A 112,161-nucleotide genomic window follows, 5' to 3' on the forward strand; every position below is an offset into this window, starting at 1 on the left:
CGCTTGGCCATGTCGGCGAAGGGATCGACGCCGAGGCGCGTAAGAAAGGTTACATCGGCGCCGAGCTTACCGGCCGCAACCGCCTGGTTCGAACCCTTGCCGCCGGGACCGAGGGTAAAGGATGTTCCGAGGATCGTCTCGCCCATGCGCGGCTGCCGCGCGGCGCGATAGGCCGTGTCGGCGACGAAGACTCCGAGGATGACGATCGGCTTGCCGGCCACCATGCCGCTACTCCGCATCCGGCGGGACCACGCCCTTGCGGAAGGCAAAACAGCCGTAGAAACGGCGTTCGCCGGTCTGGATAACGCAGTAAGCCTGCTTGGCGCGCTCGTAGAAAGCGTAGCGCTCGACCGGCAGCATCGGCCATGGCTTCCCCTCGGCGGCGTCGATCTCCTTTTGCACTTCCTGCTGGACGGGCGGGATCTCGTCCGGCTTGCCGACGATCTCCATGCGCGCGGCCGAATCGTCGACGAACGTATCCAGCGGGTAGAGCGACAGCACCGCCTTCACGACTTGCGCCGCCGGCGCGTCGATGCGCAGCAGCCGCCCGAGCGCCGTCTGGCGCGCCACCGAATCGGAGGGGAAGTTGGTGTCGGCGATAATCAGGTCGTCGCCGTGTCCCATCGCCCGTAGTGCCCGGAGCACGTCGGCATTGAGGAGCGGATTGATCCCTTTGAGCATGATATTCCTTGTGAAATGAGTTTGAGATCAGAGACGCCTGCCGGTCTCGGCATCGAACAGATGGATGTGGTCGAGCCTCGGCCTGAGCTTGAGCGTATCGCCGGGCTTGAAGTCGTGGCGTTCGCGGAACAGCGCCACCAGCTCGCCGTCCCCGAAACGCAGAAAGACCAGGGTTTCCGAACCAGTCGGCTCGACCACCGAAATCTTGGCAGGCACGCCATCGGCATGGATCTCGACATGCTCCGGGCGCACGCCATAGACGACCGCGCGTCCTTCCTCCACAGCGCTGCCGGGCGCGACCGGGAACAGGGCGCCGGCGATGTCGACGCCGCCCTTGCGCGCGACGCCCTTGAGCAGGTTCATCGACGGCGAGCCGATGAAGCCGGCAACAAACAGGTTGGCAGGCCGGTCGAACAGTTCCAGCGGCGCGCCGACCTGCTCAATGCGGCCGTCGCGCATCACCACGATCTTGTCGGCCATGGTCATGGCCTCGATCTGGTCATGCGTGACATAGATGGTGGTGGTCTTCAGCCGCTGGTGCAATTCCTTGATCTCGGTGCGCATCTGCACTCGCAGCTTGGCGTCGAGATTTGAGAGCGGCTCGTCGAACAGGAACACCTGCGGGTTGCGCACGATGGCGCGGCCCATGGCGACGCGCTGGCGCTGGCCGCCGGAAAGCTGCCGGGGATAGCGTTTCAGGTAAGGGTTGAGGTCGAGGATGTCGGCGGCGCGCTTGACCCGCTCGGCAACCACGGCCGGATCGGTTTTGCGCAGTTTGAGCGCAAAGGCCATGTTCTGCTCGACTGTCTTGTGTGGATAGAGCGCATAGTTCTGGAACACCATCGCGATGTCGCGCTTGGCCGGCGGCAAGTGGTTGACCACGCGGTCGCCGATGGCGATCGTGCCGCCGGAGACGGTCTCCAGCCCGGCCACCATTCTCAGCAGCGTGGACTTGCCGCAACCCGAAGGACCGACCAGCACAACGAATTGGCCGTCAGATATATCGACGCTGACTTCGTGCAGAACCTTGACGGTTCCAAACGCCTTGGCCACTTTGCTGATCGCGACTTGAGCCATATCTCCCCCATCGGCTCCATTGCCGTATGCGCAGAAGCTAACCAACGCGACCTGCCAGGGCAAGCCGGTCTCTTCCCGACAAAAACCGGGTCTCGTTGACACGGCGTTTGGTTGCGAGAATAGTGACAAGCGCTGGTCCGAATACCGGTCGCCCGAACCAAAAAAACGGAACTTCAATCGAGCAGGTGGGGTCCTGCATCGTTCGTTTCCGAGCCGGGAGAATCGTTTGGCGCGCCAGCGCCTGAGAAATTTGGCCGCATTCACAACAGATATTCTGGGAGGAACATCGATGAAAACAGGTCTCTACGAAACGCTGGTCCGCGCGGGGGCAACCCGACGCGACATATTGAAGGGCGCGGCCTCGATGGCCGCGATCGCCGCCGCATCCGGCGCCGGGCTCGGCGCCCTCACGCGCCCTGCCTCCGCCGCCAGCGAGCTGCGCTCGAAAATCCTGCAGATCCCCGGCGTGGGCAAGGGTCAGCCGACCGACGCCGACTTCCAGAAGGTCGGCGAGCTCTGCCTCGAGGCGACCAAGGCCAATGTCAAGGAAGGTGAATTCGCCGGCGTCGAGCTTACCTTCATGGGTCTCAACAACCAGAACCTGCACAATGTGCTGTTCCGCGGCTTCCTGAAGCCCTGGGAAACCTATACCGGCGCCAAGATCAACTGGATCGATCTGGCGCAGGCCGACTACAATGCCCGCCTGCAGCAGTCGATCGCCACCGGCACGGTCGACTTCGACATCATCGAGATGGGCGCGCCGTTCGAGGGCGACGTCTGCGGCAAGGGCCTCACGTCCGAGATGCCCGACTGGGTCAAGACCCAGATCGATTTCGATGACCTCGTCAACTATCTGAAGCCGCCTGTCGGTACCTGGAACGGCAAGCAGTACCGCGTGACCGTCGACGGAGACGCGCATAATTTCAATTACCGTACCGATGTGTTTTCCGATGCCGATCTCGCCAAGGCCTGGAAGGACGGCGGCGGCGGGGGTGAATGGGGCGTGCCGAAGACCTGGCAGCAGGTCCAGGCGGTCACCAAGTTCCTCAAGGGCAAGCAGGTCAAGGGTCAGGACGTCTACGGCTATCTCGACGCGCCGAAACCCTGGGGCGGATTCGGCTTCTATTTCCTCGGCAGCCGCGCCACCGCCTACGCCAAGCACCCCGACGACAAGGCTTGGCTGTTCGACGCCGACACGATGAAGCCGCGCATCAACAATCCGGCCTGGGTGCGCGCCATACAGGACGTGATCGACGCGCTGCCTTCGGAGCCTGCCGACCAGATCAACGCCGATCCGAACACCACCGCCTTCCAGCAGTTCCTGGCCGGCACCGGCTCGATGGTAACCTGGTGGGGCGATGTCGGCTCGAACGTCAAGACCAACGACTCCTCCGTCGTGGGCGACGTCACCGGCTTCTCGATCCTGCCCGGCTCCGACGATGTCTACAACTCCAAGACCGGGCAGTGGGACAAACTCGCCAGCGGACCGAATTATGCGCCGAACTGCGCCTATCTCGGCTGGGGCGTATACGTCATGGCCCGCGTCGATAGCGACGAGAAGAAGAAGAAGGCGGCATGGTCCGCTGCCGCCCATCTCGGCGGCAAGGACCTGTCGATCTGGACGGCGATGTACCCGTCGGGCTTCCAGCCCTACCGCAACTCGCATTTCGACATTCCGGAGTGGGTGGCGGCGGGCTATGACGAAGCCTTCATCACCTCCTATCTCAAGTCGGAATCGGACAGCTACAACCACCCGAACGCGGCGATCGAGCCACGCATCCCCGGCATCTTCCAGTACTATTCAGCCGCCGAGGACATTCTGGCAAACACCTTCGCCGGCAAGATGAAGGCGCAGGAGGGCGCAGACGCCATTGCCGCGGCCTGGGAAAAGCTGACCGACCAGATCGGCCGCGACAACCAGATCAAGCTCTACAAGGCCTCGCTCGGCCTGTAGGCAGGCGTTACGATGGATCACGGCCCGGCGGAACGTCGTCGCCGGGCCGTATCTCGGCCGGCTTAGGCCGGTCATTTGCGCAAAAGAGGCAAGAGGCGTGGCTGACCAGACTTCGACCACGAACGCGTGGCCGGCAAATTCCGTACCGACCGACCTGATTCCGCCCGGCCGCAAACGCCTTGGTTGGTCCCTGATGGCCGTCGCGACGCTCGGCCTTCTGGCAACGATCCTGGTGCAAATCCTCTACAAGAGCGAGGTCGACACGATCGGCTTCGAGACATGGCGGCCCGTGGTCTACGCCTATGTGCTGTGGGGCGTGGCGCTCGGCATCGGCCAGGTGCTGACGCGCGGCGAAGACGGGCAGCGCGCGCTGTTCCTGCTGCCAGCGCTGCTGTTCACCATCGCCATGGTGATCTTCCCGACCCTGTTCGGCTTCTACATCGCGCTGACCGACTGGAACCTGAGTTCATTCTCGGGCCGCAAGTTCAACGGGCTCGACAATTTCTGGCAGATGCTCGGCGATCCCTATTACCGCAACGCGCTGTTCAACATGGTGCTCTATGTGCTGGCGGTGCTGGTCGAATATGTCATCGCCTTCGGCCTGGCGCTGCTGCTCAATGCGCAGATCCGGGCGCGCAAATTCTTTCGCGTCGTCTTCCTGATGCCGCTGATGCTGTCACCGGTCGCGGTCTCGTGGATGATCGGCAAATCGCTGATGGAGTACCGGTTCGGGCCGGCGGCGACACTGGCCCGCAACCTCGGCTGGGACAACCCCGCCTTCTTCTCCAACCCGATCACCGCCCGTATCTCGATCATGATGCTCGACGCCTGGACCTTCATCCCCTTCATGATGATCATGCTGCTTGCCGGCCTGCAGGCGATGTCGCGCGAGGTGCTGGAGGCCGCGCGGGTTGATGGCGCCACGGCCTGGCAGACCTTCTGGCAGGTCACTTTCCCGCTGATGCTGCCGGTGTCGGTGACCGCGGTCGTGCTGCGCATCATCTTCAAGCTGAAACTGGCAGACATCATCATCACGGTCACCTCGGGTGGTCCCGGCGGCGCCACCGATTCCGTGTCGAGCTTTATTTATCGCGAGTACCGGGACCGTTCCAATGTCGGCTACGGCACGATGCTGGCGATGGCCTATCTCGTCATCATCGTGGTGTTCGTGACCTGGCTGCTGAAGGTCGCCAACCGCTTCGTGCGCAATGTGAATTAGAGCGGCCGGGATCATGAGCGTTCAGACCACCGACTATACCGTCTCCGAAATCCGCTCGCCGGCGAGCTTCATCACCAGCCGCGTCTTCATCTATGGCGCGCTGGTGTTCTGGGCCTTCATCTGCCTGTTTCCGATCTACTGGACGATCACGACCTCGTTCAAGTCGGCGGTCGACGTGACCCAGGGTCATTTGATCCCCTTCGTCGACTTCCAGCCGGACTGGAAGGGCTGGCGATCGCTCGGCCTGTCGCCGGATTCGATCTTCCAGACGTCGACCGTCCGCGACGAATTCTTCAAGCGTTTCATGAATTCGGTCATCACTTCGGTCGGCGCGTCGAGCCTCGCCATCGTCATCGGCAGCCTCGCCGCCTACGGTCTTACACGCTATCGCTATCACTTCGCCTGGTTCAAGAACGAGGACATTTCCTTCTTCTTCCTGTCGCAGCTCATCCTGCCGCCAGTTGTGCTCGCACTGCCGTTCCTGGTGCTTTACCGCGAAGTCGGCCTGCTCGACACGCGCATCGGGCTGATCCTGCTTTACACGCTGATGGTGCTGCCAATCGTCATCTGGATCATGCGCGACCAGTTCAATTCCATCCCGGTCGAGCTCGAGGAAGCGGCCCTCGTCGACGGGTTGTCGATCTGGGGCGCGTTCTTTCGCATCGTCATGCCGATTGCCCTGCCCGGCATGGTCGCGGCTTTCATCCTGGCGATGGTGCTGTGCTGGAACGAGTATTTCTTCGCCGCCCTTTTGACCTCGACCGACGCCAAGACAATTCCGGTCATGGTGGCGAGCCAGACCGGTTCGCAAGGCATCAACTGGTGGTCGATGGCAGCGCTTGCCACAGCGGCAATCGCGCCCTTGGCCGTCATTGGCATCGCGCTGGAGCGTTACCTGATCATGGGCATGACCGCGGGAGCGGTGAAATAGGCGGCGCCGTCCTTACCTTCTCCACGAGGAAGAAGGAAGAGCCGCGCTAGCCCCTTAGGATCGTGCGCAGGTGATCCATGATCATGGCAACGCCCTCTGCTCCGAGCGCAGCGGAGGCATCCGGAGCGCTGGCCGTATACCAGCTCGTATTGTCGGCGAAATGGCCGGCATCGACAGCCTCAGGGCATAGCGCCAGCATCAGCGAGGTCTCGCCGATGCCGGCATGGTCGAATGGGTACTTGCCGTTCATCGCGGCCGGCATCAGCGGATGCACCTGCACCCAGTTGAAGAAATTTTCACCCGCGGCGTGTCCGGCATAGTAGTCGGCCATCGCGTCGGCCCCCCACCAGCCCTCGCCACGCTGCTTTTCGAGGAAGCGGAAGATCGCCTGGCGGCCGGCGGTCTTGAAGGCGAGATCGGTCGGCATGCCGGCGGCGAAATTCTCGGTCTGGTGGTGGATTATTGCATGGATGTTGCGAAAACCGATGCGCAGCAGGCTGTAGAACAGTTCCTCCGCGAAGGGGGCCAGTTGATTGCCGCCAACCTGCACCGAGCCGGTGCCCTCCGGCGGCGCCACGGCGTAGCTCGCCGCGCCGTAGTAGAAGGGCGGCAGGATGACGATGTCCCGCTCCTTCTCGAACAGCTCCAGCGTCTTGACGACCGCCAGCGTGTCCATGCCGACCGCCATATGCTCACCATGATATTCGAGCACGCCGAGCGGCAGCGCGACCGGCCAGTTCTGGACGATCGCCTTGCGGATCTGGTGCGGCAGCATCAGCTCATAGCGCATCGCACTACTCCATATTGGTGTGGCGGGCCCGCATCGCCTCCGGCGAGGCCGCGGTCAAACCCCTGAGCTTCAGCACCATGACCTCGAACAGCAGGAACAGCGCGCCTTCGAACACCGATCCCATCGGCAGGACCGATGTTTTTTGCGGGCCTTGGTCGTCGGCCATGGTCTGCGCCGGCACGAGCAGCGTGAAGTCGGCCAAGCGTGCTGCACTGCCACCCGGCTGGGCGGTCAGAAGAAGAACCGTCGCGCCGGCCTGGCGCGCCACCTGCATCAGGGTCAGCACGGTCGCGGTTTCTCCTGGCCCGGAACTGACGAGGAAGACATCGCCCTGCCCCAAGGGCGGCGTGGTCATGTCGCCGACCACCGACACCGGCAGGCCCAGATGATAGAGCCGCATGGCGAAGCCCTTGACCTGCAAGGCCTCACGGCCGCAGCCATAGACAACGATCTGCCGTGCTCCTGCGAGCATCCCGCAGACGGCATCGATCCGGCCGTCGTCAACGCGCGCCAGCACAGTGCCGAGCTCGTCCAGAGCGGTCCTGAACATCTGCGAGCCCGCATCGCTCATGACGGTGCCATCCAACGATCCAAGGTCGAAGAAGAGTGAAAATTCCCGGTCACGTCTCTCCCCGAACAGCTTGTTTTTATTCATGGTATCACCGCGAAAATCCGTGTCCAACGCCCCTGCGCGCTTTTGCTGTGCCACGAGCGTGATAGTGTCATGTCAGACAAATCAATGAGGCAAACGGCAGGACATGAAGACACGGCATTTCGACCGCATCGGCAATGGCGGCATCAGCTTCACCGAACTCGGCTTCGGCACTGCGCCGCTTGGCAACCTCTACCGCGCCGTCTCCGACGAGGACGCCAATGCGACGCTGGAGGCTGCATGGGCGACCGGCTGCCGCTACTATGACACCGCGCCGCTCTATGGGCTTGGCCTGTCGGAGACGCGGCTCAACCCCTTCCTGCGCGGCAAGAAGCGCGACGACTATGTGCTGTCGAGCAAGGTCGGCCGCATCATGCGCGCCTGTCCGCCGCAAGAGCGCACCGGCATCGGCAAGTTCTTCGACACGCCGTCGCGCAAGGAGGTCTACGACTACAGCTATGACGGCGTGATGCGCTCCTTCGAAGCGTCCCTGGAACGGCTCGGCGTCGACCGCATCGACATACTGTTCGTGCACGACGTCGACATCTTCACCCATGGCAGCAAGGAAGCGTCCGACCAGCGCATAGAGGAGTTTATGCGCTCCGGCTATTACGGGCTGCTTGCCTTGCGCGACCAGGGCGTCATCAAGGCCTTCGGTGGCGGCATCAACGAATGGCAGGTTGCCCAGACATTAGCCGAGCGCGGTGATTTCGATCTGTTCCTGCTCGCCGGCCGCTATACGCTGCTCGAGCAGGAGGCGCTGACATCCTTCCTGCCGCTCTGCCAGAAGCGCGGCATCGGCATCGTTTTGGGCGGCCCCTACAATTCCGGAATCCTGGCCACGGGGCCGAAGCCGGGTGCCTTCTACAACTACACCGAAGCGCCGCGGGACGTGCTCGACCGGGTGGCGCGCATCGAGGCGGTCTGCCGACGCCATGACGTGCGCCTGATCGAGGCAGCGCTGCAGTTTCCGTTGCTGCATCCGTCGGTCGTGTCGGTGATCCCCGGTGGCCAGCGGCCAAGCGAGGTCGAAAGCAACCGGTCACTGCTCGATGCGAAACTGCCGGCGGCACTCTGGGCCGACCTGAAGAAGGACGGCCTGATGCGGGCGGACGCGCCGACCGGGTAGCTCGCCATCGCGAACCCATCCACCACTATCTGCGCAAAAGAAAAGCCGGGGCTTGCCCCGGCTTTTCTGATATTTTGAAATTTAAAAAAAGGCGCTTAATTGACGGCGTCCTTGAGACCCTTGCCGGCCGAGAACTTCGGCACGGTGCGCGCCGGGATCTTCACTTCGGCGCCGGTCTGAGGGTTGCGGCCGGTCGAGGCCGCGCGCTTCGACACGGTGAAATTGCCAAAGCCGACAAGCCGGACATCGCCGCCCTTCTTCAGTTCGCCGGTGATGACGGAGAATACCGCATCGACAGCCGACTGCGCGTCACCCTTCGAAATGCTCGCGGCGTCGGCGACAGCGGACACCAGTTCGTTCTTGTTCATAAAAATTCCCTTCCATGAGAACACCGGAACTCACGACTCATCCGGCAGGAAACGGACTTTAGAAAGAAGCGCTCGCGCAACCAAGTCGAAAAGCCGGGAAAGAGCGGAAAAAAGCCCGGAATTCCGGGGTTTTTCACATGAAAAAGCCGGGCGCGAGGCCCGGCTTTCTGTTTGTGCGCTGCAACTTTAGCAAGAACTAATGCGCAAGCGACTTTCCGGCGTCATCCGCAGTGTCCGTCGCGGCAGGAGGATTGACCGGTTCGACCCATTCGATTGGCTCCGGCATACGCACCAACGCGTGGCGTAACGCCTCGCCGACCCGCGAGACCGGGATGATCTCCATACCGTTCTTCACGTTGTCAGGAATATCCGCCAGATCCTTGGCGTTGTCTTCCGGGATCAGCACCTTCTTGATGCCGCCGCGCAGTGCGGCAAGCAACTTCTCCTTCAGACCGCCGATCGGCAGCACCCTGCCGCGCAGCGTGATCTCGCCGGTCATGGCGACATCGGCCCTGACTGGAATGCCGGTCAGCACGGAGACGATCGCGGTCGCCATCGCCACACCGGCCGACGGTCCATCCTTGGGCGTGGCACCCTCCGGCACGTGGACGTGGATGTCGCGCTTGTCGAACAGCGGCGGCTCGATGCCGAAATCGAGAGCGCGCGAGCGGACATAGGAGGCCGCCGCCGAAATCGATTCCTTCATCACGTCGCGCAGATTGCCGGTCACCGTCATGCGGCCCTTGCCGGGCATCATGACACCTTCGACCGTCAGCAGCTCGCCGCCGACTTCCGTCCAGGCAAGTCCGGTGATGACGCCGACCTGGTCGTCTGCCTCGACCTGACCGAAGCGGAAGCGCGGAACACCGAGATAGTCGGCGAGATTGTCCGCCGTGATGTTCACAGTCTTCTTCTTCGTCTTCAGGATCTCGGTCACCGCCTTGCGCCCGAGCTTCATCAGCTCGCGCTCCAGGCTCCTGACGCCCGCTTCACGGGTGTAGGTCTGGATGATGGCGCGGATCGCGTCCTCACTGACGGAGAACTCCTTCGGCTGCAGCGCGTGATCGCGCACCACCTTGGGCAGCAAATGCCGCTTGGCGATCTCGATCTTCTCGTCCTCGGTGTAGCCGGCGATACGGATGATTTCCATGCGGTCCATTAAGGGCGCAGGGATGTTCAGCGTGTTCGCCGTCGTCACGAACATCACACTCGACAGGTCGTACTCGACCTCCAGATAGTGGTCCATGAACGTCGAGTTCTGCTCGGGGTCGAGCACCTCCAGCAAGGCCGACGACGGATCGCCGCGGAAATCCTGGCCCATCTTGTCGATCTCGTCGAGCAGGAAGAGCGGATTGGATTTCTTCGCCTTCTTCATCGACTGGATGACCTTGCCGGGCATCGAGCCGATATAGGTGCGGCGGTGACCGCGGATCTCGGCCTCGTCACGCACGCCGCCCAGCGCCATGCGGATGAACTCGCGGCCGGTCGCCTTGGCGATCGACTTGCCGAGCGAGGTCTTGCCGACGCCGGGAGGGCCGACGAGGCACAGGATGGGCCCCTTGAGCTTCTTCTGGCGGCTTTGCACGGCGAGATACTCAACGATGCGGTCCTTGACCTTGTCGAGACCGAAATGGTCGGTGTCGAGCACGTTCTGCGCGAACGCCAGGTCCTGCTTGACCTTGGAGTTCTTGCCCCACGGGATCGACAGGATCCAGTCGAGATAATTACGCACCACGGTCGATTCCGCCGACATAGGCGACATCGTCCTCAGCTTCTTCAATTCGGCTTCCGCCTTTTCGCGGGCCTCCTTGGAGAGCTTGGTCTTCTTGATGCGGGCCTCGATCTCGGCGGCCTCGTCGCGGCCATCCTCGCCTTCGCCGAGCTCCTTCTGGATCGCCTTCATCTGCTCGTTGAGGTAGTATTCGCGCTGCGTCTTCTCCATCTGGCGTTTGACGCGCGAGCGGATGCGCTTCTCCACCTGCAGGACGGAGATTTCGGCCTCCATGAAGCCCATAGCCTTTTCCAGCCGCTCCTTGACCGAGAGCGTGGCCAGCATCTCCTGCTTTTCGGGGATCTTGATGGCGAGGTGGGAAGCGACCGTGTCGGCGAGCTTGGAATAGTCGTCGATCTGGCTGGCGGCACCAACCACCTCGGGCGAGATCTTCTTGTTGAGCTTGACGTAGTTCTCGAAGTCGGCGACGACCGAACGAGCCAGCGCCTCGACCTCAACCTCTTCCTCTTCCGGCTCGACCAGCGCGGTGGCGCGGGCCTCATGGAAGTCGGGACGGTCGGTGAACGCGGTGATTTTCGCGCGCGAGGCGCCTTCGACCAGCACCTTGACGGTGCCGTCGGGCAGCTTCAGCAATTGCAGCACGTTGGCGAGCGTGCCGATATCAAAGATGGCATCGGGCTCCGGATCGTCATCGGCGGCATTCATCTGGGTGGCGAGCAGGATTTGCTTTTCCTGCCCCATCACCTCTTCCAGCGCCTTGATCGACTTTTCACGGCCGACAAAGAGCGGAACGATCATGTGGGGGAACACCACGATGTCGCGCAATGGGAGGACTGCGAAGACGCCGTCGCTGGGAGCCTTGGTTATTTTGGCCATTGTCCAACCTTTCATGTCGCGGCCGCCAATCGGCCAACCGCGAATCTTATATTAACGACCGGGGATCGTTCCGCCTACCACCGTTTGTGACGGGAGTTTTACAGCACAGAAATCGGGCACCTCGGCCTTCCCGTGTTAGGTGGATGCAAGCGGCCCAAAGATCAAGAGTTAACATCGTCGGCAATCCACTCCATCGCATACCCCTTTACGGCAAAACGGCGCCCCGAGGGCGCCGTTCCACAAAATATGGGATCAAGTGCCATATCAGGCACTGACATTGCCCTTCTTTTCCTTCTGTTCGGAATAGATGTAGAGCGGCCGGGCGCTGCCGGTCACCACTTCTTCCGAAATCACCACTTCGCGCACGCCTTCGAGCGCCGGCAGTTCGAACATGGTGTCGAGCAGGATCGCTTCCATGATGGAGCGCAGGCCGCGCGCGCCGGTCTTGCGCTCGATGGCGCGCTTGGCGATCGCCGACAAAGCGTTCTCGTGGAAGGTCAGGTCGACATTTTCCATCTCGAACAGCCGCTGGTACTGCTTGACCAGGGCGTTCTTCGGCTCGGTCAGAATCTGGATCAGCGCCGGCTCGTCGAGGTCTTCCAGCGTCGCCAGGACCGGCAGACGGCCGACAAACTCGGGAATGAGGCCGAACTTCAAGAGATCCTCTGGCTCCACCAGGCGGAAGACATCGCCGGTGCGCCGATCCTCGGGCGATGCCACGGTGGCGCCGAAGCCTATCGAGGTCTTGCGGCCACGATCCGAGATGATCTTGTCCAGCCCGGCGAAGGCGCCGCCGCAGATGAACAGGATGTTGGCGGTGTCGACCTGCAGGAATTCCTGCTGCGGATGCTTCCTGCCGCCCTGTGGCGGTACAGAGGCGACAGTGCCTTCCATGATCTTCAACAGCGCCTGCTGCACGCCCTCGCCCGACACGTCGCGGGTGATGGACGGGTTGTCGGACTTGCGCGAAATCTTGTCGATCTCGTCGATGTAGACGATGCCGCGCTGGGCGCGTTCGACATTATAGTCGGCCGACTGCAATAGCTTCAGGATGATGTTCTCGACGTCCTCGCCGACATAGCCGGCCTCGGTCAGCGTCGTGGCGTCGGCCATGGTGAAGGGCACGTCGATGATGCGGGCGAGCGTCTGCGCCAGCAACGTCTTGCCGCAACCGGTCGGGCCGATCAGCAGGATGTTGGACTTTGCCAGCTCGACATCGTTGTTCTTGCCGGCGTGGGCGAGGCGCTTGTAGTGATTGTGGACGGCCACCGAGAGCACGCGCTTGGCGTAGGGCTGGCCGATAACGTAGTCGTCGAGAACCTTGAGGATCTCCTGCGGGGTCGGCACGCCCTCGCGCGACTTCACCATCGAGGTCTTGTTCTCCTCGCGGATGATGTCCATGCACAGCTCGACGCATTCGTCGCAGATGAAGACCGTCGGGCCGGCGATCAGCTTGCGCACCTCATGCTGGCTTTTGCCGCAAAACGAGCAATAAAGCGTGTTCTTGGAATCGCCGCTGTTGTTGCCGACTTTGCTCATTTTCATGTCCTTTCATGGCCGCCCGCCGATGGTCTGGCTGAAAGGGCGCATACTCTATTTATCGCGGGAATCCGCCGCCGCCAGTATCCCGGCTCCCGCAACGTATTCCGTACGAAACACAAATCAGAAAACGTGGCAATGATTCGCAGCAACCCCACACAAAGCTAAGCCGTCGAAAATCAACATAGCCTTAACGTAGGCAATCCCGATCGTCGAGGGAACAGCCAATTGTGGCCGAAATGCCGCAAGACGTGCCAAAAGCGCGTGATGCCGCCATCCAACTGCCAATATGCCGTTATGCCAGCGCCCCTTCGGCCGCTTCGCGCGACGAAATGACCTTGTCGATCAGGCCGAAATCCCTGGCCTCGTCCGCGGTCATGAAATGGTCACGGTCAAGCGTCTTTTCAATCTCGTCGTAGCTCTTGCCGGTGTGCTTGACGTACACTTCGTTGAGGCGACGCTTCAGTTTGATGATGTCCTGGGCATGACGCTCGATGTCGGACGCCTGGCCCTGGAAGCCGCCGGACGGCTGGTGAACCATGATGCGGGCGTTCGGCGTGGCGAAGCGCATGTCCTTGTGGCCGGCGGTCAGGAGCAGCGAGCCCATGGAGGCCGCCTGGCCGATGCACAGCGTCGACACGGCCGGCTTGATGAATTGCATGGTGTCGTAGATGGCCATGCCCGAGGTGACGACGCCACCGGGCGAATTGATGTAGAGGTTGATTTCCTTCTTCGGATTCTCGGCTTCCAGGAACAGTAGCTGCGCGCAGACCAGCGTCGCCATGCCGTCCTCGACCGGACCGGTGATGAAAATGATACGCTCCTTGAGGAGGCGCGAGAAAATGTCGTAGGCCCGCTCGCCGCGATTGGTCTGTTCGACCACCATCGGAACGAGGTTCATGTAGGTTTCGACGGGGTTCTTCATTCGTTATCTCTTGTCTCGCGTGGGATTCCGGCGCCGGACATGCTGGCAACTCGGGCAGAATCGGTTCTGGATCGTTATTGTGTAAATAGGATGCGGGCTCATCCTTGTGCAAGGCCGGCCCCTCCTAGCCATCTGGGTAAGTCGAATCAAGCTTTCCAGGCAAGATTCGCAGCGGCGGGCGCTTCCACCAACTGGCGACGGCACCTGCGGCCTGACAGGTAGCAGTTTCTTAACCCCGTCACTTAACGAATGCGCCGAACCCGCTTTTCTCGCGGACCGCTTCCCCTACAATTCAACATTGAACTTGTGTCCGCGGTTCAACAGGGGGAATGTCATGTCCAGGAAAACCGCATGCTTCGCCATGGCCGGGCTGACCATGCTCGGCTCGATTTCGCAGACGGCGGCCGGCGGCCGCGCCGTCGAATGCTATGAGCCGGTCCAAACGCCTGATGTCTATGACACCGTGTACGAGGACGTGATGATCAGTCCGCCCAGCCAGCAGGTCGATTATGAGGCGCCGATCTACGGCACGCGCGAGCGGGTGGTGATGACGGTTCCGGCACAAGTGACCTACGAGGTGGTGCCCGCAATCACCCGTACCGTCTACCACACAGTCAAGGTCGACGATGGCGGTTATTCCTGGGAATGGCGCCTCATCCACGGCCGCAAGGTGCTGTGCAAAGTCTGGCACAAGGCGCGCTATGAACGCGTCGCCGAGACGGTGGTGATCCAGCCGGAGCGCACAAGGCGCGTCGTCATTCCGGCGCAATATGACAGGATCGCCCAAGAGGTGCTGGTGCGACCGGAGCAAAGGCGCGTCATTGACATTCCCGCCGCCTACCAGACCGTCGCGCGACGCGTGCTGGTGCGCGAAGGCTCATCCGGCTGGCGGCGCGTGCATATTCCGAGGCACTGTCAGGACTGAATTCAGGCGATTTCGGCCCGCAGCCAACGTTTCAGGCCGGCGACATCGCCATCATCAATGGCCGCCGCCACGCGCCGGCCAACCGCCACCCCGAATTTGTAGCCATGGCCCGAGCAGGCCGAGACGATCAGGCACTTGCCTGTCTCATGCGCCAGGAATTTCTCGTCGTCCGTGAATGTGTAGGCGCAGGTGACGACCTCGGTCACCTCATACTCCTCAATGCGGGCGATCGGCGGCGAGAACAGGTTGCGGATCGCCTCGCCCTCGCCCGGCACCGGTTCGCGGTTCCAATCGGCGTCGCTGGTCGGTACCTTGTGCAGGCCCGAACCGAATTTCATGCCGGCACCTCGAGTCAGCGGAATCATGTAGCCGTCGGTCTTGCCACCTACATCGAGGACCACGGGCGCCACTTCCCAGACGGCCTTGAGGTCCGCCGGCGGTTCGACATAGGCGAGCGCGGTTCGGTACGTCTTCAGTTCGCCGCCGAGTTCGGGGAACAGTTTCAGCACCCAGGCGCCCGCGGCGACGACGATGCGGTCGGCCTGCATCGTCTCGCCGGACGCGAGCACGATATGGCCTGCCTCGGGGTCGACCGCCGTCACCTTGCTGTTCTCGTAGACGTTGGCGCCGTTGGCGCGCAGCCACTTGGCCAGGCCGGACGCGATCTTGCGGCAATGCAGCGCGCCGCCTTCCGGCGAAAAATAGGCGTAGCGGAACGAGCCCGGCTCCAGGAAAGGCCAGCGTTCGACCGCGGCATCGGGTTCCAACAGATCGAACGGATAGTTTCCCTCCTCCAGCCCTTCCCGGTATTCCTCGGCTTCGTCGCCCGGCTCGCGCGAGACGCAGAGAAAGCCCCTGGAATCGAGATGGTTGTCGCCGAGGTCGGCCCACATCTCGTCCCAGGCTTCATAGGCCTCGCTGATCAGCCGGCCGTAGCCGGTCCCGGCCCGGTAGGCACGGCGAATGATGCGGTGATGGTCGCCGGATGCCGCCAACGGATTGGGGATCGGCCCCTGCTCGACGATGGAAACGCTATGGCCGGCCTTGACCAGCGACCATGCGGTGGAGAGACCGGCGATGCCCGCGCCGACAACGATCACATTCATCAAATCAGACTTTCCGCAGCCGTTGCGGCTGGCTCAACGCATTGGATTGCGGGCGCCAACATACGGTCTGGAACCAGGCTGGCAAGCCGCGCTATTGGTCTGGCATGACCAAATCGACGCCATTCTACCTCGCCTTTGATCCAGCGACCCGTCGCCTGAGGCTAGACCCGCATGAGCGGGCTTTCTTCCAGGATCCATACGAGGCCTACGCGTTCCTGCACGCTGCATCGAACGTCTTTTTCTGGGAAGAATTCGGGTTCTGGTGCTTTGGCGGCTTCGAGGATGTCAACAAGCTGTTGCGCGACCGCCGCTTCGGCCGCCAGAACCCGGCGGGCATTCCCGACAGTCGTGGCATCGGCCGGGATAGAACACATCTCAAGGCGTTCGACGGCATCGAAGCCAATTCCATGCTGGAACTGGAGCCGCCGGTGCACACGCGGCTTCGAACACTGGTCAACCGCGCCTTCGTCTCGCGCCAGGTCGAGCGACTGCGGCCGCGCGTGGAGGCGCTCGCCAACGAGCTGATCGATCGTTTCGAGCCGGGCAAGCAAGTCGACCTGCTGCCCGCCTTCGCTTCTCCCCTGCCCATCACCATCATCGCCGAGATGCTCGGTGTGCCGGTCGAAATGGGACCGCAACTGCTCGACTGGTCACATCGAATGGTCGCCATGTACGTGCATGGCCGCACCCGCGAGACCGAGGAGACGGCCAATCGCGCGGCTCAGGATTTCGCCGATTTCCTGCGCGGCACCATAGCCGAACGGCGCAAAAATCCTGGCGACGACCTGCTGTCGCTGCTGATCTCGGCGCAGGAGGACGGCCAAAAATTGTCGGAAGACGAAATGGTGTCCTCGGCGATCCTGCTGCTCAATGCCGGCCACGAAGCGACCGTGCACCAGACCGGCAATGCGGTGCGCACGATCCTTGCGCAAGGCGGCGACCCGCGTCGTTTCTTCACCTCACCTGAAGCGACCGCGGTCGCTGTCGAGGAATGCCTGCGCTTCGACGCGCCGCTGCACATGTTCACGCGTTACGCCTACCAGGAGATCGAAATCGCTCCCGGGATCGTCGTGCAGCCCGGCCAGACGATCGGTCTGCTGCTTGGCATGGCCAACCATGACCCTCATGCCTTTGCCGAGCCGCGGGCCTTCCGGCCGGATCGTGCCGACCAGAAGAACGTGTCGTTCGGCGCCGGCATCCATTTCTGCATCGGCGCGCCCCTGGCCAGGCTCGAGTTGCAGGTGTCGCTGAAAACCTTGTTCGAGCGGCACCCAAAGCTCCGTCTTGCCGAAAGCCCAAGCTTCCGCGACACGTATCATTTCCACGGGCTGGAAGCGCTCACCGTCGGCTTCTGAAGGAGCGCAGGCTGGGCTGTGAGCTGCGCGCGGCAAAGGATCACAGCCTGATCACATACTCCTTGCGGGTGGTTTCAAGCACTTCCCAGCTTCCCTTGAAGCCAGGACGCAGCACGAAGCTGTCGCCGGCCCTGACGGTGCGCGCTTCGCCACCCTCCTCTTCGATCACCGAAACGCCGGAAAGGATGTGACAGAATTCCCATTCGTCGTAGACGATGCGCCACTTGCCCGGAGTCGATTCCCAGATACCGGCATAAAGGCCGCCTTCGCGCTCCTCGACGTTCCACGTGCGGAATTTCGGATCGCCCGAGATCAGGCGATCACGCGCCGGCGCGCCTTCTTCGGCGTCGACAGAGTCCGTCGATATCGTCAGGTAATGCGCGGACAGGATTTGCCTCCATGAAAGAACCGGCCTCGGGCCGGCTCGCCCTACCCCGGCACTTTGCGCCGACCCTCCCAAGAGGGAGAGAACAAGATCAAACTTTGGCGAGTGCCTGTTCGAGGTCGGCGACGATGTCGGTAACGTCTTCGATGCCGATCGACAGCCGCACCGTGTCCGGTCCCGCACCCGCCTTGACCTTCTGCTCGTCGGACAGTTGTCGGTGCGTGGTCGACGCCGGATGGATGACCAAGGACTTGGTGTCGCCGACATTGGCCAAGTGCGAGAACAACTCCAGCGCTTCGACGAACTTGACGCCGGCCTCGTAACCGCCCTTGAGGCCGAAGGTGAACACCGCGCCAGCGCCTTGCGGCGAGTATTTCTTTTGCAGGGCATTGTTCTTGTCGCTGGGAAGGCCGGGATAGTTGACCCAGGCCACCTTGGGATGGTTGGACAGCCAGCCCGCGACGGTGATCGCATTGTCGCAATGGCGTTGCATGCGCAGCGGCAAGGTTTCGAGGCCTGTCAGAATGAGGAAGGCGTTGAACGGCGAGATCGCCGGGCCGAGATCGCGCAGGCCAAGCACGCGCGCGGCGATGGCGAAGGCGAAATTGCCGAAGGTTTCGTGCAGCACCAGGCCGCCATATTCGGGGCGCGGTTCTGACAGCATCGGGTACTTCCCTGATTTCGACCAGTCGAACGTGCCGCCATCGACGATGGCGCCGCCGATCGAGTTGCCGTGACCGCCAATGAACTTGGTCAGCGAATGGACGACAATGTCGGCGCCGTGCTCGATCGGCCGGATCAGGTAGGGCGAGGCCAGGGTGTTGTCGACGATCAGCGGCAGGCCATGCTTGCGCGCGATGTCGCCGATCTTCTCGATATCGACGAAGGTGCCGCCGGGATTGGCCAGACTCTCGATGAAGATCGCCTTGGTCTTGTCATCGATCTGGCTCTCGAAGGTTGACGGATCGTTCGCTTCGGCCCAGCGCACCTCCCAGCCAAAGTTCTTGAAGGCATGACCGAACTGGTTGATCGAACCGCCATAGAGCTTGTTGGCGGCGACGAAATTGTCGCCCGGCTGCAACAGATTGTGAAACACGATTACCTGGGCCGCGTGGCCGGATGCGACCGCAAGGGCAGCCGTGCCGCCCTCGAGCGCCGCTATGCGCTCTTCGAGCACCGCCTGCGTCGGGTTCATGATGCGGGTGTAGATGTTGCCGAAGGCCTTCAGCCCGAACAGCGAGGCAGCATGATCAGCGTCGTCGAAGACAAAGGAGGTCGTCTGGTAGATCGGCGTGGCGCGTGCGCCGGTGGCCGGATCTGGCTTGGCGCCGGCATGGACGGCGAGCGTGTTGAAACCGGGCGTGCGGGTCACTGAAACCTCCCTCGAAAAAATTTCTGAATTCGCCGGCCATTCTTGGCCAAGCTCGACCACGAATGCAAAGAAGAAAATACCCTTCGGCGTGTCATCTTCGACCAGGCAGCAGGAAAATGCGGCTCCTGCCGGAATAATTTTGCGCCTTCCCCTTGTCTATTTTTGCCGCACGCCGAAACTCTGGAACCCCGACCGCATCAGCGGCTTCTTCGACGACAGCACACCGGAATTGACCCCGGTCCAGCCGATCTCGCCGGACAGCTTGCCATATTCGATCTTGGGGCAGCGGTTCATCACCACCTTGATGCCGGCGGCTTCGGCGCGCGCGGCGGCTTCGTCGTGGCGCACGCCGAGCTGCATCCAGATCACTTTCGGCAGAGGATCGAGCTTCAGCACCTGGTCGACAACGCCGGGGACCGCCGCAGAGGCGCGGAAGATGTCGACCATGTCGATCGGCTGCGCAATCTCGGCAAGGCTGCCATAGACCGTACGGCCGAGTATCTGCTTGCCGGCATGGCCCGGATTGATGGGGAACACCTCAAACCCCTTGGCCAGCAGGTATTTCAACACGAAATAGCTCGGCCGCACGTCGTTGGCAGACGCGCCGACCATGGCGATGGTCTTCACCGAATTGAGGATGCCGGCGATGTAGGCGTTGTCGTAGCTATCGTGATTCATGGCTCGTCCTCATACAACGCCTCGGCGAGAAAGCCATCAGGATCACTGCTGAAATCGCGCATCATGCGGAAGTGGTCCGTATGACGAAAATCAGTCGAATCCAGCCCGAACCGGCTGATGCGGAACAGCCGCGCGCCTGGACAGGCCATCAGCAGCGGCGAATGCGTCGCCATGATCACTTGCGCAGTGCCCGACCGATCCATGCGCCGCAGCATCTTGAGAAGTTCGATCTGGCGCGATGGAGACAGCGCACTTTCGGGCTCGTCGAGGATGTAGATGCCTTGCCTGCGGCAACGTTCCTCGAAGAAGCGGATGAACCCTTCGCCATGCGACCAGGACAGAAAGTCGGGCGGAGGTGGGTTGAACGGATCTTCCAGGGCCACCTGGTCGAGATAGCGAGCCACCGAGTAGAAGGATTCGGCGCGAAAGAACCAGCCGGCGGTGACTTTTGGCAACCAATGGCCACGGAAGGTATCTGCCAGCGCGGCACCACTCCTGTCGATGGCGCCGGAATGATCGACAGGCCGGTAGCCCTTGCCGCCTCCGGCTTCGTCGTAACCGGCGAGCGCGCCGATCGCCTCGAGCAATGTCGATTTGCCGGTACCGTTCTCACCGACGATGATGGTAATTGGTGTGGTGAATTCGAGTTCGAAGGCGTGACCGCGAAACAGCGGCAGCTTCCACGGGTATTTTTCCCAATCGGTCACCCGCTCGGAATCGAGCAGAATGCGCTTGAGATAGGGCGCCTTGAGCCGCGTCAACTGCCTGCGGTGAGCCATCAATCGGGCAGCGAGATCGTACCGTCTTCCGCGATCGGAAAGGCCGGGTTGTGCGCCACTTCCCAGACATGTCCGTCGGCATCGGCGAAATAGCCGTACCAGCCGCCCCAGAAGGCACGGCCTGCCGTCTTGACGATGCGGCCGCCGGCCTTTTCAGCCATCGCAAGCACCGCGTCGACTTCGGCATCGGAGCGGGTGTTGTAGGCGAGATAGACGGCGGAAGGCGCCTTGGCGAAGGTGATGCCGGAATCCTCCTCGGCGCTGGCGCGCGGGAACAGGCCGAGTATAACACCACCCATTTGGAAGAAGGCGACGCTATCGGTGATGCCGGCATGGCGCTTCAGGCCCATCGTCTCGTAGAAGCGCACCGCACGATCGAGATCGTCGGTGGCGATGGTGATGATGGAGATGCGCGGCTCCATGATTTTCGTCCTTATTCGTCGATCCATTCCGGCTTGCGTTTGCCGATGAAGGCGCCGATGCCCTCCTGGGCGTCACGCGCCAGCATGTTCTCGACCATGACCCGGCCGGTATAAGCATAGGCATCCGCCAGCCCCATCTCGGCCTGCGCGTAAAACGCTTCCTTGCCGGTCTTCACCACCGAAGATGATTTTGAAGCAATGGTTTGTGCGTATTTGTTGACAATCTGATTCAGGTACTCGCGCGGCACGACGCGGTTGACCAAGCCGAACTCCTTGGCGGTCGCGGCATCGATGGTTTCGCCAGTCAGGAGCATTTCCATGGCGTGCTTGCGCGAGACGTTGCGAGACAGCGCCACCATCGGCGTCGAGCAGAACAGGCCGATGTTGACGCCCGGCGTGCAGAAGGTCGCCTCATGCGAGGCGATGGCGAGGTCGCAACTGGCGACAAGCTGCAGGCCGGCGGCGGTGGCCAGGCCATCGACTTCGGCGATCACCGGCTTGGGATGGCGCACGATCGCCTGCATCAGCGTGGCGCAGGCGGCAAACGTCTCTTCGAAGAAGGCCTTGCCGCGATCGGCGTCGGCGCGGCGCGCTGTCATCTCCTTGAGATCGTGGCCGGCGCAGAATACTTTGCCGGCCGCCGACAGCACTATGACGCGAACGGCCTTGTCGGCCCTGGCGCGGTCCAATTCCTCCGTCAGCGCCGCCATAACCGCCAGGGAAAGCGCGTTAGCGGGGGGATTGGCAAGCGTCAGGCGCAGCACGCCCTTGTCGAGGCTGGCAAGGACGGGGCCTTCGGCAGCCGGCTTGATGGCGACGATTTCAGCCATATGAAACCTCTTTGTCTGCCCGGCTTGGCGGGCCATGGAGCAAAAGAACTAGCATGCTGCCGATTGAAGAACAGCCGCGAGGCGTGTTTTCTCCATGGCAACATTTGGTCCAGGCATCCTCGCCCGAAGCTCTCATATTTTTTCATATAGGAAACCGCCCATGCCCGCCCAAAGCAATCTGACGCCCGTGCTGAGCGCGGCCGAAACCAACACGTTGATGAATAGCGTCTATCCGCAGCTCAACGAGCAGTTCCGCTTCTATGAGGTGCTCGACGTGTTTCCCGGCGGCTGCACGGTTCGGCTCAACGCCTCCGGGCGGCACCTGCGCCCCGGCGACACGGTGTCGGGCCCGTCGCTGTTCACGCTTGCCGACATAGGCGGCTATGCCTGCGTGCTCTCTCATGCCGGCCCGGACGCGCTCTCGGTAACCACCAATCTCAACATCAACTTCGTGCGCAAGGCGCAAGCCGGGCCGGTCGACGGCCATTGCCGGATTCTCAAGCTTGGAAGAAGCCTGATGGTGTTCGATATCGACATCGTCGCCGGCCCGGAGGGACAGACGGTGGCACATGCGACCGGCACCTATTCGATCCCGCCGCAACGATCTTAGCGATTGAACCAATAGGCATGCCGGAGGCTGAGATGGAGAACCATTTGGCGCTAGTCGAAAAAGAGACTAACAGCGCGTTCGGTATCCGCTTCCCCGATATCCCTGGCTGCTTTTCGGCTGCGGATGCTGCGGATGCTGCGGATGCTGCGGAAGATATCGTACCCCCACGCCGTTGCAGCCTTGCAATTGTGGGCGCAGGACGTGTCCGGTACAGAATCCTCCAGCCACGAAATGATTGTCGCCCTCCCTGATATATGCGAGTCGCTTGCCGAATGGGGCTATCTCGTCTCGGTGCCGTTCATCGACTATGACAGCGCAGTCGTCAGGGCTAACGTTACTTTCGAGCGCGGCCCGCAAGGGAATCGAGGCAAGCACTCACCAAACCAGGTGCGCGGCCCCACGAGATGTGGTAAAATAATACCTTTAAGCCAAGCGTCTGTTTTCGCTATAGTTTCTTTGACATCCGCTTTCTCACTCGCCTTGACGTGATCCTCGCCCTCCCCTATAAGCCCTCACGAAGCAGCGGCCCGCAAAGGCCGCCGTTTTGTTATTGGCGGCGGGCAAGCGCTTTTCGCCAATCCAAGCAACAAGAAACGCCTTCCTTATCGTTTGTGGATTGGGGAAGGTCCGAACCGAAAGCAGAAAACATGACAACCTTTTCGCAGAAGCCTGCGGATGTGGTGAAAAAGTGGATCCTGATCGACGCCGAAGGTCTCGTCGTCGGCCGTCTCGCCACCGTTATCGCCAATCATCTTCGCGGCAAGCACAAGCCGACCTTCACCCCGCATGTCGACGACGGCGACAATGTCATCGTCATCAATGCCGACAAGGTGGTGTTCACCGGCAAGAAGTTTACCGACAAGGTCTATTATTGGCACACCGGCCATCCCGGCGGCATCAAGGAGCGCACCGCGCGCCAGCTGCTCGAAGGCCGTTTCCCCGAGCGTGTCGTCGAGAAGGCCGTTGAGCGCATGGTTCCGCGTGGCCCGCTCGGCCGTCGCCAGATGAAGAACCTGCGCGTCTATGCAGGCGCCGAGCATCCGCATGTCGCCCAGCAGCCAGAAGTCCTCGACGTGGCCAAGCTGAATTCCAAGAACAAGAAGGTCGCATAAGATGGCTGAGCTTTCCTCGCTCGCAGAACTGGGCGCCGCCACCGGCAACACCAATACGCAGGCCGCGGCACCCGTCCATGTCCAGAAGCTCGACAAGTCGGGCCGCGCCTATGCCACCGGCAAGCGCAAGAACGCCATCGCGCGTGTTTGGGTGAAGCCAGGTTCGGGCAAGATCGTCGTCAACGACAAGGAATTCGCGACCTATTTCGCGCGTCCGGTCCTGCAGATGATCCTCAACCAGCCCATCATCGCCGCCAACCGCTCGGGCCAGTACGACATCATCGCCACGGTCATCGGCGGCGGCCTTTCGGGCCAGGCCGGCGCTGTGCGTCACGGCATCTCCAAAGCGCTGACCTATTACGAGCCGGCGCTGCGTGCCGTGCTCAAAAAGGGCGGCTTCCTGACCCGCGACAGCCGCGTCGTCGAACGCAAGAAGTACGGCAAGGCGAAGGCCCGTCGTTCGTTCCAGTTCTCGAAGCGCTAAGCGCACGCAGCTTCACAATCGAAGGCCGCCTCCGGGCGGCCTTTTTGTTTGGCGAGGATGGCAACGAGCCGACCTCCCCCTTCGTGGCCCCAGCAAGGGGGAGATCGGCAGCTTCAGCCGCCTAATTAATACTTGCCGTGCTCGCCGGCTCGGCCGGTCGGGCCTCGTCCGCATAGGGCACGCGAAAACCGTTCGCGGCGAGCCAGCCTATCGCCGCCTTTGGCTCATCGGTCTGGATGATGGTGGCGCCGCGATCGGCCCAGAAGCCCCAAGCTTCACGCGGCAGGCTGGCCTGAACCGCCAGTTCATCGCCCCGGCCGCCGGCGAGGAAGCCGCCCGGTTTATTGACGATGGCATAGGTGTCGGCCCAGATGTGCCAGTCGCCCCTCACCGCGGCCGCGCGCATGCGCGTGCTGAACAGCGGCCCGCCAGTCTCGGTCAATGTCTCCGCGCCGGCGCGCCAGTTGATCAGCTCGATCGCGCGCGGCGCAAAAGCATGGTCGACCGTCGCGGCGAAACCGGCGTCATGCACTGCGTCGTCGGCGATGATCGGCATAAACTGGAAGCCGCCGCCGACCGCTTCCATGGCAGCCTTCACCGTAGCGATCCTGGTCTGGTTCCACAGGTTCTCCTTGACGATGACCTGGTCGGCCATGCCGAGATCTCGCGCCACCGCGACCATACCCGACAGGTCTCCAACCTCGAGCTTGTTGTCGAGATTGATGAGGATCTTGTCCCGGGTCGCCAGCAGCATCTCGCGGAGCGTCGAGACTGTCTCGTCGGTGACGGCGCCGGTGCCTTCGATCACCAGCCGGCAACTCTTCAGTTCGGCCAGCGTGTATTTAACCACCTCACCCTTGCAGGTCGTGGTGCGATCAAGCCAGCTGTCATGCATGACGACAAACTCGCCGTCCTTCGAGCGCCGGATGTCGACCTCGACGATCTCGGCGCCGATCGCGATCGAGCCTTCGACGGCGGCGAGCGAATTTTCCGCATAGAGCGTCTTGCCGGCCTGCATGCTGCCGGCGCGATGCGCGGCCACCATGACGTGGTCGCGCCAATGGTTGGCATGTTCGAAGCGGTCGAGTATCTGCCCGGCGCGGGTTTCGCCCGCCATTGACTGGCTGGCGGAAGCCGCCAGCGTGACGGAAAGCAGAAGGCTCGGCCAGAAGGTCCGCATCGAGAATCGCTCCATTCCGGATCGAACCGGGAATAGGCGATGCCCGTGACATCTGGGTGAACGAAGCCGGCTAGCGGTTGCCGCGATATGTCGCCTCAGATGCGTTTCGACAGTCGGCGGGACCAGGCCATCGCAGGCATCTCGACGCAACGCCAGGTGATCCAGGAGACAGCTATCGTGGCAATAAGCATGACGAGGATCGCAACGTCCCCCGCCCAGCCGGCGCCGAAGCCGGTCGCCGGTTCTCCGCGCAAGACGATGTCGCCGACAAGACCGAGGCCGAGCTTGCGCTCGACCAGGCCGGCGACGTTGATCATGCGCGCCTGGACGAAGATGTGGACCATGTAGATCGAGTAGGACAGCGCGCCGAGCGTCAGCATGAGTGGGGTTCTCAGAAAGACGCTGATCCAGCCGCCCTCATGAGCAAAGAGAAACAATGCCAGTGCAAACACCAGCGGTGCTGCGATCCCGGCATCATTGTCGCCCGCCAGCGCGACGAAAAGCACAATGACAGCCGCCATAACGATTTCGGCAAGGGTCCAGCTCAGCAGCGGGCCGGTCCGGGCAAGCGCCTGTCGCGCGCCTGCAATGGAATCATGCTGGAACCAGGCAAGCAAGGCGCCGAGTGAGAAGCCGTACAGACAGCGTATGAAGCCGAAATCGAAGGACACATCCATATGGTGGGTCGAGAAGCCAAGCAGGAACAGCGGCGCGGTGATGGCGGCGGCGACAAACCCCACCCAGGCGCGTGCGCCGGCGGTGAAGACCACTCCCGCGAACAACAGATAGGCGAAGAACTCCGCCGAAATGCTCCAGCTTGGCGCATTCCAGGTCAATTGGTCCTCGAAACCGACCCCCTGGAGCAGCAGCAGATTGCTGAGCAGGCTCTCGAGGCTGAAGCCGCCGGTGAAGGGAGCGGCACCGGTGCCATGCACCTGCGGCAGCATCAGCCGCAGCAGCTCGAATCCGGCAAAAGCGGCGAGCATGAGAAAGTGCAGCGGATAGATGCGGCCGAAGCGCACCAGCGCAAAGCGTGCGACCTCCCGCGGCTGGTTCAGCCGCCAGCCATAGGAGCTGGCGATGACGAAACCGGAGAGAACGAAGAAGAAGTCGACAAACAGATAGGACGAACCGACAAAGGCGCTTTGCGAGATCGTCGAAGCGGTCGGGAAGTGGAACAGCGCCACCAGCAGGGCGCAGATGCCGCGCCACGAATCGAGAACCAGGAACCGCTCACCCGCCACCGTGCCGGCCTGGATCGACACCGCGCCACGGGGAGAATCAAGAAACGCGGTCTGTGTCATGATGATACAATCCTGTCTCGCGGCGGCACCGCGGCCGCGCCGTTTCGTTTCCCCAAGCTGTGACTGGCATGTTGCGTGCCGGTTCTGTAGTTGTTGCACCCCGATGAAAACCAAGGATCCGTAATGGCGAACAAGAACATCGACCATGCCTTCACAGCCCGCTCAAAAACGGGCGCTTCGCTGGAGCCGACCTATGCCGGCGCGCTGTCGTTCATGCGACGCAGATACACGAAGGATGTGAAAGGCGCGGACGCTGTGGTTTGGGGCATCCCCTTCGATGCCGCCGTCACCAATCGGCCCGGCGCGCGTTTTGGGCCGCAGGCGATCCGCCGCGCCTCGGCAATCCTCGACAACGATCCGCAATATCCCTTTTCGCGCGATCTGTTCGAGCACCTTGCGGTGGTCGACTATGGCGATTGTCTGCTTGATACCGGCAACCACCAGAAGACGCCGGGGACGATCGAACGCGAGGCGGCCAAGATCCTGAAGTCAGGTGCTTTCCTGCTGTCGCTGGGCGGCGACCATTTCGTCACCTGGCCCCTGCTCAAGGCACATGCCGCAATCCATGGCCCGCTCGCTCTGGTGCAGTTCGATGCGCACCAGGATACCTGGGAGGATGACGGCAAACGCATCGACCACGGATCCTTCGTCGGCCGCGCGGTCAAGGAAGGCATTATCGATCCCGACCGCTCGATCCAGATCGGCATCCGCACCCACGCGCCCGACACATTCGGCATCAAGATCCTCTACGGTCACGAGATCGAGGAGATGCGTGCATCCGACATCGCCTACGCCATCGTCGACAGGACGGGCGGCAAGAAGACCTATCTCACCTTTGATATCGACTGCCTTGATCCTGCCTATGCACCCGGCACCGGCACGCCGGTCGCCGGCGGGCCGTCCTCTGCAAAGATCCTGTCGACGCTGCGCCAGCTCAACCAGATCGATATTGTCGGGGCCGACGTCGTGGAGGTTGCGCCGGCCTACGATCACGCCGATATAACGGCGATTGCCGGCTCGATGATCGCCATGCAGTATCTCGGCCTGCTGGCCGAGCGGAAAGCACGGCTCGAAGAGCTGAACAACGGCAGCCACAACGGCGCCGCCGTGAATCAAGGCAACGGCATATAGTTTTCGATATCAGGGAATTTGATCAGCCAATGAAACCGAAAATCTTCATCGACGGCGAGCACGGCACCACCGGCCTCCAGATCCGGGCGCTGCTTGCCGAGCGCGGCGACCTGGAGATCATTTCAATTCCCGCCGAGCGCCGCAAGGAAACGGCGGCGCGAGCCGAATTCCTCAATGCCGCCGACGTTGCGATCCTGTGCCTGCCGGACGATGCGGCGAAGGAGAGCGTGTCGCTGATCTCCAACGAGACCACCAGGGTCATCGATGCCTCGACCGCGCATCGCGTCGCGCAAGGCTGGGAATATGGCTTTGCCGAGATGGACAAGGAGCAGGCGAAGAAGATCGGGGCGGCAAAACGCGTCGCCAATCCCGGCTGCTGGCCGCAGGGACCGATCGCGACGCTGCGGCCGCTGGTCGTCGCCGGCCTGCTGCCTGCGGATTTCCCGGTCACCGTCAACGGCATCTCGGGTTATTCGGGCGGCGGCCGCCCGATGATCGAGGACTATGTCGCCAAGGGCCAGGATGCCCCTGAATTTCTGCCCTACGGGCTCACCCTCCAGCACAAGCACGTGCCGGAGCTCAGGGCCTATGCGAAGCTGTCGCACGATCCGATCATGCAGCCAGCGGTGGGCAATTTCGCGCAAGGCATGATCACGGTGGTGCCGCTGCAGCTCGGTGGCCTCGACCATGTGCCGACCGGTGCGGAACTCCATGCAGCCATCGCCGACCATTTCGCCGCCATCAAGGGCGGCGTGGTCGAAGTGGCGCCCTATGCGCATCTGGAACGCATTCCGGAGATTGATCCCGAAATCTACAATGGCACCAACCGCATGAAACTCTACGTCTTTGCCAATGACAAGCGCGCGCAGGCCCTGCTGCTCGCCGTCTACGACAATCTCGGCAAAGGGGCATCGGGGGCTGCCGTGCAGAACATGGACCTGATGCTCGGTCTTTGATGGCGGCACCGGCATTTCCGGACCGCTGGAAGATCAGCGCGCCCGAGCTCATCGCCGAGACCTTTTCGAGCCGCATCTGGAAAGTGCGGCGCGAGGACGGGTCACCGGCGATCGTCAAGGCGCTGAAGCCATTCGACGATGTAGCAGACGAGTTGCGCGGCGAGCATTTCCTTGCCTGGCGGCGCGGCGAAGGCGCCGTGCGGCTGCTGGGCCGCGACGGGCACTCCATGCTGCTCGAATATGCCGGGGAGACCATGCTGTCGCATGTTCTTGCCGAGCAGGGAGATTTGGCCGCCACAGAAATCGCGGCGGAGGTGATGGCAAAGCTGTTTTCGCCATCGGATCACCCCGCCCCGGCCGACCTGCAGCCGCTTCGGGAACGGTTTTCCAGCCTGTTCAAGAAAGCGGAGACCGACCGTGTCGATGGCCGGAACAGCCTTTATGTCGAAGCGGCGGAGATCGCCGACCGGCTGCTGAGTGGTCCGCATGATGTCAGGCCGCTGCATGGCGACCTCCATCACGACAACATCATGCACGGAGCACGCGGCTGGCTGGCGTTAGACCCGAAGGGCGTTCTCGGCGACCCCGGATTCGATGCCGCGAACATGTTCTACAATCCCCTTGATCGCGACGACCTTTGTCTCGATCCCCAACGGATTGCCGGGATGGCCGAAGTCTTTGCGCGAACGCTGGGCCAGACGCCGGCGGCAATACTGGACCACGCCATCGCCTATGGCTGCCTGTCGGCCTCGTGGCACCATGAGGACGACAACGCGGTCGAGGAGAACCGCGAACTGTCGGTCGCAGCAGCGATCCGAACGGTACGGCTCGGCTTCTGATCCGTGCCGCCTTGCGTCAGGCGGAATTCGACGGCGACAAGACGATGGCGCAGTCGAACGTTCTGGATGCGACCGGCGAACTCAGCGTCCGACGGCTATCTCGTGGGGCAAGGGATAGGCGCCCTTGGTCCCGCGCCAATGCGCGGCGGCGAACCCCAGCACGATCAACGCGAATCCCTGGTGGATCAGCGCCATGTGCAGCGGCACATGCATCAATAGCGTGCCGATGCCAATGGAGGCCTGCGCCAGCACCAGGGCAAACAACAGCGTCGCGCGACGAGCATGCGTTGAGCCGGGCAGACGGCGACGCGTGGCGATCATGTGCCACAGGGCGACGACGAACACCGTGTAGGCGCCGATCCGATGCACGAACTGCACCGTCTTGGGGCTTTCGAAGAAATTGCGCCATGCCGGCTCCAGGATCAGCAGATCGCCGGGGATGATCTTTCCGTCCATCAGTGGCCAGGTGTTGTAGCTCAGGCCGGCGTCGAGCCCGGCGACCAGACCTCCGAGATAGATCTGGATCAGCGCCAGAAGCACTATGAAACCAGCCATTTTCTGGGTCGAGCGATCGGCCGCTGGCTCCGAATGCGGCGCCAGGCCACGCGCGACGACCATGGTCGCCGTGAAGATCAGGGCGGCAAGCGTCAGATGGGTGGCGAGCCGATACTGGCTGACCGAGACGCGGTCGACCAGACCCGAGGCAACCATCCACCAGCCGATGGCGCCCTGCAGACCGCCGAGAAGCAGGATGCCGACCAGCTTCGGCCCCAGTCCGCGCTCGATGCGGCGCGCCGCCCAGAAGAACAGCAGCGGCAAGGCAAAGACCAGACCGACGCTGCGCGCCAGGAGACGATGCGCCCACTCCCACCAGAAGATCGACTTGAATGCCTCGATGCTCATGCCCTTGTTGAGCTCGGCATATTGCGGGATCTGCTGATAGCGCTGGAATTCCTCTTGCCATTCGGCGTCGTTGAGCGGCGGAATGACGCCGTGGATCGGCTGCCACTCGGTGATCGACAGGCCGGACTCGGTGAGCCTTGTGGCGCCGCCGACCAGCACCAGCGCGAACAGCACCAGAAGCACGACGTAGAGCCAGCCGCGCACCAGCGCGCGGTTGTGCAGATCGCGGTCACGCGCCTCGTAAGGCGCGGCAGTGATGGCGGCCATGGATTTATCCCGGCAGGTTGAAGTCGCGGATTGGTGGACCATCGCATTCCCGCATGCAAGGCCGGGCGGCGCGGCACGCCGTCGCGCCGTGTCTGCCGGGTTGCGCAGCTTCGCGTCAGGTTCTATGCGAAGCCGACACATTGAGCTGGGCCGCACCTTCACCCAGCTCCAGGAGGCCAACCATGCCCGTGCGCCTGAAAAAGCTGATCGGAATGTTCCTGCTGGTGGCGCTTGTCATCATCTATGCGCTGGTCGCATCGATCTTCGCGGTCGCCCGATTGTCCGAGGCGGGTCCGTGGACGCATTTCCTGTTCTTCCTGCTGAGCGGCCTGCTCTGGGTGTTGCCGGCGATGGGCATCATCAAATGGCTGATGCTGGAGCCCCGACCCAAGCGCTGAACCGTGGCCGGCCGGCGTCAGATGGTGACCACCATCTTACCGGCGTTGGCGAGCGGCGTCGTCACGCCCGACAGCATGGTGCGGATGTGGGCGAGGTTCTGGTAGCGGCCGTTCACCGAGATGCGCGGCAATGCTTGCAGGAAGCCGGCGTGTTCGGCGCGCAGCACGCCATGACGTGTGGTCACGGCCGAAGTATAGCCGGCATCGCGGACAAAGCCCACTTCGCGGCAGCCGACGGCGCTGGCATAGCCGTAGGGATAGGCGAAATGGCGCGGCTCCTTGCCCAGCTCGGCTCGCAGGATGGACTTCACCCCGACGATTTCGTGCCGCGCATCGGCTTCTGAAAGCCGTTTCAGATTGCTGTGGTTGATCGTATGGGCGCCGATCGTCACCAGCGGATGCGCTGCGATCGCGCGGATCTCCGACCAGGTCATCAGCGTGTCTACGCGCGGCCGGCCGGCATCGACGCCGTTCGCATGCGCCAGTTCGCGCAGCACGGCGCGCAGGTCCTCCTCGCGAACCTCGGTGGTGAGATAGGTGTGCAGCCGTGCGATGGCCTGGAGCTTTTTGGCCGGGCTGGCGCAGTCGATCGTCGTTTGCCCGCCGGACGTCGTCAGGGTCAGGCGATCGCCCGCGTTGACGAGATCCTCGACCACGTCCCACCACAGATCCGCGGTGCCGTTGATCAGCCCGGGAGCCACATAGATGGTGATCGGCGCGCCGTGCTTTTCGAGCACCGGCAAAGCCTCGGTCATGTTGTCGCGATAGGCGTCGTCGGCGGTAATGGCGGCGAATTGGCCGCTCTTGCCGCGCGCCGCGATACGCTCCACCGCCTCGTCCATCGAGACGAAGGCGTAGCCATCCGCCTTCAGGCCGGCGATAATGGCGTCGAGGAAGTCGGGCGCAATGTTGAGATGGCGGTTGACGCTGTCGGGCTTTTCGGGCTTTGCCGTAACGCGGTGCAGCATGAGGATGGCGCCAATACCGCCGACCAGCGGTTTGGCCAGCGGTGCGAGGCCGGTATAGCGGGCGACGTTGAGCGCCAGCTTTCGGATTGCCTCCCCGCCGTCGATCATTCCTTCACCTTTTGCGCCTAGGCTGAACCAAGCACGGATACGCCTGAGCGCCCCCAAATCGGCAGCAATACGCCCTAAGGATTGAGGTATGGTTGACGCGGCCGCGTCATTTGACGGCAATCGCCTGGCGGCAACCGGAGCCTCGCCCAGTGTGCCGCCGATAGAGCCGGCTGGGCTGTCGGTTTCCACCGCTTCCGCCGATGGGCTCGCGGCCTATGCCGCGTTCTGCCGCTCCGCCGTGTTCGCGCCGGCGCAGAGCGCGGTTTGGATCCGCAACTGGGCCGCGCAGGTCGAGCCGGACCCGGTCGTGGCGATGCTGAATTGCGAAGGCAGGCCGGTTTTCGCCCTGGCGCTGGAGGTCGTCAGCCATGGGCCATTCCGGGTTGCACGCTTCATGGGCGGCCGCCATGCCAATGGCAATTTCGTCGCCACCGACCCGCAATGGCTTGCCAGGGCGGATAGCGCAGCCCTCCGCATGATTCTGGCGGCCATCGCCAGGGACCGTCCCGACATTGATCTGATCGCTCTCGAGCGCCTCTTGCCCGACCTCGATGGCGTGGCCAACCCACTCGCCTCGTTCGATCATTTCGACAGCCCAAACCTGTCGCTTGCCGTCGACCTCGCCGGCGGTTTCGACGCACTGCTTTCCCGCGCGAGCGGCAAGCGCAAACGCAAAAAGCACCGTTCGCAAACGCGCAAGTTCGAGGCCGTCGGCAGCCATCGCCGCATCGAGGCGCGGACGGCGGATGAGGTCGGCCGGCTGCTCGACGGCTTTTTCGAGATGAAGGAATCCCGCTTCCGCAGGATGGGCATCGCCAACGTCTTCGGCGATGATCAAGTGCGCGCGTTCTTCCGTGCTCTGTTCACCGAGGCGCTTGCCGAGGACGAGCCGTCCTTCGTGCTGCACGGGCTCGAGGTTGCCGGCAAGCTTCGCGCCGTGACCGGATCGAGCCGCTCGGGCAAACGCCTGATCTGCGAGTTCGGCGCGATCGCAGAGGATGACCTCGCCCACACCAGCCCAGGTGACTTCCTGTTCTTCGGCAATATCCAGGAAGCCTGCGAGGCGGGGTTCGACGTCTATGATTTCTCCGTCGGCGACGAGCCCTACAAGCGCTTGTGGTGCGATATCGAAACGCAGCACTTCGAGGTGCTGGTTCCGCTGACGTCGAAAGGCCGCGCACTGGCGCTGGGGCTGCGGCAAAGCGCAAGGCTGAAAGCCGTCGTCAAGAACAGCCCGATGATCTGGAAGCTGACCAAGCTTCTGCGCCGCAAGGCCGCTGGCCAGGCGCCGGCACCCACCGAAGACGGTAGCTAACCCCTTCCAACGTGATGACCACAAGCGCCGCTCAACGGACTCAAGCCGCCGAGCGCCTTCCCGGCACCGGGGTGCCCGGCGGTTCGTGGCCGAGCGGGGTCACCAGCGTCAACTCCGGATAGCCATTCTCGATCAGCTTGACGGCGGCCTGCGTCACCTCATCATCCGGCTCCAGCATGGAGAGGAACACCTCGGTCGCTTCGCCACCCAGGCGGCTGATGCCTTGGGCATCGGCGGGCCCGCATTCGACCACCACCAGATCATAGGCGGTGGTCAGCGATTGCATGATGATCGGTAAGCGGTCGGCGGCGCGCATGGCGCGAACCGGATCGGCGGTGCCGACGGGAATGACATGGCAGTCGGAATAGAGGTCGGGGTGGATGACCTCGCTGAACTGCGCCTGCGACGCGAGCAGATTGGTGATGCCCGGGAACAGCCCGCTGTCGAGCATTGGTCGCGAGGCGGCGCCGGAAGCCGTGAGGTCGAGCAGCAGCACGCGCAGACCAGCGTCGGAGACCTCGCGCGCCACCAGGATCGCGGACGCGGCCGCCTCGTCACCTTCCGGTGACACGAAGATGGCGCGCGCGGCGCCGCTTGCGATCAGCTTTTCGGCCGCTTTTTCGACGTCAATCTCGCCCAGCACCGAACGCGGCCTGGTTTTGGCGACCGGGGCGGCCTCGGCGACAGGGGCGGTTTCGGCGACCGGAGCGCCGGCGGCGGGTTCGACCTCTGTGGCAGGTTCCGCCGGCGAGGGCAGATCCGGCATCATCTCCGGTTCTGCCGCTTTCTCGGCGTAGTGCTTAGGCGCGAACTCTGGAATGATCGTCGGTTCCCTGGCCGCGACCGGCATCGCCACCTCGTCGATCGGCTCGAAGCGAGCGCCGCTAGCCGGGCGCATGGCACGGCCGGAAAAGAGTTCGCGCAGCAGCGTGATCACCGACATGAGCAAAAGCGAGGCGGCAAAAGCAGCACCGACTATCGGCCCGATCTTGGGGAAGTAGGCCTCGGAAGGCACCACGGCCTTCGAGATGACACGTGCGTCGACCGGCACGTAGTTGCGATCCTGGCGCGAAGCCGCCTCGCGGTAGTTGGTCAGGTAAAGTTCGAGCTGCTGGCGCTTGGCGGCAGCGTCACGCTGCAGCGCATCGAGACCGACCTGCTGTTCGCCCGCCGCGGCGGAAGCCGCCTTCAGCGTGTTGACGTCGGCGACGAGCTGGCTCTCCCGTGCCTTGGCGGCATCGGCCTGCATGGCCAGGCCCTTCATCACCTTCTGAGCTTCGCTGCGGATCTGCGCGTCGAGATCGGCCAGCTGTGATTTTGCCGCACGAATGCGCGGATGATTGTCGAGCAGCGTCGTCGACAGGTCGGCGATGTTGGCGCGCAGCTCGACCTGCCGTTCGCGCAAGCGCTGGATGAGATCGGACGACAGCACTTCGGGCAGCGAATCCAGCGAGCCGCCATTCTGCAGCGCCTTGCGCATGCTGTCGGCGGTGCCTTCGGCGGCGGCGCGGTTGGCCCGCACCCGCGATAATTCGGTCGACAGTTCGGCCAGTTGTTGGGTGGCGAGCACAGAATTGTTGCCGCCCACCAAAAGGTCCGACTGGGCGCGATAGGCGGCGACCTTGGCCTCGGCATCCCTGACCTGCTTCTGCAGATCGGCGATCTCGGGAGCCAGGAAGTCCGCGGCGGCGGTGTTGGATTCGAGCTTGGCCGCACCCTGCCCTGCAATGTAGGCAGCGGCAATGGCATCGGGCACGGCAGCCGCGAGCTTGGGATCTTCCGAGGAGAACTCGATGGCGATGATTCGCGTCTTTTCGACCCCATAGACGTTGAGCTTCTCGCGCATTTTCTTCAGGACGCGCTCGTCGACCGGGATATCCATGGGATCGTTCTTCAACCCAACCAGGATCAGCAGGCGGTTGAGAGGCGACATATCGACAGTTTCATCGAATTCGTGCAGTCGCGACAGATCAAGCTTCTGCGCCACCCGCTTGAGGATTTCGTTGGACGAAATGATCTGCACCTGGGTGGCGACGCCTTGCTCATCGAGGATCGGCTTGTCGCTGTCATTGCTGCCGGCCGGGCGCGTGTAGACGGATTCACGCGTATCGATCTGAACCTGCGTCTGGGCCTTGTAGTGCTTGGTTGCCAGCGAAGCGAGCGCAAACGCCAACCCGGTGACCACCAGGGAGACGACCAATATTCGCAGCCAGTTCCTCGCCAGGCTGGCGAAGAGCCGGCTGAGATCGACGTCAACGTCTGCGGCCGTGGACTGAACGGACATGCATCCTACTCCGATACGGATCGGCATGCACCGTAAACAACTATGGTAACTCAGCCGTTAAGATCACAGCAAGCTTCCGTTAGGACTTACTGACAGGCGCCAAGCAAAACCGTCAAAGTTGTAAAACTCCTGTCGATCGGTGCCGTATCGGTCGCGCCCTTTACCGGCCATTAACCCTAACAGGACGATAACGGACGCGCTCTCAGATGTTTGCTGCGACGCCGCAGCGGCCAGTCGAAGGTATGTGTCCTGTCATGAAAAGCACTGCTTCCCTTTTTCGCGCGCTGCTTGCCGTGTCGATGCTTGCTGGCTGCTCCAGCTACCGGCCGACGCCGGCCGCCTTCCACGAGGTGCTCGATCAACCCTATCGCCTGGGCGCCGGCGACCGCGTCCGCGTCACGGTGTTCGAGCAGGACGGGCTGACCAACACCTATAGTGTCGACCAGTCCGGCTATCTCTCCTTCCCGCTGGTCGGTGCCGTGCCGGCGCGCGGCCACACCGCCCAGCAGATGGAAAAGGAAATCGCCGACAAACTGCGCCAAGGCTATCTGCGCGACCCTGACGTTTCCGTCGAGATCGACCGCTACAGGCCTATCTTCGTCATGGGCGAAGTGGGCGCCGCCGGCCAGTATTCCTATGTGCCCGGCCTCACCGTTCAGAAAGCCGTCGCGATTGCCGGCGGCTTCACGCCGCGCGCCAACCAGGAAAGCGTCGACATCACCCGAGATATCAACGGCAAGGTGATGACGGGCCGGGTTGTCACGTCAGACCCGCTGCTGCCCGGAGATACCGTCTATGTGCGCGAACGTCTGTTCTGACGAACACACGTGGCGGACAAGCTCAGGATCGTCCATTGCTTTCGTTCACCTGTCGGCGGGATCTTTCGGCATGTGCGCGACCTCGCGGAAGCTCAGGTCGCCGCCGGCCATTCGGTCGGCATCGTGTGCGATTCGACCACAGGCGGGGAATTCGAGGAGCGCCTGTTCGATCGGATGAAGGCCATGCTGGCGCTCGGCATCCATCGCACGCCGATGCAGCGCCATGTCGGACTGGGCGATCTCGCCTCGGCCTGGCGCACTTACGGGATCATCAAGGAATTGCGGCCGGACGTGCTGCACGGGCACGGCGCCAAGGGTGGCGCCTATGCCCGTCTGTTCGGCTCATTGTTGCGGGTATCAAGGTCTCGCGTAGCCCGCCTTTATTCGCCGCATGGCGGTTCTCTCCACTACGACGAGAGCACGTTCACGGGAAAGCTGTTCTTCGCGCTCGAGCGATCCATGGCTCACTTCACCGACTGTCTGCTGTTCGTCTCGGACTATGAGCGACGCACCTATCGCAGGAAGGTCGGCGAGGCGCCCATTCCGAACGCGCTGGTCTACAATGGCCTGCGCGCGGCCGAGTTCGACCCTGTTCCTGAGAAGCCCGGAATGGTGGACCTGCTCTACATCGGCATGATGCGTGACCTCAAGGGACCCGACATCTTCATCGACGCGCTGGCCCTTGCCGGGACACGGCTCGGACGCCCGCTGGGCGCGGTCATGGTGGGCGACGGCGACAACCTGCCTCGCTACCGCGCGCAAGTGAAGCGGCTAGGGCTCGACGGCAACGTGCGTTTCCTGCCGCCGATGCCTGCCAGGGATGCCTTTGCGCTGGCCGCACTGGTCGTCGTTCCCTCGCGCGCCGAAGCATTGCCCTATGTCGTGCTGGAGACGCTTGCGGCGGGAAAACCGATGATCGCCACGGCCGTGGGCGGCATACCGGAGATTTTCGGGGCCGAATCCCCTGCCCTGATCAGGCCTGATCCGTTGCAGCTTGCCGACAAGATGGCCGAAGCGCTGGCCGATCCCGCCGCGTATCGAAAACTTATGCCCGATCGCGCCGATCTGGAGGCACGCTTCGGCGCCGAGGTCATGGCCGCCGAGATCGAGAAGGCGTATTTCGCGGCGCTGGCCAAATAAACCACCGGCCCAAGCCCTTCCAAAGCCACGCGTTGTTTCAAGGGTTTCTTAGCTCTCTTTTGCTATTGCCTGGGGGAAGCTTGCGGAAACCCCATGAACGAGATCGATCCCGTGCACCGCTTTTCGGCAGAGGCTGTGCGCAAACTCGACACCCCGACTGATGGCGGCATGCCGGGCGGCATGAATGATGTCGCCCGTCAGGTCGCCTCGCAATACCGGCGCGATACGATGTCGCCCATCATGGTCAGCGGCGTCCTGCGGATGGCCGAGTTCGCAGTGCTGTTTCTTTCCGGGCTCGGCGTCTATTTCTACTTTGTCGGCTTCTTCAACTATTTCGCCTGGCAATATCCGCTGACGATCGCCGCCGCGTCGTTCCTTGCAGTGGTGCTGCTCGACGTCACCGATTGCTACCAGATCGTCTCGCTCATGCGGCCGATCGCCAACTTTGGACGTTTGCTGCTCGTCTGGGCCGGCACGTTCGCCCTCATGGCGCTGACGGCATTCGTGATGAAGATATCTGAAAACTATTCACGGTTGCTGTTCGGCACCTGGTTCGCCGTCGGTTTCATTCTGATCTTCGGCCTGCGGCTGGTGATGTCGAAGCTGATCCGGCGCTGGGCGCGCGACGGCCACATGGAGCGGCGCGCCGTCATCGTCGGCGGCGGCAAGGCAGCGGAGATCCTGATCCGCTCGGTCGAGAGGCAGCCCTACAACGACATCCGCATCTGCGGCATCTTCGATGATCGCAGCGACAAACGCTCGCCGCCTATCGTCGCCGGCTATCCCAAGCTCGGCACAATCTCGGAGCTGATCGAATTCGCCCGCATCGCCCGCATCGACATGCTGATCGTGTCGCTGCCGCTGACCGCCGAATCGCGCGTGCTGCAATTGCTGAAGAAGCTGTGGGTGCTGCCGGTCGATATCCGGCTGTCGGCGCATTCCAACGCGCTGCAGTTTCGTCCACGCGCCTACTCCTACATCGGCTCGGTGCCGATGCTCGACATCTTCGACAAGCCGATCAACGACTGGGATTCGGTGGCCAAGCGCGCCTTCGACATCGTCTTTAGCCTGATCGGCATCGTCGTGTTCTCACCGGTGATGCTGGCGACCGCTATCGCCATCAAGCTCGACAGCAAGGGACCGGTGCTGTTTCGCCAGAAGCGGCATGGTTTCAACAATGAGGTGATCGAAGTCTACAAATTCCGCTCGATGTATGCCGACCGGTCGGACCCGACCGCCAAGCAGACGGTCACCAAGAACGACCCGCGCGTCACCCGCGTCGGCCGCTTCATCCGCAAGACCTCGATCGACGAGCTGCCGCAGTTCTTCAATTCGCTGCTGGGTTCGCTGTCGCTGGTCGGCCCGCGGCCGCACGCGATTGCCGCGCAGTCGCACAACCTGCTCTACAACGAAGTGGTCGACGGCTATTTCGCGCGCCACAAGGTCAAGCCCGGCGTCACCGGCTGGGCGCAGATCAATGGCTGGCGCGGCGAGATGGACACCAACGAGAAGATCCGCATGCGGACGGAATACGACCTCTACTATATCGAGAACTGGTCGATGCTGTTCGACCTGCGGATCCTGTTCCTGACGCCGATCCGGCTGCTCAACACGGAGAACGCCTATTGAGCGCGGTCACCCATGACCTGCCGCGCGCGGCGGTCAACGCCAAGCTGATCGCGCTGATTTCCTCGGGCGCGGTCGCGCTCGGCATCCTGCTTTCCGGCTTCGTCATCAGCGAGCCGGCTCCTTACGAAATCTACATGGCCGGCCTGATCGCCATCTGGGCGCTTTTCGGTTTGAGGATTTCGCGCGCGGCCGCGCCGCTGCTGGTGCTTCTGGTGACGATGAATATCGGCGGCATGATCGCCATGACGCAGATGTCGGACCTCGCCAACACGCCGCTCTACCTTGCAGTGTCGCTGTTTCTCGCCTTCAGCGCGGTCTTCTTCGCATCGGTCACCACCACGCAGCCGAGCCTCTACCGGCTGATCTTCATCGCCTATGTCGTATCCGCGGTGATGACGTCGCTGCTCGGCATAGCGGGCTATTTCCATGCCTTCCCAGGCGCGGAGATGTTCACCAAATACGACCGCGCCGCGGGCGCCTTCCAGGACCCGAACGTGTTCGGGCCATTCCTGGTTCTGCCCGGCATCTATCTGCTTTATCTGCTGCTGACCGGGCCGGTCTCGCGCATGCCGCTGCTGGCGGTACCGCTGCTCATCATCACATCCGGCATCTTCTTCTCCTTCTCGCGCGGCGCCTGGGGCATGTTTGCCGTCTCTGCCGTCCTGCTCACCGGCTGCCTGTTCCTGCAGAGCAACAGCGGCATGTTCCGGCTGCGCGTGGTGGTGATGACCATCGCGGCACTGTCGCTGCTGACGATCGCCATGATCGTCATCCTGCAGCTGCCCGGCGTGGCGGAGATGTTCTCCAACCGTGCCCATCTCGAACAGAGCTACGACACCGCCCGCCTCGGCCGGTTCGCCCGCTATGCAATCGGCTTCCAGATGGCGATGGAGCATCCGTTCGGCATCGGGCCTCTGGTGTTCGGCACCATCTTCGGCGAGGACACCCACGACATCTGGCTGAAGATGCTGATGGATTATGGCTGGCTCGGCTTCGTATCGTTCCTGACGCTCGTCATCTGGACGGTATGTGCCGGATTCCGCATCCTGCTGCGCGACCGGCCGTGGCAGCCCTATCTCCTGTGCGCCTATGTCGCCTTCATCGGCAATGTCGGGCTCGGCACCTTCATAGACATCGACCATTGGCGCCACGTCTATCTACTGCTCGGATTGGTCTGGGGCGCGATCGCGCTGGAACACCGCCATCAGCGGCAGTTACGGATGGCGATGCCGGATTCAACAGCCATCGCATCCAACACGGGCGCGACAAGCGCCGAATTTCGGTTGACCCGAGCGGGGTTATCACGATACATCGCGACCGGTCCGGAGTGTAGCGCAGCCCGGTAGCGCACTTGACTGGGGGTCAAGGGGTCGTCGGTTCGAATCCGGCCACTCCGACCATTTAAACAAGGACTTGTCCCCGAAGTCCGTCTCATCGATCGACCCTTCTATCCCTGACAGACATCGACCCATTCAGCGTCGGTGAGAGCGACCATGCGTTGCGGCGCGATCCGCACTGCGGCATTGGTGGCGCCGGCGGCGGGCACGACCTCTTCGAAACCGCGCAGCGACACGTCGCAATAGACCGGCAGCGGCGCCGGCAGGCCGAACGGGCAGACACCGCCGACCGGATGGCTGGTTGCCTCGACAACCTCAGCGGCCTCCAGCATGCGCGGCTTACTGCCGAACCGATCCTTGAACTTGCGATTGTCCAGCCTGGCGGTGCCGCTGGTCACCACCAGCATGATGCGTTCGCCGACGCGAAGGCAGATCGTCTTTGCGATCTGCGCCGGCAACACGCCGTGCGCCTGCGCAGCCAATGCTACGGTTGCCGAACTCGCGTCAGTCACGATCACGTCGATGTCAGGCGCCTTGCTGGCGAAAAAGGCACGAACGGATTCCAGGCTCATCGAACCCCCATGGAGCGGCATGATGAAATCGGCAAGCTAGGCCGGCGCGTCCACAAACACGCGCCAAGGGTAAGCAAGCAAGCCTTCAGGCACGGCAAACAGAAAACCCGCCAAGGTCCCCGGCGGGTTTTCGAACATGCCTGGCACTGGCCCTTACAGCGCGGGGCGGTCTTGCGCAGCCCGCGCCTGCGCGGCCGTGCCGAGCAGCGCCTCCTGAGGAAGCCGAAGCGCCGACGCAATACGGCGCAGTTGCGATGGATCGGCCGTCCTGCCGTTCTCGATATCCTCGATTTCGTCGACCGCCAGACCGGTTGTCAGGGAAAGCTCCTCGACACTGTATCCCTTGGTTTCCCGAATCGTTCTGAGGGCGCTATGGCCTTGCCCGGCTTCGCTGGCAACCAGTTCCGGGAGGGGTTCGCGCTTTGCACTGTATGGCATTGGCAACTCCGTTGGCTGAAAGAGTTTGATGAAAATGGTGTTGCCTGAGACGGCGAGAACATGCCCGCTTGCGGGTGATTTGCCAAGTCACAAACTGGCCGTCACAGCATCGTGAACCGGGGTGTGGCGCACGTCGCTCGCAGCCTTTCTCGATCAAGTTCTTTTGAACGCCTGATCACCTCGTCGCTCGATAATTTTGACACCCCGTTCGTTGTTTCAATAGCGCCGGCGCGTAACCCAAGACCGTTGCCGGCGGCTATCATTTTCCTGAAAGGATCGATGCGATGAAATTGCGGACAATCATGATCGTGCTCGGCGCGCTTTCCAGCCTTGGCCTTGCTGCAACCAGCGCGCCGGCGGCAGACACGGTGCGCGTGCGCGGCGTCGTGGCCAGTTCCGATCAATTCCAGTTGACGGTGAAAAACCGCCAGGGCGGCATGGATAAGGTCAAGCTAGCCGCCGGATGGAAGATATCCGGCGTTGCGGGCGCATCGGTAAAGGACATCAAACTCGGCGATTTCCTCGGCATAGCGTCCGTGTCGAAAGCCGATGGCGGCAGCGGTGCGCTCGAGGTCGTGGTGTTTCCCGCTGCCTTGAAAGGCACGGGCGAAGGCGACCGCGCCTGGGACCTCAAGCCCAACAGCCGCATGACCAACGGCACCGTCGCCGACGTGACCGAGGTGAATGGCCGCGCGGTGACGCTGACCTATGACAACGGCCAGACAAAGAAGATCTCAATCCCCGACAAAACACCGGTCGTCACCTTCGCACCGGCCACACCGGCCGATCTCAAGCCCGGCGCGCCCGTCGTGGTCACCGCGACGCGCGGCGCCGACGGCACGCTGAGTGCCAACCGCGTCGTGGTCGGCAACAATGGCGTGGTCCCGCCCATGTAAACCGGTTGCGTCTGCGCCTCGTACCGAAATCTCTTCCGCTCAACGGCACTGTGGGCCCAGCCTGTCGCCGGAGCCCACAGCCCTGCGCCGCCAGACACATTCCAGAAACAAATTTCTATATTCGGGAAATACTGACGAAAAAAATCGAGAGCGTAATCCCGCTCGCGGCGATCAGGCCGTCGGCTTGATTCACATTGCCTGCGAAAAAAGGAAAATATCCATGAAGAAGTCCCTCCTCTCGGCCCTCGGGCTTGCAGTTGCACTTGCATTCACGATGCCAATCCTGAGCGCAACCAGCGCTGATGCGGCGCCGATGCACAAGCATCACCGTCATCATCATCATCGCAAGCACCATCGCAGCCACCATTACCATCACCACCACCACCACATGGCCAAGAAGGCCTGAGCTTAACCGACTGCCAATGAGAAGACCGGTTTAGGCCTCTCGTTCGAAGCCGGTCTTCTCTTGGTTTCCTCCGGACACGCGCCGTATCAGTGCGATCCCGCGGAGCCCGAGAGCTACAACGAGCGTCTGCTCTGAAGAAAAATCCCCTGTTCGTGATGCAGACCGACAAGCTGGTGGAAGGGGTCCTTTCTTCGTGGCGCCCGAAGGCGCCGCTGTCCCAAACCGGATGCACTTTCGGGCGACATAAATCGCCCGCCAGCACCGGCTCCGGTGGAACCGTCTTTTGAGAAGAATGAAATAAAGGTCAGCGCCGGCTGAATAGCAGACTGGCGACCAGACCAACCACCACGAGACCTATGGCGGCGGCCGTCGCCGGATGCTCGCGGGCTGATTTCTCGATCGCCCTGCCTCGTTCGCGGATCGCCGGCATCGCATCGTGCAGACGTTCCGCAAGGTCGGAATACGTATCAAGCGCCGCGTCGCGACCGCCTTCGTAATAAGCGCCGCCCCGCCTGGACACGACCTTCTTCAGGGCCGCCAGTTCCCTGGAGAGTGCAGCGACCCGCTTGTCGAGATCGACGTCCGAGAGGGTCGAGAATGATGCCATGATGCGTTTCCTTGTCTGCTCAAGCCTTGTCTTGCTCAAGGAAACGTAACGCATCACCCAAAGGCGGGTTCCCGTTCTTCAGGCGCCGCCGGTTGCCCGTCAGCGCACCTGGTCGAGGAGGCGCTTGCATTCGAGCAGGTCGAACAACGCTTCCTGCAACAGCGCGCGGTTGTCGCGCGACAGTTTCGAAGCGTCCGGCTGGACCGGGCCTTCCTCGTCGCTCTTGCCAAGGCCGAAGAAACGACGGCTGGGCTTGACCCTCGGCTGGCCAACCAGTTCGTCATCTCCGCCGCGCGGCTGCGCTGCCGCCGTCAACGGCACCTGATCGGCCTGCTTTCGTTGCGAGATCGCCTCGACGGCGGCCATGTCGCCATTGCCGATGGCAACCAGGAAATGGTTGCCGTTTTCACGCAACAGCTTCTGCACGCCCTTGATGGTGTAGCCCTGGTCGTAGAGCATATGGCGGATGCCCTTGATCAGTTCGACATCCTGCGGCCGGTAGTAGCGGCGGCCGCCTCCGCGTTTCATCGGCTTGATCTGGTTGAAACGCGTTTCCCAGAAGCGCAGCACGTGCTGCGGCAAATCGAGGTCTTCGGCGACCTCGCTGATGGTGCGAAAGGCGTCAGGGCTCTTGTCCATGGGCGAAATCCTCACACTGGAGCATGATCCCGGGACATGGGAACCGGCGTTCGAACGGGATTCCCTCGACAGGAGGGGAGCTCATTCCGGCTGCGCGTAACGATCACGCGGAACACCAATCCGGCCATGTTGCCGAATCGGGTCTCATTTCAGCGGTTTGTGAGGCAATATTCAAGCCCGGCATCATCGCAAGGCCTGTTTTCAACCGCGCATTTGGAGCGAGCCTACTTGCCGCCCTTCGCCTTGCCGCTCTGGTGGGAGCGCAAGATACGGTTCTTCAGCACGTTCGACGACTTGAAGGTCATCACCCGGCGCGGCAGGATCGGCACCTCTTCGCCGGTCTTGGGATTGCGCCCGATGCGCTCGTTCTTGGAGCGGACGTGGAATGTCGCGAAAGACGACAGCTTCACCGTCTCACCACGGACGATCGCCTCGCAGATCTCGTCCAGCACCGCCTCGACGAGTTCGGCCGATTCAGTGCGCGACAAACCTACCTTGCGGTAAACGGCTTCGGCAAGGTCGGCGCGCGTAAGTGTCTTTCCCCCCATGCGACCGTCCCATCAGCTCAAAACATAAAATCGACACAACAGCGGCAGAGCCTAAGTAATTGATCCGGCAAGGTCAAGGACCGAACCGGACCGTTCGGCACTTACCAGCGAAGCAGAACCGCCCCCCAGGTGAAGCCGCCGCCCATCGCTTCCAGAAGCACAAGGTCGCCCTTTTTGATGCGGCCATCGGCAACAGCCACAGAAAGCGCCAGCGGCACGGAAGCAGCCGAAGTGTTACCGTGCAGATCGACCGTCACCACCACCTTTTGCTCGGCTATCCCGAGCTTCTTGGCGGAAGCGTCAATGATCCGTTTATTGGCCTGATGCGGCACGAACCAGTCGAGGTCGTCGGCGGTGATGCCGGCCTGCGAGAACGTCGCCTCGATGACGTCGGTAATCATGCCCACCGCATGCTTGAAGACCTCGCGGCCTTCCATCCTGAGATAGCCGACGGTTCCCGTCGTCGAAGGCCCGCCGTCGACAAAGAGCTTGTCCTTGTGCGCGCCGTCGGAGCGCAGGCTCATCGCCAGCACGCCGCGGTCGGCAATATTGCCACCCCCCTCGCCGGCTTCAAGAACCAGGGCGCCGGCGCCGTCGCCGAACAGTACGCAGGTCGAGCGATCGGTCCAGTCGAGGATGCGCGAAAAGGTTTCCGAGCCGATCACCAGCACGCGCTTGGCCAAGCCGCCACGAATATAGAGGTCGGCCGTGGTTACCGCATAGACGAAGCCCGAGCATACCGCCTGCAGGTCGAAGGCAAAGCCGTGATGCATACCGAGCCGGTTCTGGATCTCGACGGATGTGGCCGGAAAAGTGTTGTTGGGCGTCGAGGTCGCCAGCACGATCAGGTCGATGTCTCCGGGCGTCAGGCCGGCATCGGCGAGCGCTGCGCGCGCCGCCGCCTCACCCAGCGAAGCCGTCGTCTCGTCGTCGGCCGCGATGTGGCGCTGGCGGATGCCGGTGCGCTGGGCGATCCACTCGTCCGAGGTTTCGACCATGCCTTCAAAGTCGGCATTCTTCATGATGCGGCGGGGCAGCGCGGCGCCCATGCCGCGCACGACTGATCTGATCAAAGTTCTTTCCTATTCCTCTGCGTCGCTGACGACGTCGGATTTCCTAGATGTCTGGGCATGCGGATTGCGCGCATGGAACAAGTCCAGGTCGGCCTCGATGCGGTCGAGCAAATTGTTGCGCACCATGTCGTAGCCGAGTTCGATGGCGGCGGCGAAACCATCCGAATCGGCGCCGCCGTGGCTTTTCACCACAATGCCGTTCAGCCCGAGGAAAACGCCGCCATTGGAGCGGCCGACATCCATCTTCTCGCGCAGGCGATCGAACGCGCCCTTGGCGAAGATATAGCCGATCCTGGCCATCAGTGTACGGCTCATCGCCGCTCGCAGGTAACCGCCAATCTGGCGCACCGTGCCTTCCGCCGTCTTCAGGGCGATGTTGCCGGCGAAGCCTTCGGTGACGACGACGTCGACCACGCCCTTGCCGATGTCGTCGCCCTCGACGAAACCGTGATAGTTCATCGAGGCCATATTGGCTTCGCGCAGCATGCGCCCAGCCTCCTTGACCTCTTCCTGGCCCTTGATCTCCTCGACCCCGACATTGAGCAGGCCGACACTGGGCCGCGAGACGCCGAAGACCGATCGGGCCATGCCGGTTCCAAGGATGGCAAAATCGATGAGCTGGTGCGCATCCGCGCCAATGGTGGCGCCGACGTCGAGGACCACGCTTTCGCCGCGCAGCGTCGGCCAAAGTGCCGCGATCGCCGGGCGGTCGATGGTAGCCATGGTGCGCAAGCAGAATTTCGACATCGCCATCAGCGCGCCGGTGTTGCCGGCCGAGACGCACGCGTCCGCCGTGCCCGACTTGACCGCCTCGACAGCCTTCCACATCGATGACTTCCAGCGGCCATGGCGCAGCGCCTGGCTCGGTTTGTCGTCCATCCTGACGGCCACCTCGCAGTGGAAGAATTCACTCACACCGGCCAGCTTGGGAAATTTGGCCAGTTCGGGCCGTACGGCCTCCTCCCGCCCGTAGATGACGAAGCGAACGTCGGGACGGCGGGTCGCGACCGTCATGAGCGCCGGAATGACCACGGCTGGTCCGTGATCGCCGCCCATGGCATCGATGGAAATCCTGATCACGCGGTATTCATCTCACGGTTTTGCTTAGGCGGCGGATCGTTTTAGTGATCGCGAAGGTTCGGCGAAAATAGCGGTTTTGGACATTCGCACAACCGACTTTTCCGTCGCGGGTGAGGTTTTCAGGATTTTCCCAGCAGCGACCGCAGTTTCTGCTGAAATTCATTCTCCACCGGTTCAGCCTCGCCGCCGGCATCAAGCGACGCACCCGGCTTGCGCGGATAAGGATCGATGGCCAATCCGAAGAACTGCTCGGCGAGTGCCCCGACATCGATCGTGTCGCCTGAAAATGTTTCGGGACTGTCAGGTCCATCCGCATCGAGCAGGATCTCGCCGCCGCCTTCGAAACCCTGTCGTCCAAGCTTGGAATCCTCGGGCAGGAACAGAGCCTCGAATGAATCGTCGATATGCGCTCCGACCGGATCGAGCGTGACGATACAGGCCTGGGTGATGTCGGCCTCGACCCGGCCGCTGACCTTCACACCATTGCGTTTCCACGGCGTCACCAGGAACTCGGCGCGGTAGGCTTCGACCGAGAGCAAGCTGTGCTCCTCGGCGAGTGTCGCGCGCTGCGTGGCGTCGGCCTCGATGACCACCGGCAGGCCCTTCTGCGGCAGGCGGGCGACGTTGGCAAAAAACGACACCGGGCTTTGCGAATCGGCGTGCTTCATCGATCTGCCTCCTGGGCGAGCGGAAAGGTCACTGTGCCGGAGACGATCGCCCGGCACGGCTGCGTGGCCAGCCGGTTGCGGGCATCGGAGACATAGTCGGACAGTCGTGACGCTTCCGCCCAGGCCGCGGTGTCGGGCCGGACATTGCGTGCAAGGGCGGCGGTGAGCCCATCATGGTCATTGCGCTCCAATGCGTCGTCATAGGCGGCGGTGCGGCCATAAAACATCTTCGCCAGCTTTTTCATACGCTTGGGCACTCCGACATCGCCAATGCCGAGTTCCCGCAGCGAATGGTCGACGTCGAGGAAAAACTCGTCGATCAGCACCTGAGCGATCTCCTGCGCCGCGCCGTCTTCGCCACGCAGCCGGTGCTGGACCAGGAACATGTGCAGTGACAGCATCTCGAAACGGCCAAGCGGCGTGTCCGGCACATTCCAGTGGGAATAAAATACGGTCTGCCGCGCGGCCGCCACGATTTGTGCGTAAAGCGCGTCGGTGATGGCGTGGTTGGCGTGGCGTTCGCGACCAAAAAGGCGCTGGAACATGGGGATGGTCTCCGGGGACCGTTTGTTGAATTGGCCTTGTTGCATCGGCAAGCAAGCTGGTTTACCGGTTTTGCGGCCCAGCGCAAGTTGCGGCGATATAATGGAGAATTGTTGTTGCGCGCGCTGAATTTCAAGTCGACCTTCTCTTTCAGGCCCGCTGGCGCGATCTCGCTGCTGGCCATCATTGCGGCGCTTTCGGCCTGCAACAGTTCCAAGATGATCGGCGATCTGAACCCCAGCGAAACGTTGACGCAGGGATATGTCATCGATCAGCAGGCGATCGATTCGGTGCCGGTCGGCTCAAGCCGCGAGCAGGTGCTTCTCGCGCTCGGAACGCCCTCGACGACGGCGACCTTCGACAATGAGGCCTTTTATTACATCTCGCAGACTCGCAAGCGCTACGTCGCCTTCGACAAGCCGCGGCTGGTCGATCAGCATGTGCTGGCGGTCTATTTCGGGGCCGATGGGCGGGTCACCCAGATCGCCAATTACGGCCTGAAGGACGGCAAGATCTTCGATTTCATATCGCGCACCACGCCGACTGGCGGCAAAGACCAGAACTTCCTCAGCCAGATCATCAACGGCGCCAGCAAGCTGGCGCCTGGCATTCCCGGCGGGGGCACTCCCTGATCTCAGACCGCCCCCCTCGGGGAAGACAGCACCATCTCAGGCGACCAAAAACCCGTGGGAGCGATCCCACGGGTTTTTGTTATCAAGGGACGGAGAGGCCGGCTCGCCGGTGATGGGCAGCCAGCAACGGCAGGACGCGGACGCAGCCGTTGAAATTCGCTTTCCGCCTTCCGAGACCGCCGTCAAATTAAAGCCCGCGGGGATTGCTCCCCGCGGGCTTTCAATGCCGAGCTTTGCCGCTCAGCCGTGCGCCAGCACCGCCAGCAGCAGGAGCGCCACGATGTTGGTGATCTTGATCGCCGGGTTGACCGCCGGGCCGGCCGTGTCCTTGTAGGGATCGCCGACCGTATCGCCAGTCACCGAGGCCTTGTGCGCCTCGGAACCCTTCAGGTGCTTTACGCCGTCCTTGTCGGTGAAACCGTCCTCGAACGACTTCTTGGCGTTGTCCCAGGCGCCGCCGCCCGAAGTCATCGAGATGGCGACGAACAAGCCGTTGACGATGACGCCGAGCAGCGAGGCGCCGAGAGCCGCAAAGGCCGATGCTTTCGAGCCGGAGATCAGCAGCACGCCGAAATAGACGACGAGCGGCGCCAGCACCGGCAGCAGCGACGGGATGATCATTTCCCGGATCGCCGCCTTGGTCAGAAGATCGACCGCGCGCGCATAGTTCGGCTTGGACGTGCCGGCCATGATGCCCGGGTCGTCACGGAACTGCTTGCGCACCTCCTCGACGATGGCGCCCGCCGCGCGGCCGACGGCCGTCATGGCGATGCCACCGAACAGATACGGGATCAAGCCGCCGAAGATCAGGCCGGCGACGACATAGGGGTTGGAAAGATCGAAGGAGACCTCGCCCATGCCCTGGAAGTAGGGGTATTTGTCGCCATTGGCGGCAAAGAATTTCAGGTCGTTCGAATAGGCCGCGAACAGCACCAGCGCGCCGAGGCCTGCCGAACCGATGGCATAGCCCTTGGTCACCGCCTTGGTGGTGTTGCCGACCGCGTCGAGCGCGTCGGTGGAGTGGCGCACTTCCTTGGGCAGGCCGGCCATTTCGGCGATGCCGCCGGCATTGTCGGTGACCGGGCCGAACGCATCGAGCGCGACGATCATGCCGGCAAGGCCGAGCATGGTGGTGACGGCGATCGCCGTGCCGTAAAGGCCGGCTAGCTGATAAGTCGAGATGATGCCGCCGACGATGACGATGGCCGGCAGTGCCGTCGATTCCAGAGAGACCGCAAGGCCCTGGATGACGTTGGTGCCGTGCCCGGTCACCGACGCCTGGGCGATCGAATTGACCGGACGCTTGTTAGTGCCGGTGTAGTACTCGGTGATCACGACGATGAGACCGGTCACCACGAGGCCGATCACGCCGCAGATGAACAGGTTCTTGCCGGTGATGACCATGCCGGCGACAGTGCCGACCTCGCCCCAGCCAAGCGTGGCCGAGGTGGCGACGCCCAAGCCCACGATGGACAACAGGCCGGTGACGATCAGGCCCTTGTAGAGCGCGCCCATGATCGAACCGTTGGAGCCGAGCTTGACGAAGAAAGTGCCGACGATCGAGGTCAGGATGCAGGCGCCGCAGATGGCGAGCGGATAGAGCATCGCCGCACCCAGAACCGCGGTGCCGCCAAAGAAGATGGCGCCCAGAACCATGGTGGCGACGACTGTGACCGCATAGGTCTCGAACAGGTCGGCGGCCATACCGGCGCAGTCGCCGACATTGTCGCCGACATTGTCGGCGATGGTGGCGGGGTTGCGCGGGTCATCCTCGGGAATACCAGCTTCGACCTTGCCGACCAGATCGCCGCCGACGTCGGCACCCTTGGTGAAGATGCCGCCGCCGAGACGGGCGAAGATCGAGATCAGCGAGGCGCCGAAGCCGAGTGCGACCAGCGAATCGATGACGACGCGGTCATTGGGCTGAAGCCCCATGAAATGGGTGAGGATCAGGTAGTAGATCGACACGCCAAGCAGGGCAAGCCCGGCAACCAACATGCCCGTGATGGCGCCCGACTTGAAGGCGATGTCGAGGCCGGCGGCAAGGCTGTTGGAAGCGGCCTGTGCCGTGCGAACATTGGCCCGCACCGAAACATGCATGCCGATGAAGCCGGCCGCGCCCGAAAGCACGGCCCCGATCAGGAAGCCGATCGCGGCGGTCATGGACAGCAGCCACCAGGCGAGCAGCAGCACGACCACGCCGACGATGGCGATGGTGGTGTACTGGCGCGCCAGATAGGCTTGCGCGCCCTCACGGATGGCTGCGGAGATTTCCTGCATGCGTGCGTTGCCCTGGTCCGAAGCGAGGACCGAACGTGTCGCCCAGATGGCGTAAAGGACAGAAAGCAGGCCGCAGGCGATGACGGCGGAAATTATGGTCATTGCCGGGTTTTCCTCGATTGCTGGCCCAAAAGAACCCCTCCCTGGGCCGTTGAGACAAAGACGGAATCCCGTGCACGGAATCCCCCTCTTCGCAGCGGTGTATGCGAAACAGGGCCGCGAACGTCAAGATATTGTTCGGTTTTTGCCCGGCTTTCGCCCAAAAGAGCCAAACGGCGGCAGGTGTCGCCATGCCGCTGCTGCTTTATATCGATTGAAATCGCCAATCAGCAGTCAGGCCTGGCGCAGATCGCCGTCTGGCTGGATGACGAAGATCAGCACCGCCAGCATGGTCATGTAGAACATGAATGCCTTCTGCTGCCCGTTCCAGATGCTCGACTGCCACATGGCGAACCACTCGCCGCCCACCACCATGAATCCAAGATACCAGATCAGGAATCCCATCGTCGCGGCGATAACGGCGAATTTCTTGGCATCGTTGAAAACCTGTCCGCTGGCATTGCGCGCCTGCCACAGGTTCCAGGCAGCGATCAGATAGAGCAGAGACGTCAGCGCCTCGCCGGCGATGATGAGCCAGTAGCCCGTCGTCCACAGCGAGGGGTTGGTGATCGAGCGATACATCAGCGTGTTGCCGGGAAAGGTCGTGTCCATGCTCAGCACATGCTGGACAAAGGCGAAGTTTGAGCCGTAATCGGTGACGTTGCCGAAAGCGACAAGAAAGGCGAAAGCCGCCAGACAGAGACACATGACGATCTTGGAGAAGCGCAAGGTCATGGCAAGAACTCCTGCTGAAGGATCGGGGCATCGGCCCAATCAATCGCCGAGTCCCGAAGATCACGCAACTGGCAGGCGGGTGTCGATTATGCTCACTGCCAGCGCAAGACATTATGCCGGCATGCAAGTCATCGCCGAACCCATCGAGGCGCTCGAGCTCGACAGCGATTGCGCCGTGGGTGATCTTGTCTCGCTCGTGAAAGCCGGCACACAACACGACTTTGCCGTCATCTGCCGCCGCTGGATCTGCAAAGACCAAGGCATCGAACTCGAACTGACGCTCGACCACCCTGCCCGTTCAAGTGGACGTTGAAAGATCGGAGCTCCTGGACAGAAGCCTACTCGGCCTGGCGCCCCATGCGCCGCGCGGCATAGCGTTCGACCGCCGACAGTCCGTCATAGATCAGCACGGCCAAGGCGGCGACGATCAGGCCGCCCTGCAAGATGAAAGCGAGATTGTTGGACAAGAGCCCGGCAATGATCACCTCGCCCAACGTCTTCGCTGCAACCGTCGAGCCAATGGTGGCGGTGGCGAGGCTGATAACCACCGACAGCCTTATGCCGCCGAGGATGACCGGCGCGCTGAGCGGCAATTCGACCTTCAGCAGCCTTTGCCAACCGGTCATGCCGGCACCGCGCGCCGCTTCCATGACATTGCCGGGCAACGTCGTCAGGCCGGTCAGCGCGTTCTCGAAGATCGGCAGCAGACCATAGAGGAACAATGCGATCAGCGTCGGCTTCTCGCCGAACCCGACCGCCGGCACGGCAAGCGCCAGCACCGCCACCGGCGGGAAAGTCTGGCCGATATTGACCAGGCTGCGTGACAGCGGCAGGAATTCGGCGCCGGCAGGCCTGGTGACCAGGATGGCGAGCGCGACCGCCACTATGGTGGCGGCGAGCGTGGCGATCAGCACGGTGCGCAGGTGCAGTAGCATCAGCGTCAGCAGGCTGCCCTGATTGTAGATCACCGGCGCGCCGTTCTCGGTCAGCGGCTTGAGCAGCGGCTCGAACCAGCCGGGACTGGTGACGAAAGCGACCAGCAGCACCACCAGCGCAAGCCTGAGCAGCAACGGCAGCCAGGCTTTCATGCCGGCCTCGCCGCACGCTTCACCAAGCCGTCGACGGTAACGCGGCCGAGCGGCTTGCCGTCGGCATCCTTGACCGGCAGCGCCGGACGGCCGGACCAGAGAAGTTCGGCCAGCGCGTCGCGCTGGCTGGCGTCGCCGGGGATCGCCTCACCTTCCGCCGCGCCCTTTTCGACTGCGTCGCGCACGCGGCCGAGCGACAGCAGCCGGAACGGTTTTTCGCTGGCGCCGACCAGGGTCTCGACGAAGCCGCTGGCCGGCCTCGCCAGTATCTCCGCCGGCCTGGCATATTGTACCAGCTTGCCGGCATCCATGACGGCGATCTTGTCGCCCATATGCACGGCCTCTTCCATGTCGTGGGTGACGAGGATGATGGTGGTGCCGAAGCGCCTCTGGATCGCAAGCAGATCTTCCTGCGCCTTGGTGCGGATGATCGGGTCAAGCGCGCCGAACGGCTCGTCCATCAACAGCACATTGGGTTCGGCCGCGAGTGCGCGGGCGACGCCGACGCGCTGTTGCTGGCCGCCGGAGAGCTCGTGCGGATAGCGCGGCCCGTAGGCCTTCGGGTCGAGCTGGTAGAGCGTCATCAGTTCGTCGACACGGGCCTTGATGCGATCCTTGTCCCAGCCAAGCAGCACCGGCACGGTGGCGATGTTCTGCGCCACCGTCCGGTGCGGGAACAGGCCGTGGCCCTGGATGGCGTAACCGATGCTGCGCCGCAACTCGTAGCCCGGCACCGAGCGGTTGTCGGCGCCGTCGAGCTTGATGACGCCGGAAGTCGGCTCGACCAGCCGGTTGATCATGCGAAGCAGCGTCGTCTTGCCGGAGCCCGAGGTGCCGACGATGACGCAAAGCGTGCGGGGCTCGATGATCATCGAGACGTCGTCGACCACCGTGGTCGCATCGTAGCGCTTGGTAATGCCTTCGATCTCGATCATGCGGGGTCCGCCCTGCGCTTGGTTGAGGTCATTTCGATCACCGCGTCGAGAATGATGGCGGCAGCGAAGGCGAGCGCGACCGTCGGCATGGCGCCAAGCAGCACCAGGTCCATCGCCGTCTGGCCGACGCCCTGGAACACGAACACGCCGAAACCGCCGCCGCCGATCAGGGCGGCGATGGTGGCGAGGCCGATGTTCTGCACAAGCACGATGCGGATGCCGGTGAGGATCACCGGGAAGGCCAGCGGAAACTCGACGCCGAACAGACGTTGGCGATCGGTCATGCCCATGCCGCGCGCCGCGTCATTGGCGGCACGCGGCACACCGGCAAGACCGACCACGGTGTTGGCGACGACCGGCAGCAGCGAATAGAGGAACAGCGCCACGAACGCAGGTGCCGTTCCGATGCCGCGGATACCGAGCGCGGCCGCTCCCGGCACATGCGCCGCCACCCAGCCGAGCGGCGCGATCAGCAGGCCGAACAGCGCGATCGAGGGAATGGTCTGGACGATGTTGAGCACGTTGAGCACGCCGGCGCGCAGGCGCTCGACGCGATGGCACAGGATGCCGAGCGGCAGGCCCACTATCACCGCCGCCGCCAGCGAACCGAGCGCCAGCGTGACATGTTTGGCGCCCTCGGCCCAGAAACTGTCGGCACGGTTGAAATATTCCTTGAGGATCGAAAGGCTGTCCCAGGATCCCGATATTAGCAGCAGCCCGATGGCGAGCGCGGCAACGACAAGCACGCCGACACGTGACCAGGGAGACAGGTTCATTCTCGTCAGCACGTCGGCCAGCAGGAGGGTAAAGGCGAAAATCAGCAGCCAGAATCCGGAGGCCGGCGAAACGCGCGCGAAGGTATTGCCTGCCGGGGTCAGGAATGTCCCGGTGACGCCGATCAACAGCGCGAGGGCCACCAATGTCACGACGCTGGCGGCCAGGCGCAGCACGAGCGGCGTTTTCAGCAGCGCGACAAGCGCGGCTGCGACAACGATGGCCAAAAGCAGCGGGCCGGCCATTGCCGGAAGTGCCTCAACGATCGATCGCGCCTGGCCGGGCACGATGCGATTGGCGCGGAACGTGGCGAAAGGAGCGGCGAAAGCCGCATAGGCAGCGATCGCGGCGATGACCACGCCGAGCTTGTCGAAGCGGAGGGTCATAGGGCGCATCTGCGCAGAGCGACGTCACCAGAACGCAACGCAGTTGCAGAATTGTGAGCTCTGTGCGAGGCGCCCCCCTCTGGCCTGCCAGCCATCTCCCCCTCGAGGGCGGAGATCGAATGTCGCAGGGGCATTCGCCAATCTCTGACGCCGAAGAAAGAAGCGGGGCGCAGGAACTGCCAATCTCCCCCCTCGAGGGGGAGATGTCCGGCATGACAGAGGGGGGCGCCTCGCACTGGTGCCACGATCTGAAGCTGTCTACTTCAAGAACCCGTTCTTTTTCAAAAAGTCTTCCGCCACACCCTTGACCGGCTCTCCGCCGACCTGGACGCGGCCGTTGAGCTCCTGCAGCGTGACGAGGTCGAGCTTGGCGAAGACCGGCTTCAACAACGTCTCGATCTCGGGATGCTCCTTCAGCACCGCCTCGCGGATGATCGGCGCCGGCTGGTAGACCGGCTGCACGCCCTTGTCGTCGTCGAGCACGACCAGCCCGGAGGGCGCGATGCCGCCGTCGGTACCGTAGACCATGGCGGCGTTGGCGCCATTGGTCTGGTTGGCTGCCGCCGCGATGGTCGCGGCCGTGTCGCCGCCGGAGAGCGTGATCAACTGGTCAGGTTTCAACGTGAAGCCGTAGGTGGTCTGGAAGGCGGGCAAGGCCGCGGCTGAATTGACGAACTCGGCCGAGGCCGCGAGCACCACCTTGCCCCCGCCGGCGACATATTTGCCGAAGTCGGACAGGGTGGCGAGCTTGTTGGCCTCGGCCACCTCCTTGCGTAGTGCGATCGCCCAGGTGTTGTTGGCCGGCGACGGCGACAGCCAGACGATCTTGTTGGCGTCATAGTCGAGCTTCTTGGCCGTCTCATAGGCCTTGGCGGCGTCCTTCCAGACCGGGTCGTCGGTCTTCTCGAAGAAGAAGGCGGCATTGCCGGTGTATTCGGGATAGATGTCGATCTCGCCGGCGGTGATCGCCTTGCGCACCACCGGCGTGCCGCCAAGCTGGATGCGGTCAGTGGTCTTGACGTTGTTGGCGTTGAGGACGAGCTGGATGATGTTGCCGAGCACGCCGCCCTCGGTGTCGATCTTCGAGGAGACGACCACCTGAGCATTCGCCGATGCTATCGCAATACCGAGCGCGAGCGCCGCGCCAGCCAGAATCTTGATTGAAAACATTGTGAAAATCCCTTGCTGTGAACCGGAATTCGGTGCCGCATATGAGCACGGCTCCAACGTCTCGTCGGGGCACACGGTTTCATAACAAGTGGTACAGACGCAATATTTTTGTTCGGAAGGCCAATTGCGACGCGACGCTGGCGATCTGCTGACATTTGGCGGATAATGCGGTGAGGGTGCGGGTGGCAAACACGGAGAGCGTGTCATGGCCATACACAAAGTCGGTTACCTCATCGGCAGTCTTGCCCGGGAATCCATCAACCGCAAGCTCGCGAAGGCGCTCGTTCAACTTGCCCCTCCCGAACTCGATATGACCGAAATCGCCTTCAAGGATCTGCCACTCTACAGCTACGACTATGACGCCGATTTCCCACCGGTCGCCCAGGCTTTCAAAAAGGCGATCGCCTCCGTCCAGGCCGTATTGTTCGTCACCCCGGAGTACAACCGCTCGATCCCTGGTGGATTGAAGAACGCAATCGACTGGGCCAGTCGGCCCTAGGGCAAGAATTCGTTCGCGCGCAAACCGTCAGCCGTCATCGGAACATCGCCGGGCGCCATCGCGACCGCCGTCGCCCAACAAAGCCTTCGAAGCGTTCTGAGTTTCTGCAATTCACCCCAGATGAACGCGCCTGAAGCCTACATACAGTTCACGCCGGGGCTGATCACGGACGACGGCGAGGTGACGGTCGAATCCACTAAGGACTTCCTGCGCAACTACATGGCTGAGTTTCACATGTTCATAGCGCGAGTGCTTCAGGTTCTGCCGCCGGACGCATAAATTCAAATTGGGCGTCAAGCCAGACGCAAGCTCGCCATCCTCAGCGCGCCGAGCGCGACGAAGCATAGCACGGTGACGGGAAAGATCATCCAGTTCAGCATGGTCCAGCCCCAGGCATTGTAGACCATGCCCGACATCAGCGAGGCGCAGGCCACGGAGCCGAACAGGACGAAGTCGTGGAACCCCTGCACCTTGCCCTTTTCGGAAGGCCGGTAGCCTGCCGCGACCATGGCCGTGGCGCCGATGAAGCCGAAATTCCAGCCGAGGCCGAGCAGGATCAGCGCCGTCCAGAATTGCCATAGCGTCAAGCCGGACAGCGCGACGACCGCACAGCCGATCAGCAGGAGGAGGCCGGCCGCGACAATGCGTTCAGCACCGAAGCGATGGATCAGCGATCCGGTGAAGAAGCTCGGCCCGAACATTGCCATGACATGCCAGGAAATGCCGAGCGTCGCATCGTCCTCCGACAGGCCGCAGCCGACCATGGCGAGCGGCGCACCGGTCATGACGAAGCTCATCAGGGCATAGCTGCCGACGGCGCAAAAGAGTGCCGCGACGAAACGCGGCTGCGTAACGATCTCGGCCAAGGGCCGGGCATCGCTGCCGGCAATTTCCGTTCCGCCGGCGGTGGCCCTCGCCGGCAGGCGCAGCAATGACAGGATCGCTGCGCCGACGGCGGCCAGCACCAGTATGGATGCGAACGAACCGGCAAACATCACCGGTGCGAACAACTCGCGGGTGAAGATGACGATCTGCGGTCCGAGAATGGCGGTGATGATGCCGCCCGCAAGTACGAAGGAGATCGCGCGCGCCTTGAACTGCGGCGGCGCATTGTCGGCGGCGGCAAAGCGGAACTGCTGGACGAAGGCGCCACCGACACCGATCACCGTCAGGCCGAAGGCGAACAGCCAAAAATTGCCATGGAAGAGTGCCAGCGTCGCGACCAGACCGCCAAGCGCGGTGACGATCGTACCGGTCATAAAGCCGCCGCGCTGGCCCATCGCGCGGATGATGGCCGCCGCCGGCAGCGCGCCGAGCGCCACGCCGAGATTGAAGCCGGTGATCGGCGCCGTCGCCAGCGACTTGTCGGGACCGAGCAGATATTGACCGGCCAGCGCGCCCATGGAGATGGCGATGGGCGCTGCCGAACCGATGATCGCCTGCGAGGCGGCGAGGATCAACGCGGTGCGCCGCGCCTCCCTGGCCGCCTCAATGGCGGCCGCCGTCATGAAGCGTCCTTGCCGCGTCCCTCGCCACGCACCCGACGGGAGACGCGGTCGAGCACGGCGTTGACCAGCTTCGGCTCGTCTTCCTCGTAGAAAGCCTTGGCGATATCGACATATTCGGAAACGATCACCGCCACCGGCACGTCTTCGCGCTTCATCAGTTCGTAGACACCGGCGCGCAGGATTGCGCGCAGCGTCGAATCGAGGCGCGACAGCGGCCAGTCATCGGTCAGCGCCTGGCGGATAACCGGATCGATGGTTTTCTGGTCCTCGACGACACCGGTGAGGATGGCGCGGAACCATTGGGCATCCGCCTCGCGGTAAAGCGCACCATCGACTTCCTTGCCAAGACGAAACGCTTCGTATTCGGCCGTGATCTCGAAGACGCCGCTGCCGGCGACATCCATCTGATAGAGGGCCTGCACGGCGGCAAGCCGCGCCGCGCCGCGCTTGTTGGCGTGGCGCACCGTGGGCTGTCCGGGCGAAGCGGGGTCGCTCACGATCGCGCTCCCAGTCGTTCCTTGAGCGCGATCATGGTCAGCGCCGCGCGCGCGGCAAAGCCACCCTTGTCGCCTTCCGAACGTTTGGCCCGCGTCCAGGCCTGTGCGTCGTTTTCCGTGGTCAGGATGCCGTTGCCGATGCAGACCGAGTCCTGCACGGACAGGTCCATCAGCGCGCGGCTGGATTCATTGGCGACGATATCGAAGTGATAGGTGTCGCCGCGGACGACGGTGCCAAGCGCGACGAAGCCGTCATAGTTCGTGCCGCCTTCCGCCGCGCCGTCCAGCGCGAAGGTAATGACGGCGGGAATTTCGAGCGAACCTGGAACGGTGACGACGTCGTAGGTCGCATCCGCTTCGTCAAGCGCGCGTGTCGCGCCTTCGAGCAGCGCGTCGGCAAGATCGTCGTGGAAGCGTGCCTCGATAACGAGAAGGTGGGCCTTCTTCTTCGGGCGAATGAACGCTTTGCCGTGTTGGGATGTGCCAGCCATAAATGTCTCCGGGATCGCCGGTGACTTAGGCCGAAGCCGGATTGATCGCAAGCACAAGATTGCCTCATTGGGCCGGGGTACCGAGATCGGACAATCTGTAGCGAGGCTTTGAGCCCAGGCAACAATGGCGTGGGCCACTACTCGGCCAGCATCTATATCGGCCACCTCATCCGCGCTTGCACTTTGGAACTCCTGTGTTCCATCACCGCTAGTTCCTCATGAACAGCTCGGCGATGCTCAAAGCCCCTCCTTCGCCGCTTCCGCCAGGCGGGCCGCATAGCGGGCCATGGTGTCGATCTCGAGATTGACGCGGTCGCCGACCTGGCGCTCACCCCAGGTGGTGACGGTCAGCGAATGGTGGATCAGAAGCACGTCGAAGCGGGTGCCATCCACCTTGTTGACGGTGAGCGAGGTACCGTCGAGCGCGACGGAGCCTTTCGGCGCGATGAACTTCGCCAGCTCGCGCGGCGCTTCCAGCGTGAAGCGAACGGCGTCGCCCTCATCCTTGCGCTCGACGATCTCGGCGGTACCGTCGACATGGCCCGACACGATGTGGCCGCCAAGCTCGTCGCCGATCTTCAACGCCCGCTCAAGATTGATCCGCGTGCCCGATTTCCAGCCCATTGCCGTCGTCAGCCGGAGCGCCTCCTCCCAGACCTCGACTTCGAACCAGCGCGCGTTCGAGCCGCTGTCGGGCAAGGCCGTCACGGTAAGGCAAACGCCGCCGCAGGAGATCGAGGCGCCGATGGCGATGGTTTCGGGATCATAGGCGGTGTCGATGCGCAACCCCACGCCTTCCCGCAGCGGCTTGACCGCCGCGACGGTGCCTACGTCTGTAACAATGCCGGTAAACATCGGTGTTGATCCTAAAAGTCTCTTATCCACTCGGCGTAGCTGTCCTCGCCGAACCGCATCTCGCGCAGTTTGCGAAATCCCGCCGGGACATGGTTGGCATCGATGGGCGATACAATGCCCCCCTTGCCGATCGCCTCCGGCCCCCGGAACAGCACGATGCGGTCGACCAGGCCTTCCGACAGGAAGGCGCTGGCCACCTTGGCTCCGCCTTCGACCAGCACGCTGGCCATACCGAGCGCGGCAAGATCCTCGAGCAGTTCCGGCAGCGCCACGCCGCCTTCATGCGTCTCGGTGCCGATGAAACGCACGCCGGCGCGTTCGAGCGTTGCCCGCCGCAGAGGATCCGCTTCCAGACAAGCCGCGACGTAGAGCGGCACCCTGTCAACACCGGACACCAGTTTCGAAGTCTCAGGCAGCCTGATCTGCCTGTCGAGCACAATGCGCGCCGGCGACCGGTTCTCCAGTCCCGGCAAGCGCACCGTCAGCGCCGGGTCGTCCTCCAGCGCTGTGCCAATGCCGACCAGGATAGCATCAGCCTCGGCGCGCATCAGATAGACTTCGCGGCGCGCAATGTCGCCTGTGATCGACACCTGCCCGGCCCCTTCCATGCCGATCTTGCCGTCGCTGGAAAGCGCTAGCTTGAGAGTCACTTCCGGCCGTTTCCTAAGCGATCGAATGAGATAGCCGGCCATCTGCTCGGCGGCCTCCGCCGCCAGGACATTCTCCACAACCTCGACGCCCGCGGTGCGCAGGATCGCGTAGCCTTGGCCCGACACGCGCGGATCGGGGTCGCTGGCGGCGCCAACGACGCGCGCGATGCCGGCATTAACCAGAGCGTTGGCGCAAGGCGGCGTGCGTCCGTGATGCGCGCAAGGCTCCAACGTGACATAGGCGGTGGCGCCGCGCGCCAGTTCGCCCGCTTCGGCGAGCGCCTCGGTCTCGGCATGCGGGCGGCCGCCGACGGCGGTGACGCCGGTGCCGACGATCATCGGGCCCAAGCCATCGTCGCGCACAATGAGTGTGCCAACGGAAGGATTGGTTGAGGTCCGGCCCGCATTCTTGCGCGACAGTCGGAGTGCAGCCGCCATGAAACGGCGGTCAAGGGCTGCCTGTTCGGCCTCGCTGCGTTCCGCCATGCTCAGCCGGCGTCCTCTTCGCTCTTGTCCTCGTCGCCCTTCAATTCCCCCAGCAGCTCATGGAAATCCTTGGCCTCGCGGAAATTGCGGTAGACCGAGGCAAAGCGGACATAGGCGACGTCGTCGAGCGACTTCAGCGCTTCCATGACCAGCCGCCCAACCTCACCCGAGGCCACTTCGGTCTCGCCGGAGCTTTCCAGCTGGCGCACGATGCCGGTCACGGCACGATCGATGCGCTCGGGATCGACATTGCGCTTGCGCACCGCGATCTCGACGGAGCGCAAGAGCTTGTCGCGGTCGAAAGGCACTTTTCGCCCCGACTTCTTGACCACGACGAGGTCGCGCAACTGCACGCGCTCGAAGGTGGTGAAACGGCCGCCGCAATCGGGGCAGACGCGACGCCTGCGGATCGCCGCGCCATCCTCGGCGGGGCGCGAATCCTTCACCTGCGTATCTTCGGACTGGCAATAGGGACAGCGCATTGAGAGCCTTGGGTTCGCGAATCTGGTGAGGCGAAAAGGCTTAGAGCCTTTTGCCACGATGGCAAGGCACGCAGACCCTTTCGCTCCAGAGATAGCGAGCCGCGAGGCAGATTGCCAGCACCCGCTTCCGCGCGCTTGGCTAGGGTGCAACGTCCTTGGTCGGAAAGCCGCATGATGTGCCGAGGTTGCGGTAGGCCTTGGTGAAGCCGTCCATTGGAATGCTGGCGAAAGCCTCTTTGCCGAAAGCGACATCGAGCGAGGTGACTTTGCGCATGGCTCGCAAGAGCGCGAGACTGGTCTTGGGCTGGTTGTCGACCGTCCAGCTGGGACGGCCGTTGACGGCATCGTTCGAATAGACGGTGGCGGAAACCTTGACGCCAGGATCACCAAAAGTGGCGGCGATCTTCTTGCCGGTGGGAAGGTTCCCGTTGTCGACAATAATCATGATGGCCGGGTAGGCGTCCGGCGGCATGGCGTCGCCGTTCGAGATCGACAGCGTCAGCGTGCCCGAATTGCCGCTGGCATCGAAAAAGGCGGTCGAAGCGGCGCAGGTCTTGCGCGCATCCTGGCCGGTGTCGAGCGTATCGACGATGGTTGTCCATCTGCCGAAGGTAGCGGTGGCGGGCATTTCTGGGGCGGGTTGGGTCTGCGCAAGGGCAGCTCCGGGTAATGTCAGGAAAACGCCCAGCAAGGTATGGACGCCAAGAGTGGCGGGGCGGAAATTACGCATCGTCTGGTCTCCAGTTCGGCGCGTCGACCGATTGGGGTCGGCGCACCGCTGGCGATAAAAGATGACGCGTGGCGCGAGGTCAACCGAGATAAGGGTAGAGCGGGAATCGATCGGTCAGTGCCACGACCTTGGCCTTGACCGCGGCCTCGACCGCGGCATTGCCGTCATCGGAATTGGCGGCCTTGAGGCCATCCAGCACCTCGGCGATCAGCTTGCCTATTTCGCGGAACTCGGCCTGGCCGAAACCGCGCGTGGTGCCGGCGGGCGTGCCAAGCCGCACGCCTGAGGTTACGAAGGGCTTTTCCGGGTCAAAGGGGATGCCGTTCTTGTTGCAAGTGATGTTGGCGCGGCCAAGCGTTGCCTCGGCGCGCTTGCCGGTGGCATTCTTGGGGCGCAGGTCGACCAGCATCAGGTGGTTGTCGGTGCCGCCCGACACGATGTCGAGGCCGGTCTCCTGAAGGCTGGACGCCAGCGCCTTGGCGTTGGCGGCGACGCTCTCGGCATAGAGCTTGAAGCTCGGCTTCAGCGCCTCGCCGAAGGCAACCGCCTTGGCGGCGATGACATGCATCAGCGGTCCGCCCTGCAGGCCGGGGAACACCGCCGAGTTCATCTTCTTGGCGATCTCCTCGTCATTGCACAGGATCATGCCGCCGCGCGGGCCGCGCAGCGACTTGTGCGTGGTGGTCGTCACGACATGGGCATGCGGCAGCGGCGAGGGATGCACGCCGCCTGCCACGAGGCCCGCGATGTGGGCCATATCGACCATGAGGTAGGCGCCGACCGCATCCGCGATCTCGCGAAAGCGCTTCCAGTCCCAGATGCGCGAATAGGCGGTGCCGCCGGCCAGGATCAGCTTCGGCTTCGTCTCATGCGCCGTCTTCTCGATGGCGTCCATGTCGAGCAGATGGTCGTCCTTGCGCACGCCGTAGGACACGACCTTGAACCATTTGCCGCTCATATTGACTGGCGAGCCGTGCGTCAAATGCCCGCCGGAATTGAGATCGAGGCCCATGAAGGTGTCGCCCGGCTGCAAGAGCGCCAGGAACACCGCCTGGTTCATCTGGCTGCCGGAGTTGGGCTGCACATTGGCGAAGTTGCAGCCGAACAGTTTTTTCGCGCGCTCGATCGCCAGCTCCTCGGCGACATCCACGAACTGGCAGCCGCCATAGTAGCGCTTGCCCGGATAGCCCTCGGCGTATTTGTTGGTCATGATCGAACCCTGCGCTTCGAGCACGGCGCGCGAGACGATGTTTTCAGACGCGATCAGCTCGATTTCGTGGCGCTGGCGACCGAGCTCGTTGCGGATGGCGCCGAAAATTTCCGGATCGGCATCTTCCAGCGTGGTTTCGAAGAAGGATTCGAATTTGTTCGACGCTGCCGCTGCTGTTGCCATGGCCTGAATTCCTTAGGTCCGGAGGGTCGGTTTTGTCTTGTGCATGCCGTTATCCCAAACCGCTGCACATTTTTGGATGACAGGATTGGGTTCGCCGCGCATTAACACAGTTGTTTTCGCCTCGCCACGTTTGCGGCGCGAAATTTGCTGGCCGGATTGCGGCAAGCAGAGCGGCGGACCGTTATTTCCTGTCGCGCCGCTGCTTCAGAAGAGCCTCGGTCAAGGTGATCTCGGAAAACAGCGCCCGCATCGTATGGTCATTGATCTCGCGGCTGAGAAACATGGCGCGTAGCGCGGCGCGCTCGGCTTCTATGCCGGCCGCCCTGAGTTCAAGCTCCAGACGGCTCGCCTCGCGCGCTTCGTCGGCGTCGTCGGAAGCGGCGATGCGGCGCCGGTACCCGGCGACGATGCTGTCGGCAACGGCGAGCCGTGCCTCGACGGCCCCGCCCTCGCCTGCCTCATTGGCGATGCTCTCGGTGTGAACGGCCTGGCGGCGGCGACAGGAAAAGGCCGGCCCAAGAGCGGCCTTTTCCCTGAATAATCAGTCTCTTAGAGCGACGAGGTGATCTGCAGCTCGTTGTTTCCGTCGAGGCCATATATGTCGTCGCGGAACTGGACGACGCCGGGGCCCGTCGACCAAGCCGAGAGATAGAGGAAATGCACCGGCACCGGGTTGGTGACCTGGATCGGCGTGTTTTCGCCGGTCTTGATCGCAGCCTCAAAATGCTGGCGGTCCCAGCCGGGCGTGTCGCGCAGGATCCAGGTGACGAGGTCGCGCACGTTTTGCACACGCACGCAACCCGAGGAATCGAAGCGCATCATCTTGCCGAACAGGCTCTGCTGCGGTGTATCATGCATATAGACACCGTCCGGGCTCGGGAAATTGATCTTCACCGACGCCATGGCGTTGTCCGAACCGGGATCCTGGCGGAAACGGTACTTGGCCGCGTCGTCGGTCGACCAGTCCACATTCATCGGATCGACTTCGCTGCCATCTGGCGCAAACAGGCGAATATGGCTGTTCTTGAGATAATCGGGGTCCTTGCGCATCAATGGGATGATGTCCTTGCGCACGATCGACACCGGCGCGTTCCAATATGGATTGACGATGATCTCATTGATCTTGGAATTGACGATCGGTGTCTGGCGATCGATCTTGCCCACGATCGCGGTATGGCGAAGCACGACGCGGTCGTTCTCGACCGCCTCCACCTGCGCTGCCGGAATATCGACCAGCACATAACGGCTGCCAAGCGTGCCCGCCTTCTCCTTCAATCGCTGGAGATTGGTTTGCAACTGGCCGAGCCGGATCTGCGCCGAAACGTTCATCGCCGCGTAGGTATATTTGCCCAGCGCTCCGTCGGCCGGCAGGCCGTGGCGCAATTGGAAGCGCTTGACCGCCGAGTCGACATAGGAATCGAAGGCCGTCGAGATGCCGGCGCTCTGCGACAGGTCGCCGGCGACCATCAGGCGCTTGCGAAGCGGCACGACATCGGGATCGTCGACGCCGAGCTGCAGTTTCTTGGTCGCGGGAACCTCGACCCAGCCGCCCTGCCCGACGATGTTCTGGTACTGCGCCACAGCCTGCTCGGTGAAGGCGACGGTCTGCGGGCTGAAGATGGGCAGCGTCGAGGCCACCTTGCCGCCTGCGCTGGCGCGGGCGTCGAACTGATCGTCCCAGTTGCCGCGCGCCGAGGACTTCAGGATGTCCCCGATCACGTCCTGCGCGCTGGCGCGGCCGGCAACAACGGCGGCTGCGAGCGCGGAGGCTCCGGAAAGGAAGAAACGGCGGCTGGTTCTCATGGACGTTCCAGACATATGTAGCAGTTCGAACACTTGCTGCGTTGATCATCGGGCGATCTCGCCCGTACTCTAAAATTGGCAATCTTAACAATTAGCCAACCATGGTCCGCATCACCTCGGTGTGAAAACGCGCAAGGCTACACGGCTACGGGTGAACCCATGGTCTTTACCACAGCATCACTGCCATCTTCGGTTCCATTGGAATATGGCGGCAACGTGGCCTTGGCCCGCAATTTGCTTCGGCCAACGCAACGAAAAGAAAAGACCGATGCTTTTCGGCACCGGCCCTGACTGGAGGTCGCTGTTGCTGCCACGCTTCTGTGGCGCGGCTTCTGATTGGAGACGTGGCTTACATCCGGTAAGCGATGGTGTCGTTCCAGAAGCGGTCGAGACGCTGGAGGGCGCGGTTCATCTGCTTGAATTCGTCGGTGTTGATGCCGCCGACCTGCTCGATCGAACCGACATGGCGCTCATAGAGACCGGCGACCACGTCCGCCACCTCATTGCCTTTCGGCGTCAGCGAGACGCGGACGGAACGACGGTCGATGCGCGACCGCTGGTGGTTGATGAAGCCGAGATCGACAAGCTTCTTGAGATTGTAGGAGACGTTCGAGCCGAGATAGTAGCCCCGCGAGCGCAGCTCGCCGGCGGTCAGCTCCGAATTGCCGATGTTGAAGAGCAGCAACGCCTGGATGGCGTTGATGTCGGAACGGCCGTTGCGGTCGAACTCGTCCTTGATCACGTCGAGCAGACGGCGGTGCAGGCGCTCGACCAGTTGGAGCGATTCCATGTACAGGGAACGGATTGCCTCGCGGCGATCGTCGGAAACGTTGGCGGTCTTTGCCGCCGGACGCGAATTGATCATTGTCTTTGCCTCTCGTTTGTCGCCCTGGTGATTTTTTGTTTTTCACCTTGATCGCGACACTATCGAATACTCATAAAATTCGACTTAAACGCCAAGGCTAACAAGAGCTTACCGGTAATAGGTTTCGCAAGACGCTTAACGAACGGTCACTTGGGCAAGGATAATTAACCTAAAGATTTAGCCAATGATTTCAGGGCGAAATCCGATCAGCGGACCGCCGGCGGCGCGTGCCTGCTTCAGGTCCGGGGCGACCGCTTCTGCAGATAGATGACGAGGCGGAAAACGGCATAGAGCAGCGCCACCCCCGCATGCGAGACGACGATGAGCGGACGGTGGCCGAAGAGTTCGGGAAAGCCGGCATACATGACGATCTCCGTCACGGCGCAGATGAACCAGATCACCGGCCCCCAGGAGGCCAACATCCATAGGCCGGCGGCGGCAAAGGGGAAAAATACGGCGAGCATCACCGCCGTCACCTGCCAGTGGACCGGCATCAGGTCGAAGCGCCAGAGCGAGCCGGGATAGAAGCCGATAAGCCTGACCCAGTACAGGATACCGAACAGCAAGCAGTAACCTGATATGATCCGCTGGAACCAGGCGAAGATAACCTCCACCCCTGAAGGCTGAAGCACGACGCGTCTGGACGTCACCTCGCTCATAGCGCGAGTTCCCGTTCACCGAGCGAGGCAAAATAGGCATCGACATCCGCGTCGTCGACCGCATCGAGGGTTGCCGGCAGCCATTGCGGCTTGGAACCTTTTTCGATGATGGTGGCGCGTATCCCTTCGTAGAAATCGTGGCCCGCAAGCATCCGGTTGAGGATGCGGAATTCCATCTTCATGCATTGATCCATCGGCAGCGTCAGGCCGGCAGTGATCTGGCGCCAAGCGACACGAAGGCTGGTCGGCGAGCGCGTCAGGATCGTCGCCAGCGTCCTTGCCGCAAACTCGTCGCTGCCTGCCGCCTGCTCCAGGCTGCCGATGATATCGGCAAGCGAGTCCTGCGCGAAGTGATGGGCGATCGCCTCCAGCACCTGCCTGTCCGTCTCGCGCTTCGCCGGGATGAAGAAGCCGCGCAGCACCGATTCAGGATCGCCGGTTGCGGCGAACTGGTCGAGAAAGCCAGCCTGGTCCTGCGCCTTGATCGTATGCGTGGCCAGCCCGGACCACAACGCGTCGCCATAGCGGATGCGATTGCCGGTCAGCGCCAGGTACATGCCGAAGGAACCGCCAAGATCGGGCAGCAGATGGCTGGCGCCAACATCCGGGAAAAACCCGATTCCCACCTCCGGCATGGCGAACTGGGCATTTTCCGTCATCACCCGATGCGATCCATGAAAGGAGATGCCGACGCCGCCACCCATGACGATGCCGTCGATCAGCGCCACATAAGGTTTTTTGAAACGTGCGATCTGGGCGTTCAGCCGATACTCGTCGGCGAAGAACTCGACAGGCGGCTTGCCGGCCCGGCCGGCCTCATAGATGTGGAGAATGTCGCCGCCGGCTGAAAACGCCCTACCCTCGGCCTTAACGACGACGGCATCGACGCCCCAGTCCCGCTCCCAAGCGTGCAATGCCTTGGCGAGCGCGTTGACCATCCTGTGCGTGACCGCATTGAGTGCCCGCGGCCGCGTCAACGTGACGATGCCGGCCCGGCCCAGATGTTCGAAGCGGATCTCGTCGCCTCCGCCAAAATCCATCGTGAAAGAATCCCTCCCCCGCTCCGCCGGGACTGAAGTGCTAAAGCGTGGCGCATGGGCGCGTCAATGCCGGCATGCTGACAGCGCGTCTTGGCTCGTGCCGGAGCCCAGTGCTAAAAAGAGGCCGTTGTGGCCGCAGCGCCGGGAACCGAATGGCGACGGCGCACCTGTAGCAAGTTTTTCGATGGGTGTGGCTCATGGCTGGATTTGCGCGCCTCGTGCCGATGACGATCGGGCTGATTGTCATTTGCCTGGCTTTGCAACCGACCCTGGCGGCAAGCCTCGCCGAGCTTTACCAGTCGCAGACCATCGTCAACGGTCGGTATGAGAAAAACCGCCAGGCCGGCTTCAAACGTTGCCTCGACGCGGTTCTGGTCCGGGTTTCCGGCGACCAGCGCCTGCTGGCGAAACCGGAGATGGTGGCGTTGCGCGACAGGGCCGCCAGCTTCGTCGCCAGCTTTCGCTACCGCGATCGCATGGAAGGCATTCCCAACCATGACGATCAGGGCACGTATGATCGGCCTCACAATCTCTACTGCCAGTACAGCCCGGCGATGATCGATCCGGTGCTGGCTTCGCTCGGCAGCAGGCCGTGGCTGACCGAACGGCCACGGCTGGCGGTGTTCTTGTCGACCGAGCGCGGCGCCAGGCATTTCGCGCTCGATGCCGACGACGAGCACGGCGTGCTGATGCGCGAGTCGTTCGGCAATGCCGCCGCGCCGATGGCCATGCAGGTAACCTTCCCAACGGCAGTGCTGCTGTCGAAGGCCGGGCTGGACGACAGGATCATGCGCGACGCCGACATGGCGAAGCTCGACACGGCTGCGAAAATGGCCGGCGCCGATCAGGCGCTTTCCGGCAGCATCGTCTGGAGCGACAAGGAGTTCGGCTGGATCGCCGACTGGCGGCTAGCGAAGGCCGGCAGGACCTATGCCTGGCAAGTGCGCGGCGTCGGCTTCGACGAGGCGTTCCGTGTCGGCATGCACGGTGCGGCGCAGATCCTTTCGGGCAATGGGCAACCCGAATAGGGACCCGACCGGATTGCTGGCACAAACGTGTCGCATTGGTCAGCACCACGGTGCGTGATAAAAGCCGGCCAAAAGAGAGTTTTTGGCGATGAACAGATTCACCCCGGCAAAACCTGCCGGCGCGCGCAGCGTCGACGACATCACCGGCAGCCGCCGCTTGCGACGCATGCGCAAGGCCGACTGGTCGCGGCGCCTGGTGCAGGAGAACAGGCTTTCCGTCGACGACCTGATCTGGCCGATCTTCGTCGTCGACGGCAGACAAGTGCGCGAGCCGATCGCCGCCATGCCGGGCGTCTTCCGCCTGTCGATCGACTTTGCCGTCAAGGAGGCCGAACGCGCGGCAAAGCTCGGCATCCCCGCGCTCGCCACCTTTCCCAATGTGGACATTTCGCTGCGCGACCAGACCGGCTCCCATATCCTCGATCCCGACAACGTCATCAACCGCGCCACGCGCGCGATCAAGGACGCGGTGCCTGAGATCGGCGTCATCACCGATGCCGCGCTCGACCCGTTCACCAGCCATGGCCATGACGGCATCCTGCGTGACGGTCTCATCGTCAATGACGAGACGGTGGAACAGGTGACCGCGGCCGCCGTCATACAAGCAGCGGCCGGCGCCGACATCATCGCGCCGTCCGACATGATGGACGGCCGCATCGGCGCCATCCGCGACGCGCTCGACGCAAACGGTTTCCAAGACGTGGCGATCATGTCCTATGCAACGAAATTCGCCTCCGCCTTCTACGGGCCGTACCGCGAGGCGGTCGGCACGGCCGGCCTGCTCAAGGGCGACAAGAAGACCTATTACATCGACCACGCCAATTCAGACGAAGCGGTGCGCGAGGCCGAGCAGGACCTGGCCGAAGGCGCCGACATGCTGATGGTCAAGCCCGGCCTGCCCTATCTCGATATCATCCGCAGGCTGAAGGACGAATTTGCGGTGCCGACCTTCGCCTACCAGGTGTCGGGCGAATATTCGATGATCAAAGCGGCGGGCGCCAATGGCTGGATCGACGGCGAAAAGGCTATGCTGGAATCGCTTCTTGCCTTCAAACGCGCCGGCTGCGACGGCATTTTGACCTATTTCGCCCCTGAGGTGGCGGAGATGCTGAGAGCATAGTTTCCTCCCACGCCTTCAGACCATATGCTCTTCATGGAACTCACCGGCGAATGAGCCGGTATGGCGGCCGTCTCGGCAGCCGCTACTTTGGCATCCGAGCCGACCATCAGGTAATCCTCTGGACATCGCACGGGCGAGGTAGGGATATGCGTCTTCTCGACCGCTGAAAATACCGCTTGCAATTCGCCATCGGTTTGCTAGAAAAATAACTGCTTGCAAAATACAACCGGTCCTGAGGAGGCTTTCCATGTCCAAACTTCGCGTCAACGCATTCACCTTGTCGCTCGACGGTTACGGCGCCGGTCCCGACCAGGATTTGAAAAACCCGCTCGGCGTCGGTGGGGAAGCCCTGCACAAATGGATGATCGGCACCCGCACCTTCCGCAAGATGGTGCTCGGAGACGATGGCGGCACCACCGATACCAACGAGGCGTTCGCGGCGCGCAGCTTTGAAAATGTCGGCGCCTGGATCCTGGGCCGCAACATGTTCGGGCCGATCCGCGGCGAATGGGCCGACGAAAACTGGAAGGGCTGGTGGGGCGACAACCCGCCCTATCATGTGCCGGTCTTCGTGCTGACCCACCATGCGCGCGAGCCCATCGTCATGGAAGGCGGCACGACCTTTTACTTTGTCACGGATGGCATCCATTCGGCGCTCGAGCAGGCAAGAGCAGCGGCCAATGGCAGCGATGTGCGGGTCGGCGGCGGCGTCGCCACCGTCCGGCAATATATTCAGGAGAGGCTCATCGACGAGATGCATCTGGCGATCTCGCCGGTGCTGCTCGGCTCCGGCGAGCACCTCTTCGCCGGGATTGATATGCCGAAGCTCGGCTACGCGTGCAGCGAACAAGTAGCGACGCCGCTTGCCACGCATGTCGTCATCAAGCGGACTTAGGAATTAGTTGTGCGACAGTGGGAATTGGCGAAACCCTTGGTGCAGATCCCTTCTCCCGGTCACTATACGGGGAGAAGGCCAAACTCTCGTTCAATACTTCTCGGGCACGTAGAGCTCGCGCGGCAGCACCTGGCGCTCGTATTCGGGATTGAAGACGCGCTCGGGTAACGTGATCTCCTCGTGCGGCACCTCTTCGTAGGGAACCTGCTGCAAGAGGTGGTCGATGCAGTTCAGCCGCGCCCGCTTCTTGTCATTGCCCTCGACGATGAACCAGGGTGCCTCCGGAATGTTGGTACGGGCGAAGGTCTCTTCCTTGGCTTTGGTGTACTGTTCCCAGCGCACGCGCGACTGCAGGTCCATCGGCGACAGCTTCCACTGCTTCATCGGATCGTGGATGCGCATCAGGAAGCGCATCTGTTGTTCCTCGTCGGTGATCGAGAACCAGTATTTGACCAGCGTGATGCCCGAGCGGACCAGCATGCGCTCGAACTCCGGCACGTCACGGAAAAATTCCTCCACCTGATCGGGCCCAGCGAAACCCATCACCCGCTCGACGCCGGAACGGTTGTACCAGGAGCGGTCGAACAGAACGATCTCGCCGCCGGCCGGCAGGTGCGGCACATAACGCTGGAAATACCATTGCGACTTCTCGCGCTCGGTCGGCGCCGGAAGCGCCACGACGCGGCAGATCCGCGGATTGAGCCGCTGGGTGATGCGCTTGATGACGCCGCCCTTGCCAGCCGAATCACGGCCTTCGAAGATCACCACAAGCTTCTTCTTGTGGTAGGCGACCCAGGATTGCAGCTTGATCAGCTCGGATTGCAGCCCGATCAGGTCGCGAAAATACTGCATTCGGTCGATAGAAGGCGGATGCGCGTTCTTGTAGATCCTGGCGATCTCCAGCGACAGCGCCGGTTCCGACATCTCCAGCTCATAGTCCTCGTCGAGCGTGTCGGCGAGTTCGGCTTCCAGCCAGTCACGGGCGCCGGACTTGGGTATGGATTCATTCATCTGGTGCTCCTCCATCTGCAAGCTGCCGCCTCCGGCAACGACCGGGCACACTGGCCGCGTCCTGACGGCGGCGCGCAACACCCTGACCGACTGAGTATAGGCCGGCAATGACGGTTTTATTGCAGGGGCACGCCAGGGCCGCTCATCGGTGTGCCGGGGCCGGAGGGCGACAAGCCGCGCGGATTGTCCTACAAATCCAGCAACCTGCTCGGGCCATTCTCAATCGCGAGGACTGACATGGAATACCGCACTCTCGGCCGTTCCGGCCTGAAGGTTTCGGCGCTGACCATGGGCACCATGACCTTTGGCGGCGCAGGCCCGTTCGCGGCTGTCGGCAACAGCGATCTCGCCGAAGCGAAGCGCATGATCGATCTGTGCATCGATGCCGGCATCAATCTCATCGACACGGCCAATGTCTATTCGGACGGCCTGTCAGAAGATATCATCGGCGAGGCACTCGGCGGCAAGCGCAGGAACGACGTGCTGATCGCCTCCAAGGCGCGCATGCGCATCGGCGACGGTCCCAATGACGAAGGCCTGTCGCGCCATCATTTGATCCGCGAATGCGAGAAAAGCCTGAAGCGGCTCAAGACTGACGTCATCGACATCTATTTCCTGCACGAATGGGACGGCGTGACGCCACTCGAAGAGACCATCGCCGCGCTCGATGCGCTGGTCGGCCAGGGCAAGATCCGCTATATCGGCTGCTCCAACTATTCCGGCTGGCAGGTGATGAAGGCGCTGTCCATCAGCGACAGCCGCCATCAGCCGCGTTTCGTCACCCAGCAGATCCACTACACGCTCGAGGCACGCGAAGCCGAATACGAGCTGCTGCCGATCTCGGTCGACCAGGGATTGGGCGTGCTGGTGTGGAGCCCGCTGGCGGGAGGCCTGCTGTCGGGCAAGTATCACCGTGACAACCCGACCGCGCGCCAGGTCGCCGGCTGGTCCGAACCGCCGATCCGCGACGAGGACCGGCTGTGGCGGATCGTCGATGTGCTGGTCGAAATAGGCAAGGCCCGCGGTGTGTCCGCCGCACAGGTGGCGCTTGCCTGGCTGCTTGGCCGGCCGGCTATCAGCTCGCTGGTGATCGGCGGGCGCAACGAGGCCCAGTTCAGGGACAATATCGCGGCGGCCAGCCTGACGCTGACCGGCGAGGAACGTGATCGCCTCGACGCGGTCAGCCGCCCGCCCCTGCTCTATCCCTATTGGCATCAGCAGTTGACAGCAAAGGAGCGTTTCGGCGCCGCCGACCTTGTGATCGACCGAAGCAGCTTATAGGAACCCTGGTGCCGGCTCCGAGACCTCGGAAGGCGAACGACGCGTAGTCAGCCCACAAGAACAGCAAAAAAGGAGCCGCTATGGCACGAGCACCAAATTACGATCAGGAACGCAAGGAACGCGATCGCCAGAAGGCGGCCAAGAAGGCCGAAAAGCTGGCGGCCAAGGCTGCGGCGCGGGAGCGTCAGAAACCCGAGACTGACGCCGAGACTGAAACAGAGGAATGACGGCGCGCGGCGGCAATCCGGCCTGGATCAGGCCGGCGCCTTGTCGCTGACGAAGACGTCCACTTCACGCGCCGCCGCGATAAAGGCGCGCCTTGCGTTCATGGCCGGCTTGTCGCCGGCCAGCGCATCGTGGCAGGCCTGCAGCGCCGCGCGATGCTTGGGAGTGCGCTTCCCGGGCCAGCTGTTCATGAGATAGTCGGAAGCCTCGCGGGCCGAGCGTAAGAGCTGTGTACTTCCCGCCGTGACTGATTTGACGGTCACGGGTACTTCAAATCGGTTGTTTTCCATCGCCCGGTCCTACGCCATCGGCGTCCACGAAGCGAGGCCGAAAGTGGGGCTCGGGGCCGGCGGTCCTTTTTTCGGCGGCGAGTGGCCTGCCCTGCAGGCTGCATTATGCCGCCACGACGGCGAATCCCCTGGCGCGAAGGCCGCGGCGATCATTGGCCAGCGACGTCAACAGACGGTCGCGACTGCCGACGATATGCTCTGAGAGCAAGCGCCCGGCTTCCTGTGCATCGCCGCTCCGCACGGCGGCCAGGATGGCGTGATGTTCAGCCCACGCGCGGCCAAGGGCCGCTCCATCGCGTACCTCCAGCCAACGGGCGCGCGAAAGCCTGGTCATCGCATCGCGGACGGCCCGAAACAGGAATTCATTGCCGGACAGTCGCGCCAGCTCGATGTGGAAGTCCATGCCGACGCGATGCCATTCCTCGCGCGGAGTGTCGTCGTCGCAGGAGACGAGCATAGCCTCGACGACATCGACGGCGCTTCTGTCGGCAAGCCCGCATGTCAGCCGCAAGGCCGCGACCTCGACCGCTTCGCGGTAGACCGCGATCTGCTCGAGTTCGGTCAGGTTGATGGGCGAGACCGTCCAGCCGCGCCCGTCCCTGCCGACCAGCCCCTCGGTTTCGAGCCGCAGCAACGCAGCCCTGACCGGCGTACGCGAGGCGCCGAAGCGGCTTTCGATCCAGCGCTCGGTGAGTTTCTCACCCGGTCCGATCTCAAGTCCAAGGATCATCTCGCGGAGCTGCCGTTCGACGTTGTGCATCTGCGACATCGTTGTTGCCTTTTCACGTGCGCATTGACAGCGGTCGGGCTGTGGGTCCATGACGGATACCGACTTGGTATCCCAAAATGGTATCCACAACAATCCCCTGACACACGCAGGCACGACATGACGCAGAACGACACGGACCAGGGCGGCTACAACATCCACTGGCGGCGCAATCTTGCCGTCTGCTTCGCGGGTTCGTTCAGCACGCTCATCGCCATGACCCTGCTCTTGCCGTTTCTGCCGCTCTATGTCGAGCAACTGGGCGTCGAGGGCCATGCGGCGATCGTGCAATGGTCGGGCATCGCCTATGGGGCGACCTTCTTCGCGGCGGCCCTCGTTGCGCCGTTATGGGGACGGCTCGGCGACCGCTACGGCCGGAAGCTGATGCTGGTGCGCGCCTCCTTCGGCATGGCGATCTGCATGTCGCTGACCGGAATGGTCGAGACGGTCTGGCAATTGGTGCTGCTGCGCCTGCTGATCGGCTTTGCCGGCGGCTATTCCTCCGGCTCGACGATATTGGTGGCCATGCAGACGCCGAAGGACCGCTCCGGCTGGGCGCTCGGTGTCTTGTCCGCTGGCATCACGGCAGGCTCGCTGGTCGGCCCCTTGCTCGGCGGCGCGCTGCCGCCGGTAATCGGCATCCGCGCGACCTTTCTGTTGTCCGGCGGCGTCATCTTCCTTGCCTTCCTGGCCACGACATTCCTGATCAAGGAGAACCAGCGCCCGCAAGCAAGCAAAGCCGCGACGGCGGCAAAGCCGAAGAGCGGCTGGTCGCAAATTGCCGACAAGCGTCCGGTCGTGGCCATGCTGACGACCGGCATGCTGCTGGCCTTCGCCACCATGTCGATCGAGCCGATCATCACTGTTTATGTGCAGCAGCTGATCGAGGACCAGAGCCGGGTGACGCTCGTTGCCGGCGTGGTGATGTCGGCTGCCGCCCTTGGCGCAATCCTGTCGGCGTCATGGCTTGGCAGGCTCGCCGACCGCGTCGGTCATTGGAACGTCGTCGTCGGCGCGCTGGCCGTGTCGGCGCTGCTGCTCATTCCGCAGGCCTTCGTCACCGACGGCTGGCAACTGATCGGGCTGCGCTTCCTGATGGGCCTGGCACTCGGCGGTTTGCTGCCTTGCATCACCAGCGTCATCCGCCACAACATTCCCGACGGCGTCGGCGGCAACGTGCTCGGCCTTTCGATCTCGGCCCAATATGTCGGCCAAGTCGCCGGACCGCTTGCCGGCGGTTTCGTCGGCGGCCATTTCGGCATGCGGGCGGTGTTTCTCGGCACGTCGGTGCTGATGGCGCTCGGCGCGGTCTACAACTGGATTGTCCAGGCGCGGCGGACGCGGCATATGTTGATGGAAGCGGGCAAGCCCTGACAAGCTGCCCAGCCGATCAAGCGAAGGAGCGTCGACATGAACCTGGCCGAAACGACCGGCAGCCGTCTGCTTGTGCTCGCCGCCGGCATCGTGGGCGCGGCGGGGGTGGCGCTGTCGGCGGCCGCCGCACATCTCGGCGGTGCCTTCACCGGTACGGCGGCATCCTTCCTGCTGATGCACGCACCGGCGTTTCTGGCCGTCGGTCTCCTCGACGCGAATCGCCCGCTGCGGATAGCCAGCCTAGTGCTGCTCGCCGGGCTCGTGCTTTTCACGGGCGATCTTCTCGCTCGCGATTTTCTCGGATCGAGGCTGTTTCCGATGTCGGCGCCGATCGGAGGCACCCTGCTCATCGCAGGCTGGCTGGCCATAGCTGTCTCCGCCGTGGTGCGTCGGCGACCCTGAGATGGGCGGCCGGTTTCAATCCCGGCGACGTTCAAGTCGGATCCAAAGATCGCGGTTGCGCGCCGAGAGCTTCGCGCGGCGCGGCGCCTCTGGCCGCTCCGCGGCCGGGCCGATGCCCCAATAATTGCGATAGATGTCGTCGAACAGATGTTTCAGGGGATGCATGGCTCTTCTCCTCTTGATTTGAATTGAATCGATCCAATCAGCCGGCGCGAAAAATTCACGCCAGTCAGCTCCGCTTACGCGCCACCAGGAAGCGCAGATCGCGAATCCACGGGCTTGTTCCGCCGCGGCGCTTGGACTTTTTGGCGGCCGCCCCGATGCTCCAGTCGCTGCGGTAGATGTCTTCGAAAAGATAGTTGACCGGATGCATGGCGCACCTCCCATCTAGGTTTGATCCAACAGGCAAATCTGAGTTGGATCGATTCAACGATAGGCTTATGGAAGCCGTCGGTCAAGCAAAATTTGAATCGATCCAACGAAAGTGCTAGATGCAAATCGGGAACGTGCTAAATGCATATCAGGAGGCACGCACAAATGGCGTCACTCACCGCAGGCAATCGACGACCCGTCCGGCTGGCCGACATCGCCAAGGCCGCCGGTGTTTCGCATGGCACTGCCTCCAATGTCTTCAGCCGCCCCGAGATCGTGCGCGAAGAAGTCCGCGAACGCGTTCGCGCGACGGCCGAGGCGATGGGCTATGCCGGCCCCGACCCCAAGGGCCGCCTGCTGCGGGCAGGCAAGGTCAACGCCATCGGCGTGGCCACCGCGGAGCCCCTCTCCTATTTCTTCGAGGATCCCTTCGCGCGCGTGATGATGGCGGGCATCTCGCAGGCCTGCGATGCGACCGGGGCCGGCATATCGTTAGTCTCGGCCGCCAACACCGAACAGCTTGCCTGGAACATCCAGAGCGCCCTTGTCGACGGCTTCATTGTCTTCTGTATCGAAGGCGGCTCGCGCCTCGTCGAATTGGCGCGTGAGCGCAAGCTGCCCTTCGTGGCGCTCGACCTGGATTCGGAGGATGGGTCCGTCGCGGCGATCGGCGTCGACAACATCGCCGGCGCCGGCCTGGCGGCACGTCATCTTACGGATCTCGGGCATCGCCGCTTTACCGTGCTGGCGCTGCCTTTCGCCGATGGCAGGACAGGCCTCATTTCGCCCGAGGAGCTTCGCGCCGCAGCCTATGCGGGGACACGCGATCGCCTCACCGGTTATTTCCGGGAGCTTTCGCGGGTTGGCATCGACACGTCCAAAGTGCCCGTCTACGAAACCGCCAACGATGCCGCTACTACAAAGGCGGGGCTGGAAACGATCTTTGCTTCCGGCGAGCCACCCACGGCCATCCTGGCGATGTCGGACAGAATGGCCTTGGCAACGCTTGAATGGCTGAGCGCGCGAGGGCTGAACGTCCCCCATGATGTTTCAGTCATCGGTTTCGACGGCGTTCCCGAAGCAGGGTTGTCCGAGCCACCATTGACCACGGTCGCACAGCCGATCGCCGAGATGGGCCGGCTTGCGGTCAAGGCGATTCTTGAAAGCGACGGCAAGGTCAGCCGGCAATTGTTGCCGGTCGAACTGATCGTGCGCGCCTCCTCGGCTCCGCCGCGCCGCTGAATCGGCTCGCCGACCTCAGCGGTTGGCTCTTGCCACGACCGAGATACCGAAAGACGCCTGGACGGGCTTGGCGTCCTTTTGCGTCGTCGTGGCTTTCCCCGAACCGCCGATGGTCGACAACCATTCGAGATAAAAAGCGAGCGCGAACTGCATGGCGATGCCGGCGGCGAGCAACAGGCTGTCATAAGTGAGGCCGCCGGGATTGATCAGTTTCATCACCTGGGCAACCATGGCGATCAGCGTGCCGGCGATGAACACCGGCAGCGAGCGCTTGCCGAGTATCGCCAGCGGATGGTCGGGGCCGGTGCGAAACAGGTTCGAGACCACAGGCAGTGCCACCACCAGATAGCTGACCGCCAGGATGTGCAGCAGCCGCGGGAGCGACAGGAATGTCTTGTCGAAGCCGGTCAGCACCACCGGCAAGTCGAACCAGGTCACCTGCCCCCAAAGCGGACTATGCACCCATGCCAGCGCGGCCAGCACATAGGCCGCGGCGGCACCGGTCAGCCAACGGTTGACTGGAATGACGCCGCCGCGCCTGACATGCAGCATGGCGGCAAGGCCGATGTTGAACAGGAACTGCCAGGACAGCGGATTGAGGAACCACAGGCCGGGCTCGGGATAGTTCGGCGGGGCGATCTGCCAGATGCCGGCTACAAGCCATAGCAGGCCGGACACGGTCAGCGCTGCAAGCGGCCTGTAGCTGATGAACAGCAAGAAGGCCGGCGCCAGCAAAAGCAGCACCGCGTAGACCGGCAGGATGTTGTTGTAGCCGAGCTGGTGGCCGAGCGTGACGATGCCGACCAGCACCTCGGGCGTGTTCCTCATCAGCGGTTCGATGTTGATCAGCTTCAGCAGTTCCGGCCGCCGGCCGAACACCGCCGCGGCACAGAACAACGCCATTACCACCATCGTGGTGACGATATGAGCGATGTAGAGCACGCCGGCCCGCCGCCACATTTTCAGCGTCGCGAGCAGCCGGCCTCCCGGGCGGAACTTCGTGCCATAGGCGAGCGCGACCGAAATACCCGATATCAGCACGAAAGCCTCGGCCGCATCCGAAAAGCCGAAATTCTTGTAGGTCAGGGTCTCGAAAGCCGTGCCCGGCACATGGTCGACGAAGATCGTCAGCAGCGCGAGCGCACGCAACACATCGATGCGCGTATCGCGCTCGGTTGGAACTGGGGTGGTCATCGACAAAAGGCCTCAAAGCTGGTTGTTCATGCCCAGCAATGCGACCCCCGGCGCACCGCTTCGATTCCTCCGCGATGGAGTATATCGGCGCAGAAACGGACTGAAATGCGCCCGGTTCAATCAACTTTCGCGGAGCATGAAAATATTGCGTTTTGAAGCCGGCAAATTGAGTGAAATGAAATGTAATCAAAAGGATACGGCATGAGCGATCCAAGCGTCGAAAACAGCCCGCCGCGGCTGGATCTGGCCTTCCCCTATCGCTTCTTCGGATCCGGCGGGGCCAGCGACGAATGCCTGTTCCTGCTGCATGGATCAGGTGTCGACGAGACGACCCTGGTGCCGCTGGCGAGGCAGATCGCACCGCATGCCTGCCTGGTCGCCGTGCGTGGCCGCATCGTCCAGGACGACGGCTTCCGCTGGTTCGAGCGGATCACGCCGACCAGCTTCGAGCAGGCCAGCATCCGCCGCGAGACGGCCGCTTTCGCACGCTTCATGGCCGAAGCCATGAAGCGGCACCGCATCGATCCGAAGCGCACGGCTTTCCTCGGCTATTCCAACGGCGCCAATCTGGTTTCCAGTCTGATGCTGCTCAACCCTGGCCTTGTCGGACGGGCGGCGCTGCTGCGGCCGATGCCGGTGCTGGACGAGACGCCAGCAACCGACCTGACCGGTATCAAGGCCTTGATCATCGCCGGCGCCGCCGACCTGACTTACGGACCCTTCGCGCCGGCGCTGGTGACGCTGCTCAGCCAGCGCGGTGCCGCGGTCGATGCGCGCATCATCGCGTCCGGTCACGAGATCGGCGATCCCGATGCCGCAATCGTCCGGCAATGGCTCGGCTCGCCCGCACCTGTCGCCTGAGGAACCGGCAAAACGCCCTTCGCTGACAGCAGCAGGATCAGCCCTGCCCCATCCTGTTCCAGGCGTCCAGCCCGGCGATCTTGTAGGCCTCGGCCAGCGTGGGATAGTTGAATGTATTGTTGACGAAGAAGTCGACCGTGCCACCCAGATTGATCACCGCCTGGCCGATGTGGATCAGTTCGGTGGCGCCCTCGCCGACGATATGCGCGCCGAGCAAGCGGCGTGTCTCGATCGAGAACAGAAGCTTCAGGAAGCCGGTGTTGACGCCCATGATGTGGCCGCGCGAGGTCTCGCGGAAACGCGCCACGCCAACCTCGTAGGCGGCGCCGCTCTCGCGCACCTGCTCCTCGGATTGGCCGACGGTGGAGATCTCGGGCACCGCGTAAATGCCATAAGGAAAGGTTTCCGGCGGCGGCGGCAAGGTCACGCCGAAGGCATGGCAGGCGGCCACACGGCCCTGCTCCATCGAGGTGGAGGCCAGGCTCGGAAAGCCGATCACGTCGCCGGCGGCGTAGATGTTGGGCACGCTGGTCTGGAAGGTATGCGGATCGACCTTGATGCGTCCCCTGGAGTCAGCCTCGATGCCGACCGCGTCGAGGCTGAGGCTACCGACATTGCCGGTGCGGCCCGCGGCGTAGAGCACGATCTCGGAACGTATGGTGCGCCCGTCGGCCAGCGTGACCTCTGCATGGTCGGGCCTGGAGGCAATCTCCTTCACGGCGCTTCCCAGCCGGATGGTCATGCCGCGGTCGCGCATCTGGTGGATGAAGTCGTCGACGATCTCGCGGTCGACGAAATCGAGGATCGTGTTGCGCGGCTCGACCAGCGTCACCGGCACGTCGAGTGCCGAAAAGATCGTCGCGTATTCGACCCCGATGACCCCGGCGCCGATGACCGTCAGCGTTCGCGGCAAGCGGTCGAGCTCGAGCATTTCGTCACTGTCGAACACGCGGCTCTTGTCGAACGGCACGTCGCCCGGCCGGTGCGGCCTCGTGCCGACGGCGATCAGCGCATTGGCGAAGCCGACCTCACTGTAGTCGCCATTGTCCGATGTCAGGCTGACCCTGTTGGGCCCGAGAAATTTCACCTCGGCGCGGGCGCTCTTGACCGTGTTGCGCATGAACTGGTGCTGCAGCACCTCGACCTCGTGATCGAGGGTCTTGTGCAGGCGCTCGACCAGGTCTCCGACCGAGATGTCCTGCTTGACCCGGTAGCCGCGCCCATAGAAGCCGCGCTCACGCCAGCCCGAGAGATTGAGCACGGTTTCGCGCAGCGTCTTCGACGGAATGGTGCCGGTGTGCACGGAAACGCCGCCCAGGCGCCGCCCCCTGTCGACGACCAATACCGATTTGCCTAGTTTGGCCGATTGTACGGCGGCACGACGGCCGGAAGGGCCGCTGCCAATGACCAGCATGTCGTAATCCATCCTGCCCGTCCCTGCCCCTTGGCGCTTTTGGTGCGCCGCAACAAGCTAACGCCATGTCAGGCGCGAATTCAACCGGCCCGCCGGCCGCTTCGCCCGCCTTGCCTACCGGCAAAGGCTCGATCTTGATTCCGCCATCAGCCTTTACCATTTTCCCAGCAGGTGGGGCGCAGGCTAAGCAGGCCCCTGTTACGAGGAAATGACATGAACGCTCGCGTTCTCGACGGCGAAATCATCAACACCAGGCTCGACGACGTCAGGGCCTATGAAGGCGTACGCACGCGGCGTGTCCTGGCGGTCATGATCGACTATGTCATTGTCGCGCTGCTCACCATCCCTGTCGCCATATTGGTGTTCTTCCTCGGGCTTTTGACCCTCGGCCTTGGCTGGATGCTGTTTGGCGTCCTGGTCCCGGCCGTCGCGATCCTCTACATCTGGAACACGCTTGGCAGCGCCGACCAGGCGACCACGGGCATGAAGATGATGGGCATCCGGCTCGATCGGCTCGACGGCAGGCCGATCGACGGGCTCACGGCAGTGGTCCATTCTGTGCTGTTCTGGGCCGGCAACGTCATCCTGTCGCCGCTGGTGCTGCTGGTGACGCTGTTTGCCGATCGCAAGCGCACGCTGCACGACCTGCTGCTCGGCACGGTGGTCAGCCGCACCAGCCGCTGAGGCGCATTTTCGCAAGCATCGCCGCGGCGTCGGCGCAAATGTGAAGGCGTCCGCATGGCCACGCCTTCACAATCCTGTTGAATTTTTCGCTTTCCGCGCCAAAGGTAGAGCGATTCGAAGGAGTGTTTCCGAGACTCGATGACGCAGCACCCGACCCAGTCGCCGCAGTTCTTCCTGACCGCGCCGTCGCCGTGCCCCTATCTCGACGGCCAGTTCGAGCGCAAGGTGTTCACGCATCTGGTCGGCGACAAGGCGTCGGAGATGAATGATCTCCTGACCCAAGGCGGGTTCCGCCGCTCCCAGAATATCGCCTACAGACCGGCCTGCGAAACCTGCCGCGCCTGCGTCTCCGTGCGCATCCTGGCGCAGGAATTCGTCGCCAGCCGCAACATGAAGCGCGTGCTGCAGCACAATTCCGATCTCGTCGGCGCGATGCACAATGCCGAGCCCTCGACCGAACAATATTCGCTGTTCCGCAGCTATCTCGATGCTCGCCACCGCCGCGGCGGCATGTCGGACATGACGGTTCTGGACTACGCCATGATGGTCGAGGACACCCATGTCGACACCAAGGTCATCGAATATCGCCGGCGCGGACCCGATACCTTCATCACTGGCAAGGGACAGGGCGAGCTGATCGCGGTGGCGCTCACCGACAAGATGGCCGACGGCCTGTCGATGGTGTATTCCTACTTCAATCCCGACTTCGAGGAGCGGTCTCTCGGCACGTTCATGATCCTCGATCACATCGCTCGCGCCAGGGCGATGGGGCTGCCCCATGTCTACCTGGGATACTGGGTCAACGGCTCGCGCAAGATGAATTATAAGATGCGCTTCATGCCGCAGGAGCACCTCGGCCCGAAGGGCTGGGAGCGCTACACCAACGAAGCGGTCTCACGCTGAGTTTTTCCAAGATCCACGTTTAACTGTTTCAACGCAGGGGATGCTGGTCTTTCAGCCGCTTGGCGGGAGAGTGCGTCATTGCGCCGATCGGCTGTCCCATCTGTATTTCATTACGAAAGTTTGCAAATGACGTCCCACAGCGACCACCAGAAGGGCCTTCTGATAACCGCCATTGGCGGCCTGACGCTGACCCTCGACATTCCGCTGATCCGCCTCGCCGATGGCGGCGCATGGACGATCCTGCTCTTGCGCGGGACCGCCACCTTCATCGCGGCAATGATCATCTGGGCTATCTGGCGGGCGTTGAGCCGAAACGCGCCGCAGCTCATTCCAGGCTGGTCGGGACTTGCGGCCGCGATATGCTACGGGCTGACCTCGATCACCTTCGTCACCGCCGTCTTCTACACCTCGACCGCCGACCTGGTGTTCATCCTGGCCTTCAACACCGTGTTCGCCGCGCTATTGTCCTGGTTGTTTCTCCGCGAAAAGCCGCGGGCGGTGACGCTCGCGGCGATGCTGGTCATGATCCTCGGCGTGCTGGTAATCGTCGGCGGATCCGTCGGCACCGGACACCTGTTCGGCAATTTCATGGCGTTGTGTTCGGCCTTCTTCATTTCCGTGGCCATCACCATTTCGCGGGCCAGCGGCAAGGACATGGGCTTCACGGCGCTCGTCGGGGTGGTTCCGTCGCTCCTGCTGGCGGCTTTCATGGTGTCAGGTGAAGGCGTCCATGTGAGCGCGCCCTGGTGGATCATCTTTAACGGCGCCGTGATCATGCCGATTTCGTTCTTCTGCCTGGCGGCAGGCCCCAAATACATCTCCGGACCGGAGGTGGCGATGTTCTACCTTCTGGAGACCGTGCTGGCACCGGTGTGGGTATGGCTGATCTTCTCCGAAACGCCGTCACGCAACAGCCTGATCGGCGGCGCGATCCTGATCGTCACATTGGTGGTTCATTCGGTGTGGCAGCTGCATGACGGACGCAGGCGCCGCGCCGCCCTTGCGGTGCGTCATCCAGCCTGAATCTTCTTCGCCTCGCCGTCAATCTCGATCAGCGACGGCGAGCCTTCCTGTTCCGGGGAGGCGGGCATCTCGTCCATCATCTCGACCTCGCGCAGCCATTCGCGCCAGATCGCCACCAACAGCGCCATCAGCACCGGGCCGATGAACAAGCCGAGAAAGCCCATCGTCTTGACGCCGCCGATCAGGCCGAAAAAGGTCGGCAGGAAGGGCAGTTTTATCGGCCCGCCGACGAGCTTCGGTCGCAAGGTCTTGTCGACGATGAACAGTTCGACCGTCCCCCAGATGAACAAAGCCAGGCCGGCCACCGGTGAGCCGCTGGCAGCGAGATAGATCGAAACCAGCGTGAAGGAGAGCGGTGCCCCGCCGGGAATCAGCGCCATGACGCCGGTCAGGGCGCCAAGCGTCACCGGCGACGGCACGCCGGCCAGCCAGTAGGCGATGCCCAGCACCAACCCCTCGCCGATGGCAATAACGGTCATGCCGGTCACGGTCGAGGAAATGGTCGCCGGCACGACGCGCGAGATACGCTCCCACCTCGTCGGCAGGATGCGCTCGCCGAGCCGGTCGACCTGGCCGGCGAAATGCTCGCCGTCGCGATAGGCGAAGAACAGCGCGATCATCATGAACAGAAGCGTCAAAAGCAGGCCAAAGGCGCTGCCGCCGGCGGCAAGAACGCCGCGATAGATGCTGCCGATATTGGCGCCGCTGACCAGTTGGATCAGTTCGCCAATGCCGCCGGGATGGCCAAGATTGGTCGTCCATTGCTGGTTCAGCCATTCTCCCACGACAGGCAGCGTGGCGATCCAGTGCGGCGTCGGGGCGCCGTGCCGGTTGGTCTCGATCGCCCAGCCGACCCATTCGCGCACCTCGTTGATGGCGTAGGTGCCCGCGAGCGCGATCGGTATCACCAGGAAGGCAAGGATGAACAATATGGCGAAGGTGGCGGCGATGGTGCGGTTGCCGCCGACACCGGCCAAAAGCCGCCGGTAGAGCGGCCAGCTCGCGAAGGCGATGACCAGCGCGGCCAGCACCGGGAACAGGAAGCCGTGGAAGAAATAGACGCCGGCGGCAACGATCAGCACCAGCAGCCAGCGCGCCGCCGAGAGCGGTGGGATGACGGCGGCTCTGAGCGGCGTCGACAGACCGAACAGGCGCTGCCCCGGTTTCTGGATCTTCGCTTCCTTCAAACGCTCGTCTCTCCCCGCCCATCCCGCTGCTTATGCACTGATATAGTGCAGCAATCGTGACGATAGTCCAAATGAGTGGGTAGCGTCTCTTCCTTTTCCCCTTGTGGGAGAAGTTGGCCGGGCGAAGCCCGGTCGGATGAGGGGTGTTCCAGGGAACGCCAACGCCTCACTCCGCTGGAACACCCCTCAACCGTCTCGGCGCTGCGCGCCGATCCACCTTCTCCCACAAGGGGAGAAGGAAGAGGGCGCTACCCAAATTTCCCCGTCCTCGGGAAACCCTTCGGCACCATGCGGCCGGCCGAAGCGCGGGCGCCGATCCATTCGGCCAATTCCTCGCGTGACCTGGTAAAGGTACGGTCGGCCGAATCCTGCCAGGAAAGGCCGGTCTCCAGCGTGAACGGCTTGAGATCGAGAAGGCCGCCATCCTTGTATTTCTGCAGCCGCACGCCCTTGCCGCGGCTCATTTCCGGAATGTCGGACAGCGGAAACACCAGCATCTTTCGGTTCTCGCCGACGATAGCCAGATGATCGCCGCCAACCGGCACGCAGCGCTTGGCTTCGTCGGGCGCCTTGACGTTCATCACCTGCTTGCCCTTGCGGGTGTTGGCGACGACCTCTTCCTCGGGCACGATGAAACCGTTGGCGTCATGCGAGACCAGCAGCAATTTGCGCTTCGGATCGTGGACGAAGGCCGTGACGATGTCCTGGTCATTGTCCATGTCGACGATGATGCGGATCGGCTCGCCATGGCCGCGCCCGCCGGGGAGCCGATCGGCGCCGATAGTGTAGAATTTGCCGCCGGTGGTGAACACCAGGATCTTGTCGGTCGTCTGCGCAGGGAAGGCGAGTTTCAGGCTGTCGCCTTCCTTGAATGCAAGCTGCGAATGATCGGTCAGATGACCCTTCATCGCCCGCAGCCAGCCCTTTTCCGAAACCACCACGGTGACCGGCTCGCGCTCGATCATGGCATGCGCGATGTCGGTCAGGTCATGCTCGGGCGCATCGGCGAACTGGGTGCGGCGCTTGCCGAGCTCGGTCTCGGGGCCGAATTTGTCCCGCAGGCTCGCAACCTCCCACTTGATCGTCCCCCATTGCTTGGCTTCGGACGCAAGCAGCGCCTCGATCTGCTTCTTTTCGGCGGTGAGGCCGTCGAATTCCTTGCGGATCTCGAACTCTTCCAGCTTGCGCAGGGCGCGCAGGCGCATGTTGAGAATGGCTTCGGCCTGGGTGTCGGTGAGCGACCAGCGGGCCATCATGACCTGCTTGGGTTCATCCTCCTCGCGAATGATCTTGATCACCTCGTCGATATTGAGATAGGCGATCAGGTAGCCGGCAAGGATCTCCAGCCGTCTTTCGATCTCGCCGAGACGGTGTTTCGAGCGGCGGATCAGCACGTCGCGGCGATGCTCGAGCCATTCCTGCAGCACGCCTTTCAGCGACAGGACGTTAGGCACCTTGCCGCGCGACAGCACGTTCATGTTGAGGGGAAAACGGCTTTCAAGCTCGGTGAGCTTGAACAGCGACTCCATCAGGATACCGGGATCGACGGAACGGCTCTTGGGCACCAGCACGACGCGGATGTCCTCGGCGCTTTCGTCCCTGATGTCCTCGAGCAGCGGCAATTTGCGAGCCATCAGGAGCTCGGCGATCTTCTCGATCAGCCGCGCCTTCTGCACGCCATAGGGGATTTCGGTGACGACGATGCTCCAGGTGCCCCTGCCCTGGTCTTCCTGGCTCCATTTTGCCCGCACGCGGAAGCCGCCGCGACCGGTTTCATAGGCTTCGAGGATGGAGGCTCGGCTGTCAACGATGATGCCGCCGGTCGGGAAATCCGGGCCTTGGACGAAATCCATCAGCTTGGCCACCGGCGCGTCCCGATGCTCGATCAGGTGAAGAGCGGCGTCGCAAAGCTCGGCTGCGTTGTGCGGCGGGATCGATGTCGCCATGCCGACCGCGATACCGGACGAGCCGTTGGCCAGCAGGTTGGGGAAGGCGCCAGGGAGCACCACCGGCTCCTCGTCCTCCTCATTGTAGGTCGGCCGGTAGTCGACGGCATCCTCGGTGATGCCCGCGAGCAGTTCGGTCGCCACATCGGTCATGCGCGCTTCGGTGTAGCGCATGGCGGCGGCGTTATCGCCGTCGATGTTGCCGAAATTGCCCTGGCCGTCGACCAGGGGGTAGCGCATCGAGAAATCCTGCGCCAATCGCACCAGCGCGTCGTAGATCGACTGGTCGCCATGCGGGTGGAACTTGCCCATAACCTCGCCGACGATACGGGCGCATTTGGCGAAGCCCTGGTCGGGGTTGAGGCGCAGCAGGCGCATGGCGTGCATGATGCGGCGATGGACCGGCTTCAGCCCGTCGCGGACATCGGGCAGCGCCCGGTGCATGATGGTCGACAGCGCATAGGCAAGATAGCGCTCTTCCAGCGCCTTCTTCAGATCGACCGGTTCGATGTGATCGCCGCCACCATTGTCAGGCGGCAAAAGCCTTTTTCCCATGGGCTGGAACTAGCCGAGCGGGCGATTCGCGGCAAGAGGGCAAGCCTTGAAGCGGGTGCATGCCCTGCCCTGCAACACGAGCCGCAAGGCAAGCCCGCCAGCCAACATCAATCCGTTACATGCCGTCTCTATTGCGAAGCGCGACGACGCTCGGCGGCCCGATCTCCAGCGTGTTCGGATCGGATTTGCCTTTCGCTGCGATTTTTGACCATTGTGGCGGGATGCGCCTTTTTCCCGTCCAGTTCGTCACTGAAGGGTGATGGCGCCAAAAATTGAAAAATAATTTTCAGGACACTCGCAGGGGCATTCGCGATGACAATCAAACGCTCGACTCTCAGGAAATTCGCCTTTTCGACCTTCTTGCTCACACTGCCGCTGAACGCGGCGCTCGCCCAGGACACCGCGGTCGCCGACCGGCTGAAGGCGGCGCTTGCCGCGCAGGGCGTCGATATTTCCTGGACCGGCGTGACCGGCGACAACGCCAGCATGGTGTTGCAGGGCGTATCCATCAAACCGGGTGCGGAAAAAGAGGCCTTTGCGATCGGCGACGTCAAACTCGAAGGCGTGACCGAAGCCAATGGCGGCTATGATATCGCAACCGTGTCGACCTCGGCATTCGAACGTAGCAAAGACGGCGTCACCCTCAATTTGAGCCCCCTCGTCATCCATGACATGACGGTTCCGGCCGATGGCGCCACAGGCCCGCTGGGCTCGCTGATGATGTACAAGTCCGCCGAACTGTCGAACATGACGGTCAAGGTCGCCGACAAGACGGCCTTCTCTATGGATGGGCTTGCCATCCAGATCACGCCGCCGGCGGACGGCAAGGCGATGGAATTCACCGGCACCACCGAGAAGTTCAATGCCGACCTGACGCTGGTCGAGGATCCCAAGTCGAAGGAAGTCATCAACGCACTCGGCTACCAGAACATTGCGGGCAATTTCGAGATGGCCGGCACCTGGCAGCCCACGGACGGCAAGATGGAGCTGTCGAAATACAACATTTCGGTCGAGAATGCCGGCACGCTCGGCATGACCTTCGATCTCGGCGGTTACACGCTCGACTTCATCAAGTCGCTGCAGGAAATGCAGAAGAAGATGGCGGCACGGCCCGAAGGCGCCGACAATTCCGCACAAGGCATGGCCATGCTCGGGCTGCTGCAGCAGCTTTCTTTCAACAGCGCCTCGATCCGCTTCGACGACGATTCGCTGACCAACAAGGTGCTGGACTATGTCGGCAAGCAGCAAGGCATGTCGGGCAAGGACATCGCCAACCAGGCCAAGGCGATCGTGCCGTTCGGCATGGCACAGCTCAACAATCCCGAGCTGACGGCGCAGGTAACGGCGGCGGTCGGCAAATATCTCGACGACCCGAAGAGCCTCGAAATCTCGGCCAAGCCGCCGGCGTCGGTGCCGTTCGCGCTGATCATGGCGGGCGCCATGTCCAATCCAGCCGACCTGCCGAAGACGCTCGGCGTCACCGTCAAGGCCAACGAAGACTGATCGAAGCGACCTCGACTTGCTTCAGGATACGAAAAGCCCGGCAGCGATGCCGGGCTTTTGTCTGGGATTCTCAAATCGAACGAGTCGCTTCGGAGGGTTCTTTAAAGCGCCGTCCGAAGCGCCATCACGCCTCTTTCTTGATCGGCGCGACACGCAGCGACAAGTCGCGAAGCTGCTGCGGCGTGGCTTCCGACGGCGCATTCATCAACAGGTCGTAAGCCTGCTGGTTCATCGGGAACATGGTGATCTCGCGCAGGTTCTTGGCTCCCACCAGCAACATCACCACCCGGTCGATGCCGAACGCCGCTCCGCCGTGCGGCGGCGCGCCGTACTGGAACGCACGGTAGAGGCCGCCAAAGCGTTCCTCGACGGTCTGGCGATCCAGGCCGACCATCTCAAAGGCCTTGACCATGGTTTCGGGCAAATGGTTGCGGATGCCGCCCGAGGCGATCTCGAAGCCGTTGCACACGGCGTCGTACTGGAATGCCTTGATGCCGAGCGGCTCCTGGTTGTTGAGGGCGTCGATGCCCCCCTGCGGCATCGAAAACGGGTTATGGGCGAAATCGATCTTCTTCTCGTCCTCGTTCCACTCGAAGAACGGAAAGTCGACGATCCAGCACAGCTCGAAACGGTCGCGGTCTACAAGGTTCAGTTCCTCGCCGGCGCGGGTGCGAGCAGCGCCCGCGAAGGAGACGAATTTCCTGGGATCGCCGGCGACGAAGAAGGCGGCATCGCCATCGGCAAGGCCCAGTTGAAGACGGATCGCCTCGGTGCGCTCCTCGCCGATGTTCTTGGCAAGCGGACCCGCGCCTTCGATTTTCTCGCCTTCCTTGCGCCAGAAGATGTAGCCCAATCCGGGCTGCCCCTCGCCTTGCGCCCAGCTGTTCATGCGGTCGCAGAAGGCACGGCTGCCCCCGGTCCTGGCCGGAATGCCCCAGACCTCGGCCTTGGGATCGTTGGCCAGGATGTTGGCGAAGACCTTGAAGCCGGAATCGCGAAAATGGTCGGAGACCGCCTGCATCTCGATCGGGTTGCGCAGATCCGGCTTGTCGGTACCGTATTTGCGCATCGCAACATCATAGGGAATGCGCGGCCAGTCCTTTGTGACGGGCTTGCCGTTGGCAAAGGCCTCGAAGACCGATGTCATCACCGGCGCCATGGTGGAAAGCACGTCATCCTGCTCGACAAAGCTCATTTCGAGGTCGAGCTGGTAGAATTCGCCGGGCAGGCGGTCGGCGCGCGGATCCTCGTCGCGGAAGCAGGGGGCGATCTGGAAATAACGATCGAAACCCGAGACCATGATCAGCTGTTTGTACTGCTGCGGCGCCTGCGGCAGCGCATAGAAGGTGCCGGGGTGAATGCGTGACGGCACCAGGAAGTCGCGCGCGCCTTCGGGCGACGATGCGGTGAGGATCGGCGTCGAGAATTCGGTGAAGCCGACCTCGCCCATGCGCTTGCGCATCTCGGCGATGATCTTCGTGCGCGCCACGATGTTCCTGTGCAGCGTCTCGCGACGCAGGTCGAGGAAACGGTATTTCAACCTGATGTCCTCCGGATAGTCCGGCTCGCCGAACACCGGAAGCGGCAATTCCTTGGCCGCCGAAAGCACTTCGATCTCGCGCGCGAAAATCTCGATCTCGCCGGTCGGCAGGTTGGCATTGGTGGTTTCAGGCAAGCGCGCCTTGACCTCGCCGTCGACGCGGATCACCCACTCGCCGCGCACCGTCTCGGCGATCTTGAAGGCCGGCGAATCGGGATCGGCGACGATTTGGGTCAGGCCATAGTGGTCGCGCAGGTCGATGAACAGCAGGCCGCCATGGTCGCGCACGCGATGCACCCAGCCCGACAGGCGAACGGTCGAGCCGACATCGCTCTTCCTCAACTGGGCACAGGTATGGCTGCGGTAACGGTGCATTGTCATGGGCAAAAGTCCGGGATGTTGGGTTGCCGGCCGAAGCATCGCGGCCCGGCCTGAAAAATTTGCGCGAAAAGCGCATGGGAGGCCCGGTTTGTCAAGGCGAGTGGGCGGAGGACCAGGGCAACGAACCCGGGTTAACGGGTTCTTTCGGAGCGTTCGCCGGCGCGCAGGTCGCCCTATGAACCAAGGCTCGACAGCCGCAGGCGACGCGCGAGGTGATCGACGACCAATGCGGTGCTTGCGGAGGATGTTGCGGCCTGATGAAGGCGGATCTCCGCCCCGGGCAGCGGCGGCACATGAGGGCCAGGATGGACATCGCGCAGGCCGGGCGCGAGCATGCTGCCCTTGACCACGGTAACCGCAAGGCCCTGCTCGACGATCGCCTCCGTCGCGGCAAGGCTCGGGCTGACATAGGCCAGTCGCCACGGCCGGCCCGCTCTGTCGAGCGCCTCAACCGCCCACGCGCGAAACAAGCAATCGGGGTCGGACAACGCGACGGGCAGCGGGTCGAGTTCCTCGACAGAGTGGGTCCTCGCCGCCGCCCATATCGCCCTTTCGCGGCATATCAGATCGCCCTCGGCCGCACCTTCCGGATGCATGGCGATGACCGCGTCAAATGATGAGCCGAGCCGTTTCAGCAGCCGCGCGGTGAGGCCGATCTCCATTTCCACCTGCATGAGCGGGAATCGCACGGCGATTTCGGCGAGAAGGCGCGGCAGGATCTTGGTGCCGTAATCCTCCATGACGCCGATCCGGATGCGTCCCGCCACCCGTTGGTTGGAGACACGGGCAATCGCCTGCTCGTTGAGTGCAAGAATGCGGCGCGCATCGATCAGAAACCCCTCGCCGGCGGCTGTAAGCTCGACATGGGCCGTCGAGCGACGGAACAGCGAAATGTCGAGGCGCTCTTCAAGGCGCTTCACCTGCAAGCTGACGGTGGCTTGCGTTCGATTGAGCTGCTCGGCCGCTCGTGTGAAAGAGAGCCGCTCGGCAACGACGACGAAAGCCCGCAACAATTCCGGATCGAGACTCCGACTGCTCATAGCGCAAGCTTATCAAGCTCATTGCGTTTATTCGATTCCTTTTATCCGGTTTGCCCGATACCGCTGGGCTCCGATCTGCAGGGGGGAAGGGATGGAAACTGGAGGCGTGCTCGCGGCGATTCTCTCCAGCGCCTTTGGCGGCACCGCCGTCGGTGCAACGCGCTATCTCGCGCGTTCGCTGGATCCGCTCACCATCGGCGCGATCCGGTTCGGGGGTGGTTTTCTGGTGCTCGCCGCCGTAGCGCTTCTGCGGCGGGACAAGTGGCCTGCGAAAAGCGATTGGCCGGGCGCCGCCGCATTGGGCCTGCTGTTCTTCGGCCTATTCCCCGTGCTCTTCAACGGAGCCCTTGTCTACACGACGGCGGCGCGAGGAGCTCTGGCGCTTTCGACGCTGCCCGTGCTCACCATGCTGGCAGGCGCGGTTCTGGGGATCGAACCGCCGACGACGCGCAAGATCGTCGGCGTTCTGGTCGCGATGGCCGGAGTGGCTGTCGCGCTTGGCAGCAGCCTGACGACAGCTCCCCAAGGCGCATGGCGCGGAGACCTCCTGATGATCGCGGCGGCATTCTGCATGGCGCTCTACAATGTCTGGTCGCGACCTTTTCTCACGCGCTGCTCGCCGACATCATTCGCCGCGTCTGGCATGGCCGTCGGTACGGCCTGCCTGTTGGCGCTGTCGACTTTGACTGGAGGCTTGCCGCGACTTGCCACGCTTGACGCGTCTCAATGGGTTGCCAGCGGATACCTGGCCGTAATTTGCGGTGCCCTGATTTTCTTCCTCTGGGCGTTCGCGCTTGAACGTGCGGCGCCAACGCTGGTTGCCGTTTCGGTTGCCGTGAATCCCGTGACGGCATCGATCTTCGGCGCCGTCTTTCTCGGGGAGCAAATCAATGCAAACCTGATTATCGGGCTCATCGCGGTCCTCGCGGGAATAGCCATCGCGTCGGGAGCAGCCGGGCGGTTCGCCGTGGGACGTCGAGGACGCAGGCGCCGACTTCCTTGAACGGAAAGGCGGACACATCCTGTTCGCGCGGGGAATTGCCGCTGGCATTGACGGAAGCGATGGTTCAAGAAGGGATCACAGACATGTGATCGCCTAATGTCCTCCATCCGTCCGCTGATCCCGCTCCTCATCGCCGCAGGCATCCTGCTCGGCGGCAATGGGCTGCAAAGCACGTTGATCGCGCTGCGCGGCGCGCAGGAAGGTTTTTCGGCTTCCGACATCGGCCTGATGGGCACGTTCTATTTCGCCGGCTTCCTGCTCGGCTGTCTGGCCGTCACCCGCATCCTGAAGGCGGTCGGTCACGTCAGAACCTTCTCGGCGCTGGCCGCGGCCGCCTCGGCCGGCACATTGCTCCTGGTTCTGGTCATCGACCCGGTGATGTGGTGCGCGGTGCGCTTTGCCGGCGGTTTCTGCTTCGCCGGCCTGTTCACTGTGATGGAGGCCTGGCTCAACTCCGGGGTCAGCAACAAGGATCGCGCCCGCGTGCTTGCCATCTACCGCATGGTCGACATCGGCTCGGTCACCGGCGCGCAGTTCCTCATCCCGATCTTCGGCGCGGGCGGCTTCGCCATCTTCGCCATCATGTCGATGATGATCACGCTGTCGCTGGTGCCGGTATCGCTGGGCGATCGCTCCAATCCGACGCCGCCGGAAGACGTCAAGCTCGACCTGGCGCGCGTCTGGCGGATCTCGCCGCTCGGCTGTTTCGGCTGCATCGCCGTCGGCGTCACCAACAGCGCGTTCCGCACGCTGTCGCCGGTCTATGCCGAGCAGATCGGCATGTCTGTCGCCGATGTCGTCACCTTCGTCAGCGTCGGCATATTCGGCGGCGCTCTCATCCAATACCCGTTGGGCTATCTCTCCGATCGCTGGGACCGGCGCTCGGTGCTGCTGGCGACGACCTGCTGCGCCATGCTGGCAGCGCTGGCGCTTGCGTTCGTGGCGGGAGCCGATCCGTTTCTCAATTTCCTCATCATCTTCATCTTCGGCTGTTTCGCCATGCCGCTCTACTCGCTGTCGGCGGCGCACTCCAACGACCGCGCCGGAGCGGGCGAGTTCGTTCTGATCAACGCCGCCTTGATGCTGTTCTATTCCTTCGGCGCCATTGGCGGCCCTTTCGCCGCATCGACGGCGATGCAGTATTTTGGCCCGAGCGCGTTGTTCGTGTTCAGCGCCCTGGTCTATGCGATCTTCATCGCGGTCATCCTCTATCGGATGCGGGCGCGGTCGGGCGTGCCGGCTGGCAAGCGCAGCCGCTTCACCGCGCTTTTGCGCACCTCGACGGTTTTCGCCCGGCTGGCGAGAAGAAACGGCGATCCGGACGGGACGGACGGACCGTGACGCAGCGCCAAAGCTTGACGAAAGCCTTTCCGGCTGAAATCTAGGAAGACCCTACTCCTGCCAAAAGCGATTTGATGCACGTCATCACCACCCAAAAAGAACTCGAGACCGTTCTCGCCGCTTTCGAAAAATCGGATTTCGTCACCGTCGACACCGAATTCATCCGGGAGACGACCTTCTGGCCGATCCTGTGCCTGATCCAGATGGCAGCGCCCGGAATAACGGCGCTGATCGATCCGCTGGCGCCAGACATCGACCTGAAGCCGTTTTTCAGGCTGATGGCCAACGAAGCTGTGGTCAAAGTCTTCCATGCCGCGCGGCAGGACATCGAAATCATCGTCCATCTCGGCGATCTCGTTCCCCATCCGGTGTTCGATACCCAGGTTGCGGCGATGGTCTGCGGATTCGGCGACAGCGTTTCCTACGATCAGCTCGTGCAGCGCGTTACCGGCGCGCGGCTCGACAAGTCCTCGCGCTTCACCGACTGGCGCCACCGGCCGCTATCCGAAAAGCAGCTCGACTATGCGCTGGCCGACGTCACCCATCTTATCGAGGTCTACCAGCATCTCAGCGCCGAACTGGAGCGAGAGAACCGCGCCCACTGGCTGAACGAGGAGATGGACGTCCTGACCTCGCGCGAAACCTACGATCCGCACCCCGAGGATGCCTGGAAGCGGCTGAAGATGCGGCTGCGCAAGCCGCAGGAGCTGGCGATCGTGCAGGCCGTGGCGGCATGGCGCGAGCGCGAGGCACGCGAACGCGACGTACCCCGCGGCCGGGTGCTCAAGGACGATGCGATCTATGAGGTGGCGCAGCAGGCGCCGCGCGACGCGGCCGCGCTGGCCAAGTTGCGCACGACACCGAAGGGCTGGGAGCGCTCCTCGACCGCGGCGGCGCTGCTCGGCGCGGTCAACACCGCACTAGCCCTGCCCAAGGAGCAATTGCCGAAGCTGCCGAAGAGTTTTCAGCCGCCCGAAGGATCGAGCGCCGCCGCGGAGCTGTTGAAGGTGCTGCTCAGGATAGTGGCCGAAAAGCAAGGCGTCGCATCGAAGGTCCTGGCTTCCAGCGACGACATCGACCGCATCGCCGCCGAAGGCGAAGCCGCCGACGTGCCGGCGCTGCAGGGCTGGCGTCGCGCCGTGTTCGGCGAGGCGGCGCTGAAGCTGGTGCGCGGCGAGATCGGCATCAAGTTCGACAAGCGCAAAATAGCGGTGTTCGATTTGTAGGCGGAGCGCCCCAACAAAGGGGAGTACTGCTCAAACCACCCGGAGCAGGTGCAGCGCGAACCAGATCCAGCCCAGCAAAAGAATCACTGCCCCCAGGGAGAAAGACCGGCTGCGCAGGAGCAGATTGTTGCTGGTCAGGTGAACCCAGGCATGAAAATAGCGGGTCGCGACAAAGATCCACATCAGGGCCAAGGTCAGATAGTTGACGCCGTTGGTCAGGTGCAACATCAGGCACAGCACATAGAAAAGCACCGGCAGTTCGAACTGGTTGCTGAGGTTACTGGCAACTGTCACGCAGGAGGCCGGCTCGGTCGAGCGCGCCTTGTACTGGCTGACTTGGGCTTCGCCCGATTGAATGGCGACATATCTGCGCCGGGCCATGACGCCATAGACGATGTAGACCAGCAACACGTGCGCGAGAACAGGCCAGAAAATCGATGTCTGGTTCATGAACCCTCCCCGCCCGGTGCCGAGTCAGATCAATTCTGTTTCTGACCCGCCAGCCAGAAGACGGCGATGACGATCACCGGAATTGCGAGCAGCGCGAATTTGGTGACGATCAGCGCCGAGACGAGAGCCAGGGAATCGGGATTGGCCGACAGGAAATCCGACAGAAGGCGGGCCACGGCGATGTTCTGGGCGTAGTTGGCGATCGTGTAGGGCAGCACCAGTATCAGTGCGAAGATCGATTGTATCTGGCCCGGAAGCACGCGGAAATTCCTCAACCGCCTTCCCGTTGCCAGGATCAGGCTGACCAGCGTCACCGACAACAGCGCGGGGAACAGAAGATCGAAGGTCAAATAGTGCCAGACCAGGATGATCTCGCCGCCGCGCCGGCCGAGCGCCGTCAGCCAGGCCATGCCTTCGTCCGGCGTGAAGCCGAAAACGCGCATGTCGAGCGACGGCAAACCGCCGCTCAACTGGCGGAAATAGAAGAATTCCATGAGCGTCATGGCGATGAAAACCGCCACCGATGCGGTGCAAAGGGCGGCAGCGTGGCGCGATAGCCGCAGGATGGTCGCGGCCAGATTGCGCCAGAACGTGTCCTGGTCGGGCCGATCAGGCTCCGCCGGGATAGTTGGGGCTTTCGCGGGTGATCGTGACGTCATGGGCGTGGCTTTCACGAAGTCCGGCGTTGGATATGCGCACAAAGGTGGCGCGTTCGCGGAAATCGGCAAGGTCGCGGCCACCGACATAACCCATAGCGGCTTTCAGGCCGCCTGCAAGCTGGTGCAGCACGCCAGACACAGGTCCTTTGTAGGGAACCTGCCCCTCGATGCCTTCCGGCACCAGTTTCAGCGTGTCGCGAACCTCCGCCTGGAAGTATCGGTCGGCCGAGCCGCGCGCCATGGCGCCGACCGAACCCATGCCGCGATAGGCCTTGAAGGAGCGGCCCTGGTGCAGATAGACCTCCCCCGGGCTTTCATCGGTGCCGGCAAGCAGCGAGCCGATCATGGCGGCACTGGCGCCGGCGGCAAGCGCCTTGGCCAGATCGCCGGAATATTTGATGCCGCCATCGGCGATCACCGAGGCGCCCGATTTGTGCGCGGTCTCCACCGCCGACATGATGGCCGAAAGCTGCGGCACGCCGACGCCGGCGACGATGCGGGTGGTGCAGATGGAGCCGGGGCCGATGCCGACCTTGACGGCATCGGCGCCGGCATCGATCAGCGCCTGGGTGCCCTCGGCGGTGGCGACATTGCCGGCCAGGATGCGCACCGAGTTGGACAGTTTTTTCGCCCGCGTGACAGCGTCAAGGACGCGCTGCGAGTGACCATGCGCGGTGTCGATGACCAGAAGGTCGACGCCTGCCTCTATCAGGCGCTCGGCGCGCTCGAAACCGTCGTCGCCGACGCTGGTGGCGGCGGCCGCGCGCAGACGTCCCTGTGCGTCCTTGGTGGCGTGCGGGTTGAGCTGCGATTTCTCGATGTCCTTGACGGTGATCAGGCCGACGCAATTGCCCTGCTTGTCGACGACGACGAGCTTTTCGATGCGGTGCTGATGCAGAAGCCGCTTGGCCTCGTCCTGATCGACATTCTCCTTGACCGTGATCAGGTTCTCACGGGTCATCAATTCATAGACCTTCTGCGCCGGATCGGAGGCGAAGCGCACGTCGCGATTGGTCAGGATGCCGACCAGCCGCCCGCTCTTGTGCCCGCCGGAGCCGCCATTCTCGACCACCGGAATGCCCGAGATCGAGTAGGTGCGCATCAGTGACAACGCGTCGGCCAGCGTCGCGTCGGGACCTATGGTGACCGGGTTGACCACCATGCCGGATTCGAATTTCTTCACCTGCCGCACCTGCTCGGCCTGCTCGGCCGGCGAGAAATTGCGGTGAATGACGCCGATGCCGCCGGCCTGCGCCATGGCGATGGCAAGCCTTGCCTCCGTGACGGTGTCCATGGCCGCCGACAGGATCGGCACGTTGAGGTCGATGTCGCCGGCAATCCGGGTGCGGATGTCGGTCTGGCCGGGCATGACTTCGGAATGGCCGGGCTGCAAAAGCACGTCGTCAAAGGTCAGCGCCAGCGCGCCGGTGGACGTTTCGATGATTTTTGCCATGGCCAGCCCTTTGAATGCGGAAAAAGCGCTGGACCAGGATGGACAGCGCGACTCTCTTCTTCCCTTTCAGGATTGGCGGTGGCTGGTACCACGTCCCGGGACGGAAGAAAAGCCGATCGTTGCATTGCACAACAGATCAAGGCGAGCCGCAGCCGCCACCGGAGGTTGCGGTCGCATAAAAGTGACAGCAATTTAACACGACATTGGTGTCCAGCCGTGATAACCGCCCTGCCTGCCGGCAAACTCCCGGTCGGCAACATCTGGAATCAAGCCCGGACGCGTTCCCTTGAACCGAACCATTCCGCTCATATTGGCGGTCGCTCTTTTCATGGAAAACATGGATTCGACCGTCATCGCGACATCGCTGCCGGCGATCGCCCTCGACATCCACACCAGCCCGATCGCGCTCAAGCTGGCGTTGACCTCCTATCTTGTGTCGCTGGCGATCTTCATTCCGATCAGCGGCTGGATGGCGGATCGCTTCGGCGCCAAGAACGTTTTCCGCGCCGCGATCGCGGTGTTCATCGTCGGTTCGGTCGCCTGCGCCGTTTCAGGATCGCTGCCGGCCTTCGTGGTGTCGCGTTTCCTGCAAGGCATAGGCGGCGCTATGATGACGCCGGTCGGGCGCCTGGTGCTGGTGCGCGCCACGCCCAAGAGTGAGCTTGTAGCGGCGATGTCCTGGCTGACCGTGCCGGCGCTGGTGGGCCCGCTGGTCGGACCGCCGATCGGCGGCTTCATCACCACCTACTTCACCTGGCACTGGATCTTCCTGATCAATGTGCCGATCGGCCTGATCGGCATCGGGCTGGCCACCCGCTTCCTGCCGGAAACCGAATCGATGGAGACGCCGCCGCTCGATTTCATCGGCTTCGTGCTGAGCGGGCTGGCGGCGTCCGGCGTCGTGTTCGGCCTGTCGGTGATCAGCTTGCCCTATCTGCCGCCGGCGACCGGTTTCATCACCGTGGGCGTCGGGCTGGTGTCGGGCGCTCTCTACCTCATGCATGCGCGCCGTGCCAGAAACCCCCTGCTGGCGCTCGAACTGTTCCGCAACCAGGTATTCCGCTCCTCCGTGCTTGGCGGCGGACTGTTCCGCATCGGCATCGGCGCCGTGCCGTTCCTGCTGCCGCTGATGTTCCAGATCGGTTTCGGGCTGACCCCGTTCCAGTCCGGCATGATCACCTTCGTCTCCGCGATCGGCGCCATCGGCATGAAATTCGTCACAGCGCTGATCTTCCGCGTCGTCGGCTTTCGTCGCGTGCTGATCGTTGGCTCGCTAGTGGCTGCCGCGTCGATCGCCGTCAACGGGCTGTTCACGCCCCACACGCCCTATCTCTTGATGCTGGCCATGCTTTTGGTCGGTGGCTTCATCCGCTCGATGTTCTTTACCGGCATCAACGCCCTCGCTTACGCCGAGGTTTCAGCCGAGGACACGAGCAAGGCAACGCCGATCGCCGCCGTCTTCCAGCAACTGTCGATCGCGCTGGGCGTGGCGGTTGCCGGCGGCATCCTGGAAATATCGACGAGCATCCATGGCAGATCGCTGACACTGGCCGATTTCCACACCGCCTTCTTCATCGTCGCCGCAATTTCCGCCGCCGCGTCGCTGTCGTTCATGCGGCTGACGCCCGATGCCGGCAACGCCGTCTCCGGCCACGGCCGCCTGACCATGCCCAAGCCGCTGGAACCGGTGAGGTCGCCGGGGGAGTGATCTTTTCCCTTCTCCTCTTGTGGGAGAAGGTGGATCGGCGCGCAGCGCCGAGACGGTTGAGGGGTGTTCCAGCGGAGTGAGGCGTTGGCGTTCCCTAGAGCACCCCTCATCCGACCTCGCTTCGCGAGGCCACCTTCTCCCACAAGGGGAGAAGGTAAGGCGCTACTCGCGGGCCGCCTCTCTTCCTTTAAAATCCTTGGCCAACAAATAAAGCTCAACCGACTCGTCGCGCGAGGCCGGGGGCTTGACGTGGTGCACCGAGCGGAAATTCTTCTTCAGCATCGAGAGCAGCTCGTTTTCGGCGCCGCCCTGGAACGTCTTGGCCAGGAAATGTCCGCCCGGCTTCAGCACCGACAGCGCGAAGTCGGCCGCGACCTCGCACAGATGCATGGTGCGGATGTGGTCGGTCCGCTTGTGGCCGGTGGTGGGCGCCGCCATGTCGGACAGCACGACATCGGGATCGCCGCCCAGCGCCTCGGCCAGCTTCCGCGGCGCCTCGGGATCGAGGAAGTCCATCAACAGCACCGGGGCGCCGGGCACCGCATCCATCTCGAGATAGTCGATGCCTACGACATGGGGATTTTCCGCGGTCGATCTGGTCCGCGCGGCCGCGACCTGGCACCAGCCGCCGGGGGCCGCACCAAGGTCGATCACCTTCATGCCGGGTTTCAGCAGATGGTGCTTGTCGTCGATCTCGATAAGCTTGTAGGCCGCGCGCGAGCGGTAGCCGTCGGCCTTGGAGCGTTGGACGTAAGGGTCGTTGATGTGGCGCTGCAGCCAGCGGCGCGACGATTCCTTCAACCCGCTTTTCTTCTTGATCCGCGTCTTCAGCACGCGAATGCCGGCCGAGCCCGGCTTTTCCGGTTTCTTGGTCATTGGTTGATTTCTTTTTTGAGCGGGATCATGTCCTGCCGCGTCCATCGTTGCGCCAGACGCCGTCATCGGCCATCAGCTCGCTCAATATGCCCTCGCGCAGCCCACGGTCGGCGACGCGCAGCCGCTCCGACGGCCACACGGCCCGGATCGCTTCCAGAATGGCGCAGCCGGCCAGCACCAGGTCGGCGCGGTCGGCGCCGATGCAGGGGTTGGCGACGCGCTGCTGGAAATCCCAGCCGACAAGTTTTTCCACCATGCGGTCGACGCTGTCCCTGTCCATCCACAGGCCGTCGACGCGGCGGCGGTCGTAGCGCTCGAGATCGAGATGGACGCCGGCCAGCGTCGTCACCGTTCCGGAAGTGCCCAGCAGATGAAAGTTCGGGCTGGCCTTGAGGTGGCTTAGCCTGTCACGCCCGTCGAAGGCGGCGAGCCGGGCGGCGACGTCGTCGACCATGGCGCCAAAAATTTCGCGCGTGACCGTGCGGCCGCCGAAACGCTCGGCCAGCGAGACGACGCCGACCGGCAGCGACGTCCACGACACGATGTGGTTGGCAAGCCGCGGCGAGCGGCGGCCGGTGAGATCGATCAGCGCAATCTCGGAAGAGCCGCCGCCGATGTCGAACAGCACGACGCCCTGCGTGTCGCGCTCGACCAGCGAACCGCAGCCTGATACCGCGAGCCGCGCTTCGGTCTGCCGGTCGATGATTTCGAGCTTCAGGCCGGCCTCGCGCTCGACGCGCTCCAGGAACTCGACGCCGTTCGCCGCCGAGCGGCAGGCCTCGGTGGCGATCAGCCGCGCCTTCCTGATCTTGCGGTTGCGCAGTTTCTCGCCGCAGACTTTCAGGGCCTCGACCGCGCGGTCCATCGCCGGTTGGCCGAGCCGGCCATTGGCCGTGAGCCCCTCGCCCAGGCGCACGATGCGCGAAAAGGCGTCGATGACGCGAAACTGGCCATGACGCGCCGGCACTGCGACCAGCAGCCGGCAATTGTTGGTGCCGAGATCGAGCGCGGCGAATACCGGCAATTCCGGCATCGACGGCCGACGAGCCCCCGGTTCGGGCCGCGCCACCACGATGGGCTGTGAGGCTATGCCTGCGGGTCCAGGCGCCGCGCCAGGGCCGGGCGCCGGCGCTCCGTTCACCGCGGGACGAACACCGTCGCGCGCAAAAACCTTGCGCCCGCGCCGGCGTTTGCGCCTTTTCTTGGGCTTGCCCTTTTGATGATGGTTCGCGTCGCTCGCCTGCCCGTCGGCGGAGCGTGGCTCCGTCGGGCGGCGTTGCTGCCATTTGGCGGTCCCCGGGCCTGCCGGCCCCGGGGAAGCGCTGGACGCGCCCACCTCCGGCGCGCCGGCGCCGGTGTCGCGGTCTTCCACTGTCGTTCCTTCCGGCGCCGCGCGAACCGGCGAACGGACGCAGCAGGCGCTTCTTTGTTTCAAGTTGCCGCCAGACTAACAGCGCCGGCCCGGATCACCAAGTGCCGCGTGGCACGAATTTTGCCGGCTGTCCGCAAACCGCCTGCTGCCACGTCTTACGCAAAGTGGGGGCAAACAGCGAGTTTCAGCACAAATGCATGCGGGGACGGTCGCATGGCCGGGCCGATATTCCCGCTCGGTTGCCGATTTTCCGCCTCTCAACGACGATAACGATTGCGGCTTGCCATAGCGGCAAGGCCCGGCGGTTGAATAGCCGGCTTCGATGAGGCATTTCTGAAATGAGAGGGCAAAGCGATCGGAATCGCCGACCGCTTTCCCGCAATGACAGCGAAGGAAACGGACCCGCAACGCATGGCAATCAGGCAATGAACTGGAGACGCTATTTCTGGCCGGTCGTCGGCATCGGGGCGGTGATTTTCTCGCTCCTGCTGCTCTGGCATGAATTGCGCGGCATTTCGCTCGACGATGTCTGGGACGGTATTGCGGCGATCCCGGCGCGCGGCTGGGTCCTCGCGGGGCTGAGCTCGGTTGTCGCCTACGCCTCGCTCGCCGGCTACGACCACATCGCGCTCCTGCATATCGGCAAACGCGTGTCGTGGCTGTTCGTCACGCTGTGCTCCTTCACCACCTACGCGCTGTCGCACAATATCGGCGGCTCGGTGTTTTCGGGCGCCGTTATCCGTTATCGCGCCTATGGCACGAGGGGATTGAGCGGTCAGGATGTCGGCGTGCTGGTGGCGATCTGCTGGATCACCTTCGTGCTGTCGACCGTACTTGCCTCCGGCCTCGTGCTGGTATTCGAACCGCAGATCATCGATCGCTTCTCGGGCATTGCTCATCACGACCTCTCGCGGGCGGCGGGCATCGTCATGCTTGCCGTCGTCGCCGCCTACATCTTCGGCAGCTGGCTGCATCTGCGGCCGCTCAAGATCGGCAGCTTTCAGATTCACTATCCGGCGCTGCCGATCGTGGCGCGGCAATTGCTGATCGGCCCGATTGAGCTCCTGGCGGCGGCCGCGATCATCTTCTTTGCCCTGCCCGAGCCCCACAACCCCGGCTATTTCGTCGTACTCGGCGTGTTCCTCGTCTCCTTCGCGATCGCGCAGATCTCACACGCGCCGGGCGGGCTGGGCGTGTTCGAAGTGGTGTTCCTGGCCGGGCTTTCGGACATGGATCCGGTGGGCGTGCTGGCGGCCCTGCTGGTATTCCGGCTGTTTTATCTCATCGTCCCGCTGTTTCTGGGCCTGGGCATCGTGCTGTACTTCGAGCGCTCGCAGTTCGGGCGGACAGGCAATTGAAAAGCCGCGCCGAAACATCACAATTGAAACAACGGCAGGCTTGACTATTTTCTGCTGGCGGCTACAAGGCAGCGCTCACAGCGGTTCGCCCGCTCGGCCCGCGCGGTTTATGACCTCGCCTGCTGGGGAATAGGTTAACGGTAGACCCACGGACTCTGACTCCGTTAGTCCTGGTTCGAATCCAGGTTCCCCAGCCAGCTTCACTCTCACCGTCCACACCAGACCAACCAGCCTGATCCGCCGTCTCGCGATCGAACCGGCAGCCCGATCGCGGGTTGAAATATCGGGACGGCCTCTTACCTCGGTGAAGGGCGGGCGAACAATCCAGCAGATCGGAGAGCGGTTTTGGCGTCTCGCGGGATTCGACCACCGGCTATCCTGTTTCTTCTCACCGGCACGGTCGCGCTCTGGTCCTGCGTCGTTCCCGACGACACCTCCACGCTTGCGAAAGAGGATCCCACGACGGCAGCCGCCAAAAAGGAAATGGTCGGTCTCAGCGAAGCGGATCTGCGAATGTGTGCGGGATTCCCCACCGCCACCGCCGACGAAGGAGCATCGGGGCAAATCTGGAGCTACGAGCGCGCGGTGCAGCGGGGCAATGTCAATGTCGTGCTTCCTACCTTCGCGGTGGGCCCTATCCCTTCCGTCGGCGGGTCGTTGAATGTCGCTCCGGGAGGTTACTGCAACACACAGGTTCGCATCGTCGATGGCCGTGTGGCTGAGGTCGCCTATGCGGGCGACAACAACCTTCCAAACCGCCGCGATGGGCTGTGTGTCAGCGCCGTCGACGCATGCGTCGTCTATGCGCGCAAACAAAACAAGGGCAGGCCTGGCAGTTAAGGGCGTTCGGCACCGATGCGGGTGAGCCCGGCTTTGTCATAGGCGCTGCACGGGCTGCTAGAATGCCTGACACGGCGCGGCGAGGGGTTGCCGGCGCTGCTGGCAAGCTCGCCACGGCGATGGCAAGGCGGATGTACCGATCAGCTCGTCATGCCTGTGCGGGACGAGCGTGCAGCCGGCGCCGAGCTGCTGCCGTTGAGCCTATCATCAGTTGAGCCTATCATCACATGCATCCGCGCGACCGCCGGACGTCCCGATCCGTATTCGCATACGGGCAGTCGGTGATCGCGGCTCAAGTGCAGGGGGAATGGAACCAGATCGGCCCTGCGACGTCATAGAAGCAGGTGCTCATGCAGGAGTGTGACGTCGATGACCAGGCTCCTTCTCGTCGCGGCTGTTGTGCTCGCCATGGCATGCGACGCAGCGGCGGCAAAGCTGGATGTCGCAACCGTCAACAACGCGCAATTCGACGACAGCGAAGCAAAAGGCGTCAGTGCGACCGTGCTGAAGGCACAGATCCTTCTGGATCGCGCGCGCTTCTCGCCGGGCCTGATCGACGGCCGCGCAGCAGAGAACTTCGCCAAGGCGATCCGGGCGTTTCAGGCGGCCAACGGGCTGCCCGCCGATGGCAAGCTCACCCGCGAGACCTGGGACAAGCTGGTCGCGACCTCCCCGAGCCCGGTGCTCGAGACGTACGAGCTGACGCGCAAGGATGTGCGCGGACCGTTTACCAGGCGAATTCCGGCGCGCATGGAGAGAATGGCCCGCCTGCGCAGGCTCGGCTACCACAACGCGGCGGAAAAAATAGCGGAGCGCTTCCACGTCAGCCAACAGTTGCTTCAACGGCTCAACCCTGGCGTCCGCTTCAGGAAAGCGGGGCAAAAGGTGCTGGTGCCGGCCGTCACCCGAGGCGATCCGCCCGCGGGTGTTGCTGACATCGAGGTCGACAAGGGCGCGCGCCAGCTTCGCGTGCTCGACCCGTCCGGCAAAGTGCTTGCTTTGTACCCCGCCTCGATCGGCAGCCAGGAGAAGCCGGCGCCGAGCGGCCAGGCAGAGGTCAAACGCGTGGTGCACAACCCCACCTATCACTACGATCCCGACTTCGCCTTCAAGGGGGTGAGGACCAAACGGCCCTTCACGATCGCTGCCGGGCCAAACAATCCGGTAGGATCGGTGTGGATCGATTTATCCATCGAAAGTTACGGAATTCACGGGACACCGGACCCGAGCAAGATCGGGAAAACCTTCTCGCATGGCTGCATCAGGCTGACCAATTGGGACGCCGAAGACCTCGCCTCCGAAGTGCAAGAAGGCACGAAGGTCATCTTCACCGGCGAAGCGGTGGGATCGATCGACCAGGGATCGCCGTAGCGGCAACCGGGGGCGACCCACTTTCGACTTGGCTGCTGCCATCGAGCCGCTGCCAGCCTTGCCGTCAGCCAGTCGGCGCCTCAATTCGCGCCTGATTTATCCCAGCCACTTCTCATAGTCGGATACCAGCAGGTGCACCGGGGCGACGTCCTCGTCGATGTTGGAGAAGCGGCCGATCGGCTCGCGAAACACATTGTCGGTGAGATCGTCATTGACCGTCGACACCTCGCCGATCAGTACGTCCTTGTCTTCGGCCCAGAAGGCATGCCAGACGCCGGGCAGCAGCGTGACGCTCTGGCCCGGATCGAGCTTCAGCAGCCCGCCCGCCGGCAACCGGTGGATGGTTCCGTCGACAGGCACCGACACCTCAGCCTTGGGATCGATGCCGCCGTCGCGGTCGTGCATGAACAGTTCCAGCACCAGCTTGCCGCCGCCACGGTTGATGATGTCCTCGGCCTTGATGTTGTGGCGGTGCATCGGCGAGAGCTGGTCCTTGCGCGAAATCATGATCTTCTCGGCATAGAGCATGCCCATGCCCTTCTTCATGTCCTCGTAGCGGCCGTTGCGCACTGTGAACAGGAACAGGCCAAGCTCCTTGAATTTTTCCTGGCCGTAGTCGGTGATGTCCCAGCCGAGCCGCGAGGTGAAGATGGCCGAGGAATCGACCTGGCGCGCCTTCATCTCTTCCGGCGACCAGTAGGCGAAGGGCGGCATGATGTAGCCGAACGAGCGGATGAAAGCGTCGGCTTCGCGGATGATGTCGTTGATGGCGGAGCGTTTCATGATCGTGGTCCTCGTGTCGACTTTTCCGATAAATCGCATAGCCGAACGCCGATGCGGTGTCGATCCGTATTGCCTCGCCCCGGCTTGCGGCGTGGCCGCATGGAACCATGGATCCGCTCGGCTGGCCGCGTGACATAAGGCGGTTTCAGGGCCATAACCGCTGCGATTCCACAGGGCGACAGATGATGCCGACCATTCACGACCTCGATACGCCATCGATCCTGATCGACGCAGCGCGCGCCGAAGCCAATATTGCCCGCGCGCAAGCGCATGCCGACCGCCACGGGTTGAAGCTCAGGCCGCACATCAAGACCCATAAGCTGCCCTATTGGGCCAAGAAGCAGGTCGCCGCGGGCGCGGTCGGCATCACCTGCCAGAAGATCGGCGAGGCCGAGGTGATGGCCAATGCCGGGCTGACCGACATTTTTCTCCCCTACAACATCCTTGGCCGCGCCAAGCTGGAGCGGCTGAAGGCGCTGCACATGCGCGTAACCTTGTCGGTGACGGCGGACAGCGTGGAGACGATCGAAGGGCTGGCCGCCACCTTCACCGATGCCGGCCATCCCCTGCCAGTGCTGGTCGAATGCGACACCGGCATGGGGCGCTGCGGCGTGCAGACGGCTGGTGAAGCGGTTGGGCTGGCAAGACAGATCGGCACGGCCAAGGGCCTCGCCTTCGGCGGGCTGATGACCTACCCGGCCGCGGGCCGTGCGGCGGAGGCCGAGGCCTGGCTCGCCGACGCAAGGCAGGCGCTTGCCGCCTGCGGCCTTGCCTGCGCGCGCATCTCCAGCGGCGGCACGCCTGACATGTGGCGGTCGGGCGAAGACAGCGTCGTCACGGAATACCGGCCCGGCACCTACATCTATCTCGACCGCTACCAGGTCGCCAAGGGCGTCGGTAGCCTCGACGATTGCGCGCTGAGCGTGCTGTCGACCGTGGTCAGCCATCCGACGCGGACACGTGCCATTCTCGACGCCGGCAGCAAGGCGCTGTCGAGCGACACGCTGGGGCTCGCCGATTTCGGCGAGTTGTTGGGCGTTGCGGGAGCGCGGGTGACGGGCTTGAGCGAAGAACACGGCACGGTCACGCTGTCGGGCGATGGCAAGCTTCGCATCGGCGAGCGCGTGCGCGTGGTGCCCGATCATTGCTGCGTGGTCACCAACCTGTTCAACGAGGTCAATTTGATCGACGGCGAGACGGTGCTGGAAACCTTGCCGGTAGCAGCGCGCGGGCTGATGGGATGACTTCTGTCGCCAGGCGCGGGTGATTCAAGCCGGCTGACGCTCAGCCTGCCGGGCCGCGACCCTGCGCATCGCAATCACCCGCCGCCGGCGGATTTCGGTGCGCATCGCCATCAGGTGCAGCGCGAAGAACAGCACCGTGAAGCCGATGGCCATCACCAGCAGCGGCCACAGCATCGAGGGGTCGATGGTCGATCCGCCCATGCGGATCACCGAGGCCGGCTGATGCAGCGTGTTCCACCAATCGACCGAGAATTTTATGATCGGGATGTTGATGAAGCCGACCAGCGTGATGACGGCGGCGGCCCAGGCGGCGCGGCCGGCGTCATCGAGAGCGCGGGTCAGCGCGATGATGCCGAGATACATCAGGAACAGCACGAACACCGAGGTCAGCCGCGCGTCCCACACCCACCAGGTGCCCCACATCGGCTTGCCCCAGATCGAACCGGTGACCAGCGCCAGGGCGGTGAAGACGGCACCTATAGGGGCCGCCGATTTCAGTGCGACATCGGCCAGCGGATGGCGCCAGACCAATGTGCCGAGCGCCGAGAGCGCCATCAGCGTGTAGCACATCATGGCCAACCAGGCGAAAGGCACATGGATGTACATGATGCGGACTGTGATGCCTTGCTGGAAGTCCTCGGGCGCGGTGAAGCTCATATAGAGCCCGGCGGCAAGGGTCAGCGCCGCAATCGTCGCCAGCCACGGCACCACCCGGTCGGCAAGCGCTACGAACCGTGTCGGGTTGGCAAGATCGGTCCAGCCGCTCAGGCGTGAAGTGCTGTCGCTCATGCCGCTTTAAATAGCCCGGCTATGCGCCTGGGGCAATCGAGGGAGTGTCGCAGGCTTTGTCACCTCCCCTTTTGTGGGGAGGGTCGCTGCGAAGCAGCGGGGTGGGGACGGCGGCGCTCCCCGACCGGACCTTCGGTCCGACCTTCCCACGAGGGAGAGGTAAAAGAACCCGCTCAGGCGGCCTCGCCCTGTATCGAGCGGCTGAGGCGGCGGACCTCTTCGTCGTTGAGCAGGCCGCCGGCGCGCAGCAGGCTGGCGAAACGGCCGTTGCGCAGCGACAGCTCGGCGAACCCACCCATTTCGACCACCCTGCCCTTGTCCATGAACACGACCAGGTCGGCGTCGCGGACGGTGGTTAGGCGGTGGGCGATGATGAAGGTGGTGCGGTCGCGGCGCAATTCGTCGATCGCTTCCTTGACACGGTCTTCCGTCTCGACGTCGAGCGCGCTGGTCGCCTCATCCAATACCAGGATCGGAGCGTCCTTCAGCACGGCGCGGGCAATGGCGATGCGCTGGCGCTCACCGCCGGACAACTGGCCGCCGCGTTCTCCGACCACCGTGTCGTAGCCATTGCTCTTGGCCAGGATGAAGTCCTGTGCGGCAGCCGCGTCGGCGGCGGCATGGATCTCGTCGTTGGTCGCATCGGAGCGGCCGACGCGGATGTTGTCCTCGATCGAGCGGTTGAGCAGGCCCGCATCCTGGAACACGGTGGCGATCGAATGGCGCAGCGACTTGCGGGTCACAGTGCGGGTGTCGATGCCGTCGATCAGGATACGGCCGGTGGACGGCGAGAAGACGCGCTGCAAAAGATTGATGAGCGTGGTCTTGCCGGCGCCGGTCGGCCCAACGATGGCTACGGTCTGGCCCGCCTGGACCTCGAAGGAGACGTCGTGGATGCCCTGCCCCGAATTGGCGAATTCGAAGCCGACATTCTCGAAACGGACATGGCCGGTTACGTTGGTGAGATCGCGCAGCCCGTCCGGTTCGGCGGCGTCGGCCGCCGAGTCCTCGAGATGGTAGAAATCCTCGAGCTTGGCGCGAGCCTCCGAAATCTGGTTGGCGAATGCCGACATCTGGTCGAGACGGGCGATCAGCAGCGTTGCAAAACCGGTGAAGGCGATGACGTCGCCGATGCGCAGCTGGCCGTGGGTGACCAGATAGGCGCCGATCAAAAGCACCACCATCATCGAAATCGTCGACGACAGGCGATGCAGCGCATTGGCCATGGCCCACCAGTCGAGCACAGGGTTCTGCGCATCGAGCAGGTTCTTGACATAGCGGCGCAGCGTATCGGCCTCATGGCCGAGGCGGTTGTAGCTCTGCAAAACCGCGACGTTGCTGACTGAGTCCGTCACATGGGCGAATACGGTATGATAGTGGCGCTCCACGGCGGCCTGGCCCGCCTTGGTCCGCTTCATCACCAGCCGGCCGATGCCGACATAGAGCACGCCGAGGGCCAGCAGCACCATCGACATGCGCACGTCCATGCTGAGCGCGGTCGGGATCAGCAGGAACAGCGCGACGGCGGTGGACAGATGCTGGCGCATGAATTCGAGCCAGAGGCTGAACAAGGTCTCCACGGCACGCAGCAGCGTGTGCAGGGAATTGGACGTGCCGCGCTGGTGATGCCAGGCGAGCGGCATGGTGATGACGCGCTCGAAGGAGTCGCAGAGCACTTCGCTGCGCCGGGCGTGGGCGAAGCGGTCGGCGCCGCGCGCCACAAGAACGAACGCGATGATGTTGAAGGCACCGAGACCAGCCCAGAGGGCGAGCGTCGAAAAGACGGAGCCATGTGCGGAAATCGCGTCGATCACGCGACCGAACATGATCGGCTCCAGGATGGCGATGATGGCCAGCGCGACATTGGCTGAGCAGATCAGCGCCACGCGTTTCCTGTCAGCTGCCAAATAACCGAGCGCTCGCCAGTAGATTTGCAGAAGGGACACTTCAGCTACTCCGCCAAAACATTTATTGTGCACCGCACCATTTCTTGACACGTATCGGTTAACGCGTCGCAAAACAATGCCCGTCTATCCCTTCCGTTCCCGTTTAGCGAACAAAAGATGACGACGATGCGAAATCTCACGTGATCACCTAACGGGTTGAGATAAAAGGTGAAATGTCAGCCTTGCGGCAAAATCATGGCAGCCGCTGAGCGCTGCCGCATTTTTAATCACGGGGAACTTGCCCGGCATGGTCAGACCGGGTGCGCCGGCTGCCGAAGCGGAGATCTGCAAATAGTCAAAAGACTATCCCGCGCATTCCGGAGAATGCGCGGGATAGGGTTGAAACTGTTGATTTTACGAAGGTATCTTCACGACAACTTCGACCTTGCTACCAGCCTTCGGTTGGAAAGACGCGGATTTCGTCTTCGAACCATCAACTTCAAGCGAGATCGACTTGGTCTTTTTGTCGCGGACGACACGCACCGTGATTTCGGCCCCCAGCATTTTGAGCGTGGCGGCGTAGCCATCCCAATGGCTGGGCAGTTTCGGCCTAAACGTGATCTGCCTCCCACGCCGCTCGATGCCGAGAATGCCTTCGACCGCCGCCCGGTACAGCCAGCCCGCCGAGCCCGTGTACCACGTCCAGCCGCCGCGGCCGCCCTTGTTGTCGCTGGCATTGCCGTCACTGGCGTAGATATCGGCCGCAACCACGTAGGGCTCGACGCGGTAGCGTTCGGCCGAGGCCTCGTCCAAGGCGTGGTTGACCGGGTTCAGCATCGAGAAGCAGCGATAGGCCTCGTCGTTCAGCCCCATTTCGGCCAGCGCGATGACGAACCAGGTAGCGGCATGGGTATACTGGCCGCCATTCTCGCGAACGCCCGGCGGATAGCTCTTGATGTAGCCCGGATCCTTCTTCGTCTTCGAAAAGGGCGGCGTAAACAGCTTGAGGATCTTGAGTTCGTCGTCGACGAGCAGCTTGGTCGCCTGCTGCATCGCCGTCGTCGAACGCGCCGGATCGCCCTCGCCCGAGAGCACGCTCCAGGACTGGGCGATGGAGTCGATCCTGCACTCCTGGGATGAGCGCGAACCGAGCGGCGTGCCATCGTCAAAACTGCCGCGCCGATACCATTCGCCGTCCCACGCCGTGCTCTCCAGCGCGCGTTTCAGCGCGTCGGCATGCTTTGCCCAGGCCTGCGCGTGCTTGGCATCACCCTCGGTCTTGGCCACGGCGGCGAAGTCGCCCAGCGTCCGCAGCAGGAACCATCCGAGCCAGACGCTCTCGCCCTTGCCTTGCTCGCCGACGCGGTTCATGCCGTCATTCCAGTCGCCGCCGAGGATCAGCGGCAGCCCGGCGGGACTGCTGCGCGCAATGGCAAGATCGAGCGCACGCGCGCAATGCTCGTAGAGAGACGCCGTCTTTTTCGAAATTTCGGGCGTGAAGAAGGCGTCGTGCTCGCCCTCGCCCAGCGG

At 63.0% G+C, this 112,161-nt stretch carries 112 protein-coding genes, 2 tRNA genes and 1 pseudogene (2 of these 115 running past the window's edge); 47 read left to right on the top strand and 68 right to left on the bottom strand.

Going from position 1 to position 112,161, the window contains the following annotated elements; genetic code table 11:
* The 3 genes in view from rbsK to LB532_RS10595 are tightly spaced (at most 27 nt apart) and all read right to left on the bottom strand, a layout consistent with a single transcriptional unit that may run on beyond the window.
* Window positions 1-224 carry the 5' portion of a ribokinase gene (gene rbsK, locus LB532_RS10585; RefSeq protein ID WP_140637844.1) on the bottom strand. Its footprint begins 709 nt before the window's first position, so only the first 224 of its 933 coding nucleotides appear in the window; it begins with the start codon at window positions 222-224; its stop codon lies beyond the left edge, outside the window.
* A 4-nt stretch (window positions 225-228) separates the two neighbouring features.
* Window positions 229-681: an RbsD/FucU family protein gene (locus LB532_RS10590; RefSeq protein ID WP_140637843.1), complete on the bottom strand. Its 453-nt coding sequence runs from the start codon at window positions 679-681 to the stop codon at window positions 229-231.
* A 27-nt stretch (window positions 682-708) separates the two neighbouring features.
* Window positions 709-1,758 carry an ABC transporter ATP-binding protein gene (locus LB532_RS10595; RefSeq protein ID WP_140637842.1) on the bottom strand — a complete coding sequence of 350 codons (1,050 nt, stop codon included), beginning with the start codon at window positions 1,756-1,758 and terminating at the stop codon, window positions 709-711.
* Between the two features lie 289 nt (window positions 1,759-2,047).
* Between LB532_RS10595 and LB532_RS10600 the strand changes: the two genes are divergently transcribed.
* The 3 genes from LB532_RS10600 (at window position 2,048) to LB532_RS10610 (ending at window position 5,862) form a co-directional block, all read left to right on the top strand.
* Window positions 2,048-3,712: an ABC transporter substrate-binding protein gene (locus LB532_RS10600; protein WP_140493924.1), complete on the top strand. Its 1,665-nt coding sequence runs from the start codon at window positions 2,048-2,050 to the stop codon at window positions 3,710-3,712.
* Window positions 3,713-3,809: 97 nt separating this feature from the next.
* Window positions 3,810-4,931: a carbohydrate ABC transporter permease gene (locus LB532_RS10605; protein WP_140637841.1), complete on the top strand. Its 1,122-nt coding sequence runs from the start codon at window positions 3,810-3,812 to the stop codon at window positions 4,929-4,931.
* Between the two features lie 13 nt (window positions 4,932-4,944).
* The gene (locus tag LB532_RS10610; protein WP_140515758.1) at window positions 4,945-5,862 is read left to right on the top strand and encodes a carbohydrate ABC transporter permease; all 918 of its coding nucleotides are present in this window, start codon (window positions 4,945-4,947) and stop codon (window positions 5,860-5,862) included.
* A gap of 46 nt (window positions 5,863-5,908) precedes the next feature.
* On the opposite strand, the gene LB532_RS10615 is transcribed toward LB532_RS10610, so the two are convergent.
* Window positions 5,909-6,652 (bottom strand): creatininase family protein, encoded by a 744-nt coding sequence (locus LB532_RS10615; protein WP_140637840.1) that lies wholly within the window; start codon window positions 6,650-6,652, stop codon window positions 5,909-5,911.
* Window positions 6,653-6,656: 4 nt separating this feature from the next.
* Window positions 6,657-7,223, bottom strand: a complete 567-nt coding sequence (locus LB532_RS10620) for an SIS domain-containing protein (protein WP_140638300.1) — start codon at window positions 7,221-7,223, stop codon at window positions 6,657-6,659.
* Between the two features lie 187 nt (window positions 7,224-7,410).
* On the opposite strand from LB532_RS10620, the gene LB532_RS10625 reads away from it, so the two are divergent.
* Window positions 7,411-8,433, top strand: coding sequence for an aldo/keto reductase (locus LB532_RS10625; protein WP_140583422.1), 1,023 nt, complete (start codon window positions 7,411-7,413; stop codon window positions 8,431-8,433).
* A 95-nt stretch (window positions 8,434-8,528) separates the two neighbouring features.
* Here LB532_RS10625 and LB532_RS10630 read toward each other — a convergent pair whose 3' ends face one another.
* The 4 genes from LB532_RS10630 to LB532_RS10645 all read right to left on the bottom strand — a co-directional run bounded on the left by LB532_RS10630 (window position 8,529) and on the right by LB532_RS10645 (window position 13,873).
* Window positions 8,529-8,801 carry an HU family DNA-binding protein gene (locus LB532_RS10630; RefSeq protein ID WP_006201846.1) on the bottom strand — a complete coding sequence of 91 codons (273 nt, stop codon included), beginning with the start codon at window positions 8,799-8,801 and terminating at the stop codon, window positions 8,529-8,531.
* 196 nt (window positions 8,802-8,997) lie between these two features.
* The gene (gene lon, locus LB532_RS10635; RefSeq protein WP_140637839.1) at window positions 8,998-11,409 is read right to left on the bottom strand and encodes an endopeptidase La; all 2,412 of its coding nucleotides are present in this window, start codon (window positions 11,407-11,409) and stop codon (window positions 8,998-9,000) included.
* Between the two features lie 264 nt (window positions 11,410-11,673).
* On the bottom strand, window positions 11,674-12,948 hold the full coding sequence (gene clpX, locus LB532_RS10640) for an ATP-dependent Clp protease ATP-binding subunit ClpX (RefSeq protein WP_140493939.1): 1,275 nt from the start codon (window positions 12,946-12,948) through the stop codon (window positions 11,674-11,676).
* 295 nt (window positions 12,949-13,243) lie between these two features.
* On the bottom strand, window positions 13,244-13,873 hold the full coding sequence (locus LB532_RS10645; RefSeq protein ID WP_140549039.1) for an ATP-dependent Clp protease proteolytic subunit: 630 nt from the start codon (window positions 13,871-13,873) through the stop codon (window positions 13,244-13,246).
* Between the two features lie 334 nt (window positions 13,874-14,207).
* On the opposite strand from LB532_RS10645, the gene LB532_RS10650 reads away from it, so the two are divergent.
* Complete coding sequence (locus LB532_RS10650) at window positions 14,208-14,798, top strand: hypothetical protein (RefSeq protein ID WP_140637838.1); 591 nt, start codon at window positions 14,208-14,210, stop codon at window positions 14,796-14,798.
* A 2-nt stretch (window positions 14,799-14,800) separates the two neighbouring features.
* Here the strand turns inward: LB532_RS10650 and LB532_RS10655 are convergent, their stop codons facing one another.
* Window positions 14,801-15,904 carry an NAD(P)/FAD-dependent oxidoreductase gene (locus LB532_RS10655; protein ID WP_140637837.1) on the bottom strand — a complete coding sequence of 368 codons (1,104 nt, stop codon included), beginning with the start codon at window positions 15,902-15,904 and terminating at the stop codon, window positions 14,801-14,803.
* A gap of 104 nt (window positions 15,905-16,008) precedes the next feature.
* Here LB532_RS10655 and LB532_RS10660 point away from each other — a divergent pair, with 104 nt between their 5' ends.
* Window positions 16,009-17,259, top strand: a complete 1,251-nt coding sequence (locus LB532_RS10660) for a cytochrome P450 (RefSeq protein ID WP_140637836.1) — start codon at window positions 16,009-16,011, stop codon at window positions 17,257-17,259.
* Between the two features lie 40 nt (window positions 17,260-17,299).
* Here the strand turns inward: LB532_RS10660 and LB532_RS10665 are convergent, their stop codons facing one another.
* The 6 genes from LB532_RS10665 to LB532_RS10690 all read right to left on the bottom strand — a co-directional run bounded on the left by LB532_RS10665 (window position 17,300) and on the right by LB532_RS10690 (window position 21,725).
* A complete protein-coding gene (locus LB532_RS10665) occupies window positions 17,300-17,647 on the bottom strand; it encodes a cupin domain-containing protein (protein ID WP_263492182.1) in 348 nt (115 codons plus the stop codon).
* Window positions 17,648-17,735: 88 nt separating this feature from the next.
* On the bottom strand, window positions 17,736-19,016 hold the full coding sequence (locus tag LB532_RS10670) for an O-acetylhomoserine aminocarboxypropyltransferase (RefSeq protein ID WP_140493947.1): 1,281 nt from the start codon (window positions 19,014-19,016) through the stop codon (window positions 17,736-17,738).
* Between the two features lie 156 nt (window positions 19,017-19,172).
* Window positions 19,173-19,694, bottom strand: coding sequence for a CoA-binding protein (locus LB532_RS10675; RefSeq protein ID WP_140637835.1), 522 nt, complete (start codon window positions 19,692-19,694; stop codon window positions 19,173-19,175).
* A complete protein-coding gene (locus LB532_RS10680; RefSeq protein WP_140637834.1) occupies window positions 19,691-20,473 on the bottom strand; it encodes an AAA family ATPase in 783 nt (260 codons plus the stop codon). The genes LB532_RS10675 and LB532_RS10680 overlap by 4 nt, the downstream gene beginning before the upstream one ends.
* Window positions 20,473-20,895, bottom strand: coding sequence for a VOC family protein (locus LB532_RS10685; RefSeq protein ID WP_140637833.1), 423 nt, complete (start codon window positions 20,893-20,895; stop codon window positions 20,473-20,475). The genes LB532_RS10680 and LB532_RS10685 overlap by 1 nt, the downstream gene beginning before the upstream one ends.
* An 11-nt stretch (window positions 20,896-20,906) precedes the next feature.
* A complete protein-coding gene (locus tag LB532_RS10690) occupies window positions 20,907-21,725 on the bottom strand; it encodes an enoyl-CoA hydratase (RefSeq protein WP_140637832.1) in 819 nt (272 codons plus the stop codon).
* 160 nt (window positions 21,726-21,885) lie between these two features.
* On the opposite strand from LB532_RS10690, the gene LB532_RS10695 reads away from it, so the two are divergent.
* The 4 genes from LB532_RS10695 to rpsI all read left to right on the top strand — a co-directional run bounded on the left by LB532_RS10695 (window position 21,886) and on the right by rpsI (window position 23,931).
* Entirely contained in the window at window positions 21,886-22,335 is a 450-nt protein-coding gene (locus LB532_RS10695) for a PaaI family thioesterase (protein ID WP_140637831.1), read from the top strand.
* Between the two features lie 32 nt (window positions 22,336-22,367).
* The gene (locus LB532_RS10700) at window positions 22,368-22,586 is read left to right on the top strand and encodes a type II toxin-antitoxin system HicB family antitoxin (protein WP_140637830.1); all 219 of its coding nucleotides are present in this window, start codon (window positions 22,368-22,370) and stop codon (window positions 22,584-22,586) included.
* A 396-nt stretch (window positions 22,587-22,982) separates the two neighbouring features.
* Window positions 22,983-23,447, top strand: coding sequence for a 50S ribosomal protein L13 (gene rplM / locus LB532_RS10705; RefSeq protein ID WP_010915638.1), 465 nt, complete (start codon window positions 22,983-22,985; stop codon window positions 23,445-23,447).
* A 1-nt stretch (window position 23,448) separates the two neighbouring features.
* Window positions 23,449-23,931, top strand: a complete 483-nt coding sequence (rpsI, locus tag LB532_RS10710) for a 30S ribosomal protein S9 (RefSeq protein ID WP_140637829.1) — start codon at window positions 23,449-23,451, stop codon at window positions 23,929-23,931.
* 121 nt (window positions 23,932-24,052) lie between these two features.
* Here the strand turns inward: rpsI and LB532_RS10715 are convergent, their stop codons facing one another.
* A complete protein-coding gene (locus tag LB532_RS10715) occupies window positions 24,053-25,111 on the bottom strand; it encodes a glycerophosphodiester phosphodiesterase family protein (RefSeq protein ID WP_140637828.1) in 1,059 nt (352 codons plus the stop codon).
* Between the two features lie 95 nt (window positions 25,112-25,206).
* A complete protein-coding gene (locus LB532_RS10720; protein ID WP_140637827.1) occupies window positions 25,207-26,415 on the bottom strand; it encodes an acyltransferase family protein in 1,209 nt (402 codons plus the stop codon).
* 123 nt (window positions 26,416-26,538) lie between these two features.
* Between LB532_RS10720 and speB the strand changes: the two genes are divergently transcribed.
* The 3 genes from speB to LB532_RS10735 are packed head-to-tail and all read left to right on the top strand — an operon-like array spanning window position 26,539 to window position 29,341.
* Entirely contained in the window at window positions 26,539-27,546 is a 1,008-nt protein-coding gene (gene speB, locus LB532_RS10725) for an agmatinase (protein ID WP_140631572.1), read from the top strand.
* Between the two features lie 29 nt (window positions 27,547-27,575).
* Window positions 27,576-28,502 carry an N-acetyl-gamma-glutamyl-phosphate reductase gene (gene argC / locus LB532_RS10730; protein ID WP_140637826.1) on the top strand — a complete coding sequence of 309 codons (927 nt, stop codon included), beginning with the start codon at window positions 27,576-27,578 and terminating at the stop codon, window positions 28,500-28,502.
* Entirely contained in the window at window positions 28,499-29,341 is an 843-nt protein-coding gene (locus tag LB532_RS10735) for an aminoglycoside phosphotransferase family protein (RefSeq protein WP_210239850.1), read from the top strand. The genes argC and LB532_RS10735 overlap by 4 nt, the downstream gene beginning before the upstream one ends.
* A gap of 81 nt (window positions 29,342-29,422) precedes the next feature.
* Here the strand turns inward: LB532_RS10735 and LB532_RS10740 are convergent, their stop codons facing one another.
* On the bottom strand, window positions 29,423-30,511 hold the full coding sequence (locus tag LB532_RS10740) for a COX15/CtaA family protein (protein ID WP_140637824.1): 1,089 nt from the start codon (window positions 30,509-30,511) through the stop codon (window positions 29,423-29,425).
* Window positions 30,512-30,693: 182 nt separating this feature from the next.
* Here LB532_RS10740 and LB532_RS10745 point away from each other — a divergent pair, with 182 nt between their 5' ends.
* On the top strand, window positions 30,694-30,909 hold the full coding sequence (locus tag LB532_RS10745; RefSeq protein ID WP_140522178.1) for a DUF2842 domain-containing protein: 216 nt from the start codon (window positions 30,694-30,696) through the stop codon (window positions 30,907-30,909).
* Between the two features lie 17 nt (window positions 30,910-30,926).
* On the opposite strand, the gene LB532_RS10750 is transcribed toward LB532_RS10745, so the two are convergent.
* Window positions 30,927-31,985: a polysaccharide deacetylase family protein gene (locus LB532_RS10750; protein WP_140637823.1), complete on the bottom strand. Its 1,059-nt coding sequence runs from the start codon at window positions 31,983-31,985 to the stop codon at window positions 30,927-30,929.
* Between the two features lie 88 nt (window positions 31,986-32,073).
* Here LB532_RS10750 and LB532_RS10755 point away from each other — a divergent pair, with 88 nt between their 5' ends.
* On the top strand, window positions 32,074-33,300 hold the full coding sequence (locus LB532_RS10755; protein ID WP_140637822.1) for a GNAT family N-acetyltransferase: 1,227 nt from the start codon (window positions 32,074-32,076) through the stop codon (window positions 33,298-33,300).
* A 40-nt stretch (window positions 33,301-33,340) separates the two neighbouring features.
* Here the strand turns inward: LB532_RS10755 and LB532_RS10760 are convergent, their stop codons facing one another.
* Window positions 33,341-35,584: a GumC family protein gene (locus tag LB532_RS10760; RefSeq protein WP_140637821.1), complete on the bottom strand. Its 2,244-nt coding sequence runs from the start codon at window positions 35,582-35,584 to the stop codon at window positions 33,341-33,343.
* A gap of 254 nt (window positions 35,585-35,838) precedes the next feature.
* Between LB532_RS10760 and LB532_RS10765 the strand changes: the two genes are divergently transcribed.
* The 5 genes from LB532_RS10765 to LB532_RS10785 all read left to right on the top strand — a co-directional run bounded on the left by LB532_RS10765 (window position 35,839) and on the right by LB532_RS10785 (window position 40,571).
* Window positions 35,839-36,402 (top strand): polysaccharide biosynthesis/export family protein, encoded by a 564-nt coding sequence (locus LB532_RS10765; protein WP_140493982.1) that lies wholly within the window; start codon window positions 35,839-35,841, stop codon window positions 36,400-36,402.
* A 9-nt stretch (window positions 36,403-36,411) separates the two neighbouring features.
* Entirely contained in the window at window positions 36,412-37,542 is a 1,131-nt protein-coding gene (locus LB532_RS10770; protein ID WP_140637820.1) for a glycosyltransferase family 4 protein, read from the top strand.
* A 93-nt stretch (window positions 37,543-37,635) separates the two neighbouring features.
* Complete coding sequence (locus LB532_RS10775) at window positions 37,636-39,171, top strand: undecaprenyl-phosphate glucose phosphotransferase (protein ID WP_140637819.1); 1,536 nt, start codon at window positions 37,636-37,638, stop codon at window positions 39,169-39,171.
* On the top strand, window positions 39,168-40,517 hold the full coding sequence (locus tag LB532_RS10780) for an O-antigen ligase family protein (RefSeq protein ID WP_224556779.1): 1,350 nt from the start codon (window positions 39,168-39,170) through the stop codon (window positions 40,515-40,517). The genes LB532_RS10775 and LB532_RS10780 overlap by 4 nt, the downstream gene beginning before the upstream one ends.
* Window positions 40,495-40,571, top strand: a tRNA-Pro gene (locus tag LB532_RS10785). Before LB532_RS10780 ends, LB532_RS10785 begins: the two co-directional genes overlap by 23 nt.
* A gap of 47 nt (window positions 40,572-40,618) precedes the next feature.
* Here LB532_RS10785 and LB532_RS10790 read toward each other — a convergent pair.
* Both LB532_RS10790 and LB532_RS10795 read right to left on the bottom strand, forming a co-directional pair.
* Complete coding sequence (locus LB532_RS10790) at window positions 40,619-41,080, bottom strand: YbaK/EbsC family protein (RefSeq protein ID WP_140637818.1); 462 nt, start codon at window positions 41,078-41,080, stop codon at window positions 40,619-40,621.
* 153 nt (window positions 41,081-41,233) lie between these two features.
* On the bottom strand, window positions 41,234-41,518 hold the full coding sequence (locus tag LB532_RS10795) for a helix-turn-helix domain-containing protein (RefSeq protein WP_140637817.1): 285 nt from the start codon (window positions 41,516-41,518) through the stop codon (window positions 41,234-41,236).
* A gap of 284 nt (window positions 41,519-41,802) precedes the next feature.
* On the opposite strand from LB532_RS10795, the gene LB532_RS10800 reads away from it, so the two are divergent.
* Both LB532_RS10800 and LB532_RS10805 read left to right on the top strand, forming a co-directional pair.
* Window positions 41,803-42,414: a hypothetical protein gene (locus LB532_RS10800; RefSeq protein WP_181169240.1), complete on the top strand. Its 612-nt coding sequence runs from the start codon at window positions 41,803-41,805 to the stop codon at window positions 42,412-42,414.
* A gap of 220 nt (window positions 42,415-42,634) precedes the next feature.
* A complete protein-coding gene (locus tag LB532_RS10805) occupies window positions 42,635-42,820 on the top strand; it encodes a hypothetical protein (RefSeq protein WP_140637816.1) in 186 nt (61 codons plus the stop codon).
* A 304-nt stretch (window positions 42,821-43,124) separates the two neighbouring features.
* On the opposite strand, the gene LB532_RS10810 is transcribed toward LB532_RS10805, so the two are convergent.
* The 7 genes from LB532_RS10810 to LB532_RS10840 form a co-directional block, all read right to left on the bottom strand.
* Complete coding sequence (locus LB532_RS10810; protein WP_140637815.1) at window positions 43,125-43,427, bottom strand: hypothetical protein; 303 nt, start codon at window positions 43,425-43,427, stop codon at window positions 43,125-43,127.
* A 99-nt stretch (window positions 43,428-43,526) separates the two neighbouring features.
* Entirely contained in the window at window positions 43,527-44,066 is a 540-nt protein-coding gene (locus LB532_RS10815) for a MerR family transcriptional regulator (protein WP_140494005.1), read from the bottom strand.
* Window positions 44,067-44,290: 224 nt separating this feature from the next.
* Window positions 44,291-44,614 carry an integration host factor subunit alpha gene (locus LB532_RS10820; protein ID WP_140494007.1) on the bottom strand — a complete coding sequence of 108 codons (324 nt, stop codon included), beginning with the start codon at window positions 44,612-44,614 and terminating at the stop codon, window positions 44,291-44,293.
* Window positions 44,615-44,715: 101 nt separating this feature from the next.
* The gene (locus LB532_RS10825; RefSeq protein ID WP_140637814.1) at window positions 44,716-45,687 is read right to left on the bottom strand and encodes a beta-ketoacyl-ACP synthase III; all 972 of its coding nucleotides are present in this window, start codon (window positions 45,685-45,687) and stop codon (window positions 44,716-44,718) included.
* 9 nt (window positions 45,688-45,696) lie between these two features.
* Window positions 45,697-46,767, bottom strand: a complete 1,071-nt coding sequence (plsX, locus tag LB532_RS10830; protein ID WP_140637813.1) for a phosphate acyltransferase PlsX — start codon at window positions 46,765-46,767, stop codon at window positions 45,697-45,699.
* A gap of 119 nt (window positions 46,768-46,886) precedes the next feature.
* Window positions 46,887-47,435, bottom strand: a complete 549-nt coding sequence (locus LB532_RS10835) for a YceD family protein (RefSeq protein WP_140637812.1) — start codon at window positions 47,433-47,435, stop codon at window positions 46,887-46,889.
* A complete protein-coding gene (locus tag LB532_RS10840) occupies window positions 47,432-47,980 on the bottom strand; it encodes a ubiquinol-cytochrome C chaperone family protein (protein WP_140637811.1) in 549 nt (182 codons plus the stop codon). The genes LB532_RS10835 and LB532_RS10840 overlap by 4 nt, the downstream gene beginning before the upstream one ends.
* A 114-nt stretch (window positions 47,981-48,094) precedes the next feature.
* Here LB532_RS10840 and LB532_RS10845 point away from each other — a divergent pair, with 114 nt between their 5' ends.
* The gene (locus tag LB532_RS10845) at window positions 48,095-48,610 is read left to right on the top strand and encodes an outer membrane protein assembly factor BamE (RefSeq protein WP_140637810.1); all 516 of its coding nucleotides are present in this window, start codon (window positions 48,095-48,097) and stop codon (window positions 48,608-48,610) included.
* 240 nt (window positions 48,611-48,850) lie between these two features.
* On the opposite strand, the gene LB532_RS10850 is transcribed toward LB532_RS10845, so the two are convergent.
* Window positions 48,851-50,992: a sodium-translocating pyrophosphatase gene (locus LB532_RS10850; protein WP_140637809.1), complete on the bottom strand. Its 2,142-nt coding sequence runs from the start codon at window positions 50,990-50,992 to the stop codon at window positions 48,851-48,853.
* Window positions 50,993-51,223: 231 nt separating this feature from the next.
* Window positions 51,224-51,724 (bottom strand): DUF2165 family protein, encoded by a 501-nt coding sequence (locus tag LB532_RS10855; protein WP_140637808.1) that lies wholly within the window; start codon window positions 51,722-51,724, stop codon window positions 51,224-51,226.
* Between the two features lie 88 nt (window positions 51,725-51,812).
* On the opposite strand from LB532_RS10855, the gene LB532_RS10860 reads away from it, so the two are divergent.
* A complete protein-coding gene (locus tag LB532_RS10860) occupies window positions 51,813-52,037 on the top strand; it encodes a hypothetical protein (RefSeq protein ID WP_224556781.1) in 225 nt (74 codons plus the stop codon).
* 25 nt (window positions 52,038-52,062) lie between these two features.
* Here the strand turns inward: LB532_RS10860 and LB532_RS10865 are convergent, their stop codons facing one another.
* From LB532_RS10865 to LB532_RS10880, 4 genes are all read right to left on the bottom strand, one after another.
* Complete coding sequence (locus tag LB532_RS10865; protein WP_140494023.1) at window positions 52,063-52,812, bottom strand: ABC transporter permease; 750 nt, start codon at window positions 52,810-52,812, stop codon at window positions 52,063-52,065.
* On the bottom strand, window positions 52,809-53,747 hold the full coding sequence (locus tag LB532_RS10870) for an ABC transporter ATP-binding protein (RefSeq protein WP_140637806.1): 939 nt from the start codon (window positions 53,745-53,747) through the stop codon (window positions 52,809-52,811). The genes LB532_RS10865 and LB532_RS10870 overlap by 4 nt, the downstream gene beginning before the upstream one ends.
* Entirely contained in the window at window positions 53,744-54,907 is a 1,164-nt protein-coding gene (locus LB532_RS10875; RefSeq protein ID WP_140637805.1) for an ABC transporter permease, read from the bottom strand. The genes LB532_RS10870 and LB532_RS10875 overlap by 4 nt, the downstream gene beginning before the upstream one ends.
* 258 nt (window positions 54,908-55,165) lie before the next feature.
* Window positions 55,166-56,077: an ABC transporter substrate-binding protein gene (locus tag LB532_RS10880; protein WP_140637804.1), complete on the bottom strand. Its 912-nt coding sequence runs from the start codon at window positions 56,075-56,077 to the stop codon at window positions 55,166-55,168.
* 205 nt (window positions 56,078-56,282) lie between these two features.
* Between LB532_RS10880 and LB532_RS10885 the strand changes: the two are divergent.
* Window positions 56,283-56,855 (top strand): annotated as a pseudogene (locus LB532_RS10885) (NADPH-dependent FMN reductase).
* Window positions 56,856-56,869: 14 nt separating this feature from the next.
* Here LB532_RS10885 and LB532_RS10890 read toward each other — a convergent pair.
* The 12 genes from LB532_RS10890 to LB532_RS10945 all read right to left on the bottom strand — a co-directional run bounded on the left by LB532_RS10890 (window position 56,870) and on the right by LB532_RS10945 (window position 68,035).
* Window positions 56,870-58,084 (bottom strand): MFS transporter, encoded by a 1,215-nt coding sequence (locus tag LB532_RS10890; RefSeq protein ID WP_140637803.1) that lies wholly within the window; start codon window positions 58,082-58,084, stop codon window positions 56,870-56,872.
* A complete protein-coding gene (gene nusB, locus LB532_RS10895; protein WP_140494035.1) occupies window positions 58,081-58,581 on the bottom strand; it encodes a transcription antitermination factor NusB in 501 nt (166 codons plus the stop codon). The genes LB532_RS10890 and nusB overlap by 4 nt, the downstream gene beginning before the upstream one ends.
* Window positions 58,578-59,072: a 6,7-dimethyl-8-ribityllumazine synthase gene (ribH, locus tag LB532_RS10900; RefSeq protein ID WP_140637802.1), complete on the bottom strand. Its 495-nt coding sequence runs from the start codon at window positions 59,070-59,072 to the stop codon at window positions 58,578-58,580. The genes nusB and ribH overlap by 4 nt, the downstream gene beginning before the upstream one ends.
* A gap of 237 nt (window positions 59,073-59,309) precedes the next feature.
* Window positions 59,310-59,927 carry a riboflavin synthase gene (locus tag LB532_RS10905; protein ID WP_140637801.1) on the bottom strand — a complete coding sequence of 206 codons (618 nt, stop codon included), beginning with the start codon at window positions 59,925-59,927 and terminating at the stop codon, window positions 59,310-59,312.
* Between the two features lie 11 nt (window positions 59,928-59,938).
* A complete protein-coding gene (gene ribD / locus LB532_RS10910; protein ID WP_140637800.1) occupies window positions 59,939-61,063 on the bottom strand; it encodes a bifunctional diaminohydroxyphosphoribosylaminopyrimidine deaminase/5-amino-6-(5-phosphoribosylamino)uracil reductase RibD in 1,125 nt (374 codons plus the stop codon).
* A gap of 2 nt (window positions 61,064-61,065) precedes the next feature.
* Complete coding sequence (nrdR, locus tag LB532_RS10915; protein ID WP_010915593.1) at window positions 61,066-61,545, bottom strand: transcriptional regulator NrdR; 480 nt, start codon at window positions 61,543-61,545, stop codon at window positions 61,066-61,068.
* Between the two features lie 139 nt (window positions 61,546-61,684).
* Entirely contained in the window at window positions 61,685-62,275 is a 591-nt protein-coding gene (locus LB532_RS10920; RefSeq protein WP_140637799.1) for a hypothetical protein, read from the bottom strand.
* A gap of 79 nt (window positions 62,276-62,354) precedes the next feature.
* The gene (glyA, locus tag LB532_RS10925; protein ID WP_140637798.1) at window positions 62,355-63,668 is read right to left on the bottom strand and encodes a serine hydroxymethyltransferase; all 1,314 of its coding nucleotides are present in this window, start codon (window positions 63,666-63,668) and stop codon (window positions 62,355-62,357) included.
* 549 nt (window positions 63,669-64,217) lie between these two features.
* Entirely contained in the window at window positions 64,218-65,471 is a 1,254-nt protein-coding gene (locus LB532_RS10930; RefSeq protein WP_140557007.1) for a murein L,D-transpeptidase, read from the bottom strand.
* A 349-nt stretch (window positions 65,472-65,820) separates the two neighbouring features.
* A complete protein-coding gene (gene ldtR / locus LB532_RS10935; RefSeq protein WP_013896002.1) occupies window positions 65,821-66,336 on the bottom strand; it encodes a transcriptional regulator LdtR in 516 nt (171 codons plus the stop codon).
* Window positions 66,337-66,572: 236 nt separating this feature from the next.
* Complete coding sequence (locus tag LB532_RS10940) at window positions 66,573-66,995, bottom strand: DUF6163 family protein (protein ID WP_140637797.1); 423 nt, start codon at window positions 66,993-66,995, stop codon at window positions 66,573-66,575.
* On the bottom strand, window positions 66,992-68,035 hold the full coding sequence (locus tag LB532_RS10945; RefSeq protein ID WP_140637796.1) for an enoyl-CoA hydratase/isomerase family protein: 1,044 nt from the start codon (window positions 68,033-68,035) through the stop codon (window positions 66,992-66,994). The genes LB532_RS10940 and LB532_RS10945 overlap by 4 nt, the downstream gene beginning before the upstream one ends.
* Before the next feature lie 197 nt (window positions 68,036-68,232).
* Between LB532_RS10945 and LB532_RS10950 the strand changes: the two genes are divergently transcribed.
* From LB532_RS10950 to LB532_RS10960, 3 genes are all read left to right on the top strand, one after another.
* On the top strand, window positions 68,233-69,063 hold the full coding sequence (locus tag LB532_RS10950; RefSeq protein ID WP_140637795.1) for a DUF2066 domain-containing protein: 831 nt from the start codon (window positions 68,233-68,235) through the stop codon (window positions 69,061-69,063).
* An 88-nt stretch (window positions 69,064-69,151) separates the two neighbouring features.
* Complete coding sequence (hemB, locus tag LB532_RS10955) at window positions 69,152-70,183, top strand: porphobilinogen synthase (protein WP_140637794.1); 1,032 nt, start codon at window positions 69,152-69,154, stop codon at window positions 70,181-70,183.
* A gap of 247 nt (window positions 70,184-70,430) precedes the next feature.
* Window positions 70,431-71,078, top strand: a complete 648-nt coding sequence (locus LB532_RS10960) for a dihydrofolate reductase family protein (protein ID WP_140637793.1) — start codon at window positions 70,431-70,433, stop codon at window positions 71,076-71,078.
* Between the two features lie 90 nt (window positions 71,079-71,168).
* On the opposite strand, the gene ppk2 is transcribed toward LB532_RS10960, so the two are convergent.
* On the bottom strand, window positions 71,169-72,089 hold the full coding sequence (ppk2, locus tag LB532_RS10965; RefSeq protein WP_140637792.1) for a polyphosphate kinase 2: 921 nt from the start codon (window positions 72,087-72,089) through the stop codon (window positions 71,169-71,171).
* 237 nt (window positions 72,090-72,326) lie between these two features.
* On the opposite strand from ppk2, the gene LB532_RS10970 reads away from it, so the two are divergent.
* Both LB532_RS10970 and LB532_RS10975 read left to right on the top strand, forming a co-directional pair.
* Window positions 72,327-73,370, top strand: a complete 1,044-nt coding sequence (locus LB532_RS10970) for an aldo/keto reductase (RefSeq protein WP_140637791.1) — start codon at window positions 72,327-72,329, stop codon at window positions 73,368-73,370.
* 80 nt (window positions 73,371-73,450) lie between these two features.
* Complete coding sequence (locus LB532_RS10975; RefSeq protein WP_140560567.1) at window positions 73,451-73,597, top strand: hypothetical protein; 147 nt, start codon at window positions 73,451-73,453, stop codon at window positions 73,595-73,597.
* A 27-nt stretch (window positions 73,598-73,624) separates the two neighbouring features.
* On the opposite strand, the gene LB532_RS10980 is transcribed toward LB532_RS10975, so the two are convergent.
* Window positions 73,625-73,858: a DUF982 domain-containing protein gene (locus LB532_RS10980; protein ID WP_246670991.1), complete on the bottom strand. Its 234-nt coding sequence runs from the start codon at window positions 73,856-73,858 to the stop codon at window positions 73,625-73,627.
* A 130-nt stretch (window positions 73,859-73,988) separates the two neighbouring features.
* Window positions 73,989-74,654, bottom strand: a complete 666-nt coding sequence (locus LB532_RS10985) for a GntR family transcriptional regulator (protein WP_140637790.1) — start codon at window positions 74,652-74,654, stop codon at window positions 73,989-73,991.
* A 117-nt stretch (window positions 74,655-74,771) separates the two neighbouring features.
* Here LB532_RS10985 and LB532_RS10990 point away from each other — a divergent pair, with 117 nt between their 5' ends.
* Window positions 74,772-76,025: a multidrug efflux MFS transporter gene (locus tag LB532_RS10990; RefSeq protein ID WP_140637789.1), complete on the top strand. Its 1,254-nt coding sequence runs from the start codon at window positions 74,772-74,774 to the stop codon at window positions 76,023-76,025.
* 36 nt (window positions 76,026-76,061) lie between these two features.
* Window positions 76,062-76,427, top strand: coding sequence for a DUF423 domain-containing protein (locus tag LB532_RS10995; RefSeq protein ID WP_140637788.1), 366 nt, complete (start codon window positions 76,062-76,064; stop codon window positions 76,425-76,427).
* A 15-nt stretch (window positions 76,428-76,442) separates the two neighbouring features.
* Here LB532_RS10995 and LB532_RS11000 read toward each other — a convergent pair whose 3' ends face one another.
* On the bottom strand, window positions 76,443-76,592 hold the full coding sequence (locus LB532_RS11000) for a hypothetical protein (protein ID WP_181169239.1): 150 nt from the start codon (window positions 76,590-76,592) through the stop codon (window positions 76,443-76,445).
* Between the two features lie 64 nt (window positions 76,593-76,656).
* Entirely contained in the window at window positions 76,657-76,800 is a 144-nt protein-coding gene (locus LB532_RS11005; RefSeq protein ID WP_181169238.1) for a hypothetical protein, read from the bottom strand.
* 164 nt (window positions 76,801-76,964) lie between these two features.
* Between LB532_RS11005 and LB532_RS11010 the strand changes: the two genes are divergently transcribed.
* Window positions 76,965-78,041, top strand: coding sequence for a LacI family DNA-binding transcriptional regulator (locus LB532_RS11010; RefSeq protein ID WP_140637787.1), 1,077 nt, complete (start codon window positions 76,965-76,967; stop codon window positions 78,039-78,041).
* Between the two features lie 15 nt (window positions 78,042-78,056).
* Here LB532_RS11010 and LB532_RS11015 read toward each other — a convergent pair whose 3' ends face one another.
* Complete coding sequence (locus LB532_RS11015; protein WP_140637786.1) at window positions 78,057-79,235, bottom strand: OpgC family protein; 1,179 nt, start codon at window positions 79,233-79,235, stop codon at window positions 78,057-78,059.
* 201 nt (window positions 79,236-79,436) lie between these two features.
* Between LB532_RS11015 and LB532_RS11020 the strand changes: the two genes are divergently transcribed.
* Complete coding sequence (locus LB532_RS11020; protein ID WP_140637785.1) at window positions 79,437-80,096, top strand: alpha/beta hydrolase; 660 nt, start codon at window positions 79,437-79,439, stop codon at window positions 80,094-80,096.
* Window positions 80,097-80,133: 37 nt separating this feature from the next.
* On the opposite strand, the gene sthA is transcribed toward LB532_RS11020, so the two are convergent.
* Window positions 80,134-81,522, bottom strand: a complete 1,389-nt coding sequence (gene sthA / locus LB532_RS11025) for a Si-specific NAD(P)(+) transhydrogenase (RefSeq protein WP_140637784.1) — start codon at window positions 81,520-81,522, stop codon at window positions 80,134-80,136.
* A gap of 201 nt (window positions 81,523-81,723) precedes the next feature.
* Between sthA and LB532_RS11030 the strand changes: the two genes are divergently transcribed.
* The 3 genes from LB532_RS11030 (at window position 81,724) to LB532_RS11040 (ending at window position 84,120) form a co-directional block, all read left to right on the top strand.
* Entirely contained in the window at window positions 81,724-82,194 is a 471-nt protein-coding gene (locus LB532_RS11030; RefSeq protein WP_140637783.1) for an RDD family protein, read from the top strand.
* A gap of 138 nt (window positions 82,195-82,332) precedes the next feature.
* On the top strand, window positions 82,333-83,097 hold the full coding sequence (locus LB532_RS11035; RefSeq protein ID WP_140494092.1) for an arginyltransferase: 765 nt from the start codon (window positions 82,333-82,335) through the stop codon (window positions 83,095-83,097).
* 126 nt (window positions 83,098-83,223) lie between these two features.
* Window positions 83,224-84,120, top strand: a complete 897-nt coding sequence (locus LB532_RS11040; protein ID WP_140637782.1) for a DMT family transporter — start codon at window positions 83,224-83,226, stop codon at window positions 84,118-84,120.
* On the opposite strand, the gene LB532_RS11045 is transcribed toward LB532_RS11040, so the two are convergent.
* Window positions 84,108-85,307 carry an AI-2E family transporter gene (locus tag LB532_RS11045; RefSeq protein WP_140637781.1) on the bottom strand — a complete coding sequence of 400 codons (1,200 nt, stop codon included), beginning with the start codon at window positions 85,305-85,307 and terminating at the stop codon, window positions 84,108-84,110. The two genes, LB532_RS11040 and LB532_RS11045, sit on opposite strands and share 13 nt — an antisense overlap.
* A gap of 248 nt (window positions 85,308-85,555) precedes the next feature.
* The gene (gene parC, locus LB532_RS11050) at window positions 85,556-87,808 is read right to left on the bottom strand and encodes a DNA topoisomerase IV subunit A (protein WP_140637780.1); all 2,253 of its coding nucleotides are present in this window, start codon (window positions 87,806-87,808) and stop codon (window positions 85,556-85,558) included.
* A 312-nt stretch (window positions 87,809-88,120) separates the two neighbouring features.
* On the opposite strand from parC, the gene LB532_RS11055 reads away from it, so the two are divergent.
* On the top strand, window positions 88,121-89,311 hold the full coding sequence (locus tag LB532_RS11055) for a hypothetical protein (protein WP_140637779.1): 1,191 nt from the start codon (window positions 88,121-88,123) through the stop codon (window positions 89,309-89,311).
* 124 nt (window positions 89,312-89,435) lie between these two features.
* Here LB532_RS11055 and aspS read toward each other — a convergent pair whose 3' ends face one another.
* Window positions 89,436-91,226 carry an aspartate--tRNA ligase gene (aspS, locus tag LB532_RS11060; protein ID WP_181169275.1) on the bottom strand — a complete coding sequence of 597 codons (1,791 nt, stop codon included), beginning with the start codon at window positions 91,224-91,226 and terminating at the stop codon, window positions 89,436-89,438.
* A gap of 179 nt (window positions 91,227-91,405) precedes the next feature.
* Window positions 91,406-92,242 (bottom strand): LysR family transcriptional regulator, encoded by an 837-nt coding sequence (locus tag LB532_RS11065; protein WP_318011216.1) that lies wholly within the window; start codon window positions 92,240-92,242, stop codon window positions 91,406-91,408.
* A 136-nt stretch (window positions 92,243-92,378) separates the two neighbouring features.
* Here LB532_RS11065 and LB532_RS11070 point away from each other — a divergent pair, with 136 nt between their 5' ends.
* From LB532_RS11070 to rnd, 3 genes are all read left to right on the top strand, one after another.
* Window positions 92,379-93,275, top strand: coding sequence for a DMT family transporter (locus LB532_RS11070; protein ID WP_318011217.1), 897 nt, complete (start codon window positions 92,379-92,381; stop codon window positions 93,273-93,275).
* 96 nt (window positions 93,276-93,371) lie between these two features.
* Entirely contained in the window at window positions 93,372-94,616 is a 1,245-nt protein-coding gene (locus tag LB532_RS11075) for an MFS transporter (RefSeq protein ID WP_140637776.1), read from the top strand.
* A 74-nt stretch (window positions 94,617-94,690) separates the two neighbouring features.
* Window positions 94,691-95,842: a ribonuclease D gene (rnd, locus tag LB532_RS11080; RefSeq protein ID WP_140637775.1), complete on the top strand. Its 1,152-nt coding sequence runs from the start codon at window positions 94,691-94,693 to the stop codon at window positions 95,840-95,842.
* Window positions 95,843-95,872: 30 nt separating this feature from the next.
* On the opposite strand, the gene LB532_RS11085 is transcribed toward rnd, so the two are convergent.
* From LB532_RS11085 to guaB, 3 genes are read right to left on the bottom strand one after another with little or no spacing between them, the layout of a single operon-like run.
* On the bottom strand, window positions 95,873-96,292 hold the full coding sequence (locus tag LB532_RS11085) for an MAPEG family protein (protein WP_140637774.1): 420 nt from the start codon (window positions 96,290-96,292) through the stop codon (window positions 95,873-95,875).
* A 29-nt stretch (window positions 96,293-96,321) separates the two neighbouring features.
* Complete coding sequence (locus LB532_RS11090) at window positions 96,322-96,951, bottom strand: hypothetical protein (RefSeq protein ID WP_140637773.1); 630 nt, start codon at window positions 96,949-96,951, stop codon at window positions 96,322-96,324.
* The gene (guaB, locus tag LB532_RS11095) at window positions 96,902-98,404 is read right to left on the bottom strand and encodes an IMP dehydrogenase (protein ID WP_140494114.1); all 1,503 of its coding nucleotides are present in this window, start codon (window positions 98,402-98,404) and stop codon (window positions 96,902-96,904) included. The genes LB532_RS11090 and guaB overlap by 50 nt, the downstream gene beginning before the upstream one ends.
* A 286-nt stretch (window positions 98,405-98,690) precedes the next feature.
* Between guaB and LB532_RS11100 the strand changes: the two genes are divergently transcribed.
* On the top strand, window positions 98,691-100,112 hold the full coding sequence (locus LB532_RS11100) for an MFS transporter (RefSeq protein WP_140637772.1): 1,422 nt from the start codon (window positions 98,691-98,693) through the stop codon (window positions 100,110-100,112).
* 162 nt (window positions 100,113-100,274) lie between these two features.
* Here the strand turns inward: LB532_RS11100 and LB532_RS11105 are convergent, their stop codons facing one another.
* Both LB532_RS11105 and LB532_RS11110 read right to left on the bottom strand, forming a co-directional pair.
* Window positions 100,275-100,988 carry an RlmE family RNA methyltransferase gene (locus tag LB532_RS11105; protein WP_140637771.1) on the bottom strand — a complete coding sequence of 238 codons (714 nt, stop codon included), beginning with the start codon at window positions 100,986-100,988 and terminating at the stop codon, window positions 100,275-100,277.
* 25 nt (window positions 100,989-101,013) lie between these two features.
* Complete coding sequence (locus LB532_RS11110) at window positions 101,014-102,360, bottom strand: Ppx/GppA phosphatase family protein (RefSeq protein WP_140637770.1); 1,347 nt, start codon at window positions 102,358-102,360, stop codon at window positions 101,014-101,016.
* A 425-nt stretch (window positions 102,361-102,785) separates the two neighbouring features.
* Here LB532_RS11110 and LB532_RS11115 point away from each other — a divergent pair, with 425 nt between their 5' ends.
* The 4 genes from LB532_RS11115 to LB532_RS11130 all read left to right on the top strand — a co-directional run bounded on the left by LB532_RS11115 (window position 102,786) and on the right by LB532_RS11130 (window position 105,929).
* On the top strand, window positions 102,786-103,718 hold the full coding sequence (locus LB532_RS11115) for a lysylphosphatidylglycerol synthase domain-containing protein (protein WP_140637769.1): 933 nt from the start codon (window positions 102,786-102,788) through the stop codon (window positions 103,716-103,718).
* Between the two features lie 123 nt (window positions 103,719-103,841).
* Window positions 103,842-103,915: transfer RNA gene (locus LB532_RS11120), tRNA-Gln, on the top strand.
* Window positions 103,916-104,063: 148 nt separating this feature from the next.
* Window positions 104,064-104,558, top strand: coding sequence for a hypothetical protein (locus LB532_RS11125; RefSeq protein WP_224556783.1), 495 nt, complete (start codon window positions 104,064-104,066; stop codon window positions 104,556-104,558).
* A 369-nt stretch (window positions 104,559-104,927) separates the two neighbouring features.
* Window positions 104,928-105,929: a L,D-transpeptidase gene (locus LB532_RS11130; protein WP_140637768.1), complete on the top strand. Its 1,002-nt coding sequence runs from the start codon at window positions 104,928-104,930 to the stop codon at window positions 105,927-105,929.
* A 96-nt stretch (window positions 105,930-106,025) separates the two neighbouring features.
* Here the strand turns inward: LB532_RS11130 and LB532_RS11135 are convergent, their stop codons facing one another.
* On the bottom strand, window positions 106,026-106,712 hold the full coding sequence (locus tag LB532_RS11135; protein ID WP_140637767.1) for a D-lyxose/D-mannose family sugar isomerase: 687 nt from the start codon (window positions 106,710-106,712) through the stop codon (window positions 106,026-106,028).
* Between the two features lie 185 nt (window positions 106,713-106,897).
* Between LB532_RS11135 and LB532_RS11140 the strand changes: the two genes are divergently transcribed.
* Window positions 106,898-107,956: a D-TA family PLP-dependent enzyme gene (locus LB532_RS11140; RefSeq protein WP_181169273.1), complete on the top strand. Its 1,059-nt coding sequence runs from the start codon at window positions 106,898-106,900 to the stop codon at window positions 107,954-107,956.
* A 24-nt stretch (window positions 107,957-107,980) separates the two neighbouring features.
* On the opposite strand, the gene LB532_RS11145 is transcribed toward LB532_RS11140, so the two are convergent.
* The 3 genes from LB532_RS11145 to LB532_RS11155 form a co-directional block, all read right to left on the bottom strand.
* On the bottom strand, window positions 107,981-108,745 hold the full coding sequence (locus tag LB532_RS11145; protein WP_140637765.1) for a heme ABC transporter permease: 765 nt from the start codon (window positions 108,743-108,745) through the stop codon (window positions 107,981-107,983).
* 173 nt (window positions 108,746-108,918) lie between these two features.
* Window positions 108,919-110,691: a glucan ABC transporter ATP-binding protein/ permease gene (locus tag LB532_RS11150; protein WP_140521731.1), complete on the bottom strand. Its 1,773-nt coding sequence runs from the start codon at window positions 110,689-110,691 to the stop codon at window positions 108,919-108,921.
* Window positions 110,692-111,045: 354 nt separating this feature from the next.
* Window positions 111,046-112,161: the final stretch of a GH36-type glycosyl hydrolase domain-containing protein gene (locus LB532_RS11155; RefSeq protein WP_140637764.1), read on the bottom strand. Its footprint extends 7,461 nt past the window's final position; 1,116 of the gene's 8,577 nt are visible here — the last part of the coding sequence; its start codon lies off the right edge, out of view; its stop codon occupies window positions 111,046-111,048.

Origin of the sequence: Mesorhizobium sp. ESP-6-2 (assembly GCF_020164675.1) — a bacterium.
Taxonomy (GTDB): Bacteria; Pseudomonadota; Alphaproteobacteria; order Rhizobiales; family Rhizobiaceae; genus Mesorhizobium.

Bases quoted from the DNA above. Each gene is read 5' to 3' on its own strand.
- LB532_RS10590 (WP_140637843.1), bottom strand. From the start codon at position 681: ATGCTCAAAGGGATCAATCCGCTCCTCAATGCCGACGTGCTCCGGGCA.
- LB532_RS10595 (WP_140637842.1), bottom strand. From the start codon at position 1,758: ATGGCTCAAGTCGCGATCAGCAAAGTGGCCAAGGCGTTTGGAACCGTC.
- LB532_RS10600 (WP_140493924.1), top strand. From the start codon at position 2,048: ATGAAAACAGGTCTCTACGAAACGCTGGTCCGCGCGGGGGCAACCCGA.
- LB532_RS10610 (WP_140515758.1), top strand. From the start codon at position 4,945: ATGAGCGTTCAGACCACCGACTATACCGTCTCCGAAATCCGCTCGCCG.
- LB532_RS10615 (WP_140637840.1), bottom strand. From the start codon at position 6,652: ATGCGCTATGAGCTGATGCTGCCGCACCAGATCCGCAAGGCGATCGTC.
- LB532_RS10620 (WP_140638300.1), bottom strand. From the start codon at position 7,223: ATGAGCGATGCGGGCTCGCAGATGTTCAGGACCGCTCTGGACGAGCTC.
- LB532_RS10625 (WP_140583422.1), top strand. From the start codon at position 7,411: ATGAAGACACGGCATTTCGACCGCATCGGCAATGGCGGCATCAGCTTC.
- LB532_RS10630 (WP_006201846.1), bottom strand. From the start codon at position 8,801: ATGAACAAGAACGAACTGGTGTCCGCTGTCGCCGACGCCGCGAGCATT.
- lon (WP_140637839.1), bottom strand. From the start codon at position 11,409: ATGGCCAAAATAACCAAGGCTCCCAGCGACGGCGTCTTCGCAGTCCTC.
- clpX (WP_140493939.1), bottom strand. From the start codon at position 12,948: ATGAGCAAAGTCGGCAACAACAGCGGCGATTCCAAGAACACGCTTTAT.
- LB532_RS10645 (WP_140549039.1), bottom strand. From the start codon at position 13,873: ATGAAGAACCCCGTCGAAACCTACATGAACCTCGTTCCGATGGTGGTC.
- LB532_RS10650 (WP_140637838.1), top strand. From the start codon at position 14,208: ATGTCCAGGAAAACCGCATGCTTCGCCATGGCCGGGCTGACCATGCTC.
- LB532_RS10655 (WP_140637837.1), bottom strand. From the start codon at position 15,904: ATGAATGTGATCGTTGTCGGCGCGGGCATCGCCGGTCTCTCCACCGCA.
- LB532_RS10660 (WP_140637836.1), top strand. From the start codon at position 16,009: ATGACCAAATCGACGCCATTCTACCTCGCCTTTGATCCAGCGACCCGT.
- LB532_RS10675 (WP_140637835.1), bottom strand. From the start codon at position 19,694: ATGAATCACGATAGCTACGACAACGCCTACATCGCCGGCATCCTCAAT.
- LB532_RS10680 (WP_140637834.1), bottom strand. From the start codon at position 20,473: ATGGCTCACCGCAGGCAGTTGACGCGGCTCAAGGCGCCCTATCTCAAG.
- LB532_RS10685 (WP_140637833.1), bottom strand. From the start codon at position 20,895: ATGGAGCCGCGCATCTCCATCATCACCATCGCCACCGACGATCTCGAT.
- LB532_RS10690 (WP_140637832.1), bottom strand. From the start codon at position 21,725: ATGGCTGAAATCGTCGCCATCAAGCCGGCTGCCGAAGGCCCCGTCCTT.
- LB532_RS10695 (WP_140637831.1), top strand. From the start codon at position 21,886: ATGCCCGCCCAAAGCAATCTGACGCCCGTGCTGAGCGCGGCCGAAACC.
- LB532_RS10700 (WP_140637830.1), top strand. From the start codon at position 22,368: ATGGAGAACCATTTGGCGCTAGTCGAAAAAGAGACTAACAGCGCGTTC.
- rplM (WP_010915638.1), top strand. From the start codon at position 22,983: ATGACAACCTTTTCGCAGAAGCCTGCGGATGTGGTGAAAAAGTGGATC.
- rpsI (WP_140637829.1), top strand. From the start codon at position 23,449: ATGGCTGAGCTTTCCTCGCTCGCAGAACTGGGCGCCGCCACCGGCAAC.
- LB532_RS10715 (WP_140637828.1), bottom strand. From the start codon at position 25,111: ATGCGGACCTTCTGGCCGAGCCTTCTGCTTTCCGTCACGCTGGCGGCT.
- LB532_RS10720 (WP_140637827.1), bottom strand. From the start codon at position 26,415: ATGACACAGACCGCGTTTCTTGATTCTCCCCGTGGCGCGGTGTCGATC.
- speB (WP_140631572.1), top strand. From the start codon at position 26,539: ATGGCGAACAAGAACATCGACCATGCCTTCACAGCCCGCTCAAAAACG.
- argC (WP_140637826.1), top strand. From the start codon at position 27,576: ATGAAACCGAAAATCTTCATCGACGGCGAGCACGGCACCACCGGCCTC.
- LB532_RS10740 (WP_140637824.1), bottom strand. From the start codon at position 30,511: ATGGCCGCCATCACTGCCGCGCCTTACGAGGCGCGTGACCGCGATCTG.
- LB532_RS10745 (WP_140522178.1), top strand. From the start codon at position 30,694: ATGCCCGTGCGCCTGAAAAAGCTGATCGGAATGTTCCTGCTGGTGGCG.
- LB532_RS10750 (WP_140637823.1), bottom strand. From the start codon at position 31,985: ATGATCGACGGCGGGGAGGCAATCCGAAAGCTGGCGCTCAACGTCGCC.
- LB532_RS10755 (WP_140637822.1), top strand. From the start codon at position 32,074: ATGGTTGACGCGGCCGCGTCATTTGACGGCAATCGCCTGGCGGCAACC.
- LB532_RS10760 (WP_140637821.1), bottom strand. From the start codon at position 35,584: ATGTCCGTTCAGTCCACGGCCGCAGACGTTGACGTCGATCTCAGCCGG.
- LB532_RS10765 (WP_140493982.1), top strand. From the start codon at position 35,839: ATGAAAAGCACTGCTTCCCTTTTTCGCGCGCTGCTTGCCGTGTCGATG.
- LB532_RS10775 (WP_140637819.1), top strand. From the start codon at position 37,636: ATGAACGAGATCGATCCCGTGCACCGCTTTTCGGCAGAGGCTGTGCGC.
- LB532_RS10790 (WP_140637818.1), bottom strand. From the start codon at position 41,080: ATGAGCCTGGAATCCGTTCGTGCCTTTTTCGCCAGCAAGGCGCCTGAC.
- LB532_RS10795 (WP_140637817.1), bottom strand. From the start codon at position 41,518: ATGCCATACAGTGCAAAGCGCGAACCCCTCCCGGAACTGGTTGCCAGC.
- LB532_RS10800 (WP_181169240.1), top strand. From the start codon at position 41,803: ATGAAATTGCGGACAATCATGATCGTGCTCGGCGCGCTTTCCAGCCTT.
- LB532_RS10805 (WP_140637816.1), top strand. From the start codon at position 42,635: ATGAAGAAGTCCCTCCTCTCGGCCCTCGGGCTTGCAGTTGCACTTGCA.
- LB532_RS10810 (WP_140637815.1), bottom strand. From the start codon at position 43,427: ATGGCATCATTCTCGACCCTCTCGGACGTCGATCTCGACAAGCGGGTC.
- LB532_RS10815 (WP_140494005.1), bottom strand. From the start codon at position 44,066: ATGGACAAGAGCCCTGACGCCTTTCGCACCATCAGCGAGGTCGCCGAA.
- LB532_RS10820 (WP_140494007.1), bottom strand. From the start codon at position 44,614: ATGGGGGGAAAGACACTTACGCGCGCCGACCTTGCCGAAGCCGTTTAC.
- LB532_RS10835 (WP_140637812.1), bottom strand. From the start codon at position 47,435: ATGAAGCACGCCGATTCGCAAAGCCCGGTGTCGTTTTTTGCCAACGTC.
- LB532_RS10840 (WP_140637811.1), bottom strand. From the start codon at position 47,980: ATGTTCCAGCGCCTTTTTGGTCGCGAACGCCACGCCAACCACGCCATC.
- LB532_RS10850 (WP_140637809.1), bottom strand. From the start codon at position 50,992: ATGACCATAATTTCCGCCGTCATCGCCTGCGGCCTGCTTTCTGTCCTT.
- LB532_RS10855 (WP_140637808.1), bottom strand. From the start codon at position 51,724: ATGACCTTGCGCTTCTCCAAGATCGTCATGTGTCTCTGTCTGGCGGCT.
- LB532_RS10860 (WP_224556781.1), top strand. From the start codon at position 51,813: ATGCTCACTGCCAGCGCAAGACATTATGCCGGCATGCAAGTCATCGCC.
- LB532_RS10865 (WP_140494023.1), bottom strand. From the start codon at position 52,812: ATGAAAGCCTGGCTGCCGTTGCTGCTCAGGCTTGCGCTGGTGGTGCTG.
- LB532_RS10870 (WP_140637806.1), bottom strand. From the start codon at position 53,747: ATGATCGAGATCGAAGGCATTACCAAGCGCTACGATGCGACCACGGTG.
- LB532_RS10875 (WP_140637805.1), bottom strand. From the start codon at position 54,907: ATGACCCTCCGCTTCGACAAGCTCGGCGTGGTCATCGCCGCGATCGCT.
- LB532_RS10880 (WP_140637804.1), bottom strand. From the start codon at position 56,077: ATGTTTTCAATCAAGATTCTGGCTGGCGCGGCGCTCGCGCTCGGTATT.
- LB532_RS10890 (WP_140637803.1), bottom strand. From the start codon at position 58,084: ATGACGGCGGCCGCCATTGAGGCGGCCAGGGAGGCGCGGCGCACCGCG.
- ribH (WP_140637802.1), bottom strand. From the start codon at position 59,072: ATGGCTGGCACATCCCAACACGGCAAAGCGTTCATTCGCCCGAAGAAG.
- LB532_RS10905 (WP_140637801.1), bottom strand. From the start codon at position 59,927: ATGTTTACCGGCATTGTTACAGACGTAGGCACCGTCGCGGCGGTCAAG.
- ribD (WP_140637800.1), bottom strand. From the start codon at position 61,063: ATGGCGGAACGCAGCGAGGCCGAACAGGCAGCCCTTGACCGCCGTTTC.
- nrdR (WP_010915593.1), bottom strand. From the start codon at position 61,545: ATGCGCTGTCCCTATTGCCAGTCCGAAGATACGCAGGTGAAGGATTCG.
- LB532_RS10920 (WP_140637799.1), bottom strand. From the start codon at position 62,275: ATGCGTAATTTCCGCCCCGCCACTCTTGGCGTCCATACCTTGCTGGGC.
- glyA (WP_140637798.1), bottom strand. From the start codon at position 63,668: ATGGCAACAGCAGCGGCAGCGTCGAACAAATTCGAATCCTTCTTCGAA.
- LB532_RS10930 (WP_140557007.1), bottom strand. From the start codon at position 65,471: ATGAGAACCAGCCGCCGTTTCTTCCTTTCCGGAGCCTCCGCGCTCGCA.
- ldtR (WP_013896002.1), bottom strand. From the start codon at position 66,336: ATGATCAATTCGCGTCCGGCGGCAAAGACCGCCAACGTTTCCGACGAT.
- LB532_RS10940 (WP_140637797.1), bottom strand. From the start codon at position 66,995: ATGAGCGAGGTGACGTCCAGACGCGTCGTGCTTCAGCCTTCAGGGGTG.
- LB532_RS10945 (WP_140637796.1), bottom strand. From the start codon at position 68,035: ATGGATTTTGGCGGAGGCGACGAGATCCGCTTCGAACATCTGGGCCGG.
- LB532_RS10950 (WP_140637795.1), top strand. From the start codon at position 68,233: ATGGCTGGATTTGCGCGCCTCGTGCCGATGACGATCGGGCTGATTGTC.
- hemB (WP_140637794.1), top strand. From the start codon at position 69,152: ATGAACAGATTCACCCCGGCAAAACCTGCCGGCGCGCGCAGCGTCGAC.
- LB532_RS10960 (WP_140637793.1), top strand. From the start codon at position 70,431: ATGTCCAAACTTCGCGTCAACGCATTCACCTTGTCGCTCGACGGTTAC.
- ppk2 (WP_140637792.1), bottom strand. From the start codon at position 72,089: ATGAATGAATCCATACCCAAGTCCGGCGCCCGTGACTGGCTGGAAGCC.
- LB532_RS10970 (WP_140637791.1), top strand. From the start codon at position 72,327: ATGGAATACCGCACTCTCGGCCGTTCCGGCCTGAAGGTTTCGGCGCTG.
- LB532_RS10975 (WP_140560567.1), top strand. From the start codon at position 73,451: ATGGCACGAGCACCAAATTACGATCAGGAACGCAAGGAACGCGATCGC.
- LB532_RS10985 (WP_140637790.1), bottom strand. From the start codon at position 74,654: ATGTCGCAGATGCACAACGTCGAACGGCAGCTCCGCGAGATGATCCTT.
- LB532_RS10990 (WP_140637789.1), top strand. From the start codon at position 74,772: ATGACGCAGAACGACACGGACCAGGGCGGCTACAACATCCACTGGCGG.
- LB532_RS10995 (WP_140637788.1), top strand. From the start codon at position 76,062: ATGAACCTGGCCGAAACGACCGGCAGCCGTCTGCTTGTGCTCGCCGCC.
- LB532_RS11000 (WP_181169239.1), bottom strand. From the start codon at position 76,592: ATGCATCCCCTGAAACATCTGTTCGACGACATCTATCGCAATTATTGG.
- LB532_RS11005 (WP_181169238.1), bottom strand. From the start codon at position 76,800: ATGCATCCGGTCAACTATCTTTTCGAAGACATCTACCGCAGCGACTGG.
- LB532_RS11010 (WP_140637787.1), top strand. From the start codon at position 76,965: ATGGCGTCACTCACCGCAGGCAATCGACGACCCGTCCGGCTGGCCGAC.
- LB532_RS11015 (WP_140637786.1), bottom strand. From the start codon at position 79,235: ATGACCACCCCAGTTCCAACCGAGCGCGATACGCGCATCGATGTGTTG.
- LB532_RS11020 (WP_140637785.1), top strand. From the start codon at position 79,437: ATGAGCGATCCAAGCGTCGAAAACAGCCCGCCGCGGCTGGATCTGGCC.
- sthA (WP_140637784.1), bottom strand. From the start codon at position 81,522: ATGGATTACGACATGCTGGTCATTGGCAGCGGCCCTTCCGGCCGTCGT.
- LB532_RS11030 (WP_140637783.1), top strand. From the start codon at position 81,724: ATGAACGCTCGCGTTCTCGACGGCGAAATCATCAACACCAGGCTCGAC.
- LB532_RS11035 (WP_140494092.1), top strand. From the start codon at position 82,333: ATGACGCAGCACCCGACCCAGTCGCCGCAGTTCTTCCTGACCGCGCCG.
- LB532_RS11040 (WP_140637782.1), top strand. From the start codon at position 83,224: ATGACGTCCCACAGCGACCACCAGAAGGGCCTTCTGATAACCGCCATT.
- parC (WP_140637780.1), bottom strand. From the start codon at position 87,808: ATGGGAAAAAGGCTTTTGCCGCCTGACAATGGTGGCGGCGATCACATC.
- LB532_RS11055 (WP_140637779.1), top strand. From the start codon at position 88,121: ATGACAATCAAACGCTCGACTCTCAGGAAATTCGCCTTTTCGACCTTC.
- aspS (WP_181169275.1), bottom strand. From the start codon at position 91,226: ATGCACCGTTACCGCAGCCATACCTGTGCCCAGTTGAGGAAGAGCGAT.
- LB532_RS11075 (WP_140637776.1), top strand. From the start codon at position 93,372: ATGTCCTCCATCCGTCCGCTGATCCCGCTCCTCATCGCCGCAGGCATC.
- rnd (WP_140637775.1), top strand. From the start codon at position 94,691: ATGCACGTCATCACCACCCAAAAAGAACTCGAGACCGTTCTCGCCGCT.
- LB532_RS11085 (WP_140637774.1), bottom strand. From the start codon at position 96,292: ATGAACCAGACATCGATTTTCTGGCCTGTTCTCGCGCACGTGTTGCTG.
- LB532_RS11090 (WP_140637773.1), bottom strand. From the start codon at position 96,951: ATGACGTCACGATCACCCGCGAAAGCCCCAACTATCCCGGCGGAGCCT.
- guaB (WP_140494114.1), bottom strand. From the start codon at position 98,404: ATGGCAAAAATCATCGAAACGTCCACCGGCGCGCTGGCGCTGACCTTT.
- LB532_RS11105 (WP_140637771.1), bottom strand. From the start codon at position 100,988: ATGACCAAGAAACCGGAAAAGCCGGGCTCGGCCGGCATTCGCGTGCTG.
- LB532_RS11115 (WP_140637769.1), top strand. From the start codon at position 102,786: ATGAACTGGAGACGCTATTTCTGGCCGGTCGTCGGCATCGGGGCGGTG.
- LB532_RS11130 (WP_140637768.1), top strand. From the start codon at position 104,928: ATGACCAGGCTCCTTCTCGTCGCGGCTGTTGTGCTCGCCATGGCATGC.
- LB532_RS11135 (WP_140637767.1), bottom strand. From the start codon at position 106,712: ATGAAACGCTCCGCCATCAACGACATCATCCGCGAAGCCGACGCTTTC.
- LB532_RS11140 (WP_181169273.1), top strand. From the start codon at position 106,898: ATGCCGACCATTCACGACCTCGATACGCCATCGATCCTGATCGACGCA.
- LB532_RS11145 (WP_140637765.1), bottom strand. From the start codon at position 108,745: ATGAGCGACAGCACTTCACGCCTGAGCGGCTGGACCGATCTTGCCAAC.